Annotated in this window: 69 protein-coding genes and 1 other annotated feature; of the genes, 18 read left to right on the top strand and 51 right to left on the bottom strand. The window is 44.0% G+C overall.

Annotated elements, in window-relative coordinates; genetic code table 11:
- Nucleotides 1-5 precede the first annotated feature (5 nt).
- From OWN49_RS17710 to OWN49_RS17735, 6 genes are all read right to left on the bottom strand, one after another.
- Nucleotides 6-845 (bottom strand): metal ABC transporter permease, encoded by an 840-nt coding sequence (locus tag OWN49_RS17710; protein ID WP_003156653.1) that lies wholly within the window; start codon nucleotides 843-845, stop codon nucleotides 6-8.
- Complete coding sequence (locus tag OWN49_RS17715; protein ID WP_003156655.1) at nucleotides 803-1,498, bottom strand: metal ABC transporter ATP-binding protein; 696 nt, start codon at nucleotides 1,496-1,498, stop codon at nucleotides 803-805. The genes OWN49_RS17710 and OWN49_RS17715 overlap by 43 nt, the downstream gene beginning before the upstream one ends.
- 54 nt (nucleotides 1,499-1,552) lie before the next feature.
- Nucleotides 1,553-2,512 (bottom strand): metal ABC transporter substrate-binding protein, encoded by a 960-nt coding sequence (locus tag OWN49_RS17720; protein WP_071392600.1) that lies wholly within the window; start codon nucleotides 2,510-2,512, stop codon nucleotides 1,553-1,555.
- A 184-nt stretch (nucleotides 2,513-2,696) separates the two neighbouring features.
- Entirely contained in the window at nucleotides 2,697-4,376 is a 1,680-nt protein-coding gene (locus tag OWN49_RS17725) for a glycoside hydrolase family 13 protein (protein ID WP_176283098.1), read from the bottom strand.
- Nucleotides 4,377-4,459: 83 nt separating this feature from the next.
- Nucleotides 4,460-5,239 (bottom strand): glucose 1-dehydrogenase, encoded by a 780-nt coding sequence (locus OWN49_RS17730; protein ID WP_077721756.1) that lies wholly within the window; start codon nucleotides 5,237-5,239, stop codon nucleotides 4,460-4,462.
- Nucleotides 5,240-5,354: 115 nt separating this feature from the next.
- Complete coding sequence (locus OWN49_RS17735; RefSeq protein ID WP_003156660.1) at nucleotides 5,355-6,476, bottom strand: response regulator aspartate phosphatase; 1,122 nt, start codon at nucleotides 6,474-6,476, stop codon at nucleotides 5,355-5,357.
- 109 nt (nucleotides 6,477-6,585) lie between these two features.
- Here OWN49_RS17735 and OWN49_RS17740 point away from each other — a divergent pair, with 109 nt between their 5' ends.
- The gene (locus OWN49_RS17740; protein WP_077721755.1) at nucleotides 6,586-7,089 is read left to right on the top strand and encodes a M15 family metallopeptidase; all 504 of its coding nucleotides are present in this window, start codon (nucleotides 6,586-6,588) and stop codon (nucleotides 7,087-7,089) included.
- On the opposite strand, the gene OWN49_RS17745 is transcribed toward OWN49_RS17740, so the two are convergent.
- Together OWN49_RS17745 and OWN49_RS17750 are read right to left on the bottom strand one after the other, a co-directional pair.
- Nucleotides 7,086-8,444, bottom strand: a complete 1,359-nt coding sequence (locus OWN49_RS17745; protein ID WP_077721754.1) for a YcdB/YcdC domain-containing protein — start codon at nucleotides 8,442-8,444, stop codon at nucleotides 7,086-7,088. The two genes, OWN49_RS17740 and OWN49_RS17745, sit on opposite strands and share 4 nt — an antisense overlap.
- Before the next feature lie 200 nt (nucleotides 8,445-8,644).
- On the bottom strand, nucleotides 8,645-10,045 hold the full coding sequence (locus OWN49_RS17750; protein ID WP_176283097.1) for a YcdB/YcdC domain-containing protein: 1,401 nt from the start codon (nucleotides 10,043-10,045) through the stop codon (nucleotides 8,645-8,647).
- Nucleotides 10,046-10,173: 128 nt separating this feature from the next.
- Here OWN49_RS17750 and OWN49_RS17755 point away from each other — a divergent pair, with 128 nt between their 5' ends.
- On the top strand, nucleotides 10,174-11,169 hold the full coding sequence (locus OWN49_RS17755) for a DUF5105 domain-containing protein (protein WP_014304282.1): 996 nt from the start codon (nucleotides 10,174-10,176) through the stop codon (nucleotides 11,167-11,169).
- Between the two features lie 43 nt (nucleotides 11,170-11,212).
- On the opposite strand, the gene OWN49_RS17760 is transcribed toward OWN49_RS17755, so the two are convergent.
- From OWN49_RS17760 to OWN49_RS17775, 4 genes are all read right to left on the bottom strand, one after another.
- The gene (locus tag OWN49_RS17760) at nucleotides 11,213-12,145 is read right to left on the bottom strand and encodes an aldo/keto reductase (protein ID WP_070081327.1); all 933 of its coding nucleotides are present in this window, start codon (nucleotides 12,143-12,145) and stop codon (nucleotides 11,213-11,215) included.
- 130 nt (nucleotides 12,146-12,275) lie between these two features.
- Nucleotides 12,276-13,346, bottom strand: a complete 1,071-nt coding sequence (locus OWN49_RS17765) for a helix-turn-helix domain-containing protein (protein WP_003156670.1) — start codon at nucleotides 13,344-13,346, stop codon at nucleotides 12,276-12,278.
- A 137-nt stretch (nucleotides 13,347-13,483) separates the two neighbouring features.
- Nucleotides 13,484-14,128, bottom strand: coding sequence for an esterase/lipase family protein (locus OWN49_RS17770; protein WP_070081325.1), 645 nt, complete (start codon nucleotides 14,126-14,128; stop codon nucleotides 13,484-13,486).
- Nucleotides 14,129-14,324: 196 nt separating this feature from the next.
- Complete coding sequence (locus OWN49_RS17775) at nucleotides 14,325-15,440, bottom strand: type II asparaginase (protein WP_077721752.1); 1,116 nt, start codon at nucleotides 15,438-15,440, stop codon at nucleotides 14,325-14,327.
- Between the two features lie 177 nt (nucleotides 15,441-15,617).
- Between OWN49_RS17775 and OWN49_RS17780 the strand changes: the two genes are divergently transcribed.
- A complete protein-coding gene (locus OWN49_RS17780; RefSeq protein WP_070081323.1) occupies nucleotides 15,618-16,184 on the top strand; it encodes a TetR/AcrR family transcriptional regulator in 567 nt (188 codons plus the stop codon).
- 36 nt (nucleotides 16,185-16,220) lie between these two features.
- Nucleotides 16,221-17,660 (top strand): lincomycin efflux MFS transporter Lmr(B), encoded by a 1,440-nt coding sequence (lmr(B), locus tag OWN49_RS17785; protein ID WP_007609218.1) that lies wholly within the window; start codon nucleotides 16,221-16,223, stop codon nucleotides 17,658-17,660.
- A gap of 36 nt (nucleotides 17,661-17,696) precedes the next feature.
- Here lmr(B) and OWN49_RS17790 read toward each other — a convergent pair whose 3' ends face one another.
- On the bottom strand, nucleotides 17,697-18,824 hold the full coding sequence (locus OWN49_RS17790; protein WP_077721751.1) for an aminotransferase class V-fold PLP-dependent enzyme: 1,128 nt from the start codon (nucleotides 18,822-18,824) through the stop codon (nucleotides 17,697-17,699).
- Between the two features lie 71 nt (nucleotides 18,825-18,895).
- Here OWN49_RS17790 and pcp point away from each other — a divergent pair, with 71 nt between their 5' ends.
- Entirely contained in the window at nucleotides 18,896-19,543 is a 648-nt protein-coding gene (pcp, locus tag OWN49_RS17795; protein WP_077721750.1) for a pyroglutamyl-peptidase I, read from the top strand.
- On the opposite strand, the gene tatC is transcribed toward pcp, so the two are convergent.
- From tatC to OWN49_RS17815, 4 genes are all read right to left on the bottom strand, one after another.
- Nucleotides 19,540-20,265, bottom strand: coding sequence for a twin-arginine translocase subunit TatC (gene tatC, locus OWN49_RS17800; RefSeq protein ID WP_077721749.1), 726 nt, complete (start codon nucleotides 20,263-20,265; stop codon nucleotides 19,540-19,542). The two genes, pcp and tatC, sit on opposite strands and share 4 nt — an antisense overlap.
- A 61-nt stretch (nucleotides 20,266-20,326) precedes the next feature.
- Nucleotides 20,327-20,524: a twin-arginine translocase TatA/TatE family subunit gene (locus OWN49_RS17805; RefSeq protein WP_003156681.1), complete on the bottom strand. Its 198-nt coding sequence runs from the start codon at nucleotides 20,522-20,524 to the stop codon at nucleotides 20,327-20,329.
- Between the two features lie 12 nt (nucleotides 20,525-20,536).
- Nucleotides 20,537-22,288, bottom strand: coding sequence for an alkaline phosphatase D family protein (locus OWN49_RS17810; RefSeq protein ID WP_077721748.1), 1,752 nt, complete (start codon nucleotides 22,286-22,288; stop codon nucleotides 20,537-20,539).
- A 263-nt stretch (nucleotides 22,289-22,551) separates the two neighbouring features.
- Nucleotides 22,552-22,980 carry a cell wall hydrolase gene (locus OWN49_RS17815; protein WP_003156683.1) on the bottom strand — a complete coding sequence of 143 codons (429 nt, stop codon included), beginning with the start codon at nucleotides 22,978-22,980 and terminating at the stop codon, nucleotides 22,552-22,554.
- A 153-nt stretch (nucleotides 22,981-23,133) separates the two neighbouring features.
- Between OWN49_RS17815 and OWN49_RS17820 the strand changes: the two genes are divergently transcribed.
- Nucleotides 23,134-23,517: a DUF2512 family protein gene (locus OWN49_RS17820; protein ID WP_003156684.1), complete on the top strand. Its 384-nt coding sequence runs from the start codon at nucleotides 23,134-23,136 to the stop codon at nucleotides 23,515-23,517.
- Nucleotides 23,518-23,855: 338 nt separating this feature from the next.
- On the opposite strand, the gene OWN49_RS17825 is transcribed toward OWN49_RS17820, so the two are convergent.
- The 4 genes from OWN49_RS17825 to OWN49_RS17840 all read right to left on the bottom strand — a co-directional run bounded on the left by OWN49_RS17825 (nucleotide 23,856) and on the right by OWN49_RS17840 (nucleotide 26,482).
- Complete coding sequence (locus OWN49_RS17825) at nucleotides 23,856-24,194, bottom strand: thioredoxin family protein (protein ID WP_077721746.1); 339 nt, start codon at nucleotides 24,192-24,194, stop codon at nucleotides 23,856-23,858.
- A 179-nt stretch (nucleotides 24,195-24,373) separates the two neighbouring features.
- Nucleotides 24,374-24,763: a DoxX family protein gene (locus OWN49_RS17830; RefSeq protein ID WP_003156689.1), complete on the bottom strand. Its 390-nt coding sequence runs from the start codon at nucleotides 24,761-24,763 to the stop codon at nucleotides 24,374-24,376.
- A gap of 135 nt (nucleotides 24,764-24,898) precedes the next feature.
- The gene (locus tag OWN49_RS17835) at nucleotides 24,899-25,837 is read right to left on the bottom strand and encodes a ring-cleaving dioxygenase (protein WP_044053421.1); all 939 of its coding nucleotides are present in this window, start codon (nucleotides 25,835-25,837) and stop codon (nucleotides 24,899-24,901) included.
- 24 nt (nucleotides 25,838-25,861) lie between these two features.
- Complete coding sequence (locus OWN49_RS17840) at nucleotides 25,862-26,482, bottom strand: nitroreductase family protein (protein WP_077721745.1); 621 nt, start codon at nucleotides 26,480-26,482, stop codon at nucleotides 25,862-25,864.
- A gap of 397 nt (nucleotides 26,483-26,879) precedes the next feature.
- Here OWN49_RS17840 and OWN49_RS17845 point away from each other — a divergent pair, with 397 nt between their 5' ends.
- Nucleotides 26,880-27,773 (top strand): cation diffusion facilitator family transporter, encoded by an 894-nt coding sequence (locus OWN49_RS17845; protein ID WP_058906537.1) that lies wholly within the window; start codon nucleotides 26,880-26,882, stop codon nucleotides 27,771-27,773.
- Nucleotides 27,774-27,852: 79 nt separating this feature from the next.
- On the opposite strand, the gene OWN49_RS17850 is transcribed toward OWN49_RS17845, so the two are convergent.
- The 4 genes from OWN49_RS17850 to OWN49_RS17865 form a co-directional block, all read right to left on the bottom strand.
- A complete protein-coding gene (locus tag OWN49_RS17850) occupies nucleotides 27,853-28,017 on the bottom strand; it encodes a tryptophan RNA-binding attenuator protein inhibitory protein (RefSeq protein WP_015388747.1) in 165 nt (54 codons plus the stop codon).
- Between the two features lie 88 nt (nucleotides 28,018-28,105).
- Nucleotides 28,106-28,356 (bottom strand) — a binding site (T-box leader).
- 48 nt (nucleotides 28,357-28,404) lie between these two features.
- Nucleotides 28,405-29,325 (bottom strand): macrolide 2'-phosphotransferase, encoded by a 921-nt coding sequence (locus tag OWN49_RS17855; protein ID WP_172614414.1) that lies wholly within the window; start codon nucleotides 29,323-29,325, stop codon nucleotides 28,405-28,407.
- A 296-nt stretch (nucleotides 29,326-29,621) separates the two neighbouring features.
- Nucleotides 29,622-30,569 carry a DNA-binding domain-containing protein gene (locus OWN49_RS17860; RefSeq protein WP_069013085.1) on the bottom strand — a complete coding sequence of 316 codons (948 nt, stop codon included), beginning with the start codon at nucleotides 30,567-30,569 and terminating at the stop codon, nucleotides 29,622-29,624.
- Between the two features lies 1 nt (nucleotide 30,570).
- A complete protein-coding gene (locus OWN49_RS17865) occupies nucleotides 30,571-31,863 on the bottom strand; it encodes a sensor histidine kinase (RefSeq protein ID WP_270908865.1) in 1,293 nt (430 codons plus the stop codon).
- 243 nt (nucleotides 31,864-32,106) lie between these two features.
- On the opposite strand from OWN49_RS17865, the gene OWN49_RS17870 reads away from it, so the two are divergent.
- The 4 genes from OWN49_RS17870 to OWN49_RS17885 all read left to right on the top strand — a co-directional run bounded on the left by OWN49_RS17870 (nucleotide 32,107) and on the right by OWN49_RS17885 (nucleotide 37,131).
- Nucleotides 32,107-33,090 (top strand): glutaminase, encoded by a 984-nt coding sequence (locus OWN49_RS17870; protein ID WP_176283096.1) that lies wholly within the window; start codon nucleotides 32,107-32,109, stop codon nucleotides 33,088-33,090.
- 24 nt (nucleotides 33,091-33,114) lie between these two features.
- Nucleotides 33,115-34,551: an alanine/glycine:cation symporter family protein gene (locus OWN49_RS17875; protein ID WP_014304265.1), complete on the top strand. Its 1,437-nt coding sequence runs from the start codon at nucleotides 33,115-33,117 to the stop codon at nucleotides 34,549-34,551.
- Between the two features lie 115 nt (nucleotides 34,552-34,666).
- Nucleotides 34,667-35,614: a homocysteine S-methyltransferase gene (mmuM, locus tag OWN49_RS17880; RefSeq protein WP_053104613.1), complete on the top strand. Its 948-nt coding sequence runs from the start codon at nucleotides 34,667-34,669 to the stop codon at nucleotides 35,612-35,614.
- A gap of 113 nt (nucleotides 35,615-35,727) precedes the next feature.
- Nucleotides 35,728-37,131, top strand: a complete 1,404-nt coding sequence (locus tag OWN49_RS17885; RefSeq protein WP_161985653.1) for an amino acid permease — start codon at nucleotides 35,728-35,730, stop codon at nucleotides 37,129-37,131.
- Nucleotides 37,132-37,171: 40 nt separating this feature from the next.
- Here the strand turns inward: OWN49_RS17885 and OWN49_RS17890 are convergent, their stop codons facing one another.
- On the bottom strand, nucleotides 37,172-38,239 hold the full coding sequence (locus tag OWN49_RS17890; protein ID WP_025853807.1) for a branched-chain amino acid aminotransferase: 1,068 nt from the start codon (nucleotides 38,237-38,239) through the stop codon (nucleotides 37,172-37,174).
- Between the two features lie 370 nt (nucleotides 38,240-38,609).
- Here OWN49_RS17890 and gltP point away from each other — a divergent pair, with 370 nt between their 5' ends.
- Nucleotides 38,610-39,860 (top strand): glutamate-aspartate/proton symporter GltP, encoded by a 1,251-nt coding sequence (gene gltP / locus OWN49_RS17895; RefSeq protein ID WP_024084845.1) that lies wholly within the window; start codon nucleotides 38,610-38,612, stop codon nucleotides 39,858-39,860.
- Nucleotides 39,861-39,896: 36 nt separating this feature from the next.
- Here the strand turns inward: gltP and trhO are convergent, their stop codons facing one another.
- The 9 genes from trhO to OWN49_RS17940 form a co-directional block, all read right to left on the bottom strand.
- Complete coding sequence (gene trhO, locus OWN49_RS17900) at nucleotides 39,897-40,865, bottom strand: oxygen-dependent tRNA uridine(34) hydroxylase TrhO (RefSeq protein WP_077721741.1); 969 nt, start codon at nucleotides 40,863-40,865, stop codon at nucleotides 39,897-39,899.
- A gap of 106 nt (nucleotides 40,866-40,971) precedes the next feature.
- Entirely contained in the window at nucleotides 40,972-41,247 is a 276-nt protein-coding gene (locus OWN49_RS17905) for a hypothetical protein (protein WP_003156709.1), read from the bottom strand.
- A gap of 42 nt (nucleotides 41,248-41,289) precedes the next feature.
- On the bottom strand, nucleotides 41,290-42,105 hold the full coding sequence (locus tag OWN49_RS17910) for a phosphatidylserine decarboxylase (protein WP_015239079.1): 816 nt from the start codon (nucleotides 42,103-42,105) through the stop codon (nucleotides 41,290-41,292).
- Complete coding sequence (locus OWN49_RS17915) at nucleotides 42,098-42,586, bottom strand: DedA family protein (protein WP_003156711.1); 489 nt, start codon at nucleotides 42,584-42,586, stop codon at nucleotides 42,098-42,100. The genes OWN49_RS17910 and OWN49_RS17915 overlap by 8 nt, the downstream gene beginning before the upstream one ends.
- Nucleotides 42,577-43,110, bottom strand: coding sequence for a CDP-diacylglycerol--serine O-phosphatidyltransferase (gene pssA, locus OWN49_RS17920; RefSeq protein ID WP_003156712.1), 534 nt, complete (start codon nucleotides 43,108-43,110; stop codon nucleotides 42,577-42,579). Before pssA ends, OWN49_RS17915 begins: the two co-directional genes overlap by 10 nt.
- 476 nt (nucleotides 43,111-43,586) lie before the next feature.
- Entirely contained in the window at nucleotides 43,587-44,741 is a 1,155-nt protein-coding gene (gene purT / locus OWN49_RS17925; RefSeq protein WP_176283095.1) for a phosphoribosylglycinamide formyltransferase 2, read from the bottom strand.
- An 81-nt stretch (nucleotides 44,742-44,822) separates the two neighbouring features.
- Nucleotides 44,823-45,893: an iron-containing alcohol dehydrogenase family protein gene (locus OWN49_RS17930; protein WP_167859846.1), complete on the bottom strand. Its 1,071-nt coding sequence runs from the start codon at nucleotides 45,891-45,893 to the stop codon at nucleotides 44,823-44,825.
- Between the two features lie 72 nt (nucleotides 45,894-45,965).
- Nucleotides 45,966-46,436 carry a helix-turn-helix transcriptional regulator gene (locus tag OWN49_RS17935; RefSeq protein WP_003156718.1) on the bottom strand — a complete coding sequence of 157 codons (471 nt, stop codon included), beginning with the start codon at nucleotides 46,434-46,436 and terminating at the stop codon, nucleotides 45,966-45,968.
- Between the two features lie 262 nt (nucleotides 46,437-46,698).
- A complete protein-coding gene (locus OWN49_RS17940) occupies nucleotides 46,699-47,142 on the bottom strand; it encodes a hypothetical protein (RefSeq protein ID WP_017419322.1) in 444 nt (147 codons plus the stop codon).
- Between the two features lie 379 nt (nucleotides 47,143-47,521).
- On the opposite strand from OWN49_RS17940, the gene OWN49_RS17945 reads away from it, so the two are divergent.
- The 3 genes from OWN49_RS17945 to hpaB all read left to right on the top strand — a co-directional run bounded on the left by OWN49_RS17945 (nucleotide 47,522) and on the right by hpaB (nucleotide 51,791).
- Nucleotides 47,522-49,696: a glycoside hydrolase domain-containing protein gene (locus OWN49_RS17945; protein ID WP_063174905.1), complete on the top strand. Its 2,175-nt coding sequence runs from the start codon at nucleotides 47,522-47,524 to the stop codon at nucleotides 49,694-49,696.
- A 72-nt stretch (nucleotides 49,697-49,768) separates the two neighbouring features.
- The gene (locus OWN49_RS17950) at nucleotides 49,769-50,194 is read left to right on the top strand and encodes a hypothetical protein (RefSeq protein WP_101562654.1); all 426 of its coding nucleotides are present in this window, start codon (nucleotides 49,769-49,771) and stop codon (nucleotides 50,192-50,194) included.
- A 151-nt stretch (nucleotides 50,195-50,345) separates the two neighbouring features.
- Entirely contained in the window at nucleotides 50,346-51,791 is a 1,446-nt protein-coding gene (gene hpaB, locus OWN49_RS17955) for a 4-hydroxyphenylacetate 3-monooxygenase, oxygenase component (RefSeq protein WP_015388754.1), read from the top strand.
- A gap of 55 nt (nucleotides 51,792-51,846) precedes the next feature.
- Here the strand turns inward: hpaB and OWN49_RS17960 are convergent, their stop codons facing one another.
- The gene (locus OWN49_RS17960; RefSeq protein ID WP_003156724.1) at nucleotides 51,847-52,089 is read right to left on the bottom strand and encodes a DUF2651 family protein; all 243 of its coding nucleotides are present in this window, start codon (nucleotides 52,087-52,089) and stop codon (nucleotides 51,847-51,849) included.
- 334 nt (nucleotides 52,090-52,423) lie between these two features.
- Between OWN49_RS17960 and glpT the strand changes: the two genes are divergently transcribed.
- Together glpT and OWN49_RS17970 are read left to right on the top strand one after the other, a co-directional pair.
- Nucleotides 52,424-53,758 carry a glycerol-3-phosphate transporter gene (gene glpT / locus OWN49_RS17965; protein ID WP_003156725.1) on the top strand — a complete coding sequence of 445 codons (1,335 nt, stop codon included), beginning with the start codon at nucleotides 52,424-52,426 and terminating at the stop codon, nucleotides 53,756-53,758.
- A gap of 95 nt (nucleotides 53,759-53,853) precedes the next feature.
- A complete protein-coding gene (locus OWN49_RS17970) occupies nucleotides 53,854-54,738 on the top strand; it encodes a glycerophosphodiester phosphodiesterase (RefSeq protein ID WP_156735986.1) in 885 nt (294 codons plus the stop codon).
- Between the two features lie 183 nt (nucleotides 54,739-54,921).
- Here OWN49_RS17970 and OWN49_RS17975 read toward each other — a convergent pair whose 3' ends face one another.
- The 4 genes from OWN49_RS17975 to OWN49_RS17990 form a co-directional block, all read right to left on the bottom strand.
- The gene (locus OWN49_RS17975; RefSeq protein ID WP_077721735.1) at nucleotides 54,922-55,170 is read right to left on the bottom strand and encodes a DUF2651 family protein; all 249 of its coding nucleotides are present in this window, start codon (nucleotides 55,168-55,170) and stop codon (nucleotides 54,922-54,924) included.
- Between the two features lie 67 nt (nucleotides 55,171-55,237).
- Nucleotides 55,238-56,182 (bottom strand): hypothetical protein, encoded by a 945-nt coding sequence (locus OWN49_RS17980; RefSeq protein WP_245133890.1) that lies wholly within the window; start codon nucleotides 56,180-56,182, stop codon nucleotides 55,238-55,240.
- Nucleotides 56,145-56,441 carry a hypothetical protein gene (locus OWN49_RS17985; RefSeq protein WP_245133889.1) on the bottom strand — a complete coding sequence of 99 codons (297 nt, stop codon included), beginning with the start codon at nucleotides 56,439-56,441 and terminating at the stop codon, nucleotides 56,145-56,147. Before OWN49_RS17985 ends, OWN49_RS17980 begins: the two co-directional genes overlap by 38 nt.
- Before the next feature lie 562 nt (nucleotides 56,442-57,003).
- Nucleotides 57,004-58,623, bottom strand: a complete 1,620-nt coding sequence (locus OWN49_RS17990) for an APC family permease (protein ID WP_063174899.1) — start codon at nucleotides 58,621-58,623, stop codon at nucleotides 57,004-57,006.
- A gap of 185 nt (nucleotides 58,624-58,808) precedes the next feature.
- Between OWN49_RS17990 and OWN49_RS17995 the strand changes: the two genes are divergently transcribed.
- The gene (locus OWN49_RS17995; protein WP_003156732.1) at nucleotides 58,809-59,069 is read left to right on the top strand and encodes a hypothetical protein; all 261 of its coding nucleotides are present in this window, start codon (nucleotides 58,809-58,811) and stop codon (nucleotides 59,067-59,069) included.
- Between the two features lie 45 nt (nucleotides 59,070-59,114).
- Here the strand turns inward: OWN49_RS17995 and OWN49_RS18000 are convergent, their stop codons facing one another.
- The 11 genes from OWN49_RS18000 to OWN49_RS18050 all read right to left on the bottom strand — a co-directional run bounded on the left by OWN49_RS18000 (nucleotide 59,115) and on the right by OWN49_RS18050 (nucleotide 97,273).
- Nucleotides 59,115-59,813, bottom strand: coding sequence for a YqeB family protein (locus OWN49_RS18000; protein WP_077721733.1), 699 nt, complete (start codon nucleotides 59,811-59,813; stop codon nucleotides 59,115-59,117).
- 109 nt (nucleotides 59,814-59,922) lie between these two features.
- Nucleotides 59,923-60,171 carry a sigma-G-dependent sporulation-specific acid-soluble spore protein CsgA gene (locus OWN49_RS18005; RefSeq protein ID WP_007408989.1) on the bottom strand — a complete coding sequence of 83 codons (249 nt, stop codon included), beginning with the start codon at nucleotides 60,169-60,171 and terminating at the stop codon, nucleotides 59,923-59,925.
- 80 nt (nucleotides 60,172-60,251) lie between these two features.
- Complete coding sequence (locus OWN49_RS18010) at nucleotides 60,252-60,728, bottom strand: DUF4879 domain-containing protein (RefSeq protein WP_015239070.1); 477 nt, start codon at nucleotides 60,726-60,728, stop codon at nucleotides 60,252-60,254.
- Between the two features lie 156 nt (nucleotides 60,729-60,884).
- Nucleotides 60,885-61,928: a methyltransferase gene (locus OWN49_RS18015; protein WP_077721732.1), complete on the bottom strand. Its 1,044-nt coding sequence runs from the start codon at nucleotides 61,926-61,928 to the stop codon at nucleotides 60,885-60,887.
- A gap of 20 nt (nucleotides 61,929-61,948) precedes the next feature.
- The gene (locus OWN49_RS18020) at nucleotides 61,949-68,569 is read right to left on the bottom strand and encodes a type I polyketide synthase (protein ID WP_176283094.1); all 6,621 of its coding nucleotides are present in this window, start codon (nucleotides 68,567-68,569) and stop codon (nucleotides 61,949-61,951) included.
- Between the two features lie 94 nt (nucleotides 68,570-68,663).
- The gene (locus OWN49_RS18025; RefSeq protein ID WP_077721730.1) at nucleotides 68,664-70,187 is read right to left on the bottom strand and encodes a phytoene desaturase family protein; all 1,524 of its coding nucleotides are present in this window, start codon (nucleotides 70,185-70,187) and stop codon (nucleotides 68,664-68,666) included.
- Nucleotides 70,188-70,208: 21 nt separating this feature from the next.
- Nucleotides 70,209-74,999, bottom strand: coding sequence for a type I polyketide synthase (locus tag OWN49_RS18030; protein ID WP_077721729.1), 4,791 nt, complete (start codon nucleotides 74,997-74,999; stop codon nucleotides 70,209-70,211).
- Between the two features lie 185 nt (nucleotides 75,000-75,184).
- Nucleotides 75,185-79,957 carry a type I polyketide synthase gene (locus tag OWN49_RS18035; RefSeq protein WP_176283093.1) on the bottom strand — a complete coding sequence of 1,591 codons (4,773 nt, stop codon included), beginning with the start codon at nucleotides 79,955-79,957 and terminating at the stop codon, nucleotides 75,185-75,187.
- Between the two features lie 43 nt (nucleotides 79,958-80,000).
- Entirely contained in the window at nucleotides 80,001-81,254 is a 1,254-nt protein-coding gene (gene fabD, locus OWN49_RS18040) for an ACP S-malonyltransferase (RefSeq protein WP_172614407.1), read from the bottom strand.
- Between the two features lie 82 nt (nucleotides 81,255-81,336).
- Nucleotides 81,337-92,094 (bottom strand): non-ribosomal peptide synthetase, encoded by a 10,758-nt coding sequence (locus OWN49_RS18045; protein ID WP_172614406.1) that lies wholly within the window; start codon nucleotides 92,092-92,094, stop codon nucleotides 81,337-81,339.
- On the bottom strand, nucleotides 92,054-97,273 hold the full coding sequence (locus tag OWN49_RS18050) for a non-ribosomal peptide synthetase (protein ID WP_265958222.1): 5,220 nt from the start codon (nucleotides 97,271-97,273) through the stop codon (nucleotides 92,054-92,056). The genes OWN49_RS18045 and OWN49_RS18050 overlap by 41 nt, the downstream gene beginning before the upstream one ends.
- Nucleotides 97,274-97,312 lie beyond the last annotated feature (39 nt).

Below are 97,312 nucleotides of genomic sequence, written 5' to 3' on the forward strand. Positions count from 1 at the left end.
ACCGCTTAACGGCGGTTTTTTCGTTCTTTTCCTTTTTTAAACGCATTCCAAATCCCCTGCAGCATAAAGCCGAGCAGAAGCAGAATGATTAACAGTAAAGTGATTGACGGCCCCGGAGGCGTTCCGAGCTGGTACGAAGACGTCAGCCCCATGAACACACTGAAAAGAGAAATAATAATGGCCGCCGCAAACACCCATTTAAACCCTTTGGCGATACGGATTGCAAAAGCCGCGGGCAGTACGAGGAGCGCGGAAACCAGCAGTACGCCGATAATCGGAATAATGACCGAAATCGCCAGCCCCGTCACGATGCTGAATGACATTGACAGGAGGTTTGTGTTAATGCCTGATGTCTTTGCCGTCGCCTCGTCAAAGGTAAGCAGATAGAGCGGTCTGTTTAATATAATGAAATAAAGCAGAATCAGCAGGGTAATGCCTCCGATAATATAGACCTGCTGCTGGCTGACCGTGACAAGCGATCCAAATAAATATTGATCGATGCTCATCGACGCGCCGCCTTTTGACAGGCTGATCAGAAACATCGCAAACGACAGCCCGGCCGCCATTAAGATTGCGATGGATACTTCTGAATATGTACGGTATGCCCGCCGCATATATTCGATGCCGATCGCTCCGATCGTGACGACAACGATGCTCGCCGCCGTAATATTGGTACTGAGAAAAAAACCGATGGCCACGCCCGACAATGAAATATGAGACAGCGTATCCGCCATCAGCGCCTGTCTTCTCAGCACGAGATATACGCCTAATATCGGCGCCATAATTCCGATCATGCTTCCCGCTAGAAAAGCTCGTCGCATGAATTCCAAGTCAAACATTTCCATCCGCCTTTTTCCCCCCTCTCAAGCCGTATGACTTTATCCAAATACTGCTGTACTTCATTTTGTTCGTGTGTCACCATGACGACGGTGCGGTTGTGATTTTTCACCTGATGATGCATAAATTCGTAGAAACCCTGTCTGCTCTCATAATCAACCGCGGTTGTCGGTTCATCAAGCATCAGCAGATCCGGATTGCTTGCAAGCATTCTCGCAATGCAGATTTTCTGCTTCTGTCCGCCGGATAAATCGCCGATTTTCCGGTGGCGGAAATCCCACATTTCCACCATCTTCAGCGCGTTTTCCACCTCGTGGTGATCCGTTTCGTTCAATCGTTTAAACCATTTTCCTTTCGTATAACGGCCTGATTGCACAAGCTCCAGAACTGTGCTTGGGAATCCTGCGTTAAATGAAGAAATCTGCTGCGGAACATAGCCGATTGTCAGGCGTTTTCCGGCTGCGTTTTTTTTACTGATCTCGGCCGTTCCTTCCCAAGGTCTGAGCATGCCGAGCATGACTTTCATGAGCGTCGATTTTGACGCGCCGTTCGGTCCTGTAATGCCAACGAATTCGCCGCTTTTGATTTCCAGCGACACACCGTCAAGCACGGGTGTATGCGAATAACCAAAAACGATATCCTGTAATGTAACGAGATTCATGCTGACCTTCCTTTCCCGCATAGAAATAGTGTGCACCCCGCGGCGCACACTATGTTATTTAACCAATAGCGAATCTTTCAGTGCATCAAGGTTTTTCTCCATAATGTCGATATAACCGATGCCTTTATCCCGTTCTTTTTGGCTTAAACCTTCCAGTGTATTGAGCACTTCCGTTTTCGCGCCGATTTCACCGGCAAGTGTATCTGCAACTTTAGGCGATGCAACTTCTTCAAAGTAGATGATCTTCACATCATGCTTTTTGGCAAACGTTTTGAGATCCGCCAGTTTGGCCGCACTCGGCTCTTCTTCAGGAGAAAGGCCTGCAATCGCGACTTGTTTTAAGCCGTATTCTTTGGCGAGATAGCTGAATGCCGCGTGCTGTGTGATCAATTCTTTTTTCGACGCTTTATTTAATGTTGTACGGTATAGTTTATCAAGATCCTGCAGTTTTGCAATATATTCTTTACTATTTTTCTCATAGTATGCTTTATTCTTCGGGTCCTGTTTTACGATCTGCGCCGTAATGGTTTTGACCTCTTTTTGCGCAAGAACCGGGCTGAGCCACACGTGAGGGTCCATGCTGTGGCTGTGGTCATGACCGCCGTGTCCATGTTCCTCTTCCTCTTCATCCGAACCTTCGAGCAAGTCAATTCCTTTTGACGCCTTTACAAACTTCGCATGATCAGAGCTCATGCTTTTTTCCGCTGAAGGAACCCATGTCTCCATATATTCGCTGTTGTATACGAAAAGATCGGCGTTTTGAATGCCGGCGATATCCTTCGGCGTCGGCTCCCAATCATGGGGTTCGACCGAAGACGGGATGAGAATGTCTACATCGCCTTTGTCTTTGACAATTTGTTTCGTGAATTCGTACATAGGATAAAAGGTCGTCACGACGTGCAGTTTGCCGCTTTTCGAAGAACCTGACGAACCTTTCGAAGATGAATTGCCGCAGCCCGCCGCGATTAAAAAGCATGCCGCAATGACAATGATTCCGCTCCATTTTTTAAACAAGCTGTTTCCCCCTGTTCTGTAAATCAGAATGATGACGATTTCCAAAGCGTACTTTCTCGTTCATTTGTTACCTATACCATAATAAAACGAAGTAATTACGTTTTGCAAGATATTTTTTCTAAATTGATATCCGATTTACCTAAAAAGCCCCCGCCATGTATGGACGGGGGCGTCGTATCACATATCAGGCAAGCAGATAGACTCTTGTTTCATAAGGGCGGAATGTGATGCGGGATTCCGCGCCGCCGTTATTTCCATAGTTGCTGAGAAGCAGCTCGGCCCTTTCAGGTTCGGAGCCGTCCGGCCAATAAAAGGCGGCTTCTTCTTTCGATACGTTGCTGATGGACATGAGTTTTTGCCCGTTTGCCTGTCTTTCATACACAAACAGCTGCGGGTCATCGGGAAACAGCAGCGTGTAGCTGCCTTTTATGATATCAGCATACTGTTTTCGCAGGCGGATCAGTTTTTTGTAAAAGTTCAATATAGAATCGGGATCATCCTGAGCCTCGGCCGCATTGACGGTTTTGTAATTGGGATTGACCTTCAGCCACGGTTCGCCCTCCGTAAATCCGGCATTCTTGCTGCCGTCCCACTGCATCGGTGTACGGGCATGATCGCGGCTTTTCGCCATAATGGACGCCATGACTTCTTCTCTGTCACGGCCCATTTCAAATACCCTTTTATGATACATATTGACGGTCTGAATATCTTGATAATCCTCTATTCTGTCAAACGGAGCGTTTGTCATGCCGATTTCTTCCCCCTGGTAAATGTACGGCGTGCCTTTCATGAAATAAAGCAGGGCGGCAAGCATTTTGGCGGATGCTTTGCGGTATGTGCCTTCGTCTCCGAAACGGGATACGATCCGGGGCTGGTCATGATTGCACCAATACAGCGTATTCCAGCCTTGATGTTCCAGTTTTTCCTGCCAGTCTGTGAGCACTTTCTTCAAATCGGCCAGCTCAAGCGGTTTTACATCCCAATGCTCTTGGCCCGGCTTTTGATCAAGCTCCATATGCTGAAAATGAAAAATCATATTCAGCTCATGCTCATCGGTTCCCGTATAAACGAGCCCCTCCTCAGGCGTCACTGATCCCGCCTCGCCGACCGACATCACGTCATATTTGGAAAATACCTCTTTCGTCATTTCTTTTAAGTAATCATGTATCCGTGCTCCGTTTGGCCGGAAAGGCTTTGGATCGGCCCGGCGAGCGATATAATCTTCATACGGCGGCAAGTATTCTTTTTTTGACAGAAGATGAAGCTGGTCTATTCGCAATCCGTCCACGCCTTTATCGAGCCAAAATCTCATCATCTCGTATACTGATTGCCGAACCTCGGGATTTTCCCAATTCAGATCGGCTTGTTTGACGGCGTTCATATGCAGGTAATATTCGCCCGTATGTTCTTCGTACTGCCAGACGGATTGTCCGTAATCCGACACCCAATCGGTCGGCGGGCCGTCCGCGGTGCCCGGCCGCCAAATATAATAATCGCGGTATTTGCTGTCCGGATTCATTTCCGCCTCTTTGAACCAAGGATGCTCCGTGGAGGTATGATTTAAGACGAAGTCCATCACAAGCTTTAATCCGCGGTTGCGGCATTCTGTAAGCAGATCGTGAAAGTCCTCCATCGTTCCGTATGATTCCATAATCGCTTGATGATCCGTCACATCGTAGCCGTTATCGACGTTTGGCGACGGATAAATCGGGCAGATCCATATCACATCAGCGCCAAGTTCTTTTATATAATCGAGACGCGCGATAATCCCCCGCAGGTCGCCTATGCCGTCGCCGTTCGTATCTTGGAAGCTTCGCGGATAGATTTGATAGACAACGGCGTCTTTCCACCAGTCACTCGCCATCTTGCGGCCCTCCTGTTTTTTAGAGAACCATTTCCTTTATGACCCTTCTCTAAACAAAAAAGAGAAGGTTTCCCCTCCTCTTTTTAACTTTCCAGCTGAGACGGATAAAGCGTCATGCCTCCGTCGACGAAAAGTGTCGTTCCGGTTACGTAACTCGCTTCTTCCGACACCATCCATGCGGCGGCCGCGGCGACTTCTTCCGGTTTTCCGAAGGCGTTCATCGGAATTTTTTTCAGCTGGGCCTGTTTATGTGTTTCATCTTCCAGATCCTTATTGGACTCTGTGGCGATCGTTCCGGGAGCGATGGCATTCACCCGGATGCCTTTGTCTGCGTAATTGAGCGCCATCGTTTCCGTCATCATTTTGATCCCGCCTTTGGATGCCGAGTACTGCACGTTTTCAGGACGCGGTATTTGCTGATGAACGCTCGATATGTTTAAGACCGTTCCTTTTTTGCCGCGCTCGAGCATATGTTTCAGTGCCGCTTTCGCCCCCAAAAAGGTGCCGGTCACGTTGACGTCGATGACCCTTTGCCAATCCTCCAGGCTCATTTCATGGGGCATCGCTTCGGCTCCGTTAAAGCCGGAATTGTTGACCATCACATCCACGCCCCCGAAATACTCCTGCGCGGCATTAAACAGCGCCTGAATCCCTTCTTCTGAGGATACATCGGCTTTTACGGTGACGGCTCTGCCTCCCGCTTTCTCAATGATGTCCGCCGCTTCTTCCGCTCCGGCGGAATCACCGAGGTAGTTCACTACCACATTCATCCGCTCCTTGCCGAAGCGTTCGGCAATGGCTTTTCCGATTCCTTTCGAAGAACCTGTTACGATCGCTGTTTTTCCCTGTAAATCCTGATACATTGTCTCATTTCCTCCCTGATGTTAATACAGAGCATGTACCCGGTTTTAATCGGCTGAAAACAAAAGGAATCATAAAAAGAACGATGAAACCGAAGCTCCCTCGTTCTTTTTTTCATTATGCGTAGTTGTTCATTTGCAGCCTTTTTTGCACGCCGACAAGCCTGCTGAAAAAATAAGATGCCGCTTTGTAGTTCTCCCGTTTATGAAAGAAATGAGCCGCGTCCTGAAGCAGTTCCTCTGTGTCAGCCAACAGCTCCTTTGATTCCAGGATGTCAAAATACTCTTTGAGCGAATCCTGTCCGCCTTCCCCCTGATAAAGCTCTTTAATCAGACGGAATTTCGTCATATAGATCTCATCTTCCCACTCCGCCGCGCTTCTCATGCCCCGCGCGCAGCTGGCGGCGGCTTCACTGTATTTTTCCGTTTTAAAGTAGATATGTGTGAGTGAAAAAACAGCCTGGATGACCTGCCGGAAGCTGTGTGCTTCAAATCCGGCAGCCGCCCGTTCAAAATCCTCCGCCGCCTTGCAAAAGTCACCCAGACTGTACATACAGTGCCCGATATTATAATAGGCCGCAGCAATCATATATTGATCATCGAGCCGCTCCGCGTGCTCCAAGGCGCATTCGAGGTATTCCAATGCTTTTTTATGCTGCTGGGCGTCCATCAGATTTCCGGCAATGATAAATTTGCACTGCACCCTTCTCATTCCGTATAATTCATATTTCTTGTAAATATCAAGCGCCTGTCCCGCGTAATTCATCGAAAAGAAAGTCTGCTTGATATGATAGTACACCTCAGAAATTTTATACAGAAACTCGGCTTTCTCTATGTCATCTTCCACATATTCAAGCTTTTCCTCAGCCCGCTTATAATGAGAAATCGCTGAGATGAAGTTTTTCTGCTTAAATTCATACATTCCTCTGAAATAGTAAAAATAATATTCCAGTAAGCCGGTCAGCTTTTGCTGGTTCATCTCAATCTCAGTGAGCATTTCAGAGAACGGAGGCTGGCAGTCGCCGTCTTTCATGGGTTTTAATTTATCCAGCATGATGCGGTGCCTAAATTCCATCAATGAAAAATACAACAATAAATCCTGATTTTCTTCCATATCTTCGAGTTCATATTGAATCTCCCGCTTCAGCGCTTCAGCTTTATCGGCTTCAAACGCGCGGATCAGCTTATACCATTCATTCATCTTAACGGCCACTTCTTCAGATGGAATCTTGGATTTCATAGATTTGCCTCCTTCCTCCGGCTACTAATTATGTTATATTTTATCATAGCAAATTTATGGCAGTGAGCAAACAAAGATTTTAATCAATTAAAGAAAGAGAGAATTCACCATGAAACTACCAGTCAGAATTGCGCTGCTTTTGATCCTCTTCTTTTCCGCAGACCTATGTTTTTCCTATGTGCAGAAAGAACTGAGGCCGCAGACGGCATTACAAGATAGAGCCATTCCAAGCGCTCTTCATCCGCTCGTGAAACAGAATGCGGAGCTATTGCAGACGGCCGCTCTGAAAAAAGGCATCACCGTCGTTATTACAGAGGGTTTCAGATCAATTGAGGAACAAAACGAATTGTACCGTCAAGGACGTTCAAAAAAAGGAAATATCGTCACCTACGCAAAAGGCGGGGAATCTTACCACAATTACGGCCTTGCGATCGACTTCGCCCTGCAAAAAAAGGATGGAAGCCTGATGTGGGATATGACGTACGACGGAAACCGAAACGGCACGCCCGATTGGCTTGAGGTCGTATCGATTGCCAAAACGCTCGGTTTTGATTGGGGAGGCGATTGGAGAGGCTTTAAAGATTATCCTCATTTACAAATGATCCCTGGCTAATAAAACCTTTTCTTTTTTCGCTTTTGCGCATCAATGTACGGAGGATAGACAGGCCTGTACACAAGCTTATATCCTTCATTGCCGGACGGCGTAAAATCGCGCTGCCACTCCAGCCGCAGATGGAAATCGGATAAAAAAGCGGCCTTTGCTTCTTCGGGAGTAACGGCCGGCACCGGATTGATCTTCTCCAGCTGCTCCGGGTCAATGTCAGGCGCCATGTAAGCTTCCACAAGCCCCGTTACGGGACTGACAAGTATTCTCGCAGCGCCGAACCGCAGCGGAATATCCTGATGCCATACGGAAAAATGGAAGCGGAACCTGCCCCTTCCGTCCGTTTTCAGCGGGTTCATTTTAAAAAACTCGTCCGCTCTCGGATAAAGCTTGTATAAAAATTGAAGCGCGACGGTCTCACACTCTTCCGCAGAATAAAAGGCCGGGCCCTGATGCTCAATAAAAGATTTAAAGGCTGTCATTTTCCCTGTCTTTTTGTCCGTTTTCATCTTCATTGTATTTTTGTTGCTGGTTTCAAAATAGCTTTCGATACTCAAATCTTTCCGTTCCGGAACCGACCCTTTCCGCCATGTCGTTCCGATCTCATCCCCGAGATCGCGCCGGCGCGTCTGAACCATATCCGAGGTAAACCCCATTAATTCATCCAGGCTGATTTCCCGTTTATGTTCAAACGCGGGAAGCGGTTTTGCCGGCTCATTCCTGTCTTCGCAAAGCTGCTGATCCGGCACGATATCATCTTCACCGGCCGGATAGCTGTAAGCCGGCAGAATCGGTTCATAGACGAGACGCGGTATTTTCTCAAAATTGACCACATCATAGACGAGACTGAATGTCAGCACACTCATATAATGCGAGACGACTTTTTCCCGATCGACGAATGTTTCCGGGACGGGCGCTTCACCCTTATCCCCGTAATAGATAAACTGCACGACGAAGCCGCTCCTGGTTACATCAACGAAAAAACCTGAATCGGGAAGCGGCCGGCCGAGCACTTTTTTTGTATAGATAAATCGGATGCACCCATTGCGTTCTTCCCTCGCCTGAAAGATGAAATTCATAAAAGTAAGCGGGCGGTGTCTCGCCGCAAACCGAAGAGCCGTCAGCTTTAATTCGGCGTCTGACAGCTGCATGTCTGAACCCGGACAGTCGTTGCGTGAGTATGTAAGCAAAGATCCGTCGTCGCCCAGCTCAATCGTTACCGTTTTATCCGGATGGTTACGATCTTTCCATATATAATAGGCTCTCGTTTTTTGTTTTTCATCATAATCTTCTATTTCAAGCTCATAGTGCGGCGGTATATTCCCGATCTCCAGCGCTTTTTTTCTCAGATGTTCTTTCAGCAATGGGGTCATCCTTTCAGAAGAGTGTATAAAAAAGAACTGTTTTTAATTATATAAAAACGTCCTTATCCTTTTAAAGGGAAGAAAGTGCCTTTTATGTGTCTATTTTTAGCAAAGAGGGAAAAGAGCCGTATTCAGAGCGGTTGTTTCCCATACAAAAGTCACATTTCCCATGAAAGACCCGGGACGAACGCCCATGACCTTCAGCCTATTAAACTCGTGATCACTTCTCCCGTATGAGCCTCAATAAACCGCGGGAAAACCGGCTTATATACGAGCCTGTACACTTTTCCGCAGCTGCCGTCTTCGTAACAACGATCCCAAGCGAGCTCGGCTTTGATGGCCCGGCGGATCGCGTCCTTCGCCTCTTCCATTGTCAATGAAGGAACGGGATCGATTTCCTCGAGCTCTTTCGGATCAATTTCCGGCGGCATATATACAGTGACAAGACCCGTCTTTTTGCTGACACAGATTCTCCCCTCTCCGAATCGCAAATCAACGCCGCCCGAACAAGCCTTATATGTAAGTCCCACGTTTTCTCCTTCATCATCCGGCTCATCATATTGAACCCGGAAATACTGATCCGCTTCCGGAAACATGGCGAACAAAAAGCGGATGGCCATGTGATGGCATTCTTCCTCGGAAAACTCCGGTTCGCCTTCACTATGTATAAATGACATCACTCCGGCGAGCCGGCCCGATTCTTTATCATGCATTGTTTTCAATACATGTTCATTCCGCTCTTTTAACAGACTTTCTAAGCTTTTATCTTTCCGTACGGATTTTGTTTTTTCAGGATGCCAGGCAATGCCGATGCGGCCGTCCCCAAGATCGCTTTCCCTCTCTTTATAAAAACCGTCGTGCAGCCCGATCATGTCATTGATGCTCATCTTTTCCACTTCAGGTGCAGGGCATGAAATCGGGACATACGGCAGCGTGCCGTCTTCCAGCTCTTCATATTCGTCTATTTCTGCATTCTCTTCCTTCAGGTCAGCCGATATCGGCCGCGTCGGAGACACGATTTCATAGACGAGATGGGGCTTGTCATCCCCCTGCACATAGACGGACTGATGCAGTACGGTGAACAACAGCTCCGCTTCAATATGTTTGACAAAGTGAGCCAATGCTTCCCGCTTGTCCGCAATTGTTCCGGGTCTTAAGAGATTATCGGCCTTCCCATGGTAAGAAAAGCCGGTTACTTCCCCTGTCAAAGACAGGTCGACGTAAAACCCGGTCAGCGGAAGCGGCAGACCGTCAGCCATCTGAACATAGGAATATCTCACATCACCATCATTGGCGGAGCCGCTGTTTTCCAATTCGAACTCAGCCAATGCCCCCGGACGATGGGTTTCTAAAAACGCCCGCATCCGTTCTTCTATGTCCGATTCCGAAAGAGCCGGCAGATCAGTCCGGAAAGCCGGACGGGATAAGGATTTCAGTTTTCCGTCCCGGTCTAGTTCAACCATGATGCCGGCTTCCGGATCATTCTTATCTTCCCACCAAAACAAAACCTCATCTTCCTGGTATTCTTCCACATTACTCTCGTAGCGGGCAGGTACGTTTCCGATCCGGAGAGCCAGCTGTTTCAATTCTTCTTTTTTCATCATAACACTTCCTTTTCTTCCAAAAAGATTGATGATTACCAAGACTCTTTTATACAAAACTAGTATAATTAACCTGTCTGTCTTCATGACTATTGAATTAATCATTATAACAACAGGGGGTAAACCAGATGTCCATCAAAAAAATGAGCGCCGTGTTTTTCATACTGCTTCTCACGGCATTTACCGCCGCATGCAGCAGCGAAACGAGCGGCGGCCAGGAAAGCAGCACGGCGAAAGTGAAAATAAAAGAGACGGCATGGGCCGCTTCAGACGATACTGAACATCCGGCCGCGCTGAAAGTAACGGTCACCGTCAAAAATACGGGCAAAGACCCGCTTACCGTCAAAAGCAGCGACTTCTCGCTTTATCAGGATGACGCGAAAACAGCGGCGGCCGATAAGGATGACCAGATGCAGAGCGGCACGCTTCATGCGGGCAAGACAGTGACGGGCAATCTGTACTTCACGGCTGACGAAGGCAAATCATATGAATTGGTATATCAGCCGCAGGCAAAAGACGCGAAGCCTTTATCTTATAAACTGAAAGTCAAAGGCACAGCCTCAAACGCAAAACCTGACCCGGCGGACGCATTATCCGCATACATTGATGTGATGCTGTACGGCAAGCACAATAAAGATTTCACCCGCCTGACCGGTGTAAATGAAAAAATGACGGCCGCCGCATATCAGGAATCGGCGAAAGCCAGCTTTATCGCTTCTGCAGGCATTTCACAAGAACAGGCGGATTCAAAAGCCATTTCCGCTATTATTGACGCCATGTCATCAGCGCTTCGGGATAACACAGAGCTCAAGGTGCATACCAAATCCATGTCAGGCAAAAAAGCCGTCCTTGAAGCAAAAGTAACGCCGCTTGATATGTCTCCGCTTGCGGGCCAGCTGCAAGACCGCGTGCAAGACTATGCCGGAAAGCACCCCGATGCTGATGAAAACGAAATTGTCAGCCACCTGCTTTCTGTCTATCCGGAAGAGTTTATGCGCCTGAAACCGGCTTCTTCTTCCGTAACAAGAGAAATCGAGATGAAGAAAAACGCCCGCGGCCAGTGGTATCTGGATACAGACGCGGATCTGGAAGGATTGACAGAAGCGTTTTTGAAAACGTCCTGACAGCAAGAAAGGAAATAGCGCAGGCTATTTCCTTTTTTTATTTTCACTTGAAGATGTCACTGATATATTGAACCTCATCCTCGGTCAACTGCACATCAAGCGCGCCCAGATTGTGTTTCAGCTGGCTGGGGCGTTTGGCTCCGGGAATGATCGCATCCACCGCCGGCTGCGACAGAAGCCACGCGAGTGCGATATGCGCTGTCTGCGCCCCTTTTTCTTCCGCAACGGACCGAAGCTTATCCACTCGCTCCAGGTTTTGGTGAAAAGCTTCTCCCTGAAACGGCGGCCTGTTCTTTCGGCTGTCCTCAAAGACTGTGTCTTTTGTAAACTTTCCCGTCAGCAGGCCGGAAGCAAGCGGAAAATAAGGAATAAAGGAAATGCCGTTCTTTTCACAATAAGGCAGCAGATCATGCTCCGCCTCACGCTGAATCAGTGAATATTCCGATTGAAAAACCTCTAAATAACCGTCGGCGTTAAACTCCTGCAATTGCCGGAAGCTGAGATTGGACGCGCCGATTGCTCTGATTTTCCCTTCGTCCTTCAGTTCTTTTAGCGTACCCGCCACTTCGGAGAGCGGTGTTTTGCCGTCAGGGAAGTGGACGTAATACAAATCAATCACGTCTGTTTTCAGCCGCTTCAGGCTGTTTTCCGCCTCACTCCGGAGAAATTCACGGCTGTTGTCCAGCTCGATTTGTCCGTTGACCTCTTTGTGCGCGCCTTTTGACGCAATCACGAGGCTGTCCCGCACGCCGCGCTCTGCAACAACTTCACCGATTAACTCTTCGGAACGCCCCAAACCGTATATAAACGCCGTATCAATAAAATTGACGCCGCCGTCCAACGCTGTGCGGATGAGTTCTTTTCCCGTTTCATCATTAAGATTCGGAAACAGATTATGTCCTCCGACCGCATTAGCGCCAAAACCGATACGCTTTACCCGTAAATCCGTCCTGCCCAGCGTACGTGTCTCATCCATGGCTCAGGCTCCCTTCCTTTTATCGCTCTGTTTAGTATTAGATAACCGGTAAGAATTATCCTGCCCCGAGAGCATTTCTGCAGAAAAAACCTTGAAAAGCATGTGCCCTTCAAGGTTTTTTTGCTGTGTATTAAGATGTCAGAGCTGCGGCGAAGCGTTCGGCTTCATCCGTGAGAGCACCCTCAATTTCCTTATAACGGCTGGAAATCGTTGAGGCGCTGACGCCGTACTTCTTCGCCAGCTTAGCCTGAGAAACGGACGCGCCGTTCAGAGAAATACTGTTTACGTAATATTCGACCGCCGCCGCGAAAGCTTCCGGCTTTCTGATCGTCGGTGTTTTTTTGACACAGAACGTTTTCCACAGGTCAATAACGGCCGGAACCAGCTCAGCCGGGTATTCATCCCCGCTCAGGCCTTTTTCAATAGCGTCCGCCGTTTCCTTCTCCATGTCGTTCGCCCACTCTGTCTGTTTTTCTTCAGCAGCCTGCTCAGGCTCTTCCGCCGTTCCTAAAAGAGCGGCCAGCACAGTGTCGAAGTCCTCCTGCATAAAGCGCTCAGGCGATTTTCCTTCCGCAAGGGCCGGGGCAGCCGCCTTTTTCACTTTGCTGATTAGAGCTTCGGTCCGCTTCACAGGGAAGATCGTAAACTGCATGAAGAACTCCGCTTTTTCCGCTTCGTGGATCGGATAGCCGAGAATCAGGCTTCCCGCCGGCGGAAGATCCTGCTGGCTGACGTCCATTTCCACTTTGAATTGTTTTTTCGTCATCACATCTTCAAAGTGAATCATTCCTTCTTTCACATCTTCAAGCACCATAACGGCAGGTGTCATGCTTTTCCATGATTCAACGATTTCCCGTGTTTTCGGGCGGTTGATGCCGCCGGCTTTTTTCTGAAGATATTCTTCAAAAATCGTCTTGCCGCCTGCCAGCGGACGGAAGAAAATTCCCCAGATGCCGAGGTTGAAGACTCCGATGTCTTTAGTCTGTCTGTCCAGCTCCGTAATGAACTCATGCTGGTTAATAAATGATGATATGCCGTCTCTATGTGCTGTAAAGGCGTACTCCATTAAGCTTTCCTGAATCTGTTTCGCTTCTTTTGCCGCGATGTCTGCCGGAATGGCAGCTTCTTTGCTTCCGCAGCATTTTTTATATTTCTTCCCGCTGCCGCATGGGCAAGGGGCATTTCTTTTCACTTTTCCCACAATAAACCCTCCGAATTCTGATATAACTTTATTATTTTAACAAAAATAACTTCAGAGGGCTTGGTTTACGGCGAAAAAAGAATATGGAAGAAAAAAAGACCCCGGGATATTCTCATTCTCCGGGGGCTTTGAAACTGTTAATTTGTATTTTGTCCGCCGCCATTCAGACCTTCTTTAATCAGCCCGTTTACTTGGCTGTTCATCAAAAGTCCGATGTGTCCGACACCGTGAATCTGCACGTTTTTCCCGCCGATCAGTCGTGACAGCGGGTTCAGGACAATCAAGTCCGCTGAGCTGTAAATCGATGTATATAAAATCTTTTGGTTCGGATCAGTCCCCGGAAGCGCCCGGTTGGTCACAAGGCCGTTCGCTCCGCCGAGTGTGACGACGTTTGCGATTTTGTCTCCACCGTCAAGATTTTTAATGTAATAGAGCGTGTTGGCGCCGCCCATGCTGTGCGCGACGATATCGACTTTTTTCGCACCTGTTTCGCTGAGCACTTTTTTCACGTAATTGGACAGTCTCGGCGCATTGTGTCTGTTGTTTCCGGTTTTGTCTAAGAAATCAATGGCGTACATCTCTTTTCTTGACCAGCCTTGGGATGCCAAATATGTTTTGATTCCCGCGAAGTTAAAGGACGCCCCGCCGATTCCGTGGACCATGACAACAGGGTTATGCCCTGAGGAGGCTTTCGATACGGTCGGCTGGAAGGCAAATACGGAAATGACGGACAGCATGCAAACTGTAAGAATCGCTAGGATTTTGCTTTTGATTTGTTTCATGAACTTTCCTCCTGCTATGTAATATTTTTGCAATTTTCATTCTATTAGAGAAGGAAAGGAAAAAATAGTGTATTTTTTACTGTTTTCAACAATTGAAAAAGAGGCGAAAAAATGAGAAAGACGCCCCTTTCCCGAAAGCACGCTTATGCTTTAATACGTCATACCGAAAAAGGAGAGAACACCCGGTTCTCTTCTCCTAGTACTCATTGAAATAGGTTTGAATCCGCTTAGGATCATGCGTTTTTGTCAGCGCGAGCATGAGCAGAATCCGCGCTTTTTGAGGGTTGAGAGAGTTTGAAGCTGTCAAATGGTCTTTTTCATACTCTCGATTAGGTGTTACCGTTCCGTTTCCCGTCCTTGTGGAACGGACGACCGCCAGCCCGCTTTTGACCGACTTTACAGCGCCTTTTAGCGCCGCATCAGACATTGAGCCGTTTCCCGGGCCTGCAAAAATAATGCCTTGCGCCCCTGATTTTGCGGCGGCTTCAAAGAGATAGCTTCCGTCATTTTGATAGCCGTATATAATATCGACCTGCGGCAGTTTATCAAGTTTATCTATCTTGAAATCTGTATCCTTCGTATGCTTTCGGGTGATGATGTTATTAAAATAGACGTCATCGGCAATTGTTCCGATATAACCCATTTCTTCCGATTTGAAAGTGTCGGTCGCGGTTGTATTGGTTTTTGTCACATAACGCGCCGAAGCGATTCTGTCATTTAATACGACAAGCGTCCCCTTGCCTTTCGCCTCAGGCGCAGCCGCTGTTTTTACCGCGTTATATAAGTTGGACGGCCCGTCCGCTCCGATCGCCGTGGACGGCCGCATTGACCCGGCGACAACAACGGGCTTGTCACTTTTGACTGTCAAATTGAGAAAGTAGGCGGTTTCCTCAAGTGTGTCTGTTCCATGTGTAATGACAATGCCGTCTGTATCATCAGACTTGAGCAGCTTGTTTACCCGTTTTGCAAGTTTCAGCAGTGTCTCGTTATTCATATTCTGGCTGCCGATATTCACAACCTGTTCTCCGCTCACATGCGCGACCTCTTTTATCTCCGGAACGGCCTGAATCAGGGCATCAACTCCGATTGCCCCCGCCCTGTACTCCGTAGCGGACGTCTTCGAAGGAGCAGCGCCTGCAATTGTGCCGCCGGTGGCAAGAATTTTAATATTCGGAAGTCCGTCTTTTTTCGCAGAGGCTGCGGCTGCCATCTGGGGCGGTGTTTCTTTCGTTTGAGGAGATTGGGAGCAGCCGGCCGCGATGAAGAGCAGAGCCGTGATAAATGTAATGAAGGGCATGAATTGTTTTTTCATTCTTTTCTCTCCTTTTCTTTATTTATGAAGATTTTCCTCTCACCGGTCAACGCGCTTGTCAGGCAACCTTCCGAAGAAAATAACCGTTAAAAATTCTTGACACCGTCATGCGAAATCCAGATAATAGACCAGTCACTATATTTTAAATTTGTCACAAATCAGTAAGGTGGGAACATTATGAGCTATGGAGATTCTCGTGAAAAAATCCTCGCCGCGGCAACCAGGCTGTTTCAGCTTCAGGGGTATTACGGCACGGGACTGAATCAGATTATTAAAGAAAGCGGTGCGCCGAAAGGTTCTCTTTACTATCATTTTCCGGACGGCAAAGAGCAGCTCGCCATTGAGGCTGTCAATGAAATGAGCCATTATATCCGTATGAAAATAAAAGAAAGCCTTGATGCCTATCCTGATCCTGCGGAAAGCATTCAAGCGTTTTTACAGGACTTATCAAGCCAATTCACATGTCCGGAGAATTTTGAAGGGTTTCCTGTCGGTTTACTGGCTGCCGAGACTGCTTTAAAGAGCGAAAAGCTCCGGCAGGCCTGTCAAAGCGCTTATCAGGAATGGGAGAATCTGTTCGCGGGCAAATTAAGATCAGCTGGTTTTTCTGATGAGAAAGCGGCGGAAATCAGCACTGTTTTAAATGCCATGATAGAAGGCGGCATCATTGTGTCCTTAGCCAAAAAAGACAAAATGCCGATCCTCCATATTTCTAAACAAATCCCCAACCTGCTGAAGACATAAAATACGAGAGACATGTACGTATAGAAAGAGAGGAGAATGATTTTGGAAAACGCTCAGCCTTCCAAACAATATAAAGTCATGCCGATCATGATTTCTTTGCTGACGGCAGGGTTTATCGGCATGTTCAGTGAAACGGCGCTGAATATCGCCCTGACTGATCTGATGAAGGAGCTACATATCACTCCTGCGACCGTCCAGTGGCTGACGACGGGCTATCTGCTCGTTCTCGGTATTCTTGTGCCGGTATCAGGTCTGCTTTTGCAATGGTTTACGACGAGACAGCTGTTTATCGTTTCACTCGCTTTTTCCATTATCGGCACGCTGATTGCAGCGCTTGCGCCGAGCTTTCCGTTTCTTTTGGCGGCAAGAATCGTGCAGGCTTTAGGAACCGGGCTGCTGCTGCCGCTGATGTTTAATACAATCCTCGTCATCTTCCCGCCGCATAAGCGCGGAGCGGCGATGGGGACGATCGGGCTTGTCATCATGTTCGCTCCTGCGATCGGTCCGACATTTTCAGGGCTTGTGTTAGAGCATTTGAACTGGCATTGGATTTTCTGGATTTCCCTGCCGTTTCTTGTGTTGGCTCTTTTATTCGGCATCGCCTACATGCAGAACGTGTCTGACATTACAAAACCGAAAATTGACGTGCTTTCCATTATTCTGTCTACGATCGGGTTCGGCGGCATTGTATTCGGATTCAGCAATGCGGGCGAAGGATCAGACGGCTGGTCAAGCCCGACGGTTATCGGTTCGCTCACTGTCGGTGCGATCGCGCTCATCTTATTTTCCATCAGGCAGCTGACAATGAAGCAGCCGATGATGAATCTGCGCGCTTTCCGCTATCCGATGTTTGTTCTCGGTGTCGTGATTGTGTTCATCTGTATGATGGTTATCTTATCGACAATGCTCCTATTGCCTATGTATTTACAAAGCGGACTGATGCTGACGGCGTTTACGTCCGGGCTCATCCTGCTGCCGGGCGGTATTTTAAACGGCTTTATGTCTCCGGTGACGGGGCGTCTGTTTGATAAATACGGGCCGAAGTGGCTTGTCATTCCCGGGTTTGTCATCACGGCAACTGTGCTTTCGTTTTTCTCAAACATTAACGGCGCTTCTACGGCGCTTCTGATTGTCGCGCTTCATACATGCCTGATGATCGGCATTTCCATGATCATGATGCCGGCGCAAACGAACGGCTTAAATCAGCTGCCGCCGGAATTTTATCCGGACGGAACAGCCATTATGAATACGCTCCAGCAGATGGCCGGCGCAATCGGCACTGCGGTGGCGGTCAGCATCATGGCGGCCGGCCAGAAAAATTATATGAGCACCGCGAAAAACCCGAATGATCCTTCCGCATACTCTCACGCGCTGATTGCGGGCGTCCAGCACGCCTTTATCTTCGCGATGATTGTCGCCGTTATCGGCTTGATCAGCGCTTTCTTTATGAAACGGGTCAAAGTGAATCATTCATAAGAAAACAGCAGGCTCCCCGTGAGTCTGCTGTTTTTTTTATATACCGCGCGCTTCAGCCAGTTCATCAATCGCATAGATCAGATCGTCAGCCGTGTTATAGAAATGAGGCGCCAGCCGGATGATTTGTCCGCTGGGTGCGCATACGATGTTTTTCCGCCTCAACAGCGCAGCCGTTTCCGCCGCTTTTTCATCCCGTATGGAAATCATGCCGGGTCTGTCATCGGCAGACGGCGGCCCTGTGAGATTCAGTCCTTTTTCAGAAGCGTATTCATACGCAAATGCGCTGAGTTTTTTTACTTCCCGGTGAATGCGGTCTGTGCCGGCATCGTTTAATAGAGATAAAGCCGCCTGTGCCGCATATATGCTGATAAATGCCGGGGTCCCGGTCTCAAAGCGTTTGGCTCCGTCCGCATAAGAAAAACGGGTTAAATCCAGCATCGACGCCCGCTGCTGCCCGAACCACCCGGTGACTTTCGGCTTCAGCCGTTCGGCAAGTTCCTTTCTGACATAAAGAAACGCCGTTCCCGGTATGCCGAGCATATACTTTCTCGCACCCGCGGCCAGCATATCAACTCCCCATTCTTTTACATCAATCGGGATGTGCCCCGCCGATTGATAAGCATCGACAAAAAGAAGCGATCCCTTCTTTGCGGATATCTCGGCAATGCGCTTCATATCCTGGACAAACCCCGACGTATATGACACATGGGGCACACAGGTGAAAAGCGTCTGCTCCGATATGTACGTCTCATACCGCTCTAGCGGGATCATTCCATCTTCAGACGGCACGACTGAAAGCTCCATCTCAGTCTGTGCCTTCAAAATGTGGGCGATCGCCGGAAAATCCAATTCCGTATACACCGCCTGTTTCTTTCGGCAATCCGGTAAAGCAGAAACGACGGCAGAGACAGCAGCCGTTACTGAAGGTAAAACGGCGATTTCTTCAGGATGGGCGCCGATCAATTTCGCAAATTCACACCTTGCCTGCTCCGTACGTCCAATGGCTTCTTCCCAGTTTCCGCCATGCTGAAGCAGGCTTTCCTGATAGTCATTGACCGCTTTTGAAACCGGCAGGGCAAGAGCGCTTTGAGAGCAGCTGGCGAGCATCGTATGTGTGCGGAGCGCCGGAAATAAAGATCGGTATTGCACGAGAGGCGAATTCAAGACATGTTTCCCCCTTCGGCAGGAATATATGTCCATTATAGAGTATGGTAAAAAGAAAAGGAGGGTTTTATATGGAGAAAAAAGTATTGCTGACAGGCTTTGACCCCTTCGGCGGGGAAACGGTCAATCCTTCATGGGAAGCGGTCAAACGGCTGAACGGTGCCGCTGAGGGCCCCGCCTCTATTGTATCTGAACAAGTGCCGACCGTTTTTTATAAGTCTCTTGCCGTGCTGCGCGATGCGGTCAAAAAGCATCAGCCTGACATTATCATCTGTGTCGGCCAGGCAGGCGGCAGAATGCAGATCACGCCGGAACGGGTCGCAATCAATCTGAATGAGGCGCGCATACCGGATAACGAAGGAAACCAGCCTGTCGGGGAAAACATTTCTCAAGGCGGTCCCGCAGCCTATTGGACCGGCCTTCCGATTAAACGGATCGTTGAGGAAATCAAAAAGGAAGGCATTCCCGCGGCTGTATCCTACACGGCGGGGACGTTTGTATGCAATCATCTCTTTTACGGGCTGATGGATGAAATCGCCTGCCATCATCCGCACATCCGCGGCGGGTTTATACACATCCCGTACATTCCGGAGCAAACCTTGCAGAAGTCTGCGCCGAGCCTCAGCCTGGATCTCGTGACAAAAGCGCTCAAAATCGCCGCGGTGACCGCCGCGGCGCATGAGGACGATATTGAGACCGGCGGAGGCGAACTTCACTAAGCTGCAGACGGCGCCTCGGCCCATTTCTTCCGGTAAACGATGCGGGACAGCGTCACACTGATTTCATAGAGGACGAGCAGCGGAATCATGACGAGAAAGTCAGACATAAAATCCGGCGGCGTAATCAGCACCGAGACGACGATCAGCAAAAAATACGAAAGCTTCCGCGCCTTTGCCAGCCGGGTTGGATTCACGATTCCGAGCCGTGTCAGAAACATGACGGCCAGAGGCATTTCAAACAAAAATCCGAACGGCAATGTAAGATTCAGCATAAAGGTAAAATACTTGCCCGCCGTAAATACCATGTCAAAATGGCCGGCGGATAATTGTGTTAAAAATCCGAGCACAATCGGAAACAGCACAAAATACCCGAAGGAAATTCCGATAATAAACAAAAGCGAAAGCCCCGGAATGTAAAGCAAAGCGGCGCGGCGTTCGAACGGGGTCAAAGCCGGCGCCGTAAAACGCCAGAGCTGAAAGGCCGCAACCGGAATCGCTGCCGTAAGGGCGCATATTCCCGCAATCATCATATACACCCATAAAATCTCGCTCGGCCCTAAAACGGCCAGCCTGCCATGCAAATCCTTGATCAGCCAGTCATAAATATCCTGTACAAACCAGCAGGCGCCGATAAAAAACACGAGAAAGGCGATAACGGTTTTAATGAGACGCTGCCGGACTTCCTCTAAATGCCCGATCAAGTGGGTTTCTTTTTTATCCAATCGTACATCCTCCTTATAGAGAAAGAGGCAGAAGCGGATTCGTCTGCCCCCATGTCAGGATTCAGCCTGCCGTTTTGTCTTTCTCAGCCGTCTGCTTGTCCGGCTCTTCATTTGAGACCAATGTTTTTGCGGCGCTTTTAAATTCAAGCAGCGTGCGGCCGGCGGCACGGCCGATTTCCGGAAGCTTTGAAGGCCCGAAAATGATGAGAGCGATGACGAAAATCAGGATCAACCCGGGAATGCCGATATTTGAAAACATGAGTGTGCCTCCTTATTGTGAGATTTTGGCCCGTTTCTTTCTCATTTGCTTTTCATGCGCATTGTTATGGGCGAAGAAACGATCCTCTTCCACCTCATTTGACTGCTTTAAGCCGCCTGCAACCGCCGCTTGTGAGACCTTCCGAATCCCCGTCTGGTCTTTTTGATAAATGAATGAAGCCCGCGTGGAAACCTCAGCCCCCGGCTCCGTCACGTACGGCACCACTCTGTAATCCGCTCTCCATTGGGCAGGAGTCACCGTACAGCGGACATAGCCGCGGTAATCGTTGAAAAACTTAATATGCGGGTTTTGTTTTAAGATCTGATCCGTATCGGCCCGTTTATCCGCCCCGTTTCCTCCAGATGTAATGGAAGTCCCGACGAATTCGGCTCCGAAAATTTTTGAATTCGTTTGATTAAAATCGGTATGCAGGTTTGACGCCCAGCTTGCATGAACATCACCCGTCAGCACGATGACATTGTTCAGGTTTTTGTTTTTTATAAAATTGATGACCCGCTCCCGCTGAGCCGGGTAGCCGTCCCATGAATCCATGCTGTATATCGGATTGGCGGTTGTTCCGAAATTCCATTGCGCAAAAAAGATTTGCTGCGCCAGCACATTCCACTTCGCTTTTGAGGCGGCTAAATTTTCGAAGAGCCATTGCTCCTGCTCTGTCCCCATCAATGTGCGCTTCGGGTCTCTCCACTCATCAGAAGGCGGCTTATTCCCGTCGCCGTTGGCCTGATCATCTCTGTACTGTCTCGTATCAAGCACATTGAACGATGCTAAATTGCCATAAGAAAATTGCCTGTACAGCCGCATATCAGGACCGTTCGGCAATGACATGCGCCTGAGCGGCATGTGTTCATAATAAGCCTGATAAGCTGCGGCCCTCCTGAGCACAAACGCTTCAACGGATTGGCCTTTTTCAGGGATAACATTGGCATAATTGTTTTCCACCTCATGATCGTCCCACGTCACGACCCACGGAAATGCGGCGTGGGCGGCTTTCAGATTGGCATCAGAGCGGTATTGGGCGTGACGGTTGCGGTAATCTGACAGTGTGTACACTTCGGCGCTGCTGTGCGTCCTGACATTTCCCGTTTTTGACACATATTCGTTCGGTCCGTATTCATAAATGTAATCTCCGAGATGGAATACGAGATCAAGCTTTTCCTTCGCCATATGTTTATACGCCGTATAATAGCCGTGTTCATACTGCTGGCAGGAGGCAAATGCAAACGTCATGGCGGATACGTCAGCGCCTGGAGCGGGCAGCGTTTTCGTCCGGCCGACGGGACTGAGCTCATGCCCGCTTTTAAACCGGTAATAGTACTCTTTATTGGGCTTGAGCCCGTCCGCCTCGACATGGACGGAGTGTCCGAGATTCGGCTTGGCCATTTCCGTTCCGTGTTTGACGATGTGACGGAAATGTTCATCTGCGGCGATTTCCCATTTTACCGGCACGGCCTGCTTCGGCATGCCGCCCCCATTCAGCGGGTCAGGGGCAAGACGCGTCCAGAGAATGACGCTGTCAGACAGCGGGTCGCCGGAAGCTACGCCGAGGGTGAACGGATAGTTTGAAAATTTTGGAGCGGCATTCACTTCAAACGCGCCGATGGATTGCGCGATCGCTAACCCAAGGGAAAGACCGGCGATTTTCCCGGCGCCCTGTATAAATGCGCGGCGGTCAAACGTATTGTTCTGAAAGCTTTTGTTCTCCAATTCCTTGATCCATTCATCTAAACGGCCGTCATGTGTCATGTCAGTTCCCCTTTCGTCTTATTGATCGCCCTTATTATAAAAAAGAAATGTTAAACCGCTATGAAGAAGTGTGAAGGGTTTGTAAGGCTGAAAAATGAACGGCGGGAGACATTTTTCACATTGTTTCGACAAACCTTGCCCCGCCGGAAGAAAACCCCCTCTGTTTCTTTTTGGCTTGTCATCCGTCAAGCGCACTTTTTTCCTATTTTTCTTCACAAAACATTAAAAAAACACCGTTCATTTTAAGAACGGTGCGCCCGGGATCAAAATGTATTGTATACGTTTTCGCACGTCTCACCTGTCGGCTGATAGAAGCAGTGGGATCTGAATCTGGCGACAAACGGCTGGCCATACCAAGTCTGCGGGCAGTTGCCCGGCGGCTTAAAGTACCACAGACTGAACTTAGCCGGCCAAAACCGTTCTCCGTTAATGTTCCTGCGGGCAAGCCTCCGCTCGGATTCACGCGGTCTCTGGTAAAAGTATCCGTGAGTCACCGCTTCAAACGCGTGCGGCTGAAACACCATCTGCCTGATGGTGCGCAGGCCTTTAAAATCAGAACAATTCGCCCGCACCCGATTGATTCCCACATTGCCGACCAAAAGCATTCCCTGCTTCCCTTCGCCTTCCGCTTCCGCCCTGAGCAGCCTTGCCATTAGATCGACATCGGCGCTCGACGCTTTTACGACTGCCATCATGACACCTCCCGTATTTTCTCCTTTCATCATATTCAGCCGCGGCCCAGTGATGACAGCCAAAAGCCAGAAAACAAATGTTCACGAAAAAAGGGTTTATATTTCACGTTATGAGGAAACATACTAACATGATTTCCATAAGGAGGAATTCGCATGGAACACATTAAAGCGCTTGCCATTAAAGGCATTATGACCATCATTATTCTGTATCTGATACTCGGCTTAGGTTTTCGCTTTACATTCGGCGACGTGCTGCTGATGACCATTGTGCTGGGAGCCGTTTCCTACTTTACGGGCGACCTGTACGTGCTTCCGAGATGGAATAATATCACGGCGGCGTCCGCTGATTTCGGAATCGCGTTTCTTGTTGTCTGGCTGATGGGAATGCCGCTGTCCATGGGCATTTCCGGAGGAAGACTGGCGTTTGCCGCTCTTATTTCCGCCGTCATCATCGCCGTCGGAGAATATTTTTTCCATATCTATCTGATGAGAAAAGACTTGGGAGGGTCCCGTTTTTTAGAACCCCGGTCCGAATAATGTAAAAAAGGCCGGATAACGGCCTTCAGCTTGTAGAGAAAACGATGTTTTTTCTGCAAGCTTTTTTGTTTTGTGCTGTTTCTTTACATATTCATTTGATTTCAGGTGCAGAAAAAGGACATCTATGTATTTATCAATTTTTCGAAGCAGGTGATCCTCTTCGACGAGTTGGTCAAACAGAACGAATTCGGCTGTGTTTTGAGAAGCGTCTCTTGTGCGGGTCTTTTATTTTATGACAGGGAAATGGATATTTTAAGGGGAAAATAAAGGCTGTCGAGATTTCCTCGACAGCCTGAGCCCCTTAAAGGGGGGCTTTTTATTTGTAAAGTATAAACACTTTATACATCTTGATATAACTGATAAACCCTTTTCAGCCTTTCTTCGAGCTGTTCAAAATGAACAAAGCGGGCTTCTCTCAGAAACTCATCCCCATCAATGAACAAAAGAAGCACGGGGACAGTGAAGACTAAAAATCTGCCGGCAACCTCTTCTACCTCGTCAGCGTTGGTATGCCCCAATTTGATATTCGGAAACTGATCCAATACGTTTCTGAGCTGCGGCAGAACAGCGTGACATACTGTACAGGCAGGTCTTGAAATGTAGATAAAACTGAATTGATGCTGCTTAATACAATTCTCGATAGAATCTAATGAATGTAAGTCTGTCAGCTCTTTCATCAAAACCCTCCTTCAAATCGGCTCGTCTTTCATGACCAAGCTCATCAATACTCGTACATTCACTATACACATTTATATGGATCATATCCGCTTTTTTGCGATTCAGAGCACCTTAACGTCGTGCTTGAAAAATAAAAGAACAGTTACCGCTTTTCAGTAACTGTTCTTAGATACTTATATTAAAAATGCAAAGCGTAAGCTCCTGAACCGATGAGTGCAACTCCGATGGAGACGGCAATCAGCACCACGTTATATTCAAAACCGCCGGCACCGTTCGCAAACCCTTTCGCTCCATGAACTTTTACAATGGCACCTAACATAATGATTGTTATGATAGCAGCTCCAAGCGGGAGGAATACACCTAAAATAAATAAAATTCCGCTTGCGAGTTCCCCGAGACCTGATAAAGCGGCCGCGGCATTACCTGGTTTAACTCCAATTGACTCGAACCATTGTCCGGTTCCTTTAATCCCGTATCCGCCAAACCAGCCGAATAATTTTTGTGATCCATAAAACAGAAACACCACACCAATCATGATTCGAATAAGTAATAGTCCTGCATCTTCCATTTTTATCTCTCCTTATTTTTCATATTATATGATGTGCTGCAAGGCAGGCAGCTTGTTTACCAACAGTCGCCTCCAGCAAACATCTGTTGAATATATGTCTCTTTCTTTTTCTTCATGCGTCAGCAGTCATTAAGACTAATCTAGTTCCCTTACTTCAAACGGCAGCAGCCCTTGTTCAATTTGTGCCCGGTGCGGTTCATACTGCTCAGGGAGCATCAATTTTCCGCCCATTGTTTCTTGTGATTCATCATGTGCAAAGCCCGGCGGATCAGTTGCGATTTCAAATAAGATTTCCCCATGTTCTCTGAAGTAAACCGCATTAAAATAGTTTCTATCCTGAACAGGAGTCACACCATATCCGTGCGCAGCAATGAATCTTTGCCAATCTAATTGATCTTCGTCATCCTGAGCCCGCCAAGCGATGTGATGCACTGTGCCGACACCCATTTGTCCGCGGCCGATAGGCGTTAATTTAAGATCAATCACATTCCCGATATCACCGGCAGAACGATAACGAACGAAGTCTCCTTCTTTGCCGACTCGCTCAAGCCCCATGATGTTTTCCAGCAGTTCACCTGTTTTTTCAGGCTGTGCTGATAACAGGGTTGCACCGCCAAAGCCTTTAATGGCAACATCCGGGGTTACATCTCCGAAAGTCCACGTATTGGCCTCCCCTGCTTCTCTTTCCACGATTTCTAAATGCAGGCCATGCGGATCATCAAATTCTATATATTGTTCTCCAAAGCGCTCGATTTTTGTGTATGGCACGTTGAACTTTTCAAGTCTCTTTTCCCAAAACGCCATAGCACCTCTCGGCACGACGTAAGATGTCACGCCAACCTGTCCGTCTCCAATGATGCCTTGACGGGCGTCCGCCCACGGAAAGAATGTGATGATTGTTCCCGGCTTCCCGCCTTCATCCCCAAAATAAAGGTGATACGTACCCGGATCATCAAAATTGACCGTTTGCTTGACCAATCGCAGCCCCAGCACTCCAGCGTAGAAATCAGCATTCTCTTGAGGGTGACCGACAATTGCTGTAATATGATGGATTCCCATCGTTTTTTTAGCCATTTTTATCCGCTCCTTTACAAATATTTAAATATACTCCACAAACTCATTCACAGGCTTTCGGTAGCCGCGCGGCCTTCTGCTTTCTATTTTTTCTTTCCCGATTGTAATCATCATGACAACCTCAAATTGATCATCTATATTCAAAATCTGTTTCACGGCTTCAGGATCAAACCCTATCATCGGACAGGTGTCCCAGCCTTTTTCCTTAGCACTCAGCATAAACATCATCGCAGAAAGTGAAGCATTTCTTATCGCCTCATCTCTCTTAAACAGTTCTCCCCTGTTTTCATAAAACGAAACGGTGTTTTGAACCATGTGATCATACTCTTGTTTACTTAATACCCCCAGCACCTTCAATCCTTCATAGATGTCAGCCGCTTGCTGATATGCCTGCTTATCCCCTAAAACCAAAAGAACCGCTGATGAGCTGAACACTTTATATTGTCCGTTTGCGGCCTGCTTCAGCTTTTCTTTTACCTCCGGGTCAAGAACCGTCACATATTTTGTATGCTGCAAATTAAAAGCTGATGGAGCCAACGCAACCAATTCAAACATTTCGTTGAGCTCATCTCTTGTGATTGGATGTTCTGGAAGAAAGTTGCTTGCAGATCTTCTTTCATTCACCAGCTGTACAAATTCAGCCATTTCTCTCGCACTCCCCTTTATCTCGAATTCGAGATATTATGGTATAAAAAATCAAATAGCATATGATCAAAAAACGAAACGATCGGCAGGTTCTTATCCTGCACTCTAATTAAATTATCTTGAATTAAAATATCTTGAATTCAAGATAATAATAAAAGATAAATACTCAAATGTCAACAGTTCATTTTTAAATTCAGCGCAATTTTGTTTATGTACTATTTAGCCCTGCTCCAACTTTTTTTCTGTCACCTTATTTATTAGTAAACAGGAAACAACCTTGCTATAGACCCACTCGAAACTGAATTGATATGATAAGCAAAGTGATTACACAAGAAAGGATACGGAGAGCGAATCAAAAGCGCTCCTATTTTTTTGTGCAGTTTTATAGGAGGAAAAAATGACAAGTGAAAGAGAACAAATAAGCAAAAAAGTTGCTTTGATTGCATTGATAGCCAATCTGATCTTAATGGCAGGAAAGATCTTTTTTGGACTGATAGGCGATAGTGAAGCAGTTTTTGCCGACGGTATACATTCTGCAGCGGATGTCGTGGCTTCAATTGCTGTCCTGGCCGTCATCGGTATTTCTAATAAGCCGCCCGATCAAGACCATCCTTTCGGGCATGGCAAAGCTGAGGTCATCAGCGAAGCGATTGTAGGAATCATATTAGTGCTCGTTTCCGTGTATATTCTGATAGAAGCGATTTCGTCCTTTGTTGAAGGTCCAAGCATCCCGCAATACAGCGCATTGTTTGCGGCTCTGATATCCTACGTGGCTAAGCAGATCTTATATCGTTATTCGATCAAACAAGGGGAAAAATGGAACAGTAAAGCGATTATAGCGATTGCATACGATCATAAAGGCGATATCGTTGCCTCTCTTGCCGCTTTTATCGGCGTCCTATTGGCGATTATCGGGAACACACGCGGATGGTCCTATCTGTTGTACGCCGATGCAATTGCCAGTGTCATCGTGGCGTACCTCATTTTTAAGATTTCAATGGAATTAATCAGGCCGTCTGTTGACGTTCTCATGGAAAAAAGTGTTGATCCCGAACTGATAGAGGAATATAAAGCGGTTATTTTGCATTGCCCTCAAGTCAAACGGCTCGATAAAATCCGAGCGAGAGAACACGGCCATTATAAATTGCTTGATGTCCGGTTATCTTTGGATCATGATTTGACGATTAAGCAGGGACACGATATAGCCCGGGAAATCCGAAATGAAATCAAAAGACACTTTTCAGATGTTGAAGAAGTGCTCATCCATGTGAATCCTTATTTTGAAGAATGAAAAAGCAGCTTGTAGAGAAAACGATGTTTTTCTACAAGCTTTTTTGTTTTGTGCTGTTTCTTTACATATTCGTTTGATTTCACTGATCCATATGCTTTCTGATAAAATGCAGCAGCGTGTTTCCTTGAGCGGTCAATATGACGCCCTTCGCGCCGCACTTCGGACAGGGCGTCCCTTCTTTCTCCTCGCCGGTTCCTTCACAATGCGGACACGTGAGCTCAAGATCGTCGGTTGCGATCACCATGAATATCCCTCCTTTTTTGATTGTCTGTCCGTCTCCAGTCACTTTCCATGGCCATCACCTCCTTAACAACGCAAAAAAACCCCGTCCATCAAAGGACGAGGTTTTCGCGGTGCCACCTTTATTAACGGCTGAAAAGCCATTCTCTCAAAAAGTACAGAAACTCAGGGTTTCAATACTCCTTTCTTGATAACGGGGAAAGAATCCCGGCACCGCCTACTGTCATTTCAGCGCAGCAATTCAGAAGCCCATTCGGCACCGGACGGGGATCGGTTCACAGCGGCCACCGACTCTCTGAACCCCGCGCGCTGATGCGTACTTACTCTTCCTCAGCATTGTTCATCCGTTCTATGATTTTAAAATGTATCATACGCTGTCATCCGGCGGAAGTCAATAACCTTTCGGATCGGACAGGCCGAGCATGTCCCGCGCCATTTGCATATGCTCCTCTTGCCCCGTCTGAAGCGCGAACTTCGCCGTTTCCACAGGGTAAGCGGCCTGCCATTCTGTCACATGCTCCTGCATTTTCGGCCAGACGCGCCCGCCCTCAGCTTCGTAGCTCTTCATCAGCCGTTTTGTTTCTTTTTCTCCTAATATCACTTGATAAAGGACAAAATCCTTGGCCGGATCGGCAACCTTTGCCTCCGTCCAATCGAGGAGACCCGTCACACGCTGATTTTCGCCGATCAAAATATGCGGAGGATGCAAGTCGCCATGGATCAGCGCGGAAAAATCAGGCCAGTACGAGCTGTCATTTATCCACGTTTGCCATCTTTTCCAAAGCGGCTCTGAGACCCCGATTTCTTTTTTTATATGATCCATTGATTCCGCCGCCCTTTGCCTGACGTCATCCGGTTTTATAATTTCAATTCCGGATCTGGAGGCTGCAGCCGGGTCTGCCCCGTGCAGCCCGGCTAATGCCGCGGCAAGCGAGCCGACAAAACCGTCTGAAGGCGGCTCGTGCTCCATATTCCAGACATACTGTTTCTTATCCAGATCAATTGCGGCAGCCGGTATTCCGTCCAGTTTCGGATAAGCGATCAGTTCCGGTGTATGAATCCGCCAATCGGGGACTGATACCGCGGCATGGCTGCGGAGAAACGCGAGAACATCGCTTTCTGCAGCCGCTCTTTCGATAACATCGGGACGGCGCGGCTTTCGGAGCACCCATGTCACGCCGCTGTCATCTTCAGCAAATACGACTTGGAAGTCCATACCCGTTTCATTTATGTCCGCCCCTTCATATTTTAACCGTAAGCCATTTTCCTTTGCGATGTTCAGAACGGATTCTATTTCCCTTTGTTTTGTCATTTCGTTTCCCCATTTCCCTTATTGACTGACACAGAGCTTCGCCTTTAGGCGGAGGAGAAAGAGATGTGTGAAGACGCCAAAAAGAGGGCGGCATAATCGCCGCCCCCTCACTATTACTGTCAGGTTCCTTATTCAGGCAGAGAATCCCGGTTTCCTCCGCGCTCAAGGCAGAGACTTTGACACTATTTCATTAGTGCGAAAACCGGAATTTGATCAGCCATCAGGATCCCTCCGTTCCTTCTTAGTTAACATTATTTTACACAAAAACCTTATATACGTAAACCCTATTTATCAGCTTACCGGCTGCCTCCGCTGACAAATTTTGATCCTTCGCGTAAATCTTTCGCCTCCAAAAAAAAGACGTGAATGAATTTTTTCATATTCACTTTAACCGGAGAAAGCGGCACGGTTTCCTTGGCCTGCATTTCTTTCATTCTCTTGCTGACAGCTGGGAAATCAAAGAATTTCGAGGCGTAATATTCAAATTTGGGGTTTGAAAAATCAGTTGTGCCCAATGAAGCGAAATGGTTTAACGAATGAATGATCGCTCTTCTGATCCGCTGTTCCGAGGCTTTGATTTCTCTGTTAACCTCGGCTTGTGCCGCCGCAGGTCCCAGCTTCCGAATGGCGGCGTTTGTAAACATCTGCTTTAAAGACGGGATGTTTCTTTCCGCCTGTTCATCCTCAAATAAATAGTGAAGGACGGCCATGAGGTCATGCGCCCCGCTTTCTCCCACGATGCCTAATTCCGACAAAAGAAATTTTCCTGTTTCTTTGATTGATTTCTCGTGCATCCCCCCCGGCCCGCTTTTTTTCGGTTCATTCCGCTGAATAAGACGGCTTAACGAATGTTGGATGTCGCCGATCGAGGTTTCCAGTTCAATCCGCTCTTTTACTTTTCGCAAAACGGTGACGATCTCGATTTTGTTGATCGGTTTATGGATAAAGTATTCGATGCCGAGAGAATAAGCTTCTCCCACCATTTCCTTTGCCTCCACCTGCGATATCATCACTGCTTTTCCGTTGTACGACCCCTGAAGATGCCGTATCGTCTCAATCCCGTCCCGGCCCGGCATCAGCAGATCAATTAATAAAATATCGACTTGTTTGAAATGGAGATAATGCCCTTCAATCTGGCTTCCGTCCTCTGCCTCACCGACGACTTCGCCTAAGTCCTCGTCCTCAATCATCTGTTTTAAAATGGAACGGATCGCCCGGTCATCATCAGCTATAAAAAAACGCATATTATGAGTTCATCCTTTCTGCAATCAAATGCTTCACCGGCAGCTTAATCGTAAATATGACGCCTTTTGGCTTGTTATGAAAGGAAATGTCTCCGTCAAGTTCGGTTACGATTTCCTTCACGTATGAAAGCCCGATGCCCGTTGAAGGTGTGCCGAATTCATCGTATTTGGACGTAAATCCGGGATCATAGATTACCTCTCCGATTTTTTCCGGGATGCCGGGACCGTCATCTTCCGCCTCAAATTCGGCCATCTCCCCCTCAGCCCTGCGCAGCGCGAGGCGGATCTCACCCCTGTCACCCATGGCTTCGACGGCATTGGCGGTCAGGTTATTTAAGATCGACAGGACGGTAAAGACGTGATAATCGGGGTGTTCTCCTTCAATCACGCTTTTGAATTGAATGTCTTTGCCTAAAGATTCGGCGTATTTTTCATTGATGCGGATAACGAGGCCGACCAGATCGGCGGCCTTCATGTAATCCCGGAATCTCTCATTTGAAATCAGCTTCGACAGGCCGGCGAATATTCGCTGATTGTCTTTTTTCACTTCATGAATTTCTCCCGCAAGGCGCAGCATTCGGCTCCCGAGCTCCCGGTCGTTCCCGCTCATTTCCCGATACAGCTGATAGGATTCTTTCGTCACATGCTCCGTCGTTTTTAACGTTTTTTTCAAATGAATCGTTTCTTCATATAAGTTAGATACAATCATCAGCATGTGCTCATGCTGCTTTCTCGTTTGTTTTTCCCTGACCTGAGATTCGTGCAGCTTCATCACGTTGAAAAAACTCAGCACAATAAATGTGTGAGAAACAGCGATAACCGCGATATCCGCCAGCTTGTCCGGCATCATAATCTGCTTGCCGCCGGAAAACTGAACCGTCATTTCAACGGCATCGGACGCCATTTCAATGAGAAAACCGAGAAACCCGATCATGAGCGGCCGATCCCAAAAAAGCCTGACCTTCAGCACATAAAACAAACAGGCATATGTAAAGTAAAAAAAGAAACTGGGATATTGGCTGAAAAAAGCCGCCGTAAATCCGGCATGCTCTCCCCCCCAGCACGCCAGGCCGATCCGGAATCCCACAACGGCTGCACCTGTCAACAGCCCTGACAATACCGCCGGCACATGCCGAAGCAGCAGAAGAAAAAAGAAAAAAGCCGGGGCGCCGAAGCTGATCCGATATACCTCATTCAGGGGGTAAAATTTCAGTTCCCCCGCCAGCGGCACGGTGATCAGCATAAGAGCGAAAAGATAGCCGTCTTTTTTCAGTAAATAGTCGAGCCTGATCATAATCACTTCCTTCTTCTGTCTATTTTGAACAAGACCGATACAGTCCGCAAATTTCTTTAGACCCGAATGGCCGGACACTCCGGCTGATTTATAAATCTATCGGCTTATTTTAAGAATGATTTTGTCGTATTTTGTATGATTCTGTAGATGTCATTATACATTAACATGGAACACGCTATTTTTGAAAACGTTTTCCAAGACCGGTTTCCGCTTCGGACAGGCTTGCAATAGAGGAGGAATGTTATGAAAGATATGGTCAGAGAGCGCCTTGAAAAAGAGGAACTGGCTTCACTTTTACAAGATTGGGTCGAGCATTACCGACCGTTTTCCGTCAATGGAAAAAGCGCAAATTATATACCCGCCCTCGGAGAAATCAACGACTCTCAGCTGGGCATTTGCATATTAGAGCCGGATGGCTCAATGATTCATGCCGGCGAATGGAATGTCCCGTTCACATTGCAGAGCATCTCAAAAGTCATCAGCTTTATTGCCGCCTGCATGTCCAGAGGCATTTCTTACGTGCTGGATCGTGTGGACGTGGAACCGACGGGTGATGCGTTTAATTCTATCATCCGGCTTGAAATCCATAAACCCGGGAAGCCCTTCAACCCGATGATCAATGCCGGCGCCATTACCGTCGCCTCGCTGCTTCCGGGTGAAACGGCGCATGATAAATTAGAATATCTCTTTTCCGTTTTTGAAAAATTAATAGGGAAACGGCCTCACATTCACGAGGAGGTCTTCCGTTCTGAATGGCAGACCGCGCATCGGAACCGAGCGCTCGCCTATTATTTAAAAGAAACGAACTTTCTCGAGGCGGATGTGGAAGAAACGCTTGAAGTGTATTTAAAGCAGTGTGCCATGGAGAGTACAACCGAGGACATCGCTTTAATCGGATTGATACTTGCCCATGATGGCTACCATCCGATCCGACGGGAACAGGTCATTCCGAAAGATGTCGCGAAACTCGCCAAAGCCCTGATGCTGACGTGCGGGATGTACAATGCGTCAGGCAAATATGCGGCTTTCGTCGGCGTCCCGGCCAAAAGCGGGGTATCCGGCGGCATCATGGCATTGGTTCCCCCAAGCGCCAGAAGAGAGCAGCCTTTTCATAACGGCTGCGGCATCGGCATTTACGGTCCGGCCATTGATGAATACGGCAACAGCCTGACCGGCGGCATGCTGCTGAAACATATCGCACAGGAGTGGGAGCTCAGTATTTTTTAATCAAACGAACCAAGAGGTGATTGGATGCAGGAATTCCTTGAAAATGTAATCGGCTCGGCAAATGATTTTTTATGGTCAAAACTGTTAATCGTACTGCTTCTTTCTCTGGGACTGTTTTTTACGTTCAGATCAAAGGGTCTGCAAGTCCGCATGCTGAAGGAAATGATCCGGGTTTTGAAGGAAGGCGCGGCCGCCCGGACAAAAAACAGCATTTCCCCGTTTCAGGCATTTTGCATCAGTATGGCGGCGCGTGTCGGAACAGGGAATATTACCGGAATCGCCATTGCGATCGCACTCGGCGGTCCGGGCGCTATTTTCTGGATGTGGATTATCGCAGTCATCGGTTCGGCTTCAAGCTTTGTTGAAAGCACGCTGGCCCAAATTTATAAAGTAAAAGATCAAAACGGATTCCGCGGCGGACCTGCCTATTACATGGAAAAAGGCCTGAAGAAACGCTGGATGGGCGCGCTGTTCGCCGTATTAATCACACTGTCATTCGGGGTTGTTTTTAATTCCGTTCAATCCAATACGATCAGCGTCGCCTTTCAAAACGCATTCGGCACCAGCCGGCTTACATTGGGCATTATTTTAATCTTGGTTTTCGGCGGCGTAATCTTCGGCGGCGTCAAACGAATTGCGAAAATGGCGGAATACATCGTAGTCGTCTTGGCCGTTTTATATATCGGTGTCGCTTTCTTTGTCATTCTGACGAATATCACCCAATTGCCCGGCGTTCTGTCGCTAATCGTAAAAAATGCGTTCGGCATTGATCAGGCAGCGGGCGGCGCTTTAGGTGCGGCCTTGATGCAAGGTGTAAGACGCGGGATTTTCTCAAATGAAGCGGGTATGGGAAGCGCTCCGAACGCGGCGGCGACAGCTACGACGAGCCACCCGGTGAAACAGGGGCTCATTCAGGCATTCGGCGTCCTGACGGATACGCTCGTCATTTGTACAAGCACGGCGCTTATCATTTTATTTTCAGACGCTTATCACCAGCCGGGACTGAGCGGCATCGCGCTTTCTCAGGCTGCCTTGAGCGATCATGTCGGCGCGTGGGCGTCAGGTTTCCTTGCCGTCTTAATGCTTTTGTTCGGCTTCAGCGCTCTGATGGGCAACTATTATTACGGAGAAACCAATATCGGATTTTTAAGCCAGAACAAAAAATGGCTGTTCATTTACCGTATCTGCGTGCTCGGAATGGTACTGTTCGGCTGTATTTCCAAAGTCCAGCTTGTGTGGGATATGGCTGACTTGTTCATGGGTTTAATGGTGGTCGTGAACTTAATCGCGATTTTCCTTCTGTCGAAAAAAGCGTTTGCCGCTTTGAGCGATTATGCCCGGCAAAAGAAAGCCGGAAAGGACCCCGTCTTTTACAGAGATGTGCTCCCTGATGATGACGGGATCGAATGCTGGGAGTATTCAGATATCGCGAAAAGCGCGAAAGGCAAAAACATTTCCTAAACAAAAGGTGTTCGGGCAGCGTCCTGAACACCTTTTTTCCGCCGGTTCATTGACAAAGAGAATAGCGTCCATTACCCTTTTTATATATTTTCAGTAAAGTCAGAAAGGAAGGCCTATGAATCCCATTACACAAATATTAAATGAATACCCGGTTATGATCATAGACGGCGCGATGGCAACCGAGCTTGAGCGGATGGGCTGTGATTTACATGACGATCTGTGGTCGGCCAAAATTCTTTTGGAGAGACCCGAACTGATCAAACAGGTGCATGCAGAATATTTTGCCGCCGGCGCTGATTGCGCGATCACCGCCAGTTATCAATCGACAATTGAAGGATTTGCAGCGCGCGGCATCCCGGAAACCGATGCGATACGTCTCATTCAGACATCTGTTGAACTTGCCGCACAAGCACGCGATGAATTTTGGGCTCATGAAGAAAACCGTTTACACCGGCCCAAACCTTTGGTCGCCGCTTCTATCGGACCTTACGGCGCGAGCCTCGCTGACGGCTCTGAATATCGCGGGCATTACGGACTGACGGAAGATGAGCTGATCAGCTTTCACCGCCCCCGGATGAAAGCCCTCATAGAATCCGGCGCCGATCTTTTGGCCTGTGAGACCATTCCGTGCCTGTCAGAAGCAAAAGCGATCACAAGGCTGCTGGAGGAATTCCCCGGCACTTATGCATGGATCAGCTTCAGCGCTAAAGACGGACGGCATATCAGCGAAGGCACGCCTATTTCCGAATGCGCGGCCCTGCTTGACTCCTGCAGCCAAATCGCAGCGATCGGCATCAACTGCACACCGATCGAACATATTCCGCCGCTGATAGAAGAAATCAAACGGGCAGCATCCAAACCGATTATCGCCTATCCGAACTCCGGTGAACAATATGACCCGGTGACAAAAACCTGGAAAGGCGCAGCGTGCGAAAACCATTTCGGAAAAAGCGCGCAAAGCTGGTACGAAAACGGCGTGAGCCTGATCGGAGGCTGCTGCCGGACGAAACCCGCGGACATCCAAGCCATTGCCGATTGGGCCAAAACCTTAAAAACAACTTGACTAATCGGAATAGTTTGTATATTCTATTCAAAAAGCCGGTTCGCCGGAATCTCGTGCCGTTCGCCGGCATGAGATTTTTTATTAGAACGGCCCTCGCAGAAAGTTGGAAAACAATGAACAACAAGAACGAGACGAATTTTCAGAGAAGTATGAAAAGCAGACACCTCTTTATGCTATCACTCGGAGGTGTGATCGGAACGGGGCTGTTTTTAAGCTCTGGGTATACCATTCATCAGGCGGGTCCGGCGGGCACCATTTTCGCTTACCTTTTGGGCGCGGGCATCGTCTATCTTGTCATGCTTTGCCTCGGTGAACTGTCAGTGGCCATGCCGGTGACGGGCGCATTCCACACCTATGCGAAGACCTATATCGGGCCCGCGACGGGCTTTACGGTCGCATGGCTGTACTGGCTGACGTGGGCGGTGGCGCTGGGCTCTGAATTCACGGCGGCCGGGCTCTTCATGCAGCGCTGGTTCCCGCATACTTCAGTTTGGATGTGGAGTGCGGTATTCGCTCTTTTCATCTTTTTATTAAACGCCTTCTCCGTGAAATTTTTTGCTGAATCGGAGTTTTGGTTCTCAAGCATTAAAGTCTTAGCCATCTTACTGTTTATTTTATTGGGCGGAGCGGCGATGTTCGGCCTCGTCCCGATGAAAAGCGGTGAGGCCGCACCTATGCTGTCGAACTTTACGGATGGCGGCAGCCTTTTTCCAAATGGCTTTTTCCCGATACTGATGACGATGCTTTCAGTAAACTTCGCCTTTTCAGGGACGGAATTGATCGGAATCGCCGCCGGGGAAAGCGCCGATCCGGAAAAAACCGTTCCGCGCGCCATTAAGACCACAGTCTGGCGGCTGGCGCTTTTCTTTATCGGAACGATTTTTGTGCTGTCAGGGATGATCTCCATCAAGGAAGCCGGTGTGATTGAAAGCCCGTTTGTCACGGTATTTGACAGAGTCGGCGTGCCTTATGCGGCCGATCTGATGAATTTCGTCATTTTAACGGCGCTTCTGTCCGCGGCCAATTCAGGGCTGTACGCGTCATCACGTATGCTGTGGTCCCTGTCTAAAGAAGGGGAGCTTCATCCCGCCTTTGCCAGGCTGACCTCTAAAGGCATTCCTTTTAACGCTCTGATCTTCAGTATGATCGGCGGCATTCTGTCATTGTTGTCAAGCGTATTTGCAGCGGATACAGTCTATCTTGTTCTCGTCTCTGTCTCAGGATTTGCGGTAGTGGCTGTGTGGATGAGCATCGCCGCCTCGCAATTTTTGTTCAGAAGACGGTTTCTTAAAGAAGGGCACCAGCTTTCAGACTTGAAATACAGGACGCCGGGATATCCGGCCGTACCGATAGCGGCCTTTCTCCTATGCCTCGCCTCCTGTATCGGCATCGCTTTTGATCCGAACCAGGCCATCGCCCTTTATTGCGGAATTGCCTTTATGGCCGTTTGCTACACCGCTTATTACTTGAAAAACCGGAAAAGCAGAGCCCGCGTGCAAGCCGTAAAATCCCAATAACCAAAAAAAGAACCCTGCGGCGCAAGGGTTCTTTTTTCATTTATACTTCAACCACCCATCTGAACGAATCCCGCACCTTCCCGACTTGGATGCCGGCAATCGTTTCATAGAGCTTTTCTGACACTTCACCGATCAAACCGTTATTCAGCTCAATCGTTTCTCCGTGAATGTGCAGCGCGCCGACCGGCGAGATGACGGCCGCGGTTCCCGTACCGAATACTTCTGACACCTCGCCTCTCATTGCAGCCTCATAGATGTCATCAATGGCGACCTGTTCTTCCCTGACACGGATGCCCCAGCTTTTTAACAGCTCTATCACAGATGCGCGTGTGATGCCCCCGAGAATGCTTCCGTTTAACGCCGGCGTTACGGCCTCTCCGTTTATGATGAAAAAGATATTCATACTCCCTACCTCTTCGGCATATTTCTTTTCCACCCCGTCGAGCCAAAGCACCTGATCGTACCCCAGTTCTTCGGCTTTCCGCTGAGCCTGTAAGCTGGCCGCATAATTTCCGGACGTTTTGACGTCGCCCACTCCGCCGGTGACGGCACGCACATACTCATCCTCCACATAAATGCGGATCGGTTTCAGCTGATCGCCGTAATACGAACCGACCGGCGTCAGAACAACCATGAACTTGTAACGCTTTGAAGGCCGGACACCTAAAGAAGGCTCAGTCGCAATCACAAACGGACGGATATATAAAGAGGTTCCTTTTTCTATCGGTATCCATTCCTGCTCCAGCTCAACCAATTGTATCAATGCTTCCAGCGCCAGCTTCTCGTCAAGAGGCGGCATGCTCATCCGCCGTAACGATTTATTCAGCCGTTTTATATTTTGGTCAGGACGGAACATCAACACCCGTCCGTCTTCTGACCTGTATGCCTTCAGCCCTTCAAATACGGCCTGCCCGTAATGGAAAACCGATGCGGAAGGATCCAGATGGACCGGTTCATAAGGTGTGATTCTCGGATCATGCCACCCTCTCTCCTCTTCGTAATCCATGACAAACATGTAATCTGTGAAGTACTTGCCAAATCCCAATGAAGCGGAATCCGGTTTTTCTTTTCTAGCTGTGACCTTACGTCTTTCAATCAGTTGATTCAACAAAAGCACACCTTTCTTCTAATTGTTTAAATTTTCAGTCTTTTCTGAGCTGCATGTTTTTTCTGTCCCGAATCTTGTATGCACAGATATATGAGAATGCAGTTGACCATATCATATCAAATATACCACTTATAAGAGGATAATTATCAAAATTTTTAATATTTTCAGCAGAAATCTTTCTTTATTTTTATGCTCCTTCTTTTTTTCCAATGCGGACTTTCTGTCATATTCAATGATTGCGCTTACATAATGTAAAGCAATCCTTCCTTTCGCACAGTCAATAATGTGACAAATTTATGGCGGAGAGGAAGGTGGTTGCCGCCTGCTTCACGAATTACGTAAGAAATGCGCAAGTAAAAGGGGGATTCGCTTGAAAAAATTTATCGCATTCCAGATTTTGATCGCTTTAGCCATCGGAGCATTGATCGGCCATTTCTTCCCGGATTTCGGGATGGCGCTGCGGCCCGTCGGAGACGGATTTATCCGCCTGATTAAAATGATTGTCGTGCCGATCGTGTTTTCGACCATTGTTATCGGAGCCGCCGGCAGCGGCAGTATGAAAAAAATGGGCAGTCTCGGCATCAAAACGATTATTTGGTTTGAAGTGATTACGACGCTCGTTCTGGCGCTCGGTCTGTTATTGGCAAACGTGCTGAAGCCGGGAGTCGGACTTAACCTCTCTCATCTTGCTAAAAAAGACATTCACGAGCTTTCCGGCTATACGGAAAAAGTAGTCGACCTGAAACAAATGCTTCTTGATATTATCCCCGTTAACATCATTGACGTTATGGCGAAAAATGATCTACTCGCCGTCATTTTTTTCGCGATCCTATTCGGTGTTGCCGCAGCCGGCATCGGCAAAGCCTCCGCACCTGTCATGAATTTCTTTGAATCCACGGCAAATATTATGTTCAAGCTGACGCAGATGGTGATGGTCACCGCTCCGATCGGCGTTCTCGCCCTGATGGCCGCCTCCGTCGGGCAATTCGGAATCGCGCTTTTGCTCCCGATGCTGAAGCTGATCGGCACTGTGTTTCTCGGGCTGTTCCTGATACTTTTTGTTCTGTTTCCGATCGTGGGGCTTATCTTTAAAATCAAGTACTTTGAAGTGCTGAAAATGATTTGGGATCTGTTTTTGATTGCTTTTTCCACGACAAGCACAGAAACCATTCTGCCTCAGCTGATGGATCGGATGGAGAAATATGGCTGCCCGAAGCGGGTCGTCTCCTTTGTGGTTCCGTCAGGTTTATCGCTGAACTGTGACGGCTCCAGCCTCTATTTATCGGTGTCCTGTATTTTCCTGGCGCAGGCGTTTCATGTGGAGATGCCGCTTTCTCAGCAGCTTCTGATGATGCTTGTGCTCGTCATGACAAGCAAAGGCATTGCCGCCGTCCCGTCAGGCTCACTCGTCGTGCTTCTGGCGACAGCGAATGCGGTCGGTCTCCCCGCGGAAGGCGTCGCCATCATTGCCGGTGTCGACCGCGTCATGGACATGGCGCGAACCGGTGTCAACGTGCCCGGCCATGCGGTCGCCTGCATCGTCGTATCCAAATGGGAAAAAGCTTTCAAATATAAAGGACCTGTCACGGCAGACCAGACCGCACGGACAGAAAGTATGTAAACACAAAAAAGACCACCTCATTGGTGGTCTTTTCTATTAATCAATCGCCCCATGATCCTCTTTTTCAATCAAAGCAAGGCGTTCATTGATTTCTTCCTGAGTCATTTCGTGCTCTTTCACATACATGTTGCGTTCGTTCGTACGGCATTCGTGACTGCAGCTGCGCATGTATTTGTATTCATTCTCAGGTGTGCAGATCATTTTTTTATTACATGCCGGATTTGCGCAGTTCACATAACGCTCGCACGGCTCGCCCGTGAAATAATCTTTTCCGATGATAACGTGCTCTACGCGGTTGACCGGTACGCTGATTCTTTCGTCAAACACATAGCACTGTCCGTCCCACAGCTGCCCTTGCACTTCAGGATCTTTACCGTAAGTGACGATACCGCCGTCAAGCTGGGACACGTCTTCAAAGCCCTGCTTCAGCAGCCAGCCGGAAAATTTCTCACAGCGTACGCCGCCTGTGCAGTACGTGAGGATTTTTTTGCCTTCAAGCATGTCTTTGTGTTCTTCAATCCAGTCCGGCAGTTCACGGAACGCCTCAATATCAGGTCTGACCGCTCCGCGGAAATGACCGAGGTCATACTCATAGTCGTTTCTGGCGTCGATCACGATCGTGTCAGGATCCTGCATTTGCTCATAAAAGTCTTTCGGTTTCAAATGCTTGCCCGTCGTGACATTCGGATCAACATCATCTTCGAGACGAAGCGTCACCAGCTCTTTTTTATGGCGCACAAACATTTTGCGGAATGCATGGCCGTCAGCCTCGTCAATTTTGATCGGCATGTCGGCAAAACGCGGATCAGCTTTCAGCGCATTCATGTATTGATCCGTCTGTTCAACTGTTCCGGACACCGTGCCGTTAATGCCTTCCTCAGAAATCAAAATACGGCCTAACAGACCGAGCTCCTTACAAAACTTCAAATGCTGAGCCGTGAACTCTTCAGGCTCATCAATCTTTACATATTTATAATAAAGTAAAACTCTATATTGTTTTTCCATGATTTATACACCCTGTTCAATTATATTAATGATCACGCACACTATACTATATCATACAGGAAAACGGGCGAAAGATGAACATTTCCGTCCGTACTCTTTCTTCCAGTCACGCTTCGCCTTTTAAAACCTGCTGAAAATAAAACCGATACGTATTGCGCAAAAAGGTCTCAAGCGAAAGGCCGGCCGCGGTCTGATACTTGCCGATAATAAACGGAAAACGGTCACGGCCTTTTGCCCGCAGAAGATCGGCGCTGTCTTCAGCCAGTTCTGAGATGAGCGCCTCAACAACAGGCCGGCATGCATCCCGCACCGCTTCAAGAATTTGCTGATCGCCTGTATGCCGGTACTGTTCTATCAGCTTTCCCAAATCCTTTTCTTCCATAAAGTTCACTTCCTTACACCATATAAAAAAGAGGAGCAGCTTTTATAAAGCGGACGCCTCCTCCTGTGACTCCGCATAACCGATGATCTGACCGACCTGTAATTCACGGCCTTCAGTCAGGTTATCCGAAGGGGTAAACATATCTTTCTCGAATACTAAAATAACGGTCGATCCAAATGAAAAATAGCCCAGCTCTTCCCCCGTCTCAAGCCGGTTTCCGGTGTTTGTCTGAACGATCGAGTTAATATTCATCGCACCTACCGGAATCATGAGCATCTGCTGATCAGCACGGGTCAGCTCGTACACATAACGGTAATTTTTTGAGAGCACATCTTTCCCGTACTTTAACCCCATCGTATTAACGGGATAGGAGCGTTTCCCCAGCTCGGCCAGCTTTTGATACGTGCAGCTGACGGGAGAATGGAAGCGGTGGTAATGTCTCGGGCTCAGGTAAAGCACGGCAAAACACCCGCCGTTATACTTGTGATCGGCGCTTTTAAACCCCGTCAGTTCAGCGAACGAATAATCCTTCCCTTTTACCATGAAAGTTTGATTGGGATTAATCATGCCCACCGTCTGAACGACGCCGTCCACCGGGCTGACGATGGCGTTCTTCTCTTTTGCCACGGGGCGGAGATTCAAATTAATATCACGAATGAAAAATGACGCCAGTGAATCAAAGTCAGAAGCCGTGCGTTCCGTTTCATTCCAGTTAATGCGATAGTGTTTGGAAAACAGCGGAATCATCGGCTTGCTCAGTTTCGATTCACAGAAGTTTTTAATGAGATAAGACGTCAATCGATTATTAGTCAGTTCAATCAATGAACGGTAAAGAACTTTAGCGGCAGTATTAAACATTGATTACTCCTATGAATTTTCCTATAGTAATAAAAATAAAACACCATAAAAACGCTCCGATGGCGGCGAAGCATAAGTAGGTTTTGAATTCCATTCTGCCGATTCCGGAAAAGTAGCAGGTCACGTGTCTGATGCCGGGGATGAAATAGCCTAAAATAATGGTGTACGGCCCGTACTTCTTCATCCACCTGTCTACTTTCTCCATCCTCTTTTCCTTCAGGCCGACCCATTTCCCGAACTTATTAATAAACGGGCGGCCGGCTTTTCTGCCGATGAAGTAGCTGATAATCATCCCAAGGAGCGCTCCGATAAAGCTGATCAGAATGGAGAGCCCGTAATTCAGCACGTTTAAATGAGCGAAGTAGCCCACAAGCGTCATCATGACTTCATCCGGAATAGGCAATCCGATAATACCGAGTGTCAGCATAAGAAAAATCGCGATATATCCGTAATCGGATATTAATTGCTGAACTAATTCCATCTTCTGCTCTCCAGGTTTTCAGGCGCCTGTTTTTTAAAGTGCGGAAATTTAATGTTGCTGACCATTAAATAACCGAGCGCGATCGTTCCCGCCCCCAGAAGAAAAGCGTTATTGATAAAGCTCAAAATGACAAGACACATACCCGCAAACGGAATCGGCATCCCGATAAACGTCGGCAGCTTGCTTTGTTCAATATTAAATCTGGAAAGACGGATCATCCCGCAGATGCTGTAGGAAAGCGCGATTAAAATTCCGATGAACGGAAGCGTATATAGTGAAACACTGTAAGCGAGCATGGACGGCGCTACGCCGAACGTCACGAGATCAGCAAAAGAGTCAAGCTCTCTTCCCATCTCCGATACCGCGTTCAGCTTACGGGCGGCCAAACCGTCAAAGAAATCAAGAAACATCCCGGTGAAAATAAAGATCACCGCAGAGTGTATATTATGATACAAAAGGGAATGAATCGATAAGAGCCCGCAAATGAAATTTCCAATTGTAATCATACTAGGTATATAATTCACAGTTTACACAAACCTCCAATTAAAACCATATCAAATCGGACTGCGTATGCATAAAGAATACATTTTAAGGAAACATAAAATGAAATTCTTTCAATGCTATCATTCAAATTCTTTTATTATACAGCATTTGGTGTTATTTGAACAATCTAATCTGGTGATTTTTGTTTTTTCGCCGTTCATATTAAGGTAAGCAATCATGGTTTCCTCTATTCCGGATTACCCTGCTTAAATATTCCATGCTGCGATCCGGATTGTCCGTTCTTGATGAATGAAAAGCCGTATGATGTATTGTTATTTCCTTCTCCGGGAAATGAGAACATTACATATAACGATTGCGGACATAAAAAGTTTCAAGAATTAAAAAGCCGGCACAAAACGGCCTCATACATTATCTCACAACCCCGTTTTCCAGTATATAGTCTGTCCAAACAAAAAAGGCGCCTTACCATTACGGTAAAACGCCTTTTAAGATCATTTTATGTAATTGATAAATGACTGAGTGCTTCGGCCGCTCTTTCTCTGGCCTCTTCAACGGTCTCGGCTGCAGAAAGCGCAACCGCCATACGGCGTCCGACTTTCGTGACGGGTTTACCGAATACGCGGACCTGAGTGCTTTTTACCGCCAAAGCTTTCTCCAAACCTTCAACCGCATAATCAGCAAACTCTTTTGGCGCCTTCAGCGGACGGCTTGCCCCCGGCGACAGCTGAGTGATTTCCGGAATCGGGAATCCCAAAACCGCGCGGACATGCAGCGCAAACTCTGACAAATTTTGCGTCACAAGCGTAACGAGCCCCGTATCATGCGGACGGGGAGACACCTCGCTGAAATATACTTTATCTTCAGTAAGGAAAAGCTCCACCCCGAACAAACCGTATCCGCCGAGCTCGTCCGTTATGCTTTTCGCAATGTGTTTCGCCTCTTCAATCTGCTGTTCCGTCATATGATGAGGCTGCCATGATTCAATATAGTCACCGTCTTTTTGTTCATGTCCGATCGGCGCGCAAAAGGACGTACCGTTCGCCGCGCGCACTGTCAGAAGAGTGATTTCTGATTCAAACGGAATGAATTCCTCAACGATGACCCGGCCGTTTTTCACCCGGCCGCCTTCCATTGCCATGTCCCAGCAGCTTTTCAGCCCGGAAGCCGAGCGGCACACGCTTTGCCCTTTTCCGGAAGAGCTCATCAGCGGCTTTACCACGCACGGAAAGCCGATTGTTTCTGCCGCTTCTTTAAATTCTTCATATGTATTCGCGAATTCATAGCCGGCAGTCGGAAGATGAAGCGTCTCTGCCGCAAGCCGTCTGATGCCTTCACGGTCCATCGTCAGCTTTGCCGCACGCGCATTCGGAATGACGTGAAACCCTTCTTCCTCAAGCTTCAGCAGCTCATCCGTCGCAATGGCTTCCACTTCCGGCACGATCAGGTCCGGTTTTTCTTTCTCAATGACTTCTCTGACCTGCGCTTTATCAAGCATATCAATCACATAGCTTTTGTGCGCGGCCTGCATGGCGGGAGCATGCTCATAGCTGTCAACGGCTATAGTGACAACCCCGAGCCGCTGCGCTTCAATGACGACTTCTTTCCCCAGCTCGCCTGATCCTAATAACAACATCTTCTTCGCCTGATACATGTCCTTTGGCCCCTCCCTTTCTATACCCCACTCATTATAACGGAAATATTCAAAAAATAAAGACAAGACAGATTACAAGCTCTATCCTGTCTTTTGTGCTGATTCGAGCGATTCAATCGCCGCTGACACGTCCTTCTCGCAATATTGCCCCATTAAGCATAACGATTCTTCCGCCCGGCAGGCGTGAGAAGCGATGCGGCGCTTTGCTTCCTCATGGTTGTCAAGGATGCCGAGATCACAGAGACTGACGGGGAAACCGAGCCGGCGGTAAAACGGAAGCAGCTCTTCAATCTCATGTCTCCGATTCTCAAGCGCGAGCTGCACCAATATGCCGTAAGCAACCTTCTGGCCGTGCAGCACCTGATGTGTCTCCTGAAGAAAACTGAGGCCGTTGTGGACCGCATGCGCCCCTGCCATCCTGCACAAACGGCCGCCATACCCGCCGACCGTTCCCGCAAGCATAATGATCGTTTCCGCCGTATGGATGAACGGCACGGACAGCTCGCCTTTCTCCATGCTTACGACGGCGGCTTCACTGTAACGCAATAACAGATGACGGATATATTCCGCCTGTCTCAGCCCCGCCTGCGCCATCAGCGGCGGCGCCTCCTCCGTATTTCTGATGACCGCCTCGGCCTCATACCATTTCGCCAGCGTATCACCGATCCCGCTTTTCATATATTCAATGGGAGAGGAAAGCAAAAACAGCGGATCAACAAGCGTCAAATAGCTTGAACGCTTGTGATAATCAACTCTGATAAAATTGCCGCTCTCATCATATATGACACTCAACGGCGTACTTGCCGCACACGTCCCCGCAATGGAAGGAACCATCACAGCCTCAATATCAAGCCGGTCTGCCGCCGCTTTTGCCAAATCCAAAATCGTGCCGCCTCCGATACCGATGATCACATCCGCGTCTTCCGCCTGCTCACAGACCTTACGCACCGCCTCAGGTGAACAGTATCCGTTGTGCTGAATCACATCCCAGGAAGAACCGCCGCCGTAATCGGAGAACGCCTGATAAGATTTGATTCCGGTCACAATAACGGGTTTTCTGAATGTCTCCAGCAGCCCCGGAAGTTCTTTTGCGATTCCTTCCTTGCATATGTACTGATTCGGGCCGCTTCGGACGATATCTTCAGGCTTCATTCGAATCTCTCCTTTGGCTGGAATTTATACATATTTTCTCACTTGTCAGAAAATACATCAACCGGAGGTGCGTCAGCGCTTCGCTTCCTCCGCCTCCAAAAACAGCTCATCAAGCCGCTCCAAAGCCTCTGCCTTTTCAAAACTGCTGAACCACAAATCATCATAAGAATCAAGGATGCGGTAATGGTGGGAAATCAAATGCTGCTGCAAGCGGAACTCGCCTTTTTTCTCGATGGCTTTCCACCACACCTTGCCGCCCATCGTCTTCCCCTTCGGCCTGTCAATTGTGCGGTGAGCAACCGTTTCAATGACCTCCAGCGGATCATCTCCTAATACGGATTGCAGTGTTTCACTTGATCTGAAAAGCGCGCAAACCGCCACAACGTGCGGCCATTCCGCAAGCGCCCGCCCTTTCTCAATCTGCACCAGCGACTTTTTAGAAAGGCCGATCACATCCGCCATTTTCTCCTGTGTGTAGCCTCTCTCCGACCGGATTTTCTTCAGCTGGACTGAGACAAGCTCAGTCATATAATCTTGATCCATCTGAACCTCCATTTTTATCAATATAGCCATTTTACACCGCGGCACGCCTTTTTTATATCAGAACATTTTCAAACAAATCAAAAGGACCCGGGATCGGCTTTTCATTGAAGCGATGTACCTTTCCGCATAATCCAGAATGATGCGGTGAATACAAACGTACGCCCGAAGAGACAGGTGCGGGCTCCCTGGCGGTTGAGCTCCGGAGAAAATAAAAAGCTGCCGCAGCTGCGGCAGCTAAAACATTATAAGCTGAAAATCAAAATTATGAAGCGAATACAATCCAACTCGCACTATAATTGACACGTTTTTTCGAACCTTGATTGACCATTTTAAATCTGTATGAATCTCCTTTTTTTAACGAAGGTGTTTCAAAATAAGTCGTTCCATTTTTCTTTGCATTGGCGGTTTTGATTGTTTTCCAGGCACCTTTGCCGTTGACTTGCTTTTGGACGTATATTTTATACGTGCCCTTCCCTTTACTGTTGGATTTAAAAGTCACGGCTCTCAAGCTGTACTTTTTTGTCGTCTTAGTGAATTTAGGGTGATACGTATTGATCACATAGTTAGTGAAATACCCGCTTTTATAAGTATGAAGCCAGTCTTTAGCCTCTGCTTTTTGCGGAGAAGAAAAACCCATAAAACCAATTCCGCTGATTAAAAGAGTAAAAATAATGATGAGCGACTTAAAAATCTTTTTGCTTTTCATCGAGAAAACCCTTCCTTCCTGTAACTATTTACCCTATTTATGTTAATGACAATATAGCTAATCATAAATCCGTCCAACTAACCATTTTGACTGCAGGAAGAGGTATGAACAGCCCTAAAAATGACTATATGACTACTACTTATGATTCTTGTTATTTTTGATTAAGTGATGATGTTACTTTAAACCGCTATCCATTTTGCTGTTTTTATATCAATTGTCATAGAGAGATCTTTTCCTATCAATGCCTCTCTTTCGGCGTTTGTGCTGCGATTGTATGATGGGGCTGTCCCTGCTTGAACAAACTCATAAACCCATGACAAACTGTCATACGTTTGCCACCTATGAATGAACGCACACTACACATAATGGAGGGATTGCAATGGACGAAATGGTCCTGGAAACACAACAATGGCTGAATGAGACGTACAAAGGCAGACACGGGTACAACAAGGTGCCGGAAAACGGAAAAACAGGCTGGGATACCATTTACGGTCTGACACGGGCGCTTCAAATTGAGCTTGGTATTTCAGAACCCGCCGATAACTTCGGACCGACGACACAAAGATTGTTTAAACCGCTGAAAAAGCAGGCTCCCGATTCTAAGCCGACAAACATGAATTACATTCTGCAGGGGGCGCTGTGGTGTAAAGGATTTAACCCGGGCGGATTTTCTGGCGTTTTCTATGAAAATACCGAAAGCGCTGTAAAAGAGTTTCAAAAAGCGGCCGGGCTCACTAAGCAAGACGGCATCGTCACGGCACTCATTATGAAGGCCTTGCTGGATATGAGCGCTTTTCGGTTAGTAGCGGGAGGCGACAAAAGAATCCGCCAGATCCAGCAGAACCTGAACCGGGATTACAATGACTACATCGGCTTGATGCCTTGTGACGGCTTATATGCCCGCGATACAAACAAGGCTCTCATTTATGCTCTGCAAAAAGAAGAAGGCATGAGCACAAGCGTCGCCAATGGATTTTTCGGGAACGGAACGACCAGCTTATGTCCTACCTTGACTCCCGGCGATTCACGGACAGGCTTTGTTTTGATTGTGCAATACGCGCTTTACTGTAATGGGAAATCATTTGACCCCGGTGAATTCGACGGAAAATACGGCGTCGGAGTTGTATCGGCAGTGAAAGCTTTCCAAGAATTTATGTGTCTGCCGCAGACAGGTTATGCGGACATGCCGACGATTAAAGCTTTATTATCAAGCTCAGGCGACACAACACGGGCTGCTTCAGCTTGTGACACCGCTGCCATTTTGACGGCAGATACGGCTAAAACTTTGCGTGAGAATGGCTATAAGATCGTGGGAAGATATCTGACCGGGAATGTGCGGACGAGCAGCGGACTGACATCGAAAGCGTTAACGTCAAAAGAACTTTCCGCGATTTTCAATGCCGGCTTAAGCGTGTTTCCGATTTATCAGGACGGCGGCTATGAATCTTCTTATTTTGTAAAAGACCAAGGAACGAGAGATGCGTACAGCGCTGCATCAGCCGCCCGAAGATTAGGTTTTCCGTCAGGAACGACCATTTACTTTGCCGTCGATTTCGATGCGTATGATTATGAAGTTACGGATAAAATCATCCCTTACTTCCAAGAAATCAAGTCAGCTTTTATGAAAATGCAGGCGTTCTCAACTGCGCCGAAATATGAAATCGGGGTATACGGGCCGAGAAACATTTGTATCCGGACGTCAGAAGCAGGTCTGACCAAATATAGCTTTACGGCTAACATGTCGACCGGATTCAGCGGCAACCTCGGATACCCGATGCCGAAAAACTGGGCTTTTGATCAATTTTATGAAGGAACGATCGGAAGCGGAGCGGGAAAAGTCGCCATTGACAAAGACGGATACTCCGGAAAAGACTCGGGTGCAAGCAGCGTCCATCCGCCTTCTGATCCTGTGTATGATGCAAGACTGCGTACACTGACGGACATTTTAACAACCATTCCTGCTTTAGAAAATATATCGAATCTTGCGAATGCCATGTTTGAATTCGACAAGACAGAAACCATTTATACATCACCTGAAATGGATATTCTTTTATCCACTTCACTTTTGGCAACAGTGCCAAGCGAAGGTTCTCCCAACACAGTTACCATTACAAACGGCAAACCGGGAGCTTATATTACCGGTCTGATGGGAGATTCACAAGTCTCTTTTACAGCATCACAAATTGATTCCTATCAAAACCTGCTTAACAGTCTGAGCTTGTCAGTCCGCAACGGTTATTTAGAAGTGTATGTCAATCCGTCTGCGGGATCGCTGAATATTCAATTTAAAATTTATACACCTGATATTCCGGTCGGTGACAGTGCTACAACTGGACTAACAACTACCATTACATTTAAAATAAAACAAAAGAGCTTCAGGCTGCCGGATTCCGAAGAGGTGTACTCTCCGGATTGGGATTCTGTCGTGAATACCATGGCTATTGCAGGCGCAGGAATTATTGTTATTGTAGGGATCGGTGCTTTAGTCGTTTTAGCACCTGAATTAGGAGGAGCTGCAGCCTTGTTCAGCACAGTTTTATCACTATTTCTATAATTGAACAGGCAGCTCCTTGCTCCAGGAATGCTCAATGAGTATTCTTGGAGTTATTTTTAAAGGAGGATTCGCATGAAGATTGATATGGAGACATACAAGGACACCGTTCAAAGAATAGAAAATGATTTGATTCCGCGAAGTCAAAATGACAAAGAACTGCTTACATATCTAATGAAACAAGATTCGCTCACACTGAATCAAATGAAAATGTGTTTCACTGAACCGCCCCTCACATTCCGACATACTGTCAAAATCGTATGTACAGTCACTTTCATCACATTATATATCTTTTTTTTCAGCACTCATTTTAATGAATTGATTGAAATGGTTCTGCAGATGGTTTTTGGCCTGGCCGGCCTTGTTTGGATTTTTGCTGTATTTCCGTTTTCAAGGAAAATCCAAGTGTCTGACCGTTTCAGACAAAAATCTGAAAACACCCGTATCACCGGAATGATAGACTTTGTCCTCGAACAACGATACAAAGACATGATCAGTTAAAAACCCCTCTGCTTAAGGGGTTTTTTTTATGATGCAATCCCTTCACCCCCCTTATCAAAAAAGGCTCTTCCCCTTTGGAAATAACCGGAACACCCAATTTCGTTTTCAATATAATGAGGTAGTGGATCTGCAAAGAAAGAAGGGCGACATGATGGGTATCATTAATGGCAAAATGTTCATTGACCGATTAAATCAGCTTGGAAATGAGATTTGGCTTGATGGTGAAAAGATCGAGGGACAGATTTCTGAACATCCCGCATTTAAGGGCCTTCTGGAAACGAAGCGCTCTCTTTATGATTTGCAAACGAAACCGGACATGAAAGATCAAATGACTTACAGTCTTCCCGGTAAAAAAGAACGGGCCGGGCTTTCATACCTGCAGCCGAAAACGAAAGAAGACGTAAAAAGAAGAAGAAACATGTTCGAACATTGGGCCAGGCACACGCACGGAATGATGGGACGAAGCCCGGATTATATGAATACCGTGCTGATGAGCTTCGCCTCCTCTGCCGCGCTTTTGAAAGACCGCGATCATTGTTTTCCGGAACATGTTCAAGCGCTGTACGAACGCGCTGCCGCACAGGATCTTTCTTTTACGCACACGTTTATCACCCCTCAGGTGAATCGTTCACAAATGGGCGTAAACGTATCGCCGACACCTATCTCGGCAAAAGTCGTCGATAAAAATGAAAAAGGCCTCATCATACACGGCGCGCGGATTTTAGCCACACAAGGCGGCCTGACGGATGAAGTGCTCGTGGTTTCTCTGCCTAAGATGTATTTTGAATCGGATGAAGCGTTCGCTTTTTCAATCCCTTCCAATACAAAGGGAGTAAAATTTATCTGCAGGGAATCTTTCGTACTCGGAAAATCATCGTTTGATTATCCGCTCAGCTCAAGATATGAAGAAATGGATTCTATCGTTGTATTTGATCACGTTTTGGTCCCTTGGGAACGCGTATTTTTTTACAATAATTACGAGGCGGCTTTTGATTTTAATATGAAAAGCTCTTTTAACGCCTTCGCATTTCATCAAGTTATCACGAGACAAATTGTAAAGACGGAGTTTCTCCTTGGCCTCGCCCAAACGCTTGTCGATGCGATAGATGTAGGCGAATATCAGCATATTCAGGCTAAGATGGCTGAGATCATCACCGGTCTGGAAACGATGAAAGCCCTTTTGGAAAAGTCGGAGAATGATGCGGAAACAGACGAATGGGGTTATATGCGTCCGAGTGTCACTCCGCTTCGTGTGGTCAGCGCGATTTTCCCTGACATCTACCCGCGCTTCACGGAAATCATCCAGCTGATCGGGGCAAGCGGAATGGTGACTTTGCCGACTGAAAAAGCGTTCCGTTCCGACATCAGAGGAGACCTTGACCAATATTTGCAGGCGGCCGAATTGAACGCTGAAGACCGGGTAAAAGTGTTCCGCCTCGCATGGGATTTGACCATGAGCCCCTTTGGAACAAGGCAGACACAATATGAGCGGTACTTCTTCGGTGACCCCGTCCGCTTAGCCAGCCATCTGTACAGAAGCTATCCGAAAGAAGAACAGACCGCGGTCATCAAGGAATTCCTGCACATTCATAAATAAAACAAAGCAGAGATGTGTTCTCTGCTTTTGATAGCTGGATCGGCTGCCGCCGATCCTATTTTTTATTTTGGCTGATCACCACCATCGTAATATGCGATAACGCGAAAGAGACGAGCGTGTACACGACGGCCCACCCGATAAACGAGAAATTCAATATGGTAAAGGTACATATAAGGCAAACGGCCAAAGCGGCAGCCGGCATAATGAACGCGTTTTTAAACAGGTACGTTCCGGCGACTGACAGGATGATGATACAAAGCGGCAGAACACCGAACGCAAAATCCAATTCATCAATCAACAGATGCACTCCCTTCGCTTTTCTTAGTTCGGCCTAACACATCTTATGCCTGAGTACAAAATCGAGTACCTCAAATCTTTCGCGCTCCGGCTGATATTCCCTCCGGTTATTTATTCAAAAAAATGAAAACTTTCCTTAAAGCGTTTACATCCACGTCAGACTGTGGTAATTTAAGAAAGCGCTATCATATACAAGTTAATGATTTTTGGATGGAGATGAGGAGAACCAGGAAACCCCGCCCTTTCATAAGGGTGATTTCTGGTTCTTTTTGTCATTTTCAAGGAAAGGAGTCATACATACATCATGATAGACGTTCAGCAAAGGGGAGGATATGATGTTTCAATTGTTCAAGCCGGCTCCGCATATTGAGAGATTGGATGATTCAAAGACGGATGCGGCCTATAAACGGCTGAGGCTGCAGGTATTTTTGGGGATTTTCATCGGGTATGCCGGGTATTATTTACTTCGCAAAAACTTTGCCTTCGCTATTCCTTATTTTCAGGAACAAGGGTTTTCAAAAGGGGAACTTGGCTTGGTGCTTGCGGCCGTATCAATCGCTTACGGCTTCAGCAAATTTATTATGGGGATGGTGTCTGACCGCTGCAACCCGAGGTATTTCCTTGCGACAGGTCTGTTTTTGTCAGGTGTCGTCAACATTTTATTTGTTTCCATGCCATGGGTCACGTCAAGCGTGACGATTATGTTCATTTTTATGTTTATTAACGGATGGTTTCAAGGGATGGGCTGGCCGCCTTGCGGACGGACGATGGCTCATTGGTTTTCCATCAGTGAACGCGGAACGAAAATGTCGATATGGAATGTCGCCCATAACATAGGCGGAGGTATTCTCGCCCCGCTCGTGACTCTCGGCATCGCCATGTTTGTTACTTGGAAAAGCGTATTTTTCTTTCCGGCGATTATCGCCATTGTCATTTCATTTGTGATTGTTCTTCTCGTTCGGGACACGCCGCAATCCTGCGGGCTTCCGCCGATTGAAGAATATCGGAATGACTATCCGAAACATGCGTTCAAAGACCAGGAAAAAGAGATGACGACCAAAGAAATTCTTTTTAAATACGTGCTGAATAATAAATTTCTGTGGTATATCGCATTTGCCAATGTCTTTGTTTATTTCGTGCGGTACGGTGTCGTTGACTGGGCGCCGACCTATTTGACGGAAGCGAAAGGGTTCTCTCCTGAAGACTCCAGATGGTCTTATTTCCTTTATGAATATGCGGGAATTCCGGGAACGATTTTGTGCGGCTGGATCAGCGACCGGTTTTTCAAAAGCCGCCGCGCACCGGCCGGCGTGCTGTTCATGGCCGGCGTATTTATCGCTGTATTGGTCTACTGGCTTAACCCTGCCGGTCATCCGCTCATCGATAATATCGCGCTGATCAGCATCGGATTCTTAATCTATGGGCCTGTCATGCTGATCGGACTTCAGGCCATTGACCTTGCGCCTAAAAAAGCGGCGGGAACGGCAGCCGGCTTAACCGGGTTTTTCGGCTACATCGGTGGCTCTGCTTTCGCCAACGCCATCATGGGTTATGTTGTAGACCGCTTTGACTGGAACGGCGGCTTTATCATGCTTATCTCCTCATGCGTGCTGTCCATCGTCTTCTTGGCTATGACGTGGAATACGGGCAAGCGGGCGGAGCATGTGTAAGAAAACAACATAAAAGATTAATATTTTTGCAGTACAGCATTTACAACGATTTTCTACACTAGAGACAGATATTGATTTTTAAGGGGGAAGAAAACATGCGGAAACATAAGTTGTTTGCTTTGGTATTGCTTTCATTCGGTTTATTGTCATTCATCGTCACGCCTGTATCGGCGGCGGGAAAAGGAAACCTCTTGTCTCCTGACAGAATTTTAACCATTGCCCATCGCGGTGCTTCGGGGTATGTCCCGGAGCACACGATCCTTTCTTATGAAACTGCGCAAAAAATGAAGGCTGACTATATTGAGCTGGATTTACAAATGACAAAAGACGGCAAGCTGATCGTCATGCATGATGAAAAGCTGGACCGCACCACAAACGGACAAGGCTGGGTGAAGGATCATACATTAGCCGAGATTCAAAAGCTCGACGCCGGTTCTTGGTTCAATAAGGCCTATCCGGAAAAAGCAAAACCGCAATACGCCGGACTTCGCGTTCCCACACTTGATGACGTGTTAAAACGGTTCGGCAGACATGCAAACTATTATATTGAAACAAAGGCGCCTGAAACATATCCGGGTATGGAAGAAAAACTGATCGCTTCACTGAAAAAATATAAATTGGCAGGAAAGCATGCGAAACTTGGACAAGTGATCATTCAGTCTTTCAGCAGGGACAGCCTTCTGAAAATCAAACAGCTCGATCCGAAACTTCCCGCCGTCCAATTGCTTGAAGCGGAACAGATGACGTCAATGACTGACGCAGATTTAACGGACATCAAAACATATGCCGTCGGAATCGGACCGGATTACAAAGCGCTGAACGCTCAAAACGTCCGGAACATACGCAGCCACGGCCTACTGCTTCACCCTTACACCGTGAACAGCGAGACGGACATGCGCCGTCTGCTGAATTGGGGCGTAACCGGTGTGTTTACCAACTATGCGGATATATTCCAAAAGGTTAAAAAAGAATATAAATAATAAACCACATGGGTTCGGAGATGATGCCGAACCCATGTTTTTTTGCCCGATAATGCAAACGCCATCATGGGTTATATAGCGGGTGGGGCATGTTATTAAAAGGCTGAGATTCACCTTAATTGTAAAAAGGTATCACAGTAATGATGAATTACTTGTGATACCTTTTTAATCAAAGGAATATAATTATTTATTTCTATTATCTATTTTCTTTCTTATACTATTTGTAATATATGATAATATTATTGATACTAAACCATAGACAACAACCCATCCCCAGAAAGATAGATTAAAAACAGTAAACATTAGTATGACAGAAACAACTATGCTGACAAGCGGCATTATATACACTTTTTTGAAAATATACGTGAATATAATCGATAAGACAATAATAGAAAGTGGTAAAATACCAAAAGCAATATCTAGCTCATCCATTATTATTCTCCTTTGTGAATTTAATTTCCCCTTAAGTATACTCACTCAGCTGTCTAGCCATTTATATCTAATCACTCCATACTTCTTTGTTTTTCTTAATCATAAAAAAGTCATATTCAGAAACATGGGTATTGTTAATAATTTTTTCAAGTCCTCTGATAGGAGTAGATTTTAATTTTTTTCCGTTTTTATAAGAGTAAGAATTAATCACATATTTCCCGCCCTTGCTTATTTCTAACAAGAAAATTTCAGACTCGTCAAAATAAGTGAATTTTGCTTGGTTTTCAAATTTTGTTGACCTATGTAATGGAAGTTTTTTCTTTGGCTTCATACTTTTCAGATCGAAAGTATAAAGTATTGAATTAGCTGCCAAATGATATAAAGTGTCATTTTTCACAAAAAAGTTATTAGTGGAAAGAGGAATAGCCAGCTGAGAAATTTCATCAGGGATATGATAACTGCCTAAAGGATATGCACCTTTAAACTTATTATGCTTTAAATCAATTTCTGCTACTTTGAATTGTACTTTGTTTGATTTATCCGTTTGGTTATATAGTATAAAAAAGGCTGAGCTTTTTTTAACTATTATCTGTGAATAAACACTCCAATTTTCTTCATTTAATATAGGAATTGTTGTTCCTTTCCCAACTGTAACTTTATCTTTATCTATTTTAATACCCTGAAAAGTCGGTGTTTTGATTGAAGAATCTTCATTTATCACGTAAATATATTCACCGTCATTACCGGTACTTGTATAGAAACCCGGAATAACTTTTTCATGAAATCCACTGCTGTTACCCCATCTGATTAAACTATTATAATGGTTTTCACCGACTCCTTGATTATTCAAAAAATAAAAGATATTTTCTTTTATTAAATGGCCTGATGATTGCCCATAACTTGTATGTACTTGATGCTGCATCGGGAATTTTTTAAAGTTATCGCCTATCATATAAACTTCTTTTTTGTCCTGTCTAACTATGTTTTTTTTCATCTTGTGCAATGGTTCCAACTTCAATAGCATCTCCTTTTACAGCTGTTGCTTTTCCTTTTTCATCAATATATACAGTATAACTCCCATCTTTAGGGTAATCTATTGTAGCTGAATAATATATAGCTGCAATTTTATCATTCAAGAAATTCTTTTCTTTTTCTGTTTCAGTTTGTTTAACATCAGAAACTGTATTAGTATATTTAAAAGTTCCGATACATATAAATATACCTATTAATACTATGACCGCAATTATAATTAACCACTTAATCTTGTTCAAATATAATCTCACTCCTTAAAATAATATGACTCCCTAAATAAACTTAGGGAGTGAAAATAATTCATCTAATTGTTTTAATAGTTTTTGTATAACCGGAATCTCTGATGTCTCTAGGGTAGACGCCCAGTCCTAATTTTCGCGTTTTTATACTTATTACCTCGTGCTATTTGTTTATTCTCCTATATTTTAATTCATTATACAATTATTGTAATCTAAACTTACGTACTGAATTTTTTCTGTGGTTAATTATTTGTTTTGTCTCTAAAACTTTGACTTAGGAGTACAGGAAAAAGGATGAAGCATGGAGAAGAAGAAACATAAAAGATTAATAGTTGCCCAACATATCTTTTACATTCATTGTTTAGTATGGAAGGCAGTTATTGATAAGGCGGAGAAATCATGAAAAAAAAGAATACTGGCCTTGGTTTTCGTCGTTAGGCTTGCTCTCAATCTCGTCAGCCTGTATCGAGCGAGCATGGGTTCGGGGATGATGCCGAACCCATGTTTTTTTGCCCGATAAAAAAACCTTGCGGGAACGTTACCGCAAGGTTTTTAACAATCATTATTCTTTTCCGGCGGCGGCTTCCGCCTGTCCGCCTTTTAATTGATCGTTGATTGCTTTGGCGTCTTTCAAATACTCAGTCTTGAATCCGCTCTTCAGCGCCCACGCATAGAAGGCAAGGGCAACGATTGCGATCAGCCCCATATCCCATCCGTACGGAATGATGTTCAGACCGCCGAATTTTTCACTTCCGAGCCATGAAATGACCATCATGCTGAGCAGATAGACAACCATCCAGACGCCGCCTTTAAAGTTTCTGCGGAATCCTTTCCACTTCACTTTCGCTTGGTAGTAGAAATAAATCGGAAGGCCGATCAAAATGATAAACAGCACCTGCCCTGTTAACGGCCAGCGCGCCCAATACAGCACGAGAGACGCGAACACGAAGCCGAGCGGTGCAACCACGCTGAGGCCTTTCAGACGGAGAGGCCTGTACAAATCCGCCGCCGTCCGCCGCAGCGTCATCACCGTCACTGGACCCGTGATATAAGAAATCAGCGTCGCAACGGAAATGATTTCAGCAAGCACGCCCCATCCTCTGAATAAAAACAGAAAGATAAACGATACGATCAGGTTGAAAATCATCGCTTGGCGCGGCACGCCGTACAGCGGATGAAGCTTTCCGAAAATGCTCGGCATATATTTATTTTTTTCCATGCCGTAAATCATGCGGGACGTCGTAGCGGTATAAGTGATACCCGTTCCCGACGGAGATACGAACGCATCCGCATAAAGAATAATGACAAGCCAATTGATATTCAATGCGATCGCCAAATCGGCAAATGGAGAGTTAAAGTTCAGGTGACTCCAGCCGTGAACGATCATGGAAGGTTCAACCGCACCGATAAATGCGATTTGCAATAGGACGTAAATGACGGTTGCGACCAACAGCGAACCGACAACCGCAATCGGAATCGATTTGCCGGGATTTTTTGCTTCTCCGGCCATGTTAATCGGGCTTTGAAACCCGTTAAACGCAAATACGATACCTGATGTAGCCACCGCCGTCAGCACGCTCGCCCAGCCGTTCGGCGCAATGCTTGAACCGGATGTGAAGTTTCCGCCGTGAAAACCGGTAAACAGCAGCGCTCCGATTGTCAGCCCCGGAATAATAATTTTAAAGATGGTAATCAATGAATTCGCTTTTGAAAACAAGTTAACTGTCCAATAATTCAGTAAAAAGTAAATAATCAGCAATACGGATGCGAAGCCGAGCCCCTCTCCCGTAAGTGTGCCGTTGTGAACGAGATTGCTTGTCCACTTTGCCCAGTCCCACGGCCATGAGCTCATATATTGAACAGACGCAACCGCCTCCACCGGAATAACGGAAACAATCGCAATCCAGTTTGCCCATCCTGCGATAAATCCAATAAATGATCCATGAGAATATTGAGTATATTTTACCATTCCCCCGGCTTCCGGGAACATTGAACCCAATTCACTGTAAGAAAGTGCGATAAACAAAATTACGATCATACCGATAATCCAGGAAATAATTGCGGCAGGTCCCGCAATCTGAGCCGCCCGCCACGCCCCGAATAACCAACCGGAGCCAATCATCGACCCAAGTCCGACCATCATGAGTGCAAACGTTCCCATTCTGCGATGTAATTGATTCATAAAGTTAACACCTTTCAATTAAAATATGACTCCAGCGCTATCATATATTTATAATATTATTCTGAAAATAGTTTTGTCAATCTTTATCGCATTAAAGCGGAAAGCCAAAATTAACCTTCCGATGTTTAAACAGCCGTTAAGCGGGAATAACTACTGCAAGCCAGAAATAGAAAGGAGTTTTTATCGTGAAACAAAAACTGCTCATTTCAGGACTTGCCGTGTCGACTGTCGGAGTGACTTCCTACCTGCTCAAAGATAAATCAAACCGCCAAAAGGTGATGAACTTTATCCGCAATATGAAAACATCGCTCTCCGGGAAGCAGGATATTGAATCATTCCCCGTCAACAAAGCAGGCAACCCGCATCCCGAAGATATTGAAGATAACAAAATGGTATCCGAAGGCTCCATGTACCCGGTTCAATATTATGATGACAAGAAGAAATAATCTGTTCCCGGGCTGCCCGGCCGTATCAAACGGCGGCAGCTTTTTTTATGCAGACGGCGTTTTATAGATCCGCCAATATTGGCGCGATCCTTTCTCCCGCACGGTAATGCCCAGTTTGGATATTTCCGCTTTCAGCTCTTTCGCATCTGCCTTTTCCTCCTCTTTCAGCGCCTTTTCTCTCGCTTTTAAAAGAGCATTTGCCCCAGGCTCCAAATCCGGCGTGTCCGGCACCCACCGTTTGTATTCTTCTTTAAAAGGATCTTCCGTCCCCAGCCAGACATACCCATGCGCGCGAAACGCCTCAGCCGCTTTTTCAACCGCCGGCTCAAGCTTCTCCCGAAAAAGCTCCTGTCCTTCAGTGCCTAATAAGACAAGATACTTCCCATCCGTAAACACACCGGAAATGCTTTCTTTCGAAAACACGCTTTCTTCATTATATATGGTTAAGGACACCTCGCTGTCCGTCACGACTGCCACAAGACTTTCTTTAAAAGCTGCCTGCGTCAGCCACACTCCCCCAATTAAGCCGATAACGGCGGTTGCAGCCGCAGCCTTCCATCCGTGAAAGGAAGCGATTATTTCCAGCGGCCCGTGAAAAGGCAGCCAATCCAATGTTACGGCCCACTTCGCAATGACCGGCAGAAACCATCCGATGACCAGCCCTAATAATGGCGGCACCAGAAAAACCAAAGCTTTTTCAACCGATGACAACTCAAGAACCGTCTGTTTTTTTATTTCGTTCATGTTTCTCCTCCGTCTGTGTTTTTCACAACTATCCATTATACAAAGGGTTGGATGATTCTGTAAACTGTTTCCGAAACAATAAAAAGCCTCCCGGCCGCCGGGAGGCTTTTTAAAACAGGAGCTCATATACTTCATTCAATTCCATCGTGCGCTTCTCATCCTGCTCGTTCTCAGCATATTTGATTTCCTTTTCAAGCACCTGATTCAGCGCATCCATTTCCAGATCATTTAGATCTTTCACGAACTCGCCTTCATTTGCATAATGCTTCACCTGAAGCTTTTTATAAATCCCCCGGCACACATCATGCTCCAAGTGGTTCGAAAGCGACTCGCGCAAATATCCGAGTGTCCTGTCCATCATGTAAGCCCTCCCTTTTCTTTAGGAATAGCTTCCCGGAAAGAGAGAAAAACTATACATGAAAGCACCGGGCGGCTGTTTTAACTCTGTACCTGAATGGAGAAAAATCCGCTGCTTAACGGCGTGTACGGCCCGTTCAGTCCCGTTGCGGAGAAAGAGAACGTTCCTGAACTGACATAAGAAAGAGGAACGCTGTAATATTTAATATAGCCTGTAACGATATTGCCGTTTTTCGTATATTCATCTTCCAGCGCTTTTGACGTAAGATTTGTAATATTCGTTCCGTTGTTAAACGCCTGGATCGAGTTATTGTTCGGATACCCTTGGAAATATACGGCTAAATAACCCGTTGTCCCCTTCATCGGTTTTGATGCGCTGATTTGGTTCGGCCCGATATTTTCCCATTGGTAATTCTGACCGTCAGACGTCACACCGATAATACGGATTTGTGTTAAAGCAGGAGCCGGCGCCGCAGACGCTGACGGAGCCCACAACCCGCTCACAAGCAACAAAGCAGCGGCGGCCGCGGCAAATAGCATAACGAGTCTCTTTTTCATGTTTCTTCCTCCTTGTGGTTCAAATTTATAATTATGTTAAATATTATAAGTTTCATTTTATCAGAGAAATCAATAGATAGACAGAATCAATCAGTCAAATTGGTGAACTTTTTATATAAAAAAAGCTATCTCCTAAAGGAGATAGCTTATATAACATTATTTCTTTCCACACTCCAAAATTGTGTATTTACTCGGGGTCTGAATTACATTTAATAGTATTAATCCGGCTTTTTCAATCAATTGTTCAAACTCGGTTTTCTTTCTGACTCTGCCGCCTGCAGAGCATACTAAAAATAATAAATCACGAAAAGCTTCTTCAGGGGACAGCCTGTCTGCTTCAGGCACATTTTCAACTATAATCAGCTTGGAATGATCAGACATGGCACCGGCTATATTTTCAAGAATAGCAACCACATGCTCATCATCCCAATCGTTTAACACTTTGCTTATCACATACAAGTCTCCGCCGGAAGGAATTTCCTCAAACATACTCCCTTCCGTAAACTGACAGCGTTCGCTCATCTCTGAAGATGCTAAATGCTTTTTTGCACTTTGTATCGTTTTTGGAAGATCAAACAATATCCCCTTTGATTTAGGAGCAGCACCTAAAATGCCTGTTATTAACTGGCCCATTCCTCCCGCGACGTCTACGATAACATCAAACTTTTCAAATGAGTAAGCTTTCAATATGGATGGCAGACTCATTTTTGAATAAATCTCCATCGCCTTATCCATTGTTTTTAAGTAATCTTGATCAAGACTATTATCCTCATACCATTTATCACCATAAATGGCTTCAAAAGCGGATTTGCCGGTTTTGATACTATAATCCATTTTAAACATAGACTGCACTACTGTTTCATGCAGCAGATATTCTACCAAAGGCTCAATCGATTTTGCTTTCCCAGGCATCAAAGTGGCACCATACTCTGTTACATCATAATAGCCATTTTGAGCTTGGGCGACCAAACCGACGGATTCCAGCGCTCTTAAGAGCCTGAATAAGGCAGAGGGGTTCAATTCAAGGGCTTCAGCTATCGCTTCCGCTGAAGCTGGTCCATTTTGAAAAGCGGAAAATACATCCAATTCTACCGCTGTTTTAACTGCCAGGGAAAACCCCAGCCCTGAAACCATTTGCATGACTGCGGCCTGAGGATATTTCTTCGGTACTTGTTTATCTTGCTGAACTGAATTGGTCATTTACGTTAACCTCCGATTAATTAAATGGTTTCTGCTGCTTTTTTGATATAACGCATATACTGATTGAGCAGATTTTCTACAGTACTCTTATAGTACTGATTTTGATTATATTCAATTCCAATGCTCAATTTTTTCTCTCTTACCAACACAATAAACTTAAACTTGTAATTCCAAATTTCATCTTCACTTATATCATTCCCGGTTGAAAGCGGAGATACCGTAAAGCTTTCTGTGTGCAGTTCATTATCAAATTCGCCCATATAATTAAATGAAATGTCTGGTTTTGATTTCTCTTTTATATCTTGTTTTAAATATCTTAAAATACCATATCCTATCCCTTGATCAGGAATATTGGCTAAGGTCGAGTTAACATTATCTAAACTCGAACCGATATGATCAGAATCGGAGACCTCCAAAGCCACCGGATAGATTGCAGAAAATCTGCCTACTGTTCTGTAGATATTAAGCTTCTCACTCTGATGAGTGCGGCCATGGTTGCCTAAGTGCACGAGAGATGTATTACTGCCTGTTTGATGTTTTACTGTCAAACCTAAAGCTGTGAGCAAAACAGTCTCAATAGTGAAATGATCTTGTCCTTGAATCGCATTCATTATATTTTCAGTTTCCCGAACATTAAACTGCCTGTACACTTGTCTGTTATCTTTGACTTTGGCAATTTGCCCCTGAATATCAACCGGAATAGACGGAGCATAAACATTTTCGATTTTCGTCCAATACTCTTTCTCAAACAACAGCCGTTCACTTTCAGCATATTTATAGAGATAATCAGACCATTTTAAATACGAATCGGTTTTATTTGGTAATACAATGTCTTCGTTACTTTTAACTTGCTGATATGCTGTATTAAAATCTTCAAGCAGTATTCTCCAAGACATATGATCAATTATCATTTGGTGAATGACGATTAACAGATGTTCCCCATCTGCTTCCTTAATGAGTGCCAATTTAACAAGCGGTCCGTGAGTCAGATCCATACTGGCTTGTATTTGATTTATTTTCATTTTTAAAACTGATTGCGGCATGTTTATTGCATTGATCAGATGAAAGTCAAACAAGTCGCCGTCCGTCAGGCCTCTGATTACCTGTACCATTCTATCGCCTTTACGTTTGAATACTGTTCTCAGACTGTCATGATGCTGAATAATCCGGGTGAAAATGTCTTTTACAATATCTTCGCCAAACCCAGCTTCCCTGTATAGCATAAAAGAAAGATTCCGATGGTGCAGAGTATCATTATGGCGTTCAGCCAGCCAGCATTGAATTGGCACAAGACGGGCTTCTCCCGTTATCACACTGTTATCAGATGCCGCTGTTATATAACTGACTTTATTCGAAACTCCTTCGATTGTCTGGTAATGAAAGATGTCTTTCACTTCCAGCCTAAGATTGAATTTTTCCATTCTGACCGCTGCTTGAATGGCTTTAATTGAATCTCCGCCTAAAACGAAAAAGTTATCTTTTATACTGATTTTAGAAACTTCAAGAATGTCGGACCAAACCTCACTGACGATTCGTTCAATCTCGTTTCTCGGAGCAATAAAGTGATGCAGCTCGGCATTATTTTCAGCTGGAAGCGGCAAACGTTTTACATCAGTCTTCCCATTGTTCGTCAACGGAATTTTATCTATGCCAATAATGACTGTCGGGATCATATATTCCGGCAGATATTCCAATAAGTATTCTTTTAGCTGAGAAGGCGGCTGCGTATCTTTACATACTGTATAGGCATATATCTGATCATTGTGAGCAATCGCAACCGCTTCTTGAACATTGCGGTGAGACAGCAGTCTGTTTATAATCTCATCCAGTTCAATTCTAAATCCTCTGATTTTTACTTGTCGGTCGATTCTTCCGGCAAATTCTATATTCCCATCCTCATTCCACTTGCCTAAATCTCCGGTTTTATACATTTTCTCACCAGAATGAACAAGATCCGGGATAAATTTAGCCTTGGTTAGTTCTTCACGATTGCAATAGCCCCGTCCAACTCCTTCCCCTCCGATGTATAACTCTCCGATAACTCCCGGCGGCACAGGCTTCTGCTGTTTATCTAGTATGTAGATAGAACAGTTTTTTATCGGTGTGCCGATAGGGATTCTCTTTATATTGGAAATATTATCCTGGTTTATCGTATAAGCTGCAGCATCAACACAGCATTCCGTCGGTCCATATACATTTGTTATATAAGGACGGTCATTCTTTTTAAATACTTTATAGAAACGCTTTACTTCTTCAGGTTTAAGCACTTCGCCGCCTATAATAAAATGTTTTACACCTATACGGCCACACTGCGGAGACTCAGAGAGCAGGCTGAGATAGGCTGGTGTTCCATCAGAAATAGTTATTTTATTTTGGATATAGAATTCAGCAAGTTTCGTGATATCATGCCTGGCTTCTTCAGAGACGATGTAAAGAGAGTGTCCCAAAAGCAGTGCAGAAAAAATCTGTTTGACAGAAGCGTCAAAGGAAAAGGGTGCCAACAACGCTACATTCTGCTGCCCGCCATGTTTGCAGTAGATACGTTCATGCAGGGCTTCTGTTAAATTCGCTATACTTTTATGTTCGATCATCACACCTTTTGGGTGTCCCGTTGATCCAGAAGTGTAGATGATATAGGCAAGGCTATGCCGTTCCGGTCCTCCTTTAACATTCCTCCCGTCGTCTGGAACTGTTTCCAATTCATTCAGACAAACACTTTCTACTCCGTACCTTTGACAATGATTGTTGCGATCCGTCAGTAACAAACGGGTCCCGCTGTCTTTGAGCATATACTCAACTCTTTCTTGCGGATATGATGGATCAATTGGCAGATAAGCTGCTCCTGCTTTTAAAATTCCCATTATTCCGATGATAAAATCAGTGGTTCGGTCTGCAGCTATGCCTACTGCTTCATTCTTTTTGACACCTTTTTGAATGAGTGCTCTTCCAAGCCTGTTTGCATTTTTGTTCAGCTCACTATAAGTTAAGCTTCCGTCTTGTGCAGACACAGCTATTTGATTCGGCGTTGCTTCCGCCTGCTTCTCAAAAAGCTCACAGATAGATGCATCTGTGCCTCTGCTTCTCAGTGATCTTCCACTGTAACTCAATATTTCGCGTCGTTCATTTTCTTCTAAAATGTTAATCTCCCCGATTAGTCCATTTTGACTTTCAACAATATAATTGAGGATCATTAAGAATCGCTGTGAGAATTTTTCTACAGTTGTGCGCTTAAACAAGTTTGATGAATAAGTGAACTCAAACTTGATATCCTCTTTTGAAGGGAATGCTTGAAGCAGAAGATCAAATTTAGCTGTTTTGTTTTCGTAAAGATACGGCTTATATTTCAGCCCATTTACTTCAATTGCCGGATTATCCATCAGCTGAAGGACAAACATAACGTTGAAAAGAGCATTCTGGTTTATATCCCTCCTAAGGTTCAAATGGTCTACAAGCTCTTCAAAAGGATAATCTTGATTTTCATAAGCCAGAAGCGCATTATCCCTAACGGCTTCAAGCAGTTCTTTGAATGTTTTGTCGGCAGATGGTTTATTTCTCAGTGCCAGCGTATTTACAAACATTCCTATCATGTTTTCTAATTCTTTATGCTTTCTTCCGGCTACAGGTGTGCCGATAATAATATCTTCTTGACCAGTAAGTTTATGGAGAAGCACATTAAATGAAGCCATTAAAGTCATGAAAAGGGTGACTTTTTGTTTTGCGTTTAATTCTGTTAACTTGGCGGTCAGCTCTCTTCCTGCATAAAAATAGATTCGTTCACCTTGATCATCTCGTTCGGCTTCTCTTGAAAAATCTGCGGGCAGATTGAGAACGGGAATTTCTCCTTTAAACTCATTTAACCAAAAATCTTTTTGTTTTTTCATTTCTTCATTATGAAATAATTCATTTTGCCATATCGCAAAATCCTTAAATTGAATGTTCAATGACGGCAGTTCGTTGCCTTCGTATAAATTTATCAATTCCCTTTGGAGGATCGGGATAGACGCCCCATCCGCTATAATATGCTGTAAATCTATCATTAAAAGATGTTTTTGATGACTAATCTCGGCTAATCCTGCACGCAGTAAAGGAGCCTTTTCTACATCAAACGGGCGGACAAAATTAGCCATAAGGCTCTCTAATTCTTCTTCGGAGGTCTTGATTCTATCCATTTTAAATCGAACGTCTTTTTCTATGATTTGCACAAGCTGCCCGTCCCTTAAACCTATGGACGTTCTTAAAACCTCATGCCTGATTATTAATTTTTTAAACGCATCTTCTAAACGTTTATCGTCCAACTCTCCTTCAATCATTAAAAAGAACGGGATATTATAAGAAGTGCTGTTTTTATTTAATTGATCTAGAATAAAAATTCTTTTCTGTGCAGATGATGCCTCATACCACTCTAAATCGCCTGCTTTGGGAATCACATTCACATCATTTGTCTTCCTCAGAGAATATTCATCCAAATAAGCTGAGAAGAGTTTTATATTCGAATGCTTTAGCAAGTCTGAAACTGAAAGCTCCGTTCCTTGCTGTTTATTGATAAAGTTGATGATTTCTATTGCTATGATTGAATCTCCGCCCATTTCATAAAAATCGGATGTAACATCGATCGGATTGATTCCAAGGGCATTTCCCCAAATTTGTCCTGCCATTAGCTCTGTTTCTGAATAACAGCCGTCTTCCCTGCCACTCAGTCTTATTATTTGAGGCTTGTTGACTGAAGGGTTATCTGGTGCATTGCTTATCGGTAATTTTTCAGGCAGTTTCACCCAATGTCTCTCCCGCAAAAATGCGTAACCCGGCAAGCTGATTTTTCTTCTTTTTTCTCCTTCATATAACATTTCCCAATCAATCTCTGCACCTTTTTCATAGAGCTTGCTTATATCAATCAGAAGACTCTCATCTGTTCTCCCGCCTGCACCATAAGCCTTAAGTTTTTTTCCAGCAGCGGTACTTAGATCTCTATCGGTCTTAAAAGAAAATGCAGCTTCTTCTTGCTTAACCGGCGCTTCGAGCAGACTTTCAAGTTTTTCCTTCAGATCTTCGATGTCTTTTACGAGAAAACACACTCTATTCTCCAGATGTTTTCTTCCCGTATTCGCTGTATAACAAAGATCAGAGAGATTCAAATTGTTTTCTTCCGAGATAAAATGAAGATACTTTGATGCTATATCATTCAGGACGGACTTATTTTTTGCAGACAGAGTGAATACCTCTTTTACCTGTCTCTGTTCAGTCTCACCTATTATTTCAGGTGCTTCTTCCAATACAATATGACAGTTGGTTCCGCTGAAGCCGAACGAACTTACACCGGCTCTTCTTGGCGTCTCTCCTTTTTCCCAATTTCTTATCATGTCATTCACATAAACAGGTGAATTCGAAAAATTAATTAAAGGATTCGGTTCATTAAAGTTGATACTTGGGGGGATGACCTTCTCTTTTAAAGCCATGCATGCTTTAATGAGAGACGCCATGCCTGATGCCCCGACTGTATGGCCGATATTGGGTTTGACTGAACCTATACCGCAAAACTGCTTTTTATCGGTATATTTCTTAAACGCATTCGTTATCCCTTTGATCTCAATCGGGTCTCCCAAAATCGTGCCTGTTCCATGCGTTTCAATATAAGAAATAGTTTCCGGACTAATATTCGCATTCTTCCAGGCACGCGAAATCAATTTCTCTTGTGATTCAGCATTAGGAGCGGTGATTCCGTTAGAAGCCCCGTCATTATTCGTAGCGCTCCCTTTAATGACAGCATATATGTGGTCTCTGTCTTCTATAGCCCTATGTAAAGGTTTTAATACAATAGCAGAAATCCCCTCACCCCATGCGGTCCCCTTTGCATTTTTATCAAAAATGCTGATTTTAGCGTTTTCCGCTTCTATTTCGCTCATCGTACCTATATTTTCAGGTCTCAGAAATAAATTAACGCCTCCCGCAATAGCCATGCTGCATTCTTCATTTTTAAGTGCCTCACAAGCAAGATGAACCGAAACGAGTCCGGAAGAGCAGGCTGTATCAACAACCAAGCTTGGCCCTTTCAGATTAAAAATGTAGGAGGTCCTGCTTGCTAATATGCCGGGATAAGTACCTGTCATTGCAATCATATCCGCATCATTTACTAGGGAAGCATAGGAAAACTTCAAGTCACCGCTATGATCATGTCCAACGAAAATACCTGTATTCGAACCTTGTAACTTGTTCCCCGCATAACCGGAGTCCTCAATAGCGTGATAAACTGTCTCCAAAAACAATCTTTGTTTCGGATCCATAAGCATAGCTTCTCTTGGCGAAATTCTGAAAAATGATGAATCAAACTTATCAATTTCATCTAAGAATCCCGCTCTAAAATAAGAATTCTCATTCGCACTGGGCAGCAATGGATCAATATCTTTCCGCCGCTTCTCCGGTAAGTCCCGGATGCATGAGGCACGGTTCATAATGTTTTGCCAGTATTCTTTTGCATTATTGGCTTTTGAGAAACGGCAGGATATGCCGATAATGGCAATATCACATTGATTTTTCTTGGACTTATCAGATAATCCTTTTAAAATGCGCAAAGCCATTTCCCTGTCCATTTTTTGCTCTTTTACTTGCTCCAATACATATTGTTTTATAATCGAAATATCATCCACGATTAATCACCCCTATCGATTTTGATTCTATATAAAATATGAGAAGCATCATGGATATATAGAATAGCTGCTTCAATTGAAGCAGCATATTGAATTAGTTAATTTTTGTCTCAAAAACCTTTCCATCTTCTTTACATAACACCTGCACCAGATTTCTGGCCTGTAAGACAACACTCGGAAGACCTCCTCCCACTTGACTCCAATGCCCAACCATATAAAAGTCTTTAAGTCCGGGAAGTGAACGTTTCAGTTTTTTCTCGTGCATGATGCCTTCCATCTGTTTTTCCCAGCCCTGCCAGCTTCCATTTCTATTATTTGTGTATCTTCTGATCGTATATGGGGTGGATACATCAGTCACATCAATATTTGATTTAATTTCACCAAACCATTTGTCTAATTCATCAATCATTACATTCGCAATTGCTTTTTTCTCTTCTTCATATTTTTCGCGGTTGTTTTTTTGCAAAGTCTCCCAGTATTCAGCAGAAGTTTTCGCATACACGATAATACTCGTTTTGCCATCAGGCGCGAATGAAGGATTTTCGTTATATATTTTCACAAATATGTTTTTAACGTTGTCACAGCCATAGGCATTAAGAGGCTGTTCTAATTCCAGGCTCAAATAATGAGGATATTTTTCAAACGTTTTTGATACGCCCAATCCGACATAAATTTGCGGTGCACTTGTTTTAAGGTTGTCATAACAAAATGTCAGTTCATCATCTGTATATTTTCCATCCAGCATTTCAAAAATAGTTTTATAGCCATCCGCTGCTGAAATGACGCTATCTCCATAATGACACTGTCCGTTTTTCAGCTCTATTCCGATCGCTTTATCATTTTCTACTAAAACCTTAGAAACAGGTGATTTATATTGAATCTCACCGCCTAATTCAACATATCTGGCTTCAATAATTTTTGCGAATTGCAGAGAACCTTCTACAGGATGTCCTGAAGATTTGCTATTAGCCCAGCCTAAAGTAGCCATAAAGTAAGATATAGGGGTATCTACATTAAACCAAAACAGACGATTTACATTTTCTCTTACAAAACTGCTTTTAAAGCGCTGGGCGAATTCTTTGATCGTCACTTTTCCCCATTGCCCCATTACTTTCATGTAAGGGCCAGCCTTTGCTTTGAAAGCCTCAAAGTCTGCTAAATCGAACAGTTCGGGCGCTTTATCCAAATCCAGCTCTACATCAGAAACAACTCGAATGCCATCAGTTAAAAGCTTAATTGTTTTCGCATCTTCAGGTGCAACTCTTAAAAACTCCTGTTCTAATTTATCTACATCAGCATACAGCGTAAATGTATCACCATTTCTAAAGTTAACAACCGCAAATTCTTCATCATTAATGAATTCCATATTTTGTATTACGTTCAGTTCTTTCCAAAATTTATGGAATGTATTGTTAGGTCCTGAACCGACCAGCCAGCTGATACAACCGTCAAAAAAGTACCCTTTTCTCTTCCAGCCGGTACATAAACCACCCGGCAGCAAGCCCATTTCAAAAATTTTTGTGCTGTATCCGTTCATTTGCAAGTAACAGCCCGCGGCCATTCCTGCAATACCGCCTCCGATTATGATTGCAGACTTGTTTTCTTCTGTATTCTTCATTAATTTTCCCCTTTTCCGAAACTAGTTTTCTAGAATTTTCAATCCTTCTTGTATATTGATTTTGCCGTTCTCCAGGTCGTCAAATAGATTGTTGAGTTCTTGCTCAAGCCGATTTTCAGCAGTATCTTCTTCCGTTTCTTGCTGTTGATCTTTATTCAGCTGCTTGTCAATATACTCTGATAGCTCCACTACAGAGGAATATGTAAATATATCGGATATATCCACAATGTCAGGATATTGTTGATTTATCAGTTTTAACAGTTGGGTTGCCATAATAGAATCTCCGCCCATGGCACTAAAGCTTTCATATAAATCCAGCTCTTGCATATCCAAAACCATAGAGTACATTTGCGCAATACTTTTTTCGGTATCGGAGTAAAGTTCTCCCTTTCCTTTCAGCACTATATCTTCAGTATCTGTTCTTCGACGTTTTTCTGCTTCGTTTTTTGTCCTGTTTTTATCTATTAATTTGTTTTTGATTTGCTCAGATAATTCAAAAGACAATTCATCCTTTGCAAAAGCGAGGAGCTTCATATTTAATGTACCTGGAATGATATTAGTAAGCTTATTCGATGCTATTTCTTCTAAAACGGAAATAGCCCTTTCTACCGTCAATAATCTGAAAATAGAGCTCTCATCAGTAATTCCATAATCGACAGCTATGCCGACCTCATCCCAAGCCGGCCAGTTAATTGACAGCGTGTTTTTCCCCTGTTTGTTTTGCATATAAGCAAAGGAATCTAAATAAGCATTTGCAGCTGTATAATCTCCCTGTCCGGCACCTCCGAAAATAGAATTAATTGAGGAGAACAAAATCGTGAAATCTAAATCTACGTCTCTCGTTAAATGATTGATAACCCATGTTCCATTAATTTTAGGAGCGAGCACTTCTTTAAAAATATTAGCTTCTTTTCTAAAGAGGAAACCGTCCCCGGCAACTCCGGCACAATGGAACACGCCATTGATCGTACCGTATTTCTGTTTTATTTCTTCAATTACCGGCTCCATGCTGTTTAAGTCAGAAACTTCACAGCTGTAGCTATCAACTTTAGAACCCATTGACTCGATAGCTCTGATGGACTTCAGTTTTCTGCAAAGCTTTAAATCCGTTCCATCAGCAATGATATCGTCCCATCGGCTTTGATCAGGCAGTTTAGAGCGATTGAGCAATACAGCATTGACGTTATGTTTTCCAGCCAGGTGCTTTGCGATCTCCAAACCGATTCCGCCGGTGCCGCCGGTAATCATATAGACACCGTTTTCTTTAATCTCCATACCGCCGTGTTTCTTATCCTTTATCGGTTCAACCATATCCAACCGACTGATATACCGCTTACCATCCCTAAAGGCGACTTGATAGTGTTTCCCTTTTGTTCTTAACTCCTCACTAATAATTTCCGGTGAAGTATGTTCATCAATATCAATTGCTTTACATGAAACATTTTGGAACTCCTGCGAAATAACACGTCCCAGACCAAACAACGCGGCGCCCAATGGATTGATTGTATTTTCTTCTCCGGACACTTCTGTCACAAGATCAGAAATAAGATGCAAATTAATATTGCTTTTCATCTTATTCTTACTTAATCCCCGGACTAAGCGGAACAGACTGTATACGCCTTTATTCTGCATGTCTTCTAAATCTGTTAATGATTCCGTTCCTTGGCGGCTGATAGAAGACATATGTATAATGCTGCTGATATTTTGATCGTTTATGCTATGCAATAATTGAACATAGTCTTCTTCTGATCCGGTAATTAGGAATTTCCGCCCATTTATCTTCTGAAATTCATCCCCAAACTCCACTTCAATAACATCATCGTCATGAATTTTCAACTGTTCCAGTATAGATTTATAAATTTCCATGTTGTCTTTAAATAACAGTATAGGACCTGTTACCTCTGTTTTTTCTTCTTCAAAAGCTTCTTGCGCCATCCATTTTAATTGATAAAGTGATTCAGAACTTTCTTCAAAAAGGGCATTAATCCGATTTACTTTTTTTAATACATAATCGGTGATTTCTGCAAAAACATTTCCTTCTGTATCTATTAACTGAATATCACACAGCTTTGTCTCTTTACTGCTTGCGTTCTTTTTGACAAATGCATAAAAATGCTGCGGCATTCTTGAGTAAATCTTCACGCTTTTATATGAAAAAGGAAGGAATGTACTATCGTCATCATCTTCTCCAATAAACACGTTCACTGCATTATCTAGCAAAGCTGGATGTAAAAAGACGTCTTTTAAATCTGCTGTAAATTCATCAGCCAATTTTAATTCGGCCAATTGTTCATCAGGGCCCAGTATGACTTCTTTGAAGTTCAGCCACCTCGGTCCGAAAGTAAAAACTTTGCTGATTAAACCATTTTTATTTTCATAATTGACTTTTATCTTCTCTCTATTACTGTCATTCCTAACAGAGTCTAAATCAAACATTGATACAGAGTCTGTTAATGGAAACGCTTTTCCTTCTGCATGTGTAATCCAGGTTTCTCCTTCCTGACTGGCTATTATAAATTGAATACATTCTTTCTTTTTCTTAATGATTGTGTGTACAATCTTATTCTCATCCTCATTTACCGTTAATGGAGTGAAGAAGATAATATCTCGTAATTCTAATTGATTGCTTTTATAGTAAGCGGCACTTGCTCTTCTTCCCATTTCGATATAAGTCGTTCCCGGAATAACGCAAGCCCCCATAATTTTATGGTCACTTAAAACCCAATCCTTATTCACATTAAATGTCGTTGAATAGATCGTCTCATTCATTGAATCAGCCAAACACTGGTCAATCAGCGGGTGACTGATATTTTTCTGATGCGGCGCTTCATCTCTTCTGTCCTTTACTTCTCCCCAGCATAATGTTCTTTCAAATTGGTATGTCGGAAGACTGACAATCTTTCTGCGCTCATCCTTGTACATTTTTGTCCATTCTACTTTTGCTCCTCTGACATACAGGTTGCAAATTTCCGTAAGGTTTAGCAGTAAATATTCATCCCCTTCAGTAAGAATGTCATGTATCAAATTGTCAGATTGAGCATTCATTTTGCGATGTTCAGATAAGGAAATTTCTCCTTCATCCATAATCTGTTTTCTATCAGAACCAACTTTATGGAAAGAAAAATATACGCCTTTTTCTGATATTTCATTCAAGTTATGTCCTGCAAGCCTGCCGATTTTTCTCTTTAATTCTTCGTAACTTTTTACAATCAGAGCCAATCGGTAGCCGTAATGGCCCCGTCCTGTGTTTGCTGTATAGCAAATATGTTTTACGTTTTTTTGAGTTCCTTTTTTAAAGAATTCATTATATTCCTTGATGAGTTTCATTAAAGAATTCTCTGTTTTAGCTGATAAAGTAAATATCTCAAATGTTTCATTTGCAGGAATGACCTCTTCAACCTCATCTCCAGCATCTTCAATCACTACATGTGAATTGGTCCCCACAAAGCCGAAAGAACTGATACCCGCTCTCCTCGGTGAGTTATTTTTAGGCCATTCATGGGCTTTGTCTGTAACAAATACAGGTGACTTCACAAAGTTAATCAATGAATTCGGTTCTTTAAAATTAATACTCGGAGGGATGACTTGATGCTTCATAGACAGAACGATCTTGATAAGTGACGCCAAACCCGAAACGGCAACGGTATGGCCAATATTAGATTTAACAGATCCGATCCCGCAAAACTGCAGCTTGTCCGTATATTTTGAAAACGCATTGGAAATCCCCTTTATTTCAATTGGATCTCCAAGCTTTGTGCCTGTACCGTGCGCTTCGATATATTGAATGGTTTCGGGATCAATTTGAGCATTTTCCCATGCCTGAACCAGTACTTCTTCCTGGGCGATGGCATTTGGAGCTGTCAATCCGTTTGAGGCCCCGTCATTATTAACTGCACTCCCTTTGATAACAGCATAAATATGATCTCCGTCCTGCTTGGCTTTACTTAAAGGTTTTAAGATGACTGCCGCTACTCCGTCACTGAAAAATGTCCCGTCTGCGTCTTTATCAAATGAGTGTACTTTATCACTTACTGATTCCATCATTGATTTTTTGGACGTTTTGAAGCGCGGAAAGAATCCTAATGAAATTCCGCTGACAATAGACATATCGCATTCTTTATTTTTCAAAGCATTACAGGCAAGATGCACACCAAGCAGCCCCGAGCTGCAAGCAGAATCCAAAACCATAGAACTTCCTTTTAAATTTAATAAATAATTAATCCGCCCCGCCATCAAACCCGGCCAGTTGCCCGTCATACTTGTCGATTCTGATTCTGTAATGTAGCGGTACAACGTATTATTGACATGGTCTTTTCCAACAAAGAGCGATGTGTTGCTTCCATAAATTTTGTCCCCTGCATACCCTGCATCTTCAATCGCAGTCCATACCGTCTCCAGCAATACTCTGTGAGACGGGTCAATGGCCTTTGCTTCTTTAGGAGAAATATTAAAAAATTCAGGATCGAACTTGTCTACGTCTTCTAAATATCCGCCAGGTTTCCAGTTATCTGCTTGTTCTTCCGTCAGATATCCTGAACCGAGAAAATCAGTAAACCCTTTATTGTTTACGATCGGTTTAATGTAATTGATCATATCTTTTGGATATTCCGCTTTGCAGTCTTCTCCATTCATCAGATTCTTCCAGTATTCATCTGTATTGTTTGCTTTCGGCAGTCTGCAGGAAATTCCAATGATAGCAATATCTTCATTGCTGCTTGCAGCCTTTAATTCTTTTAGCATTCGCTTTGCTTCTTTCTGGCTTAGCTTATGCTGTTTCACTTGTTCAAATATATAAGATTGAACGCTATTCATTACGGATCACTCCCGCTTTCTTTCTAAGAAAATTTTTGATAGGAAGGGTAATAAGATCTACATTTTTACCTTAAAATGGAATTCAATTCCCATAATAATGTGATAGGCAGGCTGCTTTTTCTTCATTCAATTCGCAGCCTGCCAATATTCCATTTTGCGAATATATTCTTACAGGCCCAATTCAGTTATTTTCGGTCTGGATGAAATATTTGATTTGCTTCGCTGACTTCCATCTCTCCGGATGCCAGCTTATTCAAAATTGCATCCAGGTCATCTTCATTGTCTTCTTCAGGGATTCGGTCAGAAGACTTCTGATCACTGAAGTGGGATTCAAGGTAGCTTGACATCTCCTTAATGGAGGGATACGTAAAAATATCAGAAACATCAATGAGAGAAGGCCATTCTTTCTCTATTTCTTTTACCAGATATATCGCGGATATTGAATCTCCGCCCAAATCATAAAATTTATCAGTTATACTGATTTGTTCTAAGCCTAAAACTTTTATCCAAGCTTTCATTAGTTTATTTTCAATATCGCTGAAGCTAAATGTCTGATCGGTTTTCGACTCAACAGATTTTTTTACAATCGCCTGCTCCTTAAAAGTCAATATATCCGGAGATAATCGGAAATGAATTTGATCTTGATTTAATTCCAGTACCCGATGATCAATTTCCCCGATGATCACATTCCGGATGTCCTTTTGCATGACTTCATCGAAGGCACGTATCGCTTCAGCTGAGGTAATCGTCTTAAAGCCGTTTTCATCTTTATGTTCGTTTCCGGCCTTTTGACGCTCTTCAATATATTCGGCAAGCATACCCACATCAGACCAGCCGCACCAATTAATCGTAACTGTTTTTTCATCCGGTCTTCTTCGCTGTCTGCGTTCTGCAAAGGAATCCAGGTAGGCATTAGCCGCAGTATAATCAGCCTGCCCCATACTCCCCGCAAGTGCTGTGATAGAAGAAAACATTATGAAGAAATCCAGATGCTCATGCTTTGTCAGCTCGTTTAATATCCATGTTCCATTAACTTTCGGTCTGAGCACGTTATCAAACACTTTTTTTTCCTTTCTGAAAATAAACCCATCTCCAGAAACACCAGCACTATGTATGACACCGTGGATTGTATTGTATTTACTCTTTATTTCCTCGAATACATGAATCATTTCACTTTCATTTGCGACATCGGCCTTATAGTAATCTACCTTAGAACCGCTTTCTTTTATTTCTTTTAGAGCATCGATTTTCTTGTTGTTTCCCTTCTCCATGTTGATCTGCTGCTCGGAGCGTCCAATGAGGATTAATTGGACATTTTCTTTTGATGATAAATACTTGGCCATTTCTAATCCCAGTCCGCCCATACCGCCGGTAATAACATATACACCGTTCTTTCTGATGCTTATTTTCCCTTCCCGAATTACGGATAAGTCTTCAGTCTGGAGCTCTTGAACGTATTTATGCCGGTCTCTGTAAGCGACAAGCTCTGACTGTTTTTTTGAGTTGATTTCAAACAAGATGCTTTCCGCCATAAGATTTTGATCCAAATCTATGCATCTGACACTTACACGCGAATATTCCTTTTCAATTACTTTTCCAAAACCGAAAAATGCCGCATTATGCGGGTTAATGTCTGGTTCTTCACCGCTTACTTGATGTGCAAGGTCTGCAAACAGCATCAGTTCTATGTTATTTTTTGTATTTTTTACAAGTGATTTTGTTAAATAAAATAAACTGTCTACCCCTGAGGATATTTTTTTCTGAAGCTGATATATGTTTTTGTCTTTCTCATTGCTGATAGACATCAAATGGACAATCTGAGAAACCTTTTCACTTTGAAGAGCTTTTACAAGACAGTCATAATCTTCTTGAGAATCACTGACTGTATAATGATGGCTTCCGATTTTAGAGAAATAGTCACCCTGTTCCGCGACAATCACAGTTTTCCCTTCCAGTTCTAACCTTCGAATGATTTCCTCGGATAAACTGCAGCCATTATTCTTAAATAATAAAATAGGATGATGAATTTCTCGCATCTCGTTTGATTGATCGCTTTCTCTTATCCAAGATAGCTTATGATATATATTGTTTCTTTTAGTCTTTTCAGCTGCTTTATGCACCCTTTTTACGATGTAATTGTTGATTTCACCGAAAACTTCTCCACTGTCATTCAGCAGGACGATGCGAAACGTTCCTGTTTCCCCGTTGCTTCGGCTCTTTTTCTTGATATAACTGTAAAACTTTTTAGAAGCAGAGCCATAAATCTTAAATTCTTTATAAAAATAAGGGAGATAGGTTTCGTTATCTATTGTGAATGTCCCGGCATTAACGGCACAATCCATCATCGCAGGATGAAGCGAAAACTGAACGAAATCACTCTCATATTCTTTCGGCAATTCCAATTCACATAGAAGCCTGTCGTCGTCTCTGTAGATTGCGTTGGTGCATTTCCATCTGCCTCCGACTTGAACGATGCTTTCCGGTCTATTGGTATCTTCTATATGATAAACCGACTTGTATTCATCGGTGTTTATTTCTGTCAATGGATGATTATTACGTTGAATGACATAAACAGAATTAAAGCTTTTCTTTAAATCCTCAATGTCATATGTTTCCCGTACCGGTTCTTCTTTCGCAATGACCGCTTCCGCGTGTTTTATCCATTTATCGCCGGACTTACTTATCACACTAAACTCTAAAACGCTGTCCTTTTTCTTTATGATCGTATGAACTTCTTTAACTTCATTTGCTTTTACCTTTAACTGATTTGAAAACGTAACGTCTTTTAACAGAATGCCTACAGGTCCGCCGAAGTATTTTCTTCCCGCTTCTCTAGCTGTTTCTATATAAACCGTTCCAGGGATAACGTAAGAATCATTCACTTTATGTTCATTTAAAAACCAATAATCAGTGACATTCAAATGGGATATATACACTTCCAGATTCAGTGACTGCACTGCAAGATTGCTCAATAAAGATTGTTTTTTCTCATCGGCTGAAGGGCCGTCTGCAGCCAGCTCAGCCCATAATCTTTTTCCGCTGAATTTGTATGTCGGCAAGCTGACCTTTTGAAAATTCATCTCGCTATAAAGATCTTCAAAGTTAATATTCGCCCCATCACAATACATTTCACATAAAATATGTAAGTCAGAGGTTGAAATATTAGAGACGTCTTGTCTGACTCGTTGAATCACATTTTTTATTGTTTGAGTATTCTGCACACTGTCTGTATGCGTTTTTCCTATAAACTTTGTTTGATTTGTTATCGATTGAAAGTATATATTTTTCTCCCGATACGTTTTCCATTCAGAGCATGATAAAAACTCCAGCTTTTCCAGCAGTTCCGCGACAGAGCTTATTACCATAGCGAGTCTGTATTTGTTTGGCAATCTCCCAGTGTTTGCTGTATAACATATATCTCCCAGATTCACATCTGTTTCTCTCTTTAAATAATCAATATGATCTGTAAGCAAGTGCGCGAGAGATGTTTTAGTCCTAGCTGATACAGTAAAAATATGTTCAGATAAAACGGATTGATCAACTTTTTCAACTGCGGGTGCCTCTTCTAAAATGACATGACAGTTTGTACCGCTCAGCCCAAAACTGCTGATGCCGCACCTGTATACTCCGCTGCTCTCCCATGCTGAAACGGAGTCATTGACGTAAACAGGCGATTCATGAAAATTGATATTTCGGTTCGGCACTTTAAAATGTAAACTTGGCGGAATTTTTTTATGCTTTAATGCCATTACCGCTTTAATTAAACCCGCTATTCCCGCCAAACTATCAAGATGCCCGATGTTTGTTTTGACTGAAGATACGGCACAGAACTGTTTTCGGTCTGTATATTTTCTGAAAGCCCGTTGCAACGCATTTATTTCAATCGGATCCCCTAATTTGGTCCCTGTCCCATGAGCTTCAATATATGTAATTGTTTTAGGATCTATTTTTGCATTTTTCCACGCATCTACTATTACTTGTTCTTGAGCTGCTGCGTTAGGAGCGGTAATTCCTACTGAGCTGCCGTCCTGGTTAACAGCGCTCCCCTTAATGACTGCATAGATCTGGTCATGATCACGAATCGCTTGGGCCAGCGGCTTCAGCAATACGGCAGCGACACCTTCGCCGCTATTCGTGCCGTCAGCAGAATCATCGAAAGTCCTTACAGCAAAATCAGATGAAGAATTCCCGATATTTAACCTGCTCTCCTCTATTGTCTTTGGGAATACTTTTATATTCACTCCGCCGGCTAATGCCATATCGCAATCCTTATTTCTTATTGCCTGACAAGCCGTATGGAGGGCGACAAGCGATGAAGAGCATGCAGTATCGATTACCATTGCTGGCCCTTTAAAATCCAAGATATATGACAGTCTGCTTGCGATAACTGATTTAATGTTACCCGCGGTAGCCAGTCCGAGTAACGATTGATCTCCTTTTTCAAGCAATCTGAAGTATTCATTTGAGCCGTCACTGCTGAGTCCAATGTATACTCCCGTATTTGTCCCACATAATTTTCCGCCGCCGTAACCCCCGTCTTCCAATGCGTTCCAGGCCGTTTCAATAAATAATCTTTGTCTGGGATCAATCAACTTTGCTTCATTTGGAATGATACTGAAAAAGTCACAATCAAATTTATCAATCTCATCCATATAGGCTATTTTTGTATAGGCTGCATCTTTACTGTACTTGGTTCCGCTGTTTTTTAATGACTGGTCAGCATCTTTTTTTCTGTTCAGAGGAATGTCTCTGATGAACTCTTTTCCTTGTAAAAGTAAATCCCAATATTCATTTACGTGATTGGCTTCGCCGATTCTGCATGATAAACCGACAATGGCAACGTCATCTCCGGAAATGTCTTTGGTCCCTTCCTCGTTTTTTTGTTTCTTTACATTAGGAGTTTGATTTGTAAAAGCGGCCGCTTTTAAGTTACTTAAACTTATAAAGTCTGTTTTCATTTTTTTACCTCGCTGAGAATCACTAGATAGGTGATCATACCTGTCAAACTTCAAAGTCTTCAAAGTGTTTTTTTGTGTTTGTTTCAGAAAATAATTGATTAAATCTTTTTTTCTGTTCATCTATAGGGGTTTTTTTTGTTCGAAACACTGACTTCAGCATTTCTACTGCCATATGCATTTGTTCTCTTGACGGCTGACGACCTGATGTTTCAAGTTCAGCCTGTATGGCAGCTACTTTTTCATATGGTTCGATTACACCTTTGGCGTATTCCTCATTGTTCCAGTTGTAATTTTTAGTAGCAACCGCGATCCCTAAACTTCTCGAGATAATAGAAAAACCGGCTTGCAGTGAAACAGATTCGTTCAAAAGAGTCTCTTTTATAATCTTCACGTCCTCTTCTTTGTCGTAGCTGTACGATTTGATGTCAGCGATATTGTTTCTTACAAGATTCCTTAATACAGATTTCGGCCCAAATTCAATCACAGTATCAGTATGATTTGCTTCTAAATACTTCATGATTCCCATCCAATTTACCGGTTTTACGATTTGAGTTCCCAGTATGTCAGCCATTTGCTGTTTATCTGAATATGGAAGAGCCGTCACATTAGATAAAACTTTGTATTTTGGAGTTCTGAGATCATACTTTTTTAACTCATGGCTGAATTTTTCCGCAGCAAAACCCATGATCGGAGAATGAAAAGCAGCACTTACATTTAATTTAAAAATGTCTGCTCCTCTGGCTTTAAGAGTTTCACTAAGCTCTTCAACTGCAACCGCTTCTCCGGATACCACAACATCTTTATATCCATTGTAGTTAGAAACAGCAATCGTTTTTCCTCTTGAAGAGAGAGATTCGCACTCTTCTTCTGCTATTCTTTCATCCAGGTTCCTGATAACAGCCATTGCTCCGGTCCCTTGTTCGGCAGCTTCTTTCATTAATAATCCTCTGGCTCTCACCAGCTTTACAGCGTCCTGGAAATCCAAAACGTCACTGCAAACCAAGGCAGAATATTCTCCTAAACTATGGCCGGCGATATATTCAGGTTCTTTTCCGACCTCTTCCATGTAGATTCTGAATTGTGCAATACTTGTTGCCAGGATGGCCGGCTGAGTATTTTCTGTTTGAGATAGCTCAGCGGCACTTCCATCTATACATAATTTCTTCAGGTCAAATCCCAATGCATCACTGGCTTCGTCATACGTTTTTTTAGCGATAATAAAATTGTCACATAAACGTTTGCCCATTCCTGCATATTGAGATCCTTGTCCTGAAAATAAAAAACCTATTTTCGACATTTAAATACCTCCAAAGTCTCTATAATGCCTGATTTGCCTTACATTCTGCCGATCAGCAAAATGTAAGGCAGAACCGGCCGCTTTATATTGAATTGTCTGCTTTGTCTGCTGTAATCACTTGAATTAAATTCATGTAGTTATAAAATAAATCTTTCATTTTGTGCTCATTTAGTTTCTGATGGTTATATATAAAAACGATTTCTGCTTCGGATGGCTTTTCATGAACTGCAAAAACCAGATCATATAATTCTGAGTACTCTTTTTTTGATTCATTACTAATATAAAAAAGAGGAAAAACATCTTGGGCCGAACTTGATTTCTTATAGTGAGTATTCAAATCGTATTGATCTGAATCCTCTTGATTCTCAATCTGCTCCTTCGCCATACGAATAATATCGTGAAAATTCTCGATATCAGACAGATCAAAAGACAGCTGGCTCATCCGATCATCTCCATGACCCGAAAATTGGATATGAATCAAGTTTTGCTGGCTGACATCAGCTAATAAAAATACATAACCCGCTAATAAAACATGAGAAATATCATATTTGTAGGTATTGCATATTGTTTTTAAACCATCATAATAATTCGCATTTACCGCATATTCGTGCATGGCTGTATGACTTTGTCCAGTTGATTCCGAGATGTATTCAAGCGGTAAAGTAATAGGAATGATTTCTTTTTCCAAGGACACTGCTATCTCCGCAAAGGCTATAGCTGATTCTATATATTCGGACAATCTGTAAATAGTCGGATATGCAAACAAGTCAGCAATTTGAATTTGTTTTGGATACAGCTTCTGAAGCTCATTATAAACTGCAACGATTTTGATTGAATTACCGCCTGCTTCAAAGAAGTTATCATGTATTCCAGGCTCTTCTATTTTTAAAACATCGGTCCAAACACGGCTGATACTTTTTTGTACATCCGTTACCGCTTCCTCAAAAGGCCGGTCAAAACCTGTTCTATCTATAACAGGTTCAGGCAGTGCCAGGACATTTATTTTTCCGTTTGCTGTCAGCGGAATTTGGTCAATTTTCATAAAGATCTGCGGAATCATATACTCAGGAAGCACAGGTGATAATAACTTAATAAATTCTGAAGGATATACAGTGCTTTCTGCCACATAATACAGAACTAAATCTTGGACTCCTGCGGAATTTGTTTTTCCGGCAGCTACACATTCCTTAACTTTTTCGTGTTGGTTTACTATGCTTTCAATCTCTCCCAATTCTATCCGATACCCTCTGATCTTTACCTGATTGTCCATTCTTCCGATAACGTCCAGTTCACCATTTGGCAGCCACCTTGCTAAATCTCCTGTCTTATACATCTTGGTTCCTTTAACAAACGGATTGTCTACAAACTTTTGCGCAGTCAAATCTTCTTTTCCTAAATATCCTCTGGCCATTCCGGCTCCAGCAATGCATAATTCGCCAGTACTGCCGAGCGGTACAGTGTTTCCATCATGATCTACTATATATATCTGTGTATTCGCAATCGGCTTGCCTATATTTACACTATTTTCATTGGTTAAGTCTTTCACAGAAGACCAAATCGTCGTCTCAGTCGGACCGTACATATTATAGATCTTCAGATTTTTATATTTTTTTAGCTCAAATAACAATTCCCGTTGAAATACCTCGCCCCCAACCATGATGGTCTTCAATTTCTGAAGACTCTCCGTGCTGTTTTCTGCACTTAGCATCAGCTTTAATCTGGATGGCGTAAGCTGAATAGTATTGACATCAGTCTCAACAACGATCTTGTTTAACAAGTACGGATCTCTTTGTTCCGCTTCACCGGCTATGACAACTTTCAGCCCTTGAGTTAAAGGCAGCAGCGACTCTAATCCGAATATGTCAAATGAGCACGTGGTGACCGAAAGAAGGACATTGTCTTGTGAAAAGCTGATCCTGTCTGTTATTCCCTTAATAAAGTTATGAACGGCACGGTGCTCTACGGCGACCCCTTTCGGTTTTCCGGTTGATCCCGACGTATAAATGACATATGCTAAATCTTCGGCCCTGTTAATAACATCAATGTTCGCCTCCAACTGATGTAATAAATCCTCTGAATCTATGTTAAATATGGTTCCGCTGTACGTTAATTCATTTGGAAGTCCTTCCTCAGTTAACAGCAGGCCGCTTTTACTGTCTTTCAGCATATAATTGATCCTGTCTGCCGGATAATCAGGATCAAGCGGTAAGTAGCATCCCCCTGCCTTTAGTATTCCTAATATTCCTATAATCAATCGGAAAGACCTTCTTACCAAAATAGGAACCACAACATTCTCTTTGATGCCGTTTTCCCTGAGGGCTCTTGCCAATTGATTTGCCTTATTATTCAGCTCCTTATAGGTCAGGAAGTCTCCGTTCCATTCCAGAGCGATTGCATCAGGTGTCCTTACAGCTTGCTCTTCGAAGAGCTCTTGTAACGTCTTTTCTTTCTTATATGATAATTCCGTGCAGTTGAATTCTTTCACCAGCTTTTGTTTCTCTGTCTCATTTACCATATCGATCTGAGAAACTATTACTTCATGATCAGCCGCTGCCTGCTGTAAGATGCTAACCAGGTTATCTAAGATTGAACTTACCGTTTCTTTACTGTAAACACTGGCGTTATATGTGATTTTCATATGCAAGTCGTCACCGGGAGCAATTAAAAGCTCTAAATCATAGTTGGTTTGTTCAAACCCCTGTTCAGCAGTTATTTTTACACTTGAACGGGCTGAATCTTTGAAAAGATCCTCACTCAACGGGTAATTTTCATACACGACTACGTGATTGATTAATTTATTCTTCATACTTGTCAAAGACTGTATGTCTGCCAGAGAACAATAACTGTATTCGTTCGCTTCAATAAAGTCTTTATTTATTTGTTTAGCCAATGAAATAAATGATGTATCACATTCTCTTTTCACTCTGATTGGCACTGCATTTATAAATAAGCCGACCATATTTTCAATTCCGTTTATCTCACTCGGTCTGCCTGAAACAATGGAACCAAATACCACATCATTTGTATTGTTATATTTCTGAAGCAATATCCCCCATGCTGTTTGAACGATAGAATTTAATGTAATGCTGTTTGACTCAGCGATTTTTTTCAGCTTAGCGGCGGTTTCACCGTTAAGTGCTCCCAGTTTTTGATCATGCTGATACTCGTCAGATTTCAATTCCAGTTCCGGAAATGAGATCTCTTGTTCATATGCAGAAAGATATTCCTTCCAATATTCAAATGCACGGTCCTTGTCCTGCTGATCAAGCCATTCAAGATAATGACTGTACGGTACAGGTGATTCTTGAAGGAGTTTTTTCCCTTCAGCCACGTCACCGTATAGATCCATAAGCTCTTTTAACAGAATACCGACACTCCAGCCATCCAAAATAATGTGGTGGAAACTGTATATGACTTTAAATTTATTTCTTCCCAGCTTGATCACCGATACTCTGATCAGACAATCTTTGTTCAGATCAAACGGAGTATTCCTGTCTCTCACCTTGAATTGCCCTACAAAGGCATCCTTCTTCTGCTCCTCCCATTGGCTGATATCATGATATTGAATGTTTAGTTTTCTTTCTTTTAAAATGGCTTGTTTAAATACACGGAAACCGTTATAGAAAAATGACGTTCTTAATATTTCATATTTAGCAATCAGCCTGTTTAATGCGTCACTGAGAACTTCTGTATTCAGATTTCCTTCAACTGTTATTTCACTTTGTTCGAAATAAGCGCTAGATTGATGGTCAATCACAGCGTTATACAGCATGCCTTCCTGCATCGGTGAAAGAGAATGAATTTTTTCTACTTCAGCACCGCTTGCAAGAATTTGATTTAACTCCTCTATTTGAAGATCGGGATCCCCATAATCCCATGGAGTTTTCTCAGATATTTTCTTATTCACACAATGTTCTATGATCTGATTTATTTTCAATTGATAGGCTTTCGTAAATTGCTCAATCGTCTCTCGTTTATATTGGTTTGCACTGTAATTGAACGTAAACATCAGCCTGCCATCCATGATATATCCATTTATTTCTATACTATGTGTTTTTTTATTTCTTCCAGATATGCTCGTTCCGGCGGACAAAGGTGATTTTTGAAATAGGTTGCTGCGATCTTCTTGGCCAAATTCACCCAAGTAGTTAAAGCTGATATCAGGTTTTAATTGAAGATGAACCGAGTCCGACAAATATCTGAGTATTCCGTAACCAATCCCGTTATGGGGGATATGTCTAAGCATTTCCTTTGTATACTTAATGGAGCTTGATAAACTATTACTTTCTGTCATATCGAGAACAATTGGGTATATTGTTGTAAACCAGCCTATTGTGCGATGGACCGGGGTTTTTATAACACTTTCACGGCCGTGCCCTTCAAGATTCACAAGGATCTTCTCGTTGCCGGTCCATTCTTTGGCTGCAAGTCCCAGTGAGCAAAGCAATATATCATTAATTTGTGTATGATATGCTGCATTTGTATTTCTTAAAAGTGTTTTTGTTTGATCCTCTGTTAATTCAATTTTAATTTCTTTACTATCTTCATAAGAGCAGCTTTCAGCAATGAAATCCTTTGGAAGAGGTTCAATAATAGCCGTTTCTATGGTCTCCCAGTACCCAGCTTCCTTTTGAAGAGCCTTGCTGTTTGCATATTCTTTCAATTGACGCGCCCATTCTTTGAACGATGCTGTTTTAGTTTCCAGCTCCACCTTGTTCCCATTAACTGTTTGAAGATAAGCTGTTTCAAAATCTTCCAATAGGATTCTCCAAGATACTCCGTCAATGATCATATGATGAATGGTTAATAGAAGATGATCTCCGTTTTTGGTTTTAAATACCGCCAGTTTTATTAAAATCCCCTTTTCCAAGCTCAATTCGTTCTGCATACGGTCAGCCAGTGATTCAATTGCCATGGCTGGATCTTCTGTTTGTGTCATATCAAATACGTCTAAAGTAAATGTTTCTTTTGCCTGTTTAATGCCCCTATTCCATTGCTTAATTTCACCGTTTTCCTTTTTAAACTGCATCCTGAGGGCATCATGATGCCTCACCAGTTCCAAAAAGGCCGTTTCGATTGCTTTTTCTTCTATGCCGGACTTTTTGTAAAGCATAAAGGCTTGGTTATAGTGGTTTTCTTGTTCAAATCTCTGTTCTATAAACCATTTTTGAATCGGTGTCAGATCAACGTCTCCTTCTACAATCGACTGATCTGCTTGTATATCAGCTGATTTTACGTGAGCACTCAAGTCTTTTATGTGCGGATATTTCATTAAATCTCTGACTTCAAGTTTTAAGCCGTATTTTTGGAGTTCGGAAACTACTAAAATGGATTTAATTGAGTCTCCGCCGATCTCGTAATAGTTATAGTTAATCCCGATTGATTTCATCCCCAGAACTTTCTCCCATACGCATGCGAGAATTTGTTCCTTTTTATTTCGCGGTGCTTCATATGCAGACTCCAATACATCCGCAATATCTATAATCGGCAATGATTTCGTATCTATTTTTCCGTTTGAACTTAACGGCATTTTTTCAATCTGGAAGATATAACTTGGCACCATATATAACGGTAATTCTTTAGACAGATTTTCTTTTAAAGCATAAACATCTATTTTTTTGTCGGAAGTAACATAACCGCAGAGATATTTATCCCCATGTTGGTCATCTCTCGCTACAACAACAGCCTCTCTTATGTGACTCATTTTCAGAAGCCGGTTTTCTATTTCTCCCGTTTCAATACGATATCCTCTGATTTTGACTTGATCATCAATTCTTCCTAAATAATCAATTGTCCCGTCCGGCATCCATTTTGCCATATCCCCTGTTCTGTATAACTTAGCCCCGGGTTCAAAGGGGTTATCTACAAATTTTTCTGACGTTAAGCCCGCTTTATTTTTATATCCGTCTGCAAGCCCTTCTCCGCTGACACAAAGTTCCCCGGCTGCCCCTAAAGGAAGTAATTCCAATTGTTTTCCTAATATATAAAGCTTAGTATTATCCGCAGGTTTGCCTATTGATACTGCATTGCCATTGTCTCTTTCAATATGATATTGATGAATCATACACCCGACTGTAGCCTCTGTCGGGCCGTATTCATTGTAGATTTTGACATGACCGTTAAATGCACCGTGTATCTTTTTTGCAAGCCCGGTTTTCAGCTCTTCCCCGCCGACGATTATTTTTTTTATCTTTGACGTACTTAAATCTACATTCTCCAGCAATCTCAAATGCGTCGGCGTTAGCTTAATAATATCCGCTTTATTTTCTTCTATAATTCTTCTGATCAGAAGAGCCTTGTCCGGTCCCTCATAAATAATAATTTTATTTCCTGAAATAAGCGGTGTATAAATTGAAGTAACCGTTAAGTCAAAAGAAATAGAAGAATACAGAGGAAAATCAATATCTTCATCATTTACATATATCTTATTTGCCCAATGAATATAATTTACCACGCCTTTATGTTTTACCATGACGCCCTTCGGCAGCCCTGTAGTCCCTGAAGTATAAATCATGTAGGCAAGGTCTTCCGGGCAACTGACATTCGGCAGATTACTTCTGTTATGCATATATAGAGCAGGATCACTTAATGATAAAATTTCTTTATTGAATGTAATACCACCTGACAATCCGTTTTGAATTAGGAGAATGTTTGCATCACTGTCTTTCAGCATGTAATTTACTCTTTCATCAGGATATTCAGGATCTATCGGCAAATACGCTCCCCCTGCTTTCAGCACCCCGATCATTCCGATGATCATCTCAAGAGATCTCTCTGTCATGATTCCGACAATGCTGTTTTCTCTAATTCCTTTTTGTCTCAAAAGATTAGCCAGGCTGTTTGATTTCTCGTTTAGTTCTTTATAGGTTAATAGCGTATCTTCTTGGACAGCCGCAATACGTTCAGGTGTTTTTTCTGCCTGCTCTTCAAATAATTGATGAATCGTTTTATTCCGCGGAAATTCAGCTGCCGTGTCATTGAATATATGGAGCAATGTGTGCTTCTCCTGTTCAGGAATCAAATCCAGTTTCATTAAAGGTTGATCTAGGCCGGCAGCTGCACTTTGTAAAAGCTTCGTAAAATGGGCACCCATTCTCTCGGCTGTTTCTTTTTCAAATAATTGACTGGAGTATTCCAAGTGGAACTTGATTCCTTTATCAATTTCCGTCGCGGTTAACGTTAAATCGAATTTTGAAATATTGATCTCGGTTTGAATATGCTCTTCCGGATTTGGATCCAGGTGATTTTCAATACCGTAATCTGCATTTTCAAGTACAAACATGACATCAAACAGCGGGTTCCGGCTCGAATCTCTTTTTACCCCGAGTTTTTGAACAATATTTTCAAATTGGTAATCTGTATTCTCAAAATCTTTTAACGTATGATGTTTGACCTCTTCTAAAAACGCTCTGAATGTTTTATGTTCCTCAGGAAAATTTCTTATGGCGACGGTATTGACGAACATCCCCACCGTATTCTCCAGTTCGGTGTCTGACCTTCCGGACTCTGCTGTTCCGATGATCACATCCTGCTGACCGCTGTATTTTGAAAGCATGACATTATATACCGCCAGCAGCACCATGTACAAAGTTGTTCCTGTTTCTTTCGCCACCGACTTTAAGCTTGATGTTAACCTTTCATCGGCCGTAAAGCTGACTCGGCTTCCTTCAAAGCTTTTGACTCTCGGCCGCTCGTAATCAGTCTGCAGATTGAGAATCGGCAGATCTCCGCTTAACCGCTTAAGCCAATACTCCTCTTGTTCCTTTAACGCCTCTTTTGTTCCTGAGCTTACTTGCCATTCTGAATAATCTTTATATTGCAGCGGCGGCTGTTTTAGTTTATGACCCGCATACAGCGCATTGAATTCTTTGCGGATTATTCCAACCGATACACCGTCCGCAGCGATATGATGAACATCTAACAGCAGCAGATTCCGGTCTTCATACGTTATGAGTCCGGCTCTGATTAACGGTGCTTTGTCCAAATGAAAGGGTCTGATAAACTGCTTCACATATGGTCGTATCCCATCAGACGGCAGCTTCTGATAATCAAATTCGAGCTTCCATGTATCGTGAATAATCTGAACCACATCGCCGTTTACAACATCGAAACTTGTCCGTAACGCTTCGTGTCTGCCAATAATCTCTTGTAAAACTGATTCGGCTTTTTTTACATCTAATTTTCCGTTTAGTTCGATCATAATCGGCAAGTTATAAACGATACTGTCTTTATCCGTCTCCCAAAGGGCAAACATTCTTTTCTGAGCAGATGATGCTTGATAAGAAGACTGCTTTCTCGCTTTACTGATGATCGGATAATTCTGTTTATCCCGCTTTTGAATAAGACGGCTCAACTGTTTGATGGTAGGCTGCTCAAAAAGCTCCTTCACCTTTATATCCGTGCCGAATGTTTTTCTGATGCGGGAAATAGTGAACGCAGCTGTTAAAGAATGTCCGCCCAGTTCGAAGAAATCTTCATTTATACTGATCCGTTTATGCCCAAGCATTTCTTTCCAAATTTCAGCTAGTTTTTCTTCCGTTTCATTTGCCGGAGCTTCGTATTGAGGTACTGACAACCGTTGCAAGTCAGGAAGAGGCAGCTCTTTTCGATTGATTTTTCCGTTAGCTGTAAGAGGCAACTCTTTCAGTTGTATTATGAAACTCGGAATCATATACTTCGGAAGAGCCTGTGCCAATTTCTCCTGTACGAACGAGCCTCCCATCTCAATGTCCCCAGTAATATATGCAGAAAGATATTTCTCCTCTATATAAACAACCGCCGCTTCTTTTATACCTTCCAGCTGTAATAGTTGGTTTTCGATCTCTCCGATTTCAACTCTAAAACCCCTAATTTTGACCTGGTTGTCAATCCGGCCTAAAAATTCTATATTTCCATCCGGCATCCATCTGCCAAGGTCTCCTGTTTTGTACATTTTTGCTCCACGATGAAAAGGATTATCAATAAATTTTTCATTCGTTAATTCTTCATTATTGACATATCCCGATGCTAAACCTACCCCGCTGATACAAATCTCACCGGGTGCTCCCACAGGGACCAGTTGATCTGAACGATCCACAATATAGATATTAATACCGTGAATTGGTCTTCCTATTCTATTGTATATTTCACAGTTTTGAATATGATCTAGATCAATGCTATGTGCAATACAGCCAACAGTGCTTTCGGTCGGCCCGTAATGGTTAATAAACTCCATCCATCTGCATTTTTCAGCGAGCTTTTTGACGTTGCCGATGTTTATGCTTTCGCCGCCCAGTATAATAACTTTTAAATCAGGACAAGACGCCAGCATGTCAACATCCTCCATCAATGTTGAAAATAAAGTGGGTGTCATTTTAAGATATGTAATACTATTTTTATGAATATATTCTATTAATGATAGAGAGTGAAGATACACTTCTTTATCAACAAAGTGGACTTGTCCGCCACCGGATAAAACTGGAAATATACTGGTATAGCATAAGTCAAAACTATATTTTGACGTCACTAACGACCTGCTGTCAGAATTTATGTTTATTTGATCACATACCCATAATGAATAATTAACTAATGATTTATTTTTCACCTTCACCCCCTTCGGTTTTCCCGAAGTACCCGAGGTATATATAACATATACCTCGTCCTCGAGATCATACTGAACATCAGGGTTTGATGTATTTTGGCTGGTATAAATCGATTTATCCGTAATATCCAAACATTCCGCCGCAATATTTTTATCAGCTAAAAAGCACAAATCTGTAATGAGGATATCAGCTTTGCTATCTTTTAAAATATGATTTATCCGACTGACCGGTGATTCATCATCAATAGGCAGAAACGCACTTCCGGTTTTTAAAATTCCCAGCATCCCAATCATTGAATATTCTGAAGGACGGATCATCATAGCCGTAATGCTGTTTTTTCCTGCCCCTTTTTCCATTAATAATGTTGCAACTTGATTTGCCTTTTCGTTTAGCTCTTTATAAGTGATATGCTTTCCTGCATAGACAGCCGCTGTTTGGTCAGGTGTCTTTTCCGCTCGTTCTTCAAAAAGGTCTTGTATCGTTTTATTCACCGTATAATTAGAGGACTGCTTATTAAACTCCTGGAGCATTCCGCGCTCTTCTTCATTTACAGCGCTGATGTCTTTTAGGACTCGCGTAGGATTAGTTGCCACTTGCTTTAATACATGACAGAAATTAACACCTATACGATTAATGATATCTTCACGATAAACATTATTGTTATACGTCATCTCTGCTTTGATTTGGCTGCCTGGAATAATAACCAGCCCAAAGTCATAGTTCGTCTGTTCAAACACTTCCATATCTGTAATCCTTAAAGCATCAGTTGTATTATCGACCGCCTTGCCATAGTCATCAACAGGGTAATTTTCATAAACCAACATATGGTTGATCAGTTTCTCTTTCATCTTTGTAAGAGCTTGTATATCCGCTAAAGAACTGTAACCGTATGATGTATTCGCTTTGATAAAGTCACTGTTCAGCTTTTGGGCTAATGCTATAAATACCGTATCACCATCGCCTTTTACTCTCAGAGGAACCGCATTGATAAATAACCCCACCATTTTTTCTATGCCTTGCACTCTGCATTGTCTTCCGGAAATAACCGCACCAAACACAACATCATTCACGTTGTTATACTTCTGCAAAAGAACTCCCCATGCAGTCTGAATCAATGCACTTAAAGTAATGTGATATTGATCAGCTGCAGCTTTCAACATCGAAGTACATGTTTCATCAATAATGAATGTTTTCTTCCTATTATTGAAATCGCCCTCATCAGCAGAACTTTGGAATACCGGCTTGCTGCTCATATTCATTTAGATAATCCCCCCAATATTCTAATGCGGCACTTTTGTCCTGATTATCCAGCCATTCTAAGTAGGTGCTGTAAGGCTCGGTATGCTGAAGCACTGTCTCTCTGCCTTCTTTTAATGACGTATAAATAGTTTTTATATCATTCATTATTAAACTCATACACCAGCCATCCATAATAATATGGTGAAAACTGAACAGCAGTTTATATTCTTTCTCATCAGTTTTTAATACGGTTACTCTTATTAAGCAATCATTCGTCAAATCGAATCTCGTTCCCCTGTCTTTAAACTGGACATTTTTAAGCCGGACTTTCTTTTGATATTCCGAGAAAGTGCTGATATCTTCAAATTCAATTTTAACTCTTCTCTCTCTTAGAACAGCCTGTTTAAACTTACTTAGTCCTTCATGAAAAAAGCATGTTCTTAAAATTTCATACTTCTCGATCAGCATATTAAAAGCTGTATTTAATCTGCCAATATCAAGCTGACCGGATAAAGAAAATGTAAGCTGCTCAAAATAGGCTTGTGAAAACGGATCAAGCAATGCATGATAAAGCATCCCGCTCTGCATAGGAGTCAGGGAGTGGATTTTCTCTATCTCTTTTCCGCTTGATAAAATTTGCTCCAAATCTCCGATGGATAAATCCAGATCTCCATAGTCAAAGGGTGTTTTTTCAGGAATTTTTTTCATTCCGCAATGCTGAATAATATCGATTAACCGGTTTATATAGGATTCGGTTAATGTTTTAATTGTTTCTTCTTTAAACTCTTTCGTACTATAGTTAAATTCCAACTGCAGTTGACCGTCCATAATAAAGCTGTTGATTTCGATGGCATTCAATTTTTTATTAGATAAAGAAACACTTGTACCAGATGATATATCTGCATGCTGAAAAACAGCCCGCTTTTTTTGAGAGATTTCTCCCAGATAGTTAAACCCGATCTCGGGCTTTATCGTAAAACTGATGTCTTTTTTATGTTCCGGTGCCGTCAAGTATTTAATAATTCCGTAACCAATACCTTTATGAGGTATTCTTCTTAAATACTCTTTCGTATTTTTTATGCAATAAGGCAGATCATCACTGTGCTCCATATCCAGCACGATCGGAAATAGTGAGGTGAACCAGCCGATGGTTCTTTCTATTGAAATGTTTTCTAATATGTTCTCTCTTCCGTGGCCTTCCAGACCGATTAAAACCTTGTCAATTCCCGCCCATTCTTTTACTGCCATTCCCAGTGAACAAAGCAAGATGTCATTAATCTGTGTGTTATAAGCTGCATTTGTATTCCTCTGGAGCTTATCAGTTAACTGCTTTGTAAGACTGACAGTAATGGTGCGGCTTTCCTTAAATACACTGTCAGTTTTATTGAAATCTCTCGGAATTTCTTTAATCTTCGTTTTTTCGATATTCTCCCAATACCGAAGTTCCTTTCTTATCTCACTTCCGTTTGCATATTCCGCCAATTTACGTGTCCATTCTTGAAAGGATGCCGTTTTCGGCGGAAGAACGGCCGGCTCTCCTTTTTGCAGATTGTTGTAGACCTGCTCCATATCTTCAAGCAGAATTCTCCAAGAGACTCCGTCAATCACCATATGATGTATAGCAATAAGTAGATAATCGCCCCTCATTGTTCGAAATAAACCAAGTTTCATTAAAAGCCCTTTTTCAAGATCCATTCCGCTTTGTAACTGATCGGCAAGTTTTTCTATTGTATTTTTGTAATCCGTATCAGCAAGCAGATCATATATGTCCAGAGTAAAAGTATCCCGGGCGGCTTGGACATCTCTGACTTCTTGTTTTATTTCGTCATTTTCGGCTGTATATATCAACCTCAAAGCATCATGATGCTTTACTAATAATTCAAATGTCTTTGCCAGAGCGTGTTCATTAATTTTTTCTTTCACTTGAAACATGAATGCCTGATTAAAGTGGTGAATGTCCGCAAAGTCATTCTCTATAAACCACTTTTGTATCGGTGCCAGTTCAGTTCTCCCGCTAACCGGGCTCTGATCTGTTTGAGCTTTATATAATTTCACGTGTTTACTGAGGTTTTTTATTTGCGGATACTGCAAAAGATCTTTTACATCTAGACTGAGACTGTATTCTTGAAGCTTTGATACAATCAGTATAGATTTTATTGAGTCTCCGCCCAGCTCATAGTAATTATCATTAATACCAATATCATCAATTTTCAGAACTTCCGACCAAACATTTACCAGAATCTGTTCGACTTCGGAACGGGGTGCTTCAAGGTGCTCCTTTATATGTTTAGGCTCTTCTATTTCTGCAAGTGCTTTCCTGTCAATTTTCCCATTTGGTGTGAGAGGCAGCTGTTCAACCTGGATGATGACACCGGGAATCATATATTGCGGCAAAATGTCGCCCAATTGCTCCCTCAAAGCTGCTCCGGATATTTTATATTCTGCGGTTACAAATGCAGAAAGGTATTTGTCACCGTGAAGGTCGCACTTATCTATAACAACTGCTTCTTTTATCCCGCTTATTTTCAGAAGCTGGCTTTCTATTTCATCAGTTTCAATCCGGAAGCCTCTGATTTTGACTTGATTATCAATTCTCCCCAAAAATTCTATGTTTCCGTCAGGAAGCCACCTTGCCAAGTCTCCTGTTCGGTACATTTTAGTTCCGGACTCAAATGGATGATCAATAAACTTCTCACGCGTCATTTTCTCTTTATTGAGATATCCTCTTGCTAAGCTGTCACCCGACACACACAATTCTCCCGCTAAACCAATAGGCACAAGATTGTTGTTGTGATCAATTATGAAGGCTTTCAGATTTCTGATCGGCTTACCGATAGGAACGGTCTTTGCCATCGCCCTCTCAGCTTCTGAGTATCTCCACATTGTAGAGCAGATTGTCGTTTCAGTTGGACCGTAGGCATTAATATAGTCTATTTTATTCACGATCCGGTTCAAGGATTTTGTAGATATCTGAGAACCAGCAGTAATTAAGAGCCTTAAAGCTGATAATCCGTTTATATTTATATGGTTGATGTATACAGGCGGCAAAGTGGCTACAGTAATGTCATGCCGGTTAATATACTCTTCAAATAATGTATAATTATTGATGACTTGACTTGAAAGGATGTGTAGTTCCGCTCCGGTCAACAGTGCCATACTGATTTCCCACACTGATGCATCAAATGAAAAACTTGCAAATTGAATAATTTTATCCCGGTAATTGATATTCATATCATGTTCAAAGACACTTTTGAGATTACTGATTCCGATATGCCGGATCGTTACACCCTTTGGTTTTCCAGTCGTTCCAGAAGTATAAATGACATAAGCAAGATGTTCTGCGGAACTCATCATTGGCAGGTTATGCCGATCTCCGGTGTAAAGAGAACTATCTGTTAAATCAATAACCTTCCCGTCAAACGGAATATTGTCAGCCTGACTATTCTGCACTAATAAAATGTCAGAACCGCTGTCTTCAATCATGTATTTGATTCTCTCAGAAGGATATCCCGGATCAATTGGCAAAAATGCGCCTCCCGCCTTCAGCACACCCAATATGCCTAACACCATCTCTAATGATTTGTCAGCAACAATACCTACTATTGACTCTTTTTTCACCCCCATTTTCATTAGTGTTCTCGCCAGACTATTTGAACTTTCGTTAAGTTCTTTATAAGTTACTTTATTATTTTCATACACTGCCGCTATTCTTTCCGGTGTCTTTTCCGCTTGTTCTTCAAACAATTGATGGATTGTCTTATTATGCGGGAAGTCGGCTACTGTATCATTGAATACATAAAGCAGTTTATGTTTCTCATCATCCGTTATCATATTCAGTCTGCAGATTGCCGTGTCCGGTTCTGATACAACCTGTTGTAAAAGCCGGGTATAATGAGCACCCATTCTTTCGACTGTGTCTTTCCTGAATAAATGATTGCAATATTCCAATTGGAAGTTAACGCCTTCATCGGTTTCCATTGCAGTTAACGTTAAATCAAATCTTGATATATTGACCTCAGATACTAGTAAATTTGATTCTGCTGTCTCTTCATTTCCTCCGAATCCGTAATCCTTACTCTCAAAAGTAAACATGACATCAAACAGCGGGTTCCGGCTCGAATCTCTTTTTACCCCGAGTTTTTGAACAATATTTTCAAATTGGTAATCTGTATTCTCAAAATCTTTTAACGTATGATGTTTGACCTCTTCTAAAAACGCTCTGAATGTTTTATGTTCCTCAGGAAAATTTCTTATGGCGACGGTATTGACGAACATCCCCACCGTATTCTCCAGTTCGGTGTCTGACCTTCCGGACTCTGCTGTTCCGATGATCACATCCTGCTGACCGCTGTATTTTGAAAGCATGACATTATATACCGCCAGCAGCACCATGTACAAAGTTGTTCCTGTTTCTTTCGCCACCGACTTTAAGCTTGATGTTAACCTTTCATCGGCCGTAAAGCTGACTCGGCTTCCTTCAAAGCTTTTGACTCTCGGCCGCTCGTAATCAGTCTGCAGATTGAGAATCGGCAGATCTCCGCTTAACCGCTTAAGCCAATACTCCTCTTGTTCCTTTAACGCCTCTTTTGTTCCTGAGCTTACTTGCCATTCTGAATAATCTTTATATTGCAGCGGCGGCTGTTTTAGTTTATGACCCGCATACAGCGCATTGAATTCTTTGCGGATTATTCCAACCGATACACCGTCCGCAGCGATATGATGAACATCTAACAGCAGCAGATTCCGGTCTTCATACGTTATGAGTCCGGCTCTGATTAACGGTGCTTTGTCCAAATGAAAGGGTCTGATAAACTGCTTCACATATGGTCGTATCCCATCAGACGGCAGCTTCTGATAATCAAATTCGAGCTTCCATGTATCGTGAATAATCTGAACCACATCGCCGTTTACAACATCGAAACTTGTCCGTAACGCTTCGTGTCTGCCAATAATCTCTTGTAAAACTGATTCGGCTTTTTTTACATCTAATTTTCCGTTTAGTTCGATCATAATCGGCAAGTTATAAACGATACTGTCTTTATCCGTCTCCCAAAGGGCAAACATTCTTTTCTGAGCAGATGATGCTTGATAAGAAGACTGCTTTCTCGCTTTACTGATGATCGGATAATTCTGTTTATCCCGCTTTTGAATAAGACGGCTCAACTGTTTGATGGTAGGCTGCTCAAAAAGCTCCTTCACCTTTATATCCGTGCCGAATGTTTTTCTGATGCGGGAAAT

It is taken from the genome of Bacillus sp. NEAU-242-2 (genome assembly GCF_027853835.1).
GTDB classification, from domain to species: domain Bacteria; phylum Bacillota; class Bacilli; order Bacillales; family Bacillaceae; genus Bacillus; species Bacillus velezensis.

Coding starts and splice junctions, on each gene's coding strand:
- OWN49_RS17710 (WP_003156653.1), bottom strand. CDS start 845: ATGGAAATGTTTGACTTGGAATTCATGCGACGAGCTTTTCTAGCGGGA.
- OWN49_RS17715 (WP_003156655.1), bottom strand. CDS start 1,498: ATGAATCTCGTTACATTACAGGATATCGTTTTTGGTTATTCGCATACA.
- OWN49_RS17725 (WP_176283098.1), bottom strand. CDS start 4,376: ATGGCGAGTGACTGGTGGAAAGACGCCGTTGTCTATCAAATCTATCCG.
- OWN49_RS17730 (WP_077721756.1), bottom strand. CDS start 5,239: ATGTATCAGGATTTACAGGGAAAAACAGCGATCGTAACAGGTTCTTCG.
- OWN49_RS17735 (WP_003156660.1), bottom strand. CDS start 6,476: ATGAAATCCAAGATTCCATCTGAAGAAGTGGCCGTTAAGATGAATGAA.
- OWN49_RS17740 (WP_077721755.1), top strand. CDS start 6,586: ATGAAACTACCAGTCAGAATTGCGCTGCTTTTGATCCTCTTCTTTTCC.
- OWN49_RS17750 (WP_176283097.1), bottom strand. CDS start 10,045: ATGAAAAAAGAAGAATTGAAACAGCTGGCTCTCCGGATCGGAAACGTA.
- OWN49_RS17755 (WP_014304282.1), top strand. CDS start 10,174: ATGTCCATCAAAAAAATGAGCGCCGTGTTTTTCATACTGCTTCTCACG.
- OWN49_RS17760 (WP_070081327.1), bottom strand. CDS start 12,145: ATGGATGAGACACGTACGCTGGGCAGGACGGATTTACGGGTAAAGCGT.
- OWN49_RS17770 (WP_070081325.1), bottom strand. CDS start 14,128: ATGAAACAAATCAAAAGCAAAATCCTAGCGATTCTTACAGTTTGCATG.
- OWN49_RS17775 (WP_077721752.1), bottom strand. CDS start 15,440: ATGAAAAAACAATTCATGCCCTTCATTACATTTATCACGGCTCTGCTC.
- OWN49_RS17780 (WP_070081323.1), top strand. CDS start 15,618: ATGAGCTATGGAGATTCTCGTGAAAAAATCCTCGCCGCGGCAACCAGG.
- pcp (WP_077721750.1), top strand. CDS start 18,896: ATGGAGAAAAAAGTATTGCTGACAGGCTTTGACCCCTTCGGCGGGGAA.
- OWN49_RS17805 (WP_003156681.1), bottom strand. CDS start 20,524: ATGTTTTCAAATATCGGCATTCCCGGGTTGATCCTGATTTTCGTCATC.
- OWN49_RS17810 (WP_077721748.1), bottom strand. CDS start 22,288: ATGACACATGACGGCCGTTTAGATGAATGGATCAAGGAATTGGAGAAC.
- OWN49_RS17815 (WP_003156683.1), bottom strand. CDS start 22,980: ATGGCAGTCGTAAAAGCGTCGAGCGCCGATGTCGATCTAATGGCAAGG.
- OWN49_RS17820 (WP_003156684.1), top strand. CDS start 23,134: ATGGAACACATTAAAGCGCTTGCCATTAAAGGCATTATGACCATCATT.
- OWN49_RS17825 (WP_077721746.1), bottom strand. CDS start 24,194: ATGAAAGAGCTGACAGACTTACATTCATTAGATTCTATCGAGAATTGT.
- OWN49_RS17830 (WP_003156689.1), bottom strand. CDS start 24,763: ATGGAAGATGCAGGACTATTACTTATTCGAATCATGATTGGTGTGGTG.
- OWN49_RS17835 (WP_044053421.1), bottom strand. CDS start 25,837: ATGGCTAAAAAAACGATGGGAATCCATCATATTACAGCAATTGTCGGT.
- OWN49_RS17840 (WP_077721745.1), bottom strand. CDS start 26,482: ATGGCTGAATTTGTACAGCTGGTGAATGAAAGAAGATCTGCAAGCAAC.
- OWN49_RS17845 (WP_058906537.1), top strand. CDS start 26,880: ATGACAAGTGAAAGAGAACAAATAAGCAAAAAAGTTGCTTTGATTGCA.
- OWN49_RS17850 (WP_015388747.1), bottom strand. CDS start 28,017: ATGGTGATCGCAACCGACGATCTTGAGCTCACGTGTCCGCATTGTGAA.
- OWN49_RS17855 (WP_172614414.1), bottom strand. CDS start 29,325: ATGACAAAACAAAGGGAAATAGAATCCGTTCTGAACATCGCAAAGGAA.
- OWN49_RS17860 (WP_069013085.1), bottom strand. CDS start 30,569: ATGCGTTTTTTTATAGCTGATGATGACCGGGCGATCCGTTCCATTTTA.
- OWN49_RS17865 (WP_270908865.1), bottom strand. CDS start 31,863: ATGATCAGGCTCGACTATTTACTGAAAAAAGACGGCTATCTTTTCGCT.
- OWN49_RS17870 (WP_176283096.1), top strand. CDS start 32,107: ATGAAAGATATGGTCAGAGAGCGCCTTGAAAAAGAGGAACTGGCTTCA.
- OWN49_RS17875 (WP_014304265.1), top strand. CDS start 33,115: ATGCAGGAATTCCTTGAAAATGTAATCGGCTCGGCAAATGATTTTTTA.
- mmuM (WP_053104613.1), top strand. CDS start 34,667: ATGAATCCCATTACACAAATATTAAATGAATACCCGGTTATGATCATA.
- OWN49_RS17885 (WP_161985653.1), top strand. CDS start 35,728: ATGAACAACAAGAACGAGACGAATTTTCAGAGAAGTATGAAAAGCAGA.
- trhO (WP_077721741.1), bottom strand. CDS start 40,865: ATGGAAAAACAATATAGAGTTTTACTTTATTATAAATATGTAAAGATT.
- OWN49_RS17905 (WP_003156709.1), bottom strand. CDS start 41,247: ATGGAAGAAAAGGATTTGGGAAAGCTGATAGAACAGTACCGGCATACA.
- OWN49_RS17910 (WP_015239079.1), bottom strand. CDS start 42,105: ATGTTTAATACTGCCGCTAAAGTTCTTTACCGTTCATTGATTGAACTG.
- OWN49_RS17915 (WP_003156711.1), bottom strand. CDS start 42,586: ATGGAATTAGTTCAGCAATTAATATCCGATTACGGATATATCGCGATT.
- purT (WP_176283095.1), bottom strand. CDS start 44,741: ATGTATCAGGCGAAGAAGATGTTGTTATTAGGATCAGGCGAGCTGGGG.
- OWN49_RS17930 (WP_167859846.1), bottom strand. CDS start 45,893: ATGAAGCCTGAAGATATCGTCCGAAGCGGCCCGAATCAGTACATATGC.
- OWN49_RS17935 (WP_003156718.1), bottom strand. CDS start 46,436: ATGGATCAAGATTATATGACTGAGCTTGTCTCAGTCCAGCTGAAGAAA.
- OWN49_RS17940 (WP_017419322.1), bottom strand. CDS start 47,142: ATGAAAAGCAAAAAGATTTTTAAGTCGCTCATCATTATTTTTACTCTT.
- OWN49_RS17945 (WP_063174905.1), top strand. CDS start 47,522: ATGGACGAAATGGTCCTGGAAACACAACAATGGCTGAATGAGACGTAC.
- OWN49_RS17950 (WP_101562654.1), top strand. CDS start 49,769: ATGAAGATTGATATGGAGACATACAAGGACACCGTTCAAAGAATAGAA.
- hpaB (WP_015388754.1), top strand. CDS start 50,346: ATGGGTATCATTAATGGCAAAATGTTCATTGACCGATTAAATCAGCTT.
- glpT (WP_003156725.1), top strand. CDS start 52,424: ATGTTTCAATTGTTCAAGCCGGCTCCGCATATTGAGAGATTGGATGAT.
- OWN49_RS17970 (WP_156735986.1), top strand. CDS start 53,854: ATGCGGAAACATAAGTTGTTTGCTTTGGTATTGCTTTCATTCGGTTTA.
- OWN49_RS17975 (WP_077721735.1), bottom strand. CDS start 55,170: ATGGATGAGCTAGATATTGCTTTTGGTATTTTACCACTTTCTATTATT.
- OWN49_RS17990 (WP_063174899.1), bottom strand. CDS start 58,623: ATGAATCAATTACATCGCAGAATGGGAACGTTTGCACTCATGATGGTC.
- OWN49_RS18000 (WP_077721733.1), bottom strand. CDS start 59,813: ATGAACGAAATAAAAAAACAGACGGTTCTTGAGTTGTCATCGGTTGAA.
- OWN49_RS18005 (WP_007408989.1), bottom strand. CDS start 60,171: ATGGACAGGACACTCGGATATTTGCGCGAGTCGCTTTCGAACCACTTG.
- OWN49_RS18010 (WP_015239070.1), bottom strand. CDS start 60,728: ATGAAAAAGAGACTCGTTATGCTATTTGCCGCGGCCGCCGCTGCTTTG.
- OWN49_RS18015 (WP_077721732.1), bottom strand. CDS start 61,928: ATGACCAATTCAGTTCAGCAAGATAAACAAGTACCGAAGAAATATCCT.
- OWN49_RS18025 (WP_077721730.1), bottom strand. CDS start 70,187: ATGAAGAATACAGAAGAAAACAAGTCTGCAATCATAATCGGAGGCGGT.
- OWN49_RS18030 (WP_077721729.1), bottom strand. CDS start 74,999: ATGAATAGCGTTCAATCTTATATATTTGAACAAGTGAAACAGCATAAG.
- OWN49_RS18035 (WP_176283093.1), bottom strand. CDS start 79,957: ATGAAAACAGACTTTATAAGTTTAAGTAACTTAAAAGCGGCCGCTTTT.
- fabD (WP_172614407.1), bottom strand. CDS start 81,254: ATGTCGAAAATAGGTTTTTTATTTTCAGGACAAGGATCTCAATATGCA.
- OWN49_RS18045 (WP_172614406.1), bottom strand. CDS start 92,094: ATGAATATGAGCAGCAAGCCGGTATTCCAAAGTTCTGCTGATGAGGGC.